This is a genomic window from Streptomyces sp. NPDC001480 (genome assembly GCF_042894725.1).
GTDB lineage: Bacteria > Actinomycetota > Actinomycetes > Streptomycetales > Streptomycetaceae > Streptomyces.
Genome location: NZ_JBIAVX010000003.1, coordinates 1 through 112311 on the forward strand (window position 1 = coordinate 1; position 112311 = coordinate 112311).

The window sequence follows — 112311 nt, forward strand, 5'->3', positions numbered from 1 at the left end:
TCCACCCCGAAGGGCTTCATCGTTCGACTTGCATGTGTTAAGCACGCCGCCAGCGTTCGTCCTGAGCCAGGATCAAACTCTCCGTGAATGTTTACTCGGCCAGTAAATTAATACTGCCGGTCGAACACCACGAGAGCGGAACCACCGGAGGAATGATCCGGCGGTTCACAGCGTCCTCGCTGTGTTATTTCAAAGGAACCTCGACCCGATCGTGATGACCGGAGACGGGGTATCAACATATCTGGCGTTGATTTTTGGCACGCTGTTGAGTTCTCAAGGAACGGTCGCTTCCTTTGTACTCACCCGAGAGACTCTCTCGCGGCTTTCCTCCGGGCGCTTCCCTTCGGTCTTGCGTTTCCGACTCTATCAGATCCTTTTCGGTGTCCGATTCCCGGTCGGCGGGATTTGCCGCAGGCCTTCTCGCTTTCGCTCGTCGGCCTTTCGACATTCACTACGTTAGCCGATTCCCTCGCGAACTCATAATCGAGTTCCGCGGGTTCGAATTCGGGCATGCGGACACGCCGAAAACGTCCCCAGCAGAGGGGAGTCGTAGGTAGTGGGTTGGCCGCTCCGGCTGCTGGCGATTGCCGTACCCGGTTCAGCGGCTCGGGCTACATTACGCACCCCGCCCACGCGAGTCAACTTCGGCGGCGCCGTGGCACATGGGCCCGGTAGGGGCTCACGGTCGGGTCATCGGCGATCCAGAAGCGCCAGGGGTGGATGTCCCCGTTGCCTCCGTCGCCGGCGACCCCGGTGCGCGGACCGTTGCGTACCTGGTCGGAGGGGACAGGGGTCCCGGTCAGGATCCGCAGGGGCGTCTCCCCCGTGGTGCAGGCGTCCGTTCCGTCGAGGGCGCGGTCGACGCCCAGGGCCGTGGCGAGGCGGGCCGGGCCTTTGGCCAGTTCCCTGTCGTTCCGGGCCGAGAGTCGTCGTTTGCGGGCAAGCTCCTTGCCCTCGATGATCTCGCCGGCGCGCAGCAGGACCGCGCTCGCGATGCCTTCGGGGCCGCACACCAGGTTCATGCAGAACCACATGCCGTACGTGAAGTAGACGTACACGTGTCCGGGCGGACCGAACATCACGTCGTTGCGGGCCGTGCGGCCGCGATAGGCGTGGGAGCCGGGGTCGTTCATGCCGTCGTACGCCTCGACCTCCGTAAGGCGCACCGCGATCGGGCCGTCCGGTGTCGTACGGACGAGGACGCGGCCGAGCAGATCGGGCGCGACCTCGAGGACGGGCCGGTCGAAGAACTTCCTGGGCAGGGGCGTACGGTCCGAGGGCGCGATCATGGCGTACGAGCGTAGTCCAGACGAGTGGATCCCAAGGGCTGGTCAAGGTTCCGTCGGCTTGCCAGGGTGTGGGCGCGGAACCGGTCGTGCGTCGATCGCGTTTCTAGGGATCAAGGATCCGTTCGTAAAGGGAGAGTCATGGCGTTCAAGAAGCTGCTCGCGAGCCTCGGGGCCGGCGGGGCTTCGGTCGAGACGGAGCTGGCCGAGGTCAACGTGGTGCCCGGTGGTGTCGTCCAGGGTGAGGTGCGGATCCAGGGCGGGTCCGTGAACCAGAACATCGAGGGTCTGTCCGTCGGCCTCCAGGCGCAGGTCGAGGTGGAGAGCGGCGACGAGGAGTACAAGCAGAACATCGAGTTCACCAAGCTGCGGCTCGGCGGGGCCTTCGAGCTCCAGGCCGGTGCCGTGCACGCGGTGCCGTTCGGGCTGGAGATCCCGTGGGAGACGCCGATCACGATGATCGACGGGCAGTCGCTGCGCGGGATGCACATCGGTGTGCGGACCGAGCTGGAGATCGCGCGCGCGGTGGACTCGGGTGACCTCGACCCCATCAACGTGCACCCGCTGCCGGCGCAGAAGGCGATCCTGGACGCCTTCATCCAGCTCGGCTTCCGCTTCAAGAACGCGGACATGGAGCGCGGCCACATCCGGGGCACGCGCCAGCGGCTGCCGTTCTACCAGGAGGTCGAGTTCTACCCGCCGTCGCAGTACCGGGGTCTGAACCAGGTCGAGCTGAGTTTCGTGGCCGACGAGCACGCCATGGACGTGGTGCTGGAGATGGACAAGAAGCCGGGCCTGTTCAGCGAGGGCAGCGACACCTACCGGTCCTTCCAGGTGGGGCTGCACGACTACCACGGGACCGACTGGGCCGCCTATCTCAACCAGTGGCTGTCCGAGGTCGGCAGCAAGCGCAACTGGTTCTAGGGATCTAGGCTCGTAGTCACTGACTCCAGAACCGTTCAGGAGGTACCGAGGTGACCGAGCTCAAGAGGCGGCCGCTCCCCCATGACTTCCACCCGCCCGTGCCGTCGTTCACGGTGACGAGCGAGGACGTCCGGGAGGGCGCGACGCTCAAGGACGCTCAGGTACACGCGGCCGGCAACACCTCACCGCAGCTGCGGTGGGAGGGCTTCCCGTCCGGGACCAAGAGCTTCGCCGTGACCTGCTACGACCCCGACGCCCCTACGGGCAGCGGGTTCTGGCACTGGGTCGTGTTCGACATCCCGGCCACGGTGACCGAGTTGCCTGCGGGTGCGGGCGGCGGCAAGTTCGAGGGGCTGCCCGAGGGCGCCGTGCACGCGCGGAACGACTACGGGACGAAGGACTTCGGCGGTGCCGCGCCACCGCCCGGGGACGGGCCGCACCGGTACGTCTTCACGGTGTACGCGGTGGACCAGGAGAAGCTCGGTCCTGATTCCGATGCTTCGCCCGCCGTGGTCGGTTTCAACCTGCGGTTCCACACCATCGCACGGGCCCAGCTCGTCGGTGAGTACGAGATCCCCGGGAATGGCTGATTGAGCCCACCGTTCATGGAACGTTTGCCCGCCTCTGGTCTTGGAATTGATCAGAGGCGGGCATTTTTTATTGCGTTGTCCATCTCGGCGCGCCCGTCCAGAGTTGATCCAAGCCCGCCGGGGGGTGGGCCGGTGCACATGGGAGGTGGGCTGGATGCGTGACACGCTGGTGCTGAACGCGAGCTTCGAGCCGCTGTCGACGGTGACTCTGAACCGAGCCGTCGTGCTGGTTCTGACGGCCAAGGCCGTCGTCGAGCAGGCCCACCCCGAACTGCGCATGCGGGGCGCCGATGTGGACATACCCGCGCCCCGGGTGATCAGGCTGTGCAGATACGTACGGGTGCCGTTCCGAAGACAAGCGCCGTGGTCGAGGCGGGGTGTGCTGGTACGGGACCAACACCGGTGCGCGTACTGCGGACGGCGGGCGACGACCGTGGACCACGTGGTGCCGCGGGCGCAGGGTGGGCAGGACACGTGGCTGAACACGGTCGCCGCGTGCGCGGAGGACAATCACCGCAAGGCCAACCGGACACCGGACGAGGCGGGCATGGCGCTGCTGCGGCAGCCGTTCGAGCCGACCCCGGCCGATGCGATGCTCTTGGCTCTGGGCCAGGAGGACTTGAGCGCGCTGCCCGAGTGGCTGGCGCAGGGCGCGGCGGCCTAGGCGGTCGCGCCGGTACGTGAGTGGGGCCCGCCTTCGTGGAGAAGGCGGGCCCCACTCACGTACGCCACAGGTCAGTCGATCGACGGCTTCTCGCGGCGCTGGTCCGGGACGTTGCCGGAGTTGCCGCCGGAACCGCCCGACAGCGGGCCGAAGTTGCCCATCGCGCCGGACAGGCCCTTGAGGGCGTCGCCGATCTCGCTGGGGACGATCCAGAGCTTGTTGGCGTCGCCCTCGGCGATCTTCGGGAGCATCTGGAGGTACTGGTAGGAGAGGAGCTTCTGGTCCGGGTCGCCGGCGTGGATGGCCTCGAAGACCGTACGGACGGCCTGTGCCTCGCCCTCGGCGCGCAGGGCGGCGGCCTTGGCCTCACCCTCGGCGCGCAGGATCTGGGACTGCTTCTCGCCCTCCGCGGTGAGGATGGCGGCCTGGCGCGTACCTTCGGCGGTGAGGATCGCGGCGCGCTTGTCACGGTCGGCGCGCATCTGCTTCTCCATCGAGTCCTGGATGGAGGTGGGCGGTTCGATGGCCTTGAGCTCGACGCGGTTGACGCGGATGCCCCACTTGCCGGTGGCCTCGTCGAGGACGCCGCGCAGGGCCGCGTTGATCTCCTCGCGGGAGGTCAGGGTCCGCTCCAGGTCCATGCCGCCGATGATGTTGCGGAGGGTGGTGACGGTGAGCTGTTCGATGGCCTGGATGTAGCTGGCGACCTCGTAGGTCGCGGCCCGGGCGTCGGTCACCTGGTAGTAGATGACGGTGTCGATGTTGACGACCAGGTTGTCCTGGGTGATCACCGGCTGGGGCGGGAACGGCACGACCTGTTCGCGCAGGTCGATGCGGTTGCGGATGGTGTCGATGAACGGGACGACGATGTTGAGGCCCGCGTTCAGCGTCCGCGTGTAGCGGCCGAAGCGCTCGACGATGGCGGCGCTTGCCTGTGGGATGACCTGGATGGTCTTGATCAGGGCGATGAAGACCAACACCACCAGAATGATCAGGACGATGATGACCGGTTCCATCGTTTCCCCGTACCCTTCTCCGCCTCGGCGCCTCGGAAGATCTTATGGCTGTTGAAGATCTTGCTGGTCGAGTCTGACAGACCGTCGTGGAACTCGTGCGGTGTTCGCCCCAGTTGAGTCCTGCGAGGTCAGATGACGATCGCGGTGGCTCCCTCGATGTCCACGACGTCCACCTCCTGGCCCACCTCGTAGGCGCGTTCGGAGTGCAGGGAGCGCGCGGACCACACCTCTCCGGCGAGCTTGATCCGGCCGCCGTCGGAGCCGTCGACGCGCTCCAGGACGACGGCCTGCTTTCCCTTCAACGCGTCTACTCCTGTGACGAGTTGGGGACGCTGTCTGCCGTGCCGGGCCGCGATGGGCCGTACGACGGCGATGAGGGCGACCGAGACGATGACGAAGGCGAGGACCTGGATCACGAGGTTCAGGCCGAGGCCGGCGGCGACCGCTGCCGCGACGGCGCCCACCGCGAGCATGCCGAACTCGGGCATCGCCGTGACCACGAGCGGGATTCCGAGCGCTGCCGCGCCGACGAGCCACCACACCCATGCGTCGATGTCGTTCACATGGTCATGGTAGGGCCGCCGGTCTGCCGCGGACAGGGCGCGAATCGGGGTCAGGACAGGGGCAGACCCTGGGCGGTCCAGCGGTCGCCGACCTGCTCGACGACGAGCGGGAGGCCGAAGCAGAGGGAGAGGTTGCGGGAGCTCAGCTCGAGCTCCAGCGGGCCCGCGGCGAGGACCTTGCCCTGGCGGATCATGAGGACGTGGGTGAAGCCGGGGGCGATTTCCTCGACATGGTGGGTCACCATGATCATCGATGGGGCGATGGGGTCGCGGGCGAGGCGGCCGAGGCGGCGGACCAGGTCCTCGCGACCGCCGAGGTCGAGGCCGGCGGCGGGCTCGTCGAGGAGCAGCAGTTCGGGGTCGGTCATCAGGGCGCGGGCGATGAGGGTGCGCTTGCGCTCGCCCTCGGAGAGGGTGCCGAAGCGGCGGTCGAGGTAGTCGCTCATGCCGAGGCGGTCGAGGAAGGCGCGGGCGCGCTGCTCGTCGATCTCGTCGTACTCCTCCTGCCAGCCTGCCGTCATGCCGTACGCGGCGGTCAGCACGGTCTGGAGGACGGTCTGGCGCTTGGGGAGCTTCTCGGCCATGGCGATGCCGGCCATGCCGATGCGGGGGCGCAGCTCGAAGACGTCGGTGCCGGGCTTGCCGAGGGTCTCGCCGAGGATGGTGGCGGTGCCCTGGCTGGGGAAGAGGTAGCTGGAGGCGACGTTCAGGAGGGTGGTCTTGCCGGCGCCGTTGGGGCCGAGGATGACCCAGCGCTCGCCCTCCTTGACCGACCAGGAGACCTGGTCCACCAGAGCCTTGCCCTCGCGGACCACGGATACGTCCTGAAGCTCCAGAACATCGCTCATGAGCGCGTTGTCTCCCCTTGCAGTGTGGCCGGTCTCGGCTGTCGCGTACGCCTGTGGCTCGGTCCGCCGCGCCGGTGGGCGCAGCCCATATGAAATCTACGCCACGAGTGCGGCGCTCCATTCCATCGGTCCGGTCCTTAGGGTGGGGGCATGCTCTCGGAACCACGTGCAGGACGACTCGCCGCTTGGGGAAATGCCCTTTTGGCCGGACTTGTCTCGCCGGATGACGCCGTGCTCGCCATCGTCGGGGAGGACGCCGTCCACCGGGTGGAGGGGTTGCCGGGCGAGTCGGCGCCGGTCGGTCTCACACTCGCGCTGGGGCGGCTGCGGGCGCTGGGGGTGACCGGGCTGCGGGTCGCGCTGCCCCGGCCCGGGCATCCGCTGGGGCTGAGCGGGCCGCCGGAGTTCAATGCGCGGGCTCTGGAGTCGGAGGAGGCGGTGATCGGTCACGGCGCCGCCCTCGGGCTGGTGCCGGAGGTGTACGAGGCCGGGCCGGCCGGTGATGTGCATGTCGAGGTGGTCTGGCACGTGCTTCCCGTACGGGAGACCCCGCCGGCCGATGTGCCGTCGCTGGGTGAGGCCGAGCGGGAGCTGGCGGAGGCCTTGCGGGACGCGACCGAGGTGCTGTCGCGGCTGGACGTCGCCGGGTCGGGGCCGGTGGCGGAGGCGGCGATCGACGCGTACCGGGCTCGCGCCGAGCGGGGGCGGGAGGTGCTGGCGCCGGGGTATCCGCCGCGGGCGGTGCGGGTGCTGGAGCTGGCGCAGCGGGTGGGGTTGCTGGTGTCCCTCGCTCATGACAACGGGCACGGGGGTGCGGTGAGCTCCGCCGAGATGGCGGCGCGGGGGGAGGCGCTGCGGCCTGTCGAGCGGACGGCTCGGCGGGCGCTGGTCGCGGCGTACAACTCCGTTGTGGAGGAGCGGGAGCGGGGGGTTCGCTGAGTGCTCGCGTGCGGGTGCGTGGGGGTACGCGTCCGTTGCTGGGGGCGCTGCCCCCAGGCCCCGTATCGGCCTGAACGGCCTCGTCCTCAAACTCCCCCAGAGGGGGCACCCCCGGACGGGCTGAGTAGGCCAAAGGCCCCCCGGTGCACTCGGGAGGCCTGGGTCCTGGCGGGGCGGGGCTCAGTGGTTGACGCCCAGGTTGCCGAAGGCCGGGTTCAGCAGGCCGATGACGTTCACGCTGTTGCCCACCGCGTTCACCGGGACGTGCACCGGAGCCTGGACGACGTTGCCCGAGACGACGCCCGGCGAACCCTTGGCCTCGCCGCCCGCCCAGGCGCCGCCGGTGGTGGCGGAGGCCATTCCGGCACCGGCCGCGATCAGACCACCGGCCACCATGGTCACGGCCGCTGCCTTCTTCAGGTTCTTCACTTCTTCAACCCCTCCTAGGTGAGCGCCGCCGCAGTCGCCGCGGCACGCACTGGAGAACGCCGGAGATCCCCGGAGGATGCGCCGCCAGGGGGACATTCCCGCGATGGTATGAATCTCAGCCCGTCACACCATGACGTACCGCCCACAACGCCGCCTGTGTGCGGTCCGCCAGGTCGAGTTTCATCAGGATGTTCGAGACGTGCGTCTTGACGGTCTTCTCGGAGAGCACCAGGGCGCGGGCGATCTCCCGGTTGGAGCGGCCGTCGGCTATGAGGCCGAGCACCTCGCGCTCCCGTTCGGTGAGCGAGCCGCCTCTGCCCTGGCCGGAGTTGGCCCCCTCCTGGGACAGCAGGACGTCGGCGACCTCCGGCTGGAGCAGGACGTGGCCGGCGTGGACGGAGCGGATGGCGCCGGCGAGCGCGTCCGGGTCGACGTCCTTGTACACGTACCCCGCGGCGCCGGCGCGCAGGGCCGGGACCACCGTGCGCTGTTCGGTGAAGCTGGTGACGATCAGCACACGCGCGGGGTTGCCGAGTTCGCGGAGCCTGCGCAGCGCGTCGATGCCGTCCATGCCCGGCATCTTCACGTCCATCAGGACGACGTCGGGCCGCAGTTCCTCGGCGCGGTCGACTCCCTCGGCGCCGTCGGCCGCCTCGCCCACCACCTCGATGTCGTCCTGGACCTCCAGGAAGGTGCGCAGGCCCCGGCGGACGACCTGGTGGTCGTCGACGAGCAGCACCCTGATCGCGTCAGCCACCGGGGACCTCCATCTCGATCGCGGTGCCCTTGCCGGGCGCCGATTCCACGGTGAGTCTGCCGCCGACGCCGCTCGCCCGGTCCCGCATGGAGACCAGGCCGAGGTGGCGGCCCGCGCGGCGGACGGTCTGCGGATCGAAGCCGCGGCCGTCGTCGGTGACCCGCAGGACGGCTCCGCAGCCGCGCCGGTCCACGGTCACGTCGACGTGCTCGGCCCCGGAGTGCCGCAGGGCGTTGTGCAGGGCCTCCTGGGCGACGCGCAGCATCGCCTCCTCCTGCGCGGCGGGCAGGGCGCGGAAGCTGCGGGCGGCGAACGTCACGCGGGCGCTGTGGGCGCGGTCGAGGACCTGTGTCTGGGTGCGCAGGGTGGCGACGAGGCCGTCCTCGTCGAGGGCCGCGGGACGCAACTCCACGACAGCGGCGCGCAGTTCGTCGGCGGCCTCGGCGGCGAGCGCCGCCACCTGTTGCAGCTCGCCCTTGGCGCGGCCCGGGTCGCGGTCGACGAGCGCGGCCGCCGCCTGGGCGGTCAGGCGCAGGGAGAACAGCTTCTGGCTGACCGCGTCGTGCAGCTCGTGCGCGAGGCGGGAGCGTTCCTCGGCGATGGTCAGTTCGCGGCTGCGTTCGTAGAGGCGGGCGTTGGTGAGGGCGATCGCGGCGTGCTGGGCGAGGATGGCGAGCAGTTCCTCGTCCTCTTCCGTGAAGCCGCAGCCTCCCTGTGGTTTCTCGCGCGGGGGGTGTGGGGGGTGTCCCCCCACAGGGCGCAGCTTGTTCGCGAGGAACAGCGCGCCGATCACCTCGTCGCCGTCCTTGATCGGCAGGCCCAGGAAGTCGGACATCTCGGGGTGCGCGGACGGCCAGCCCTCGAAGCGCGGGTCCTTGCGCACGTCGGCGAGGCGCTCGGGGCGGGCCTCGTCCAGCATCGCGGCGAGAATGCCGTGCCGGCGCGGGAGCGGGCCGATCGCCTTCCACTGGGCCTCGCTGACCCCGTCGACGACGAACTGGGCGAAGCCGCCGTGGTCGTCCGGGACGCCGAGGGCGGCGTACTGCGCGTCGAGCAGCTCGCGGGCCGAGGCGACGATCGTCTTGAGGACGTCCCGCACCTCGAGATGCCTGCTCATGGCCAGCAGCGCGGAGCTCACCGCCGCGAGGCCGGACCTGGGGCCTTGACTCATGACCTCACGGTACCGGCGGGGTGTGACGGCGCGGATGGGACCGATGACGGCATCGGCCGGGACGGTGGGCCTAGGGCGGGTGGCGTAGGCCCGCGGCCTAGGGCGCGGGTCCCGGACCGGTGACGTAGGGCGAAGGGACCCGCCGCATTGGGGCCCGCGTCCGAGGCGGCCGGGACCGTGCCGTTCCTACGTTGAGGTCACCGCCGACGGAGGCGGCCGAGAACGAGGGGACGGTTGTCATGCCGGTAGGGATCATCACGGGGGCCTCGAAGGGGCTGGGGCGGGCGCTCGCCGAGGCGCTGGCCGCGCGGGGCTGGGATCTGGTGCTGGACGCCCGGGGTGCCGAGGCGCTCGGTGCGGCGGCCGAGGCCGTGGCCCGGCACGGCACGCGGGTGGAGGCGCCGGCGGGGGACGTCACGGACGCCGGGCACCGGGCCGAGCTGGTGCGTGCGGCGGCGAAGCTGGGCGGTGTCGACCTGTTGGTCAGCAACGCGAGCGCGCTCGGCGCCGAGCCGCTGCCGCGGCTGGAGCGGCTGCCGCTGGAGGGGCTGCGGCGCGCCCTGGAGGTGAACGTGGTCGCCGCGCTGGGCCTGGTCCAGGAGGCGCTGCCGCTGCTGCGGGAGTCGGCGGCGGGCACGGTGATCGCGGTCAGCTCGGACGCGGCCGCGGAGGCGTACGAGACGTGGGGCGGGTACGGGGCGTCGAAGGCGGCTCTGGACCAGTTGGTGGCGGTGCTCGGCGCGGAGGAGCCCGGGCTGCGGGTGTGGGCGGTGGATCCCGGGGACATAGCGACGGATCTGTACGCGGCGGCCGTACCGGACGACGACGATCCGCGTCCGGCACCCGCCAGTGTCGTACCGGCGTTCCTGCGGCTGCTGGACGAGCGGCCGGCGAGCGGGCGGTACGCGGCGCCGGCTCTGGTGGAGGGGCGATGACCACCGCGGTGCGGGTTCCGCGGGAGCTGTCGGCGCGGGTGCCGGCCGAGCAGCGGGGGCCGGGTCTCGACCGGGATGCCGTACGGCTGCTGGTCTCGCGCGGCACCAGGGTGGCGCACCACGGGTTCGCCGAGCTGCCGCGGCTGCTGCGGGCCGGGGACCTGCTGGTGGTGAACACCTCGCCCACGCTGGCCGCCGCGGTGGACGGGCGGATCGGGCACGCGCGCGTGGTGGTGCACTTCTCCACGCGCGGGGACGACGGGCGGTGGGCGGTCGAGCTGCGGAGTCCGGACGGGCTCGGTACTACGCGCGCGCGTGCGGGTGGGCCCGCGGGTACGCAGGTGGGGTTGCCGGGCGGGGCGCGGCTGGTGTTCGAGGAGCCGCTGAGCGGGCGCGGTGAGCGGCTGTGGTGGGCGCGGCCGGACGGTGCGGACGTCCTCGGGGTGCTGCGGGAGCACGGGCGGCCCATCCGCTACTCCTACACGGAGCGGGACCAGCCGTTGTCCGCGTACCAGACGGTGTTCGCGCTGCCGTCGGACGACGGGGCGGGCAGCGCGGAGATGCCGAGTGCCGCGCGGCCCTTCACGGCGCGGCTGGTGGCGGAGCTGGTGAGCCGGGGGGTGCGGTTCGCGCCGATCACGCTGCACACGGGGGTGGCGTCGGCGGAGGCGCACGAGCCGCCGTATCCGGAGCGGTTCGCGGTGCCGGAGGCGTCGGCGCGGCTGATCAACGCCGCCCGGGGCGGCGACGGGCGGGTCATCGCGGTCGGGACGACGGCCGTGCGGGCGGTTGAGTCGGCGGCCGGTCCGGGCGGGGAGGTGCGGGCGGCGCGGGGGTGGACCGACCTGGTGGTCACGCCCGAGCGCGGGGTGCGGGTCGTCGAGGGGCTGCTGACCGGGCTGCACGAACCGGAGGCCTCGCACCTGCTGATGCTGGAGGCGGTGGCGGGGCGGGCGGCGATCGACCGCGGTTACGAGGAGGCGCTGCGGGGTCGCTACCTGTGGCACGAGTTCGGCGATGTGCACCTCATCCTCCCCGGCGGATCGGACGGCAAAGGCCCTCACATAGAGCATTGCTAGCGCAACTCTTGGTGAGGAAGCTGTGAGGTCGATGTGAGGCCGCGCATAGGGCGCACATCACGTACGAACGGACATAGGAGATAAAGGGTCCGTCCATGAACGGGGCAGACGTGCCATTCTGTCCCGTTTTGCCCCTCCCTGATCCACTATCCAGGGTCGTACGTCACACCTTTGCCTGCCCGTTTTGCGGCCGCTAAGAATTGCCGACGTCGCTCAGCGCCGTGGGTTTTGCCCGCGGCGTTCGTGCGGGAACGGAACCGAATCCCGCGCCAGCCGAGAGCGACCTCCGCGCAATTCGAAGAGGTCCAAGAACATGCAGCAGAACTTCCGCATCCGTCGTCTCAGTCCGACCCTGACCAAGCACCGCAAGATCGCCATCGCCGGCGTCTCCACCCTCGGTGCCGCCGCCATCGCCCTCTCGGCGGTGCCCAGCAGCGCGAAGACGATCACGACGGGTGCCCCGGCGTCCGCGCCCCAGGTCGCCTACAGCACCGCGCGGATCCAGAACGTCAAGGGCGCTGTCACCGACCAGCTCGCCAGCCAGACCGTGAAGGTCGAGGCCATCGCGGCGAAGAAGACCGCGCTGGACACGGCGGCGAAGAAGACCGCCGCCGCTGCGGTCGCCAAGAAGGCCGCTCAGGCGCGCGCCACCAAGGCACACGCCGTGCAGGCCGCCGCCTCCCGGTCCGCCGCGCGCCCCGCCGTCAAGCCGGTCGCCGCGAAGACCTACGCCAACAACCTGGACGGCTGGATCCGGCAGTCCCTGGACATCATGAAGGCCCACGGCATCCCGGGCAGCTACAGCGGCCTGCACCGCAACATCATGCGGGAGTCCTCCGGCAACCCCCGCGCCATCAACGACTGGGACGTCAACGCCATCAACGGCATCCCGTCGAAGGGCCTGCTCCAGGTCATCCCGCCGACCTTCGCCGCGTACCACGTGGCCGGCACCTCGTGGAACATCTACGACCCGGTCGCCAACATCACCGCCGCCTGCAACTACGCGGCCGACAAGTACGGCTCGATGGACAACGTCAACAGCGCCTACTGAGGTCGCGCGGACCTCTTCAGAACGCAGTAGACGAAAGGGCGGCACCCGTTGCGGGTGCCGCCCTTCGTCGTCCCACGGGCCGGGCCCGGTTACTTACGCATGACCTCGGGCTCGTGGCGGCGCAGGAAGCGGGCCACGAGGAAGCCGCAGAGCACGCCGAGGGCGATCAGCGCGACCATGTCCATGCCCCAGGCGGAGGCCTGGTGGTCCCACAGCGGGTCCGTGTTCGTCGGGTCGTCGGCGTTCGGGGCGATGTTGTTGAAGTCCAGCGTGGTGCCGGCGGCGGCCACCGCCCAGCGGGACGGCATCAGGTACGAGAACTCGTTGACGCCGAGCGTGCCGTGCAGGGTGAACAGACAGCCGGTGAACACGACCTGGATGATCGCGAACATGACCAGCAGCGGCATGGTCTTCTCGGCGGTCTTCACCAGCGAGGAGATGACGAGGCCGAACATCATCGAGGTGAAGCCGAGCGCCATGATCGGCAGGCACAGCTCGAACAGCGTGGAGCCGCCCAGGACGAGGCCCCGGTCGGGGATCTCCCGGCTGGAGAAGCCGATCAGGCCGACCATCAGCCCCTGAAGCACGGTGACCGCGCCCAGCACGACCACCTTGGACATCAGGTACGCCGACCGGGACAGGCCGGTCGCCCGCTCCCGCTCGTAGATGACCCGTTCCTTGATCAGCTCACGCACGGAGTTCGCCGCACCCGCGAAGCACGCGCCGACGGCGAGGATCAGCAGGACCGTGGTCGCCGTGCCGTTCGGGACGGGGACGTGCGTCCTCGGGTTCACCGGGTTGACCAGCAGGCCCTTGTCCGAGTCGATGAGCAGGCTGACCGCGCCGAGCACCGCCGGCAGGATCACCGTCAGCGCCAGGAAGCCCTTGTCGGAGGCGATGACCGCCACGTACCGCCGGATCAGGGTCACCAGCTGCGAGCCCCAGCCCTGCGGCTTGGGCGGCTTCATCGCCTGTGGCGGAGGCATCGGTACGGACTGTGGGGCGACGGCGTCGATGTCCGCGGCGTACATCTGGTAGTGCTGCGAGCCCTTCCAGCGGCCCGCCCAGTCGTAATCGCGGTAGTTCTCGAAGGCGGAGAAGACGTCGGCCCAGGTGTCGTAGCCGAAGAAGTTCAGCGCCTCCTCGGGCGGGCCGAAGTAGGCGACCGCGCCGCCCGGCGCCATCACCAGCAGCTTGTCGCACAGTGCCAGCTCGGCCACGGAGTGGGTGACGACCAGGACCGTACGGCCGTCGTCCGCGAGGCCACGCAGCAGCTGCATGACGTCGCGGTCCATGCCCGGGTCGAGGCCGGAGGTCGGCTCGTCCAGGAAGATCAGGGACGGCTTGGTGAGGAGTTCCAGGGCCACCGAGACGCGCTTGCGCTGGCCACCGGAGAGGGAGGTGACCTTCTTGTCCTTGTGGATGTCCAGCTTGAGCTCGCGCAGCACCTCGTCGATGCGGGCGTCGCGCTCGGCGGCCGTGGTGTCGGCCGGGAAGCGCAGCTTGGCCGCGTACTTCAGGGCCTTCTTGACGGTCAGCTCCTTGTGCAGGATGTCGTCCTGCGGGACCAGACCGATGCGCTGGCGCAGCTCGGCGAACTGCTTGTACAGGTTCCGGTTGTCGTACAGGACCTCGCCCTGGTTGGCGGGCCGGTAGCCGGTGAGCGCCTTCAGGAGGGTGGACTTGCCGGAGCCGGACGGGCCGATGACCGCGATCAGGGACTTCTCCGGGACGCCGAACGAGACGTCCCTCAGGATCTGCTTGCCGCCGTCGACCGTCACGGTCAGGTGACGGGCGGAGAAGGAGACCTCACCGGTGTCGACGAACTCCTCGAGGCGGTCGCCGACGATGCGGAAGGTGGAGTGGCCGACACCGACGATGTCGTTCGGGCCGAGCACCGCCGAGCCGCCCTTGGCGATCGGCTGGCCGTTGACGTACGTGCCGTTGTGCGAGCCCAGGTCGCGGATCTCGAAGCGGCCGTCGGGCGTGGCGTGGAACTCCGCGTGGTGGCGCGAGACCTGGAGGTCGGAGACGACCAGCTCGTTCTCCAGCGCGCGGCCGATGCGCATCACACGGCCCAGCGAGAACTGGTGGAAGGTGGTCGGGCTGCGGTCACCGTAGACCGGCGGCGCCCCCGCGCCCCCACCGGGCACCTGCTGCGCGTAGCCCTCGCCCGGACCGCTCTGCTGCTGCGGAATCTGCTGCGCTACCTGCTGCGGAACCGGTGCGGCCTGCGGCGGCTGCTGCCAGCCGGCCTGTGCGGCCCGCGGCTGGGGTGTCTGCTGCGGCGGGGCCTGCTGGGCCCAGCCGGGGCCCGCGCCCTGGGCAGCGTACGGCTGCTGCTGGGGCTGTGCGACCGCCGCCGCGGCGCCGGAGAGGTTCAGGCGCGGTCCGTCGGTCGCGTTGCCGAGGTGCACCGCCGAGCCGGGGCCGATCTCCGTCTGCTGCGGGATCCGCTGGCCCTGCACGAACGTGCCGTTGGTGCTGCCGTGGTCCTCGATCACCCAACTGCGGCCGTTGAAGCTGACCGTGGCGTGGCGCCAGGAGACCCTGGCGTCGTCGAACACGATGTCCCCCTGCGGATCACGTCCGAGGGTATAGGTCCGGGACGCATCGAGCGTCCAGGTCCGTCCGTTTGATTCCAGTACGAGTTCCGGCACTCCATGCCCCACTGAGTTGTCCCCCGAGTTACCCCCAACACAGGGAGTCTAGGGATGTCGAACATCGTGGGGAACTATTTCAGGCTCCGCCCTCTGACCGAAAGTCGGGCCTTGCGAAGAGCGCCTACGCGCGCTTCAACTCGCCCCGTTGACGGGGTTGAAACCGGCCCGGAGAGTGGTAATCCCCCGCGAGGGGGACAGGGCGGCCGCCGGCCGCGCCGCGGATCGGGGGGTCTGCCATGAGCTCTGCCACGGGAGTCGAGACCGCAGGACACGGCACGAGGCTGCCGTGGGGCGACATCCTGCTGTCGGCGATCGCCGCCGTCAGCTGGGCGTTGATAGGGATGGCGGGTACGGCCGCGCTCGGGCTGCACCTCCTGCGGGCGGACACGGCGGGCTCACTGGGCCCGATGACCGCGGCTGTCGTGGCCCTGGGTGCGGGTGGTTCGGTGTCTCCGTCCGGCGATGTGTCGGCATTCGGTCTGAAGGGCGCCCAGGCGCACACCGCCATAGAGATCACGCCACTCGGGGTGAGCCTGGTCGGGGCCCTGCTGTTGTCGTGGTTCTTCCTACGGTCCCTGCGCGCGGCCGGAGTTGTGATCGCCCCCGCCGAACTCCTCGCGCGCGCGGGCACGGTGCTGGCGCTGTTCGTGGCGATGCTGGGCGGGCTGGCCTGGGCGGGACACGACGTCATCACCATCGACGGCGGTTCGCTCGGGCTCGACAAGCTGCCGGGCGCGGGCGGTGGCGGTGGCGGTGGCGGGATCAGCGTCCCCGGCCTCGGTGACCTCGGGGACATCGGCGGGCTGCTGCCCGACAGGATCGGCGACCTGATCCACGCCAAGGCGGCGGTCGGGTTCACCGTGGACACCGCGCCCACCGTGCTCGGCGGCCTCGGCTGGTGCGCCGGAATCCTGCTGATCGCGCTGCTCGCCTCGCGCCGCACCCCGCTGCCGACCGGCTGGGAGGCGGTGCACCGGGTGGTACGGCCCGCGGCTTCGGCGCTCGTCACCGTGCTCCTCGTGGCCGTCGGGGCGGGCCTCGCGGCGGCGGCGTACGCGGCGATCGGCGACGACCATCCCGCGCGGATCGCGGGCGCGGCGCTCCTCGGAGCGCCGAACGGCGTGTGGCTCGGCGTGCCGATCGGTCTGTTCGTGCCGTGGGACGGCAGGGCGACGGGAGCACTGGTGGGACTGCTGCCCGACCCGCTGGACAAACTCCTCGGCCCGGGGTCCGGCCGGTCGGTGACCATGGGGCGCCTCGCCGACCTGGACGGGCGGGTGTGGTTGCTGGGGGTCGCTGCGGCCCTGATGATGCTGTTGGCCGGACTGCTGACGGCGGTGCGGACCCCGGTGGAGGCCGGGTCCGGGGCGGCCGGTTTCGTGGGGCGGTGTGCGCTGCGGCTGGGCGTCGCCACCGCACTGACGCTGCCGCTGCTGGCCTGGCTGGCCGACGTCTCCGTGGACGCCTCGCTGTCCGTGCTGGGGTTCGACGCGTTCGGCGCCGGGGTCCAGCTGCACGGCCGTCTGGGCATGGCCCTGCTCCTGGGGGCCGCGTGGGGCGCGGGCGTGGGAGCCGCGGGGGCCCTGCTGGCCCTGAGGTTCGGGGCGGCGGGACGGGGGGCAGCGGCGCTGGCACTGGGTGACGAGCTCGCGCTGCCCTCCGACTCTTCCGGCCGGGCCGGGCCGTCGGGTCCCTACGCCCCCGGCACGCCGTACCGTCCGCCGAACCCGGACACCAATCCCTATCTGCGGATCCCGGAGGGGTTGCGGGAACGGGAGGGATTGCGGAAACCGAAGGGGGTGCGGGAAGCGGAGGGGCTGCGGGAACCGGAGGACGCGAAGGGTGCGTACGGCCCTGCCGGGTCGCCGGCGAGCGGCGACGTGTACAGCTCCCCCACCGTGGCCCGGCCGGTCGGCCCGCCCCCACCTCCGCCCCCACCGTCTCCTCCGCCGCCCTCGCCGCCGCGGGGGAAACGGAAAGGACGGCCGTGAGGCCCTGGAGGCCCTGCGAGGAACCGGCCGTGGCCCGCCCGTCGGAATCCGTCAACCGGAGCGACACCCACTGTTCCCTGTCCGCTGGTCGGACCGCACGGGCGGAAGGCACTGGGTGCCGGATACGGTGGTTACACCATGAGCGCTTCGCAGACCTCCGCCGCACAGGCCTCTGAGGTTCCCACCCTCCTCGTCAAGATCTTCGGCAAGGACAGGCCGGGCATCACGGCCGGCCTCTTCGACACCCTTGCCGCCTTCTACGTCGACGTGGTCGACATCGAGCAGGTCGTCACGCGTGGCCGCCTGGTGCTGTGCGCGCTCGTGACCCAGCCGCCCCCCGCTCTGGAGGGTGATCTGCGGGCCACCGTGCACAGCTGGGCCGAGTCGATGAAGATGCAGGCGGAGATCATCTCCGGTCGTGGCGACAACCGTCCGCGCGGTCTCGGGCGCTCCCTGGTGACCGTCCTCGGGCATCCCCTCACCGCCGAGTCGACCGCCGCGATCGCGGCCCGGATCGCCAAGACCGGCGGCAACATCGACCGTATCTTCCGGCTCGCCAAGTATCCGGTGACGGCGGTGGAGTTCGCGGTGTCCGGTGCGGAGACCGAACCGCTGCGCACCGCCCTGGTCACCGACGCTGCGGCGCTCGGCGTGGACGTCGCGGTCGTGTCGGCCGGGCTGCACCGCCGGGCGCAGCGGCTGGTGGTGATGGACGTGGACTCCACGCTGATCCAGGACGAGGTGATCGAGCTCTTCGCCGCGCACGCCGGCTGCGAGGACAAGGTCGCCGAGGTGACGGCGGCCGCGATGCGCGGGGAACTGGACTTCGAGCAGTCACTGCACGCACGCGTGGCCCTGCTGGAGGGCCTGGACGCCTCGGTGGTGCAGAAGGTGCGGGCCGAGGTACGGCTGACTCCGGGGGCCCGCACCCTGATCCGGACGCTGAAGCGGCTCGGCTACCAGGTCGGTGTCGTCTCCGGTGGCTTCACGCAGGTCACCGACGATCTGAAGGAGCGGCTCGGGCTGGACTTCGCCCAGGCCAACACGCTGGAGATCGTCGACGGCAGGCTGACGGGCCGGGTCACCGGCGAGATCGTGGACCGGGCGGGCAAGGCCCGGCTGCTGCGCCGGTTCGCGGCCGAGGCCGGTGTCCCGTTGTCCCAGACGGTGGCGATCGGCGACGGCGCCAACGACCTGGACATGCTGAACGCGGCGGGACTGGGTGTGGCCTTCAACGCCAAGCCGGTCGTCCGTGAGGCCGCGCACACCGCGGTGAACGTGCCGTTCCTGGACACGGTCCTGTATCTGCTGGGCGTCACCCGTGAAGAGGTCGAGGCGGCGGACACGCACGACGAGGGCTGAGCCGCCCTGGGCGTGCCGTGTACGCGGCACGCCCAGGGGGGTGTCACTCGGAGGGAGCCCAGTAGTCGGTGAGGGTGGCCGTGCCCGGTTCCAGGCTCTTCCAGGAGCCGGTGAAGGTCAGAACGGCGAAGGCGGCGGCGGGGAAGCCGCGGCGGTTCATCCGTTCGCGGGCGTCGTTCTCGTCGGAGGCGGCCAGGATGTCGGCGAGTCCGTGGATGCCCGGGTTGTGGCCGATCATGATCGCATTCCGCGTGTCGTCGTCGACTTCGTTGAGCACGGCGATCAGCTCACCGGGTGAGGCCTCGTAGACCCGCTCCTCGTAGATGGTTTTCGGCCGCTCTGGAAACTCGTGAACGGCGAGCTTCCAGGTCTCGCGGGTCCGGACGGCGGTCGAGCACAGGGCCAGATCGAGATGGAGGCCGGTGTCGGCCAGCTTGCGGCCGGCGACTGCGGCGTCCATGCGGCCCCGCTCGGCGAGCGGCCGCTCATGGTCGTTCACTTGTGGCCAGTCGGCTTTCGCATGCCGGAAGAGGACAATCCTGCGGGGTTCTGCGACGCTCATGACACCCAGCTTCGCATGAAACAGGCCATGGGGCGCAGGGAGTTGACATGCGGATTCGCGGGCGGGAGGCGTCCCGCCGCCAGGCGGACAGGGCCTAGCGGGTGATCAGCTGCTGGGCCCGTTCGAAGAGGTGGGTGAGGGCCGGGTCGCCGGTGGCGGCCTGGGCGTCCGACGGGTTGAGTATCAGCATCAGCAGGGCGACGAAGGCGAGCGCGGGCAGGGCGAGGGCCCACCAGGGCAGCCGGATGTCGACGCCGCCCGTGGTCGCCGGGTGGGGCCGGGTGTGCGTACGGGCCGCCATGCTCGCCTCCGCGGGTCTTCGAATGGTCCGTGGTCCGCCCGTCGCGGCCACATCTCGAAGTTACGGAATCCGCGCCCGCCCACCCATCCGGTGACCCACCCACTTGACCCTGACCCTGGCCCCCTAGGGGACGGTGGGGCTAACCCCACCACGGCGGCCGGGGGGCGGGGTCAGGGGGACGCGATGGTCGCGATGATGGCGATGACGACGAAGATGGCGAAGAACGAGCCGAAGACGATCAGCATCTTCTTCTGGCCGTTCTGGGGGTTCGGGTCGAGCACTGGCATGGGGCCAGTCTCGCACCCCCGGCACCCGGCGGGTCCGCCGGGGTGAGGCCCCGTGCCCCGAGTGGCGGATCAGCGTGCCGCCTCGTCCTCCACCGTCCGGTTCCGGCCCGCCAGGACGCCCACGGCCATCTGCGGCAGCATGAGGCCGCCCATGAGCGCGAGCGGCAGGCCCCAGCCGCCGCTGCTCTGGTAGAGCACGCCGACCAGGAGCGGCCCGGGGATGGAGATCAGGTAGCCGGTGCTCTGCGCGAAGGCGGACAGCTGGGCGACGCCCGCGCCGGTCCCGGCCCGCATGCCGACCATCGTCAGCGCCAGCGGGAAGGCGCAGTTGGAGACGCCGAGCAGCAGGGCCCAGGCCCAGGCGCCGCCGGCCGGCGCGAAGTACAGCCCGGCGTAGCCGGCCAGGCCGCAGGCGCCGAGGGCCAACACGATCGGACCCTGGTGCGGCAGCCGGGCGGCCAGGCGCGGGATGACGAAGGCCAGCGGCACGCCCATCACCATGGTGACGGCGAGCAGCAGGCCCGCCGTGCCCGCGGCCACGCCCGCGTCCCGGAAGATCTGCGGCATCCAGCCCATCGTGATGTAGGCGGCGGTGGCCTGAAGCCCGAAGAAGACCGCCAGCGCCCAGGCCGTACGGCTCCGGGTGATGCGCAGCGCTGGTTCCCGCCGCTCCGGAGGGGCCTGCCGCGCGGGCTCCCGGTCCGCGGGGGCCGGCCCCCGGTCCCGTACCAGTGGCAGCCAGGGCAGCACCGCGACGGCGGCGAGGGCCGCCCACACGGCGAGCCCGGCCTGCCAGCCGCCGCCCAGCATGTCGGTCAGGGGGACGGTCGCCGCGGCGGCGACCGAGGTTCCGGCGGCGAGTGCCATCGAGTACAGGCCGGTCATGGAGCCCACGCGGTCGGGGAACCAGCGCTTGACGATGACCGGCATCAGGACGTTGCTGACGGCTATGCCCATGAGGGCGAGTGCGCTGGCGGCCAGGAACCCGCCGGTGCTCCCGGCGTACGGCCGTATCAGCAGGCCCGCGGCGATGGCGACCATGCCGGCGCACACCACGGCGGAGGGGCCGAAGCGGCGGGCGAGGCGTGGGGCGGTGACGCCGAAGACGGCGAAGCACAGGGGAGGGACGGAGGTGAGCAGTCCGGCCACGCCGCCGCTCATTCCGAGGTCGTCGCGGACCTCCTCCAGGAGCGCGCCGAGGCTGGTGATGGCGGGGCGGAGGTTCACCGCGGACAGCACGATGCCGACGACGACCAGGCGCGTCGCCCACGCGCGCGTGACGGGTTCGGCCGGACCGGATCCACCGGCGGCCGCCTGGGTGCGGGGTGTGCGGGATGTCGTACGTGTTTCCTCGCGTGCCATGCCGACCATCATAGAATCATGGGATGATTGGTTGTCCATCCCTGGGCCGCCCGCTGCCCGCCCGCCTGTGCGAAGGTGTGCCATGCCCCTGAGCCACCCCCGTCGTTCGGCGCTGTCCGAGCAGGTCATCGCCGAGCTGCGCAATCAGATCACCTCGGGCGAGTGGCCGGTCGGCTCGCGCATCCCCACCGAGCCGGAACTGGTCGAGCAGCTCGGGGTCGCCCGCAACACGGTCCGCGAGGCCGTCCGCGCGCTCGCGCACAACGGCCTGCTGGACATCCGGCAGGGCTCGGGCACCTACGTCGTGGCCACCAGCGAGCTGGCGGGCGTGATGCACCGCCGCTTCGCCGACGCCGACCCGCGGCACATCGCCGAGCTGCGCTCCACCCTGGAGTCCTCGGCGGCGCGGCTGGCCGCCGAACGGCGCACCGAGAAGGACCTCAAGCAGCTCGACGCGCTCCTGGTGCGGCGCGAGGAGGCCTGGGAGTCGGGCGACGCGGAGGCCTTCGTGACGGCGGACGCGACCTTCCACCTGGCCGTGGTGTCCGCCTCCCACAACGACGTCATGACGGCGATGTACGCGGACCTGGGCGAGGTGCTGCGGGACTGGCTGCGCGCGGACGTCGGCGCCGAGCTCACGCCCGAGGCGCACATGGACCACAACCGGCTCGTGGACGCCGTCCGCGCGGGCGACGCGCAGGCGGCCGCCACGGAGGCCGCGAGCTATCCCTTCCTGTGCCGCCCGGGGCGGTTCAGCTCACCTTCTGGTGGCTGATCCAGACCGAGCCGACCTCCTTCCAGCACCGTCCCGCCAGCCGGACGGTCATCGCGGGCCCGGTGTCGACGGGATCGCCATCGGTGTCGAGGTCCCACCAGCGGGCGCACTCGATGTGCAGCCGCACGCGGTCGACGTCGACGTACGGGTTGTGGCAGTACGCCACCACGTGGGAGCCGCTGACGGCCGTACGGCACTCCGCCCCGAACAGCTCCGGGAACGGCGGCTTGCCGCCCTTCACGCGCGCGTGGGGCATCGCCTCGTACGGCAGGGAGAGCACGAGGGCCACTGCCACGGTCACCGAGGTCAGGCTGCGGGACAGGCGCACAAGAAGACCTCCTCGGCCGTGCTGGGGAGGGCATTCGCGAGGTGGACGCGCAATCCAGAGTGCGCCGTCCCGTGCCACGACGCCCGGCTGGTGGGCCGAACGGGTGACATGCCGGTGCCCTCGCCCTGTCCGGCGGACCGAGCCGTCCGGCGGACCGAGCCGGGACTTCGAGCACCGAATCTCCGCACCGCACCGCCCGCCGCTCACGGGTCGCACCCGAGGCCCGCCCGGCAACGCCGGAGGCCCGCACCCCGGAAGGGGGTGCGGGCCTCCGTACGGTCGAGCCCAGCGGCAGCGGTCAGGCGCCGATGGCGTGCAGGCCGCCGTCCACGTGGACGATCTCGCCGGTGGTCTTCGGGAACCAGTCGCTCAGCAGGGCGACGATGCCACGGCCGGCCGGCTCGGGGTCCTTGAGGTCCCACTCCAGCGGCGAACGGTCGTCCCACACGGAGGCCAGTTCACCGAAGCCCGGGATGGACTTGGCGGCCATGGAGCCGATGGGGCCGGCGGAGACGAGGTTGCAGCGGATGTTCTGCTTGCCCAGGTCACGGGCGATGTAGCGGCTGGTGGCCTCCAGGGCGGCCTTGGCCGGGCCCATCCAGTCGTACTGCGGCCACGCGAACTTGGCGTCGAAGGTGAGGCCGACGACCGAGCCGCCGTTCTGCATCAGCGGCAGGCAGGCCATGGTCAGCGACTTCAGGGAGTACGCCGAGACGTGCATGGCGGTGGCCACGGACTCGAACGGCGTGTTGAGGAAGTTGCCGCCGAGCGCGTCCTGGGGCGCGAAGCCGATGGAGTGCACGACGCCGTCGAGGCCGCCGAGCTCCTCGCCGACGACGTCGGCCAGACGTGCGAGGTGCTCGTCGTTGGTGACGTCGAGCTCGATGACCTTGGTGGGCTTGGGCAGCTTCCTGGCGATGCGCTCGGTCAGTGTGGGCCGCGGGAAGGCGGTCAGGATGATCTCGGCGCCCTGCTCCTGGGCCAGCTTGGCGGCGTGGAAGGCGATGGAGGACTCCATCAGCACACCGGTGATCAGGACGCGCTTGCCCTCGAGAATTCCGCTCATGGTGATCAGTGACCCATTCCCAGTCCGCCGTCAACGGGGATGACGGCTCCAGTGATGTACGAGGCGTCGTCCGAGGCGAGGAACCGCACCGTCGCGGCGATCTCCTCCGGCTGCGCATAACGACCGAGCGGCACCTGCGACACGATGTTCGTGCGCTGCTCGTCGGTGAGCGCCTTGGTCATGTCGGTGTCGACGAAGCCGGGGGCGACGACGTTGAACGTGATGTTGCGCGAGCCCAGCTCACGGGCGAGGGAGCGCGCGAAGCCGACCAGGGCCGCCTTGGACGCGGCGTAGTTTGCCTGTCCCGCCGAGCCGAGCAGGCCGACCACGGACGAGATCAGGACGACACGGCCCTTCTTGGCGCGCAGCATGGCGCGGTTGGCGCGCTTGACGACGCGGAACGTGCCGGTGAGGTTGGTGTCGATGACCGAGGTGAAGTCCTCCTCGGACATGCGCATCAGGAGCTGGTCCTTGGTGACGCCCGCGTTGGCGACCAGCACCTCGACCGGGCCGTGCTGCTCCTCGATCTCCTTGTATGCCTGCTCCACCTGCTCGGGGTCGGTGATGTCGCACTTGACGGCCAGGAAGCCGGCCGGCGGCTCACCCGAGCGGTATGTGATCGCGACCTTGTCGCCGGCGTCGGCGAAAGCGCGGGCGATGGCGAGGCCGATGCCCCGGTTGCCTCCGGTGACGAGAACCGAGCGGCTCAACGGATCACCCTTTCGATAGCGGTCTGACACACCGCCCGAACACCTGGATGACAGGCGGCTTCCCTCAAAAACCTATCGGTCCGGCCGCGCGCGGAGGCAAGCGGGCACCGACAGTGGCTTGCGCGAGTCGCTGTCGGGTTTCTACAGTCGGCCGCCGGGTCGGTCCGCGGGTGGCCGGCCCGTGCGTCGAGGAAGTGGCCGCGGTCCGGGGCTATTTCCCGGAAATGCGCTCGGTGAGCCGTGATTCACTGCTCGCGACGGTCATCACTGGCGAGCAGTCCGAAGGGATCCCACCCGTGCCCCATGAAATCGACCAAGCATTTCTGGCACTCCCCCTACGCGCCCTGGCCGACGCCGCGCTAGCCCGCGCGCGGGCGCTGGGGGCCGAGCACGCGGACTTCCGGTTCGAGCGGGTACGCAGCGCGTCGTGGCGGCTCCGGGACGCCAAGCCCGCCGGCTCGTCGGACACCACCGACCTCGGGTACGCGGTCCGGGTCGTGCACGGCGGGACGTGGGGCTTCGCGTCCGGGGTGGACCTGAGCCTCGACGCCGCCGCCAAGGTCGCCTCGCAGGCCGTGGCGATGGCGAAGCTCTCCGCGCAGGTGATCAGGGCGGCCGGGTCGGAGGAGCGCGTGGAACTGGCCGGGGAGCCGGTTCATGCCGACAAGACATGGGTCTCGTCGTACGAGATCGATCCGTTCACCGTGCCCGACGAGGAGAAGTCGGCGCTGCTGGCGGACTGGAGCGCGCGGCTGCTGGCGGCGGACGGGGTCGACCACGTCGACGCCTCGCTGCTCACCGTCCACGAGAACAAGTTCTACGCGGACACCGCGGGGACCGTGACGACGCAGCAGCGGGTGCGGCTGCACCCGCAGCTGACCGCCGTGTCGGTGGACGAGTCCAGCGGCGAGTTCGACTCGATGCGGACCATCGCGCCGCCCGTCGGGCGCGGCTGGGAGTACCTCACCGGCACCGGCTGGGACTGGGACACCGAGCTGGAGCGGATCCCGGAGCTGCTGGCCGAGAAGATGCGTGCGCCGAGCGTCGAGGCGGGGTTGTACGACCTGGTCGTGGACCCGTCCAATCTGTGGCTGACCATCCACGAGTCGATCGGGCACGCCACCGAGCTGGACCGGGCGCTCGGCTACGAGGCCGCCTACGCGGGCACCTCCTTCGCCACCTTCGACCAGCTCGGCAAGCTGAAGTACGGCTCGGAGCTGATGAACGTCACCGGCGACCGCACCGCCGAGCACGGCCTGGCGACCATCGGCTATGACGACGAGGGCGTCCAGGGGCAGTCCTGGGACCTGGTGAAGGACGGCACGCTGGTCGGCTACCAGCTGGACCGGCGGATCGCGAAGCTGACCGGGTTCGAGCGGTCGAACGGGTGCGCGTACGCCGACTCCCCCGGGCACGTGCCGGTGCAGCGCATGGCCAACGTGTCGCTCCGGCCGGATCCGGCCGGGCTGTCCACGGAGGACCTGATCGGGGGCGTCGACCGGGGCATCTACGTCGTCGGCGACCGGTCCTGGTCCATCGACATGCAGCGCTACAACTTCCAGTTCACCGGGCAGCGCTTCTTCAAGATCGAGAACGGGCGGATCACCGGGCAGCTGCGGGACGTCGCCTACCAGGCGACGACCACCGACTTCTGGGGCTCCATGGCGGCCGTCGGCGGGCCGCAGACGTACGTCCTGGGCGGCGCCTTCAACTGCGGCAAGGCCCAGCCGGGACAGGTGGCCGCCGTGTCGCACGGCTGCCCCTCCGCCCTCTTCAAGGGCGTCAACATCCTCAACACCACGCAGGAGGCCGGTCGATGAGCGCCCGTACCCACAAGCCGCACGAGGTCGTCGAGCGCGCTCTGGAGCTGTCCCGGGCCGACGGCTGCGTCGTGATCGCCGACGAGCACTCGACGGCCAACCTGCGCTGGGCGGGCAACGCGCTGACCACGAACGGCGTCACGCGCGGCCGTACGCTCACGGTGATCGCGACCGTGGACGGCCAGGAGGGCACCGCATCCGGTGTCGTGTCGCGGTCCGCGGTGACCGCCGAGGAGCTGGAGCCCCTGGTCCGGGCCGCCGAGGCCGCCGCACGCGGCGCCGGGCCCGCCGAGGACGCGCAGCCCCTGGTCACGGACGTACCGGAGTCCCCGGACTTCACGGACGCACCCGCCGAGACCTCCTCCGCCGTGTTCGCGGACTTCGCCCCGGCGCTCGGCGAGGCGTTCGCACGCGCGCGTGCGGGCGGCCGGGAGCTGTACGGCTTCGCCAACCACGAGCTGGTGTCGACGTACCTGGGGACGTCCACGGGCCTGCGCCTCAGGCACGACCAGCCCAACGGCACGCTGGAGGTCAACGCCAAGTCCCCGGACCGTACCCGCTCGGCGTGGGCGGGGCGCTCCACTCGCGACTTCAAGGACGTCGATCCGGGGGCGATGGACGCGGAGCTGGCCGTACGGCTGGGCTGGGCCGAGCGGCGGATCGAGCTGCCCGCGGGCCGCTACGAGACGCTGCTGCCGCCGACCGCGGTGGCCGACCTGCTGATCTACCAGCTGTGGTCGGCGTCCGGCCGGGACGCGGCCGAGGGCCGGACGGTGTTCTCCAGGCCGGGCGGCGGCACCCGTGTGGGCGACCAGCTGACCGAGCTGCCGCTGACGTTGCGCAGCGACCCGAACGAGCCGGGGCTGGAGTGCCCGCCGTTCGTGATCGCGCACTCCTCCGGGGGCGATCAGTCGGTGTTCGACAACGGGCTGCCGGTCCGCGGCACCGACTGGGTCGGCGACGGCCGGCTCAAGCACCTGACGACCACCCGGCACAGCGCCGGCCTGACCGGGCTGCCGGTGGCCCCGGCGCTCGGCAACCTGATCCTGGACGGCGGCGAGGACCGCTCCCTGGAGGAGATGGTCGCGGCCACCGAGCGCGGGCTGCTGCTGACCTGCCTGTGGTACATCCGCGAGGTCGATCCGGCGACGCTGCTGCTGACCGGGCTGACCCGGGACGGCGTCTACCTCGTGGAGAACGGCGAGGTGACCGGCGAGGTGAACAACTTCCGGTTCAACGAGTCGCCGGTGGACCTGCTCGGGCGGGCCACGGAGGCCGGGCGCACGGAGAAGACGCTGCCGCGGGAGTGGAGCGACTGGTTCACCAGGGCCGCCATGCCCGCGCTGCGGGTGCCCGACTTCAATATGAGCTCTGTCAGCCAGGGCGTATAACCTCGTACCTGATTAGTACCTGGTTACGCGCCCACTCGAGGAGATACGAGAACCGTGACGGACATCGTCGACGAGCTGAAGTGGCGGGGGCTGTTCGCCCTGTCCACTGACGAGGACGCTTTGCGCAAGGCGCTCGCGGACGGTCCCGTCACGTTCTATTGCGGTTTCGACCCGACCGCGCCGTCCCTGCACGTGGGGCACCTGGTGCAGGTGCTCACCGTGCGCCGGCTCCAGCAGGCCGGTCACCGGCCGCTGGCGCTGGTCGGCGGCGCCACGGGGCTGATCGGCGACCCGCGTCCGACGGCGGAGCGCACGCTGAACGCCCCGGAGACGGTCGCCGGCTGGGTGGACAAGCTGCGCCACCAGATCGAGCCGTTCCTCTCCTTCGAGGGGGAGAACGCGGCCGTCATGGTCAACAACCTCGACTGGACCGCGGGCCTGTCCGCGATCGAGTTCCTGAGGGACATCGGCAAGCACTTCCGCGTCAACAAGATGCTCACGAAAGACTCCGTGGCCCGCCGCCTGGAGTCCGACCAGGGCATCAGCTACACGGAGTTCAGCTACCAGATCCTCCAGGGCATGGACTTCCTCCAGCTGTTCCGGCGGTACGGCTGCACGCTCCAGCAGGGCGGCAGCGACCAGTGGGGCAACCTGACGGCCGGCCTGGACCTGATCCACAGGCTGGAACCGCACGCCAGTGTGCACGCGCTGGCGACGCCGCTGATGACCAAGGCGGACGGCACCAAGTTCGGCAAGACCGAGGGCGGCGCGGTCTGGCTCGACCCGGAGATGACGACGCCGTACGCGTTCTACCAGTTCTGGCTGAACGTGGACGACCGGGACATCTCGACGTACCTGCGGATCCTGTCCTTCAAGTCCCGCGAGGAGCTGGAGGAGCTGGAGAAGCAGACCGAGGAGCGTCCGCAGGCCCGGGCCGCGCAGCGCGCGCTGGCCGAGGAGCTGACGACGCTGGTGCACGGCGCCGACCAGACGGCCGCCGTGATCGCCGCGTCGAAGGCGCTCTTCGGCCAGGGCGAGCTGGCCGGACTAGACGACCGGACGCTGACGGCGGCCCTGTCCGAGGTACCGCACGTCCAGGTCGCCGAGCTCGGTCCGGTGGTCGACCTGTTCGCCGAGGTCGGTCTGGTGGCCAGCAAGTCCGCCGCGCGGCGCACGGTCAAGGAGGGTGGTGCCTACGTGAACAACGTCAAGGTCACCGCGGAGGACGCGGTCCCGGCGAAGGAGGACCTGCTGCACGGGCGCTGGCTGGTGCTGCGGCGCGGCAAGAAGAACCTGGCGGCGGTCGAGGTCACCGGCGCGTGACATACACCGGAGGGCGGCTTCCCGCGGGGAGCCGCCCTCCGGCGTACCCGCGGTCAGACCCGCTGCTCCTTCTTCCGGGTCCCCCACAGCGCCATGTACGCCATGTCGCCGACGGCCACGATGATGATCGCGGCGATCAGCTGGAAGAGGTGCCTGGTCCAGTCGATGCCCGGGGTCGCGGCGACGCCGAACGCGCGGGCGATCGCGTTGCCCGCGACGGCGCCCAGGATGCCGAAGATGGTGGTCAGCCAGAGCGGGCTGTGCTGCTTGCCCGGGATGACCGCCTTGGCGATCAGACCCAGCACGAATCCGACGATGATCGCCCACAACCAGCCCATGACTGCCTCCTCGTACGGCTCGACGTGAGCACTACGCCCAGTCTCGGCGTGTCCGTCGTACGACGCATGTCGGATACGGCCGGCGGATGTACGGTCCTACGTGACCCGGCTGAGGGCGTTCGCCCAGGCAGGGGGGTGCCCCGGTCTCGAAGGCGGCGCAGCCGCGGCGTACCGTGGAATGCGGGGAGAGGCCGATGCGGGCGGATGGTGGAATGTGATGCGGAAGCAACATGGCGGCGGCAACGTCCAGGTGTTCCGGATCACCGGAGCCCGGACGGGCCTGGCGGAGGACGTGCGCGGCCGGCAGCGCCGGTACGTCATCTCCATGACGATCCGCACGGTCGCGGTGATCCTCGCCGCCACCCTCTGGAACGTCGAACGGCACGTGGCGATCGTGGCACTGGTGCTCGGGGCGACCCTGCCCTATATCGCCGTGGTGGTCGCCAACGCGGGCCGCGAACGGGCGCCGGGTCTGCCGTCGACCTTCGTGACCGCGCCGACCCAGCCGATGATCGCTCCGCCCACGAACGACACGCAGGCGGAACCCGTGCCGGAGGACGTACCGGCGGAGCCCACGGCGGGAGTCCGGGGTGAGCGGTCCGACCCCGTGTGACCATCACAGATGGCCCGCGGGCGGACGTAGGCACCGTGCCAAGCTCAAGAAAAGCTCAGATCAATCATGCTGTTCCAGTGCCGGGCGAAGGGTTACCCGTGACATACTTCGTACGCGCTCCGCATCCCCCGTCGGAGCGACGGACCGACGCCGGGCAGCTCCCCCCGTGGCTGCTCGGCGTCGCCTTTTGTCTGCCGTGTGTGAGAACGAAGCCGTGACTGACGAGACTCCCATCTGCTCCGCCAAGGGCTGCCGTACCGATGCCGTGTGGGTGCTGGCGTGGAACAACCCGAAGATCCACACGCCGGACCGGCGCAAGACGTGGCTGGCCTGCGAGGAGCACCGTGAGCACCTGTCGCAGTTCCTCGGAGTACGCGGTTTCCTGAAGGACGTTGTCCTGCTCGCCGAGTGGGAGTCGGCCGGGCAGGCCTGACCGATCCGGCCTGACGGATCAGCCGCCGATCGCCGACATCGGACGGTCCGGCTGCACGAACGACGGGTCGTCCAGGCCGGCGCCCGCCTTCTTGCCCCACATGGCAAGGCGCCAGATGCGGGCGATCTCCTCGTCGGGGGCGCCGGAGCGCAGGGCGGCGCGGAGGTCCGTCTCCTCGGTGGCGAAGAGACACGTGCGTATCTGGCCGTCGGCGGTGAGGCGGGTGCGGTTGCAGGCCGCGCAGAACGGGCGGGTGACGGAGGCGATGACGCCGACGCGGTGCGGGCCGCCGTCGACCAGCCATCGTTCGGCCGGGGCGGAGCCGCGTTCCCCTTCGCCCTCGGGGGTCAGCTCGAAGCGGGTGCGCAGCGAGGCGAGGATGTCTCCCGCGGTGACCATGCCCTCGCGCTTCCAGCCGTGCTGGGCGTCCAGGGGCATCTGCTCGATGAAGCGCAGCTCGTAGTCGTGCTCCACGGCCCAGGCCAGGAGGTCCGGGGCCTCGTCCTCGTTCAGACCCGGCATGAGGACCGTGTTGACCTTCACCGGCGTCAGCCCGGCCTCGCGGGCGGCCCGGAGACCCTCGATCACGTCCTTGTGCCGGTCACGGCGGGTGAGCCTCTTGAAGACGTCCGGGCGGAGGGTGTCGAGGGAGACGTTGACCCGGTCGAGGCCTGCCGCCTTCAGGGCGTTCGCGGTGCGTCCAAGGCCGATGCCGTTGGTGGTGAGGGACGTCTGGGGGCGGGGTTCCAGGGCCGCGACGCGCTCGACGATCCCGACGAGGCCGGGGCGCAGCAGGGGCTCACCGCCGGTGAAGCGGACCTCGGTGATGGCGAGGGAGGTGACCGCGATGTCGATCAGGCGGACGATCTCGTCGTCCGTGAGCAGGTCGGGCTTGGCAAGCCACTGCAAGCCCTCCTCGGGCATGCAGTACGTACAGCGCAGATTGCAGCGGTCGGTCAGCGAGACCCTCAGGTCGGTGGCCACCCGGCCGAATGTGTCGATGAGCACGTGGGCCCCCTCCCCTGTCGGAACCGTGACGATCGATCGTCGACCGTCCCTTGCGAGCCTACGCGACACCACTGACAGCGACACAGATCCGATCCCACCACATGGGACGCGGCCGCGTCGTAGGGTCCTACGGTCCCCACGACGCGGCCGCTCGTACCGGCCTCAGTGCGCCCCGGTTCCGGTCAGGGACCGCACCTCCAGCTCCGCGTACTTGCCGGCGTCGGGCGTCTCCTTCGACAGCAGGGTGCCGACGACGCCCAGCAGGAAGCCGACCGGGATCGAGATGATGCCCGGGTTCTCCAGCGGGAACCAGTGGAAGTCGACGTCGGGGAACATCGACGTCTCCTTGCCGGAGACCACCGGGGAGAACAGCACGAGGCCGACCGCGGTGACCAGGCCGCCGTAGATCGACCACAGGGCGCCCGAGGTGGTGAACCGCTTCCAGAACAGGCTGTAGAGGATGGTCGGCAGGTTGGCGGAGGCGGCGACCGCGAAGGCCAGGGCGACCAGGCCGGCCACGTTCAGGTCGCGGGCGAGGGCGCCCAGCAGGATCGAGACGGCGCCGATGCCGACCGTGGCGTACCGGGCCGCGTTGATCTCCTGTTTCTCGGTCGCCGTGCCCTTCTTGATGACGTTGGCGTAGATGTCGTGGGCGAAGGAGGAGGACGAGGCCAGGGTCAGGCCCGCGACGACCGCGAGGATCGTGGCGAAGGCGACCGCGGAGATGGTGGCGAGCAGGATGGCGCCCCAGTTGGAGTCCACTCCGCCGAGGTGGAGGGCCAGCAGGGGCGCTGCCGTGTTGCCCGCCTTGTTGGAGGCGATGATCTCGTCCGGCTTGATCAGCGCGGCGGCGCCGAAGCCGAGGGCGAGGGTCATCAGGTAGAAGGTGCCGATCAGGCCGATCGCCCAGATGACCGACTTACGGGCGGCCTTGGCGGTGGGAACGGTGTAGAAGCGGATCAGGATGTGCGGCAGGCCCGCCGTGCCGAGGACGAGGGCGATGCCCAGGGAGATGAAGTCCAGCTTGGTGGTGCCCGTGGCGCCGTACTTCAGGCCGGGTTCCAGGAAGGCGGAGCCCTTGCCGCTGTTGTCGGCGGCCTTGCCCAGCAGATCGGAGATGTTGAAGTGGAACTTCAGCAGGACCAGGAAGGTCAGCAGCAGGGCGCCCGCGATCAGCAGCACGGCCTTGACCATCTGGACCCAGGTGGTGCCCTTCATGCCGCCGATGGTGACGTAGACGATCATCAGGACGCCGACCAGCGCCACGATGCCGATCTTGCCGCCGTCGCTGGTGATGCCGAGCAGCAGCGAGACCAGGACGCCGGCGCCGGCCATCTGGGCCAGCAGGTAGAAGATCGACACGACGATCGTGGAGGTACCGGCCGCCGTGCGGACGGGGCGCTGGCGCATCCGGTACGCCAGCACGTCGCCCATGGTGTAGCGGCCGGAGTTGCGCAGCGGCTCGGCGACCAGGAGCAGGGCGACCAGCCAGGCGACCAGGAAGCCGATGGAGTACAGGAAGCCGTCGTAGCCGAAGAGGGCGATGGCGCCCGCGATGCCGAGGAAGGACGCGGCGGACATGTAGTCGCCGGAGACGGCGAGGCCGTTCTGGAAGCCGGTGAACTGCCGTCCGCCGGCGTAGAAGTCGGCGGCGTCCTTGGTCTGACGGCCGGCCCAGACGGTGATGACGAGGGTCGCGGCGACGAAGACCGCGAACAGGGTGATGATCAGCGGCCGGTGCTCGCTCGCCTCGCCGGCCGCCAGCACGCTCTGCTGCAAGTTGCTCATGCGCCGCCCTCCATCCGGGACTTGATGGCCTCCGCCTTGGGGTCGAGGTGAGCGGCGGCGCGCCGCGCGTACCACCAGGCGATCAGGAACGTGGTGAGGAACTGGGCGAGGCCCAGCACGAGGGCGACGTTGACGTTGCCGGCCACCTTGGTGCCCATGAAGTCGCCCGCGTAGTTGGAGAGCAGGACGTACAGCAGGTACCAGGCGATGAAGGCCACGGTCAGCGGGAAGGCGAAGGAGCGGTAGGAGCGGCGCAGTTCACCGAACTCCGCGCTCTCCTGCACCGCGGCGAACTCCTCGGTGGAGGGGAGTCGGGGCTGGGTCTTCGAGGGGGGCGGTGTCTCGGTAGCCACGGAGTCTCCTCGTGTCGCGGGCGGTTTGCGGCGGGGGGCTCGATCCTGCTCGGGCTCCCTGTCGAAGGTCCACGGCGCCACGCGAGGACCGGTTCAAGTCCTATGAGTTCTTTCGGAAGTCGTCTGCCGTGGTCATTGCTGGCCGGTGAGGCGCCGGGATAGCTTCGCCCTGCACAACTAGTCATGTACCTGCCCGAGGAGCACCTGTGTCTCGGGCCGGTTTCGTTTTCGGATGACCTCGGATGATGTGGAGATCCCATGTCTCATCTGCGCTCCAGACGCCGGCTCGCCCTCGCCGTGCCCGTCGTGCTGTCGCTGACCGCGTCGCTCGGCTTCCTCCCGTCCGCGGCATCGGCGGCCCCGACGACGGCTGAGGCGACCCGCGCGGCGGACGGCCCGAACCTCGCGTACCTCGTCAACACGAGGACCGACCGCCACACCATCGCGTCGGTGCAGAAGGCCATCGAGGCGGCCGGCGGTTCCGTCGTGGTGACGTACGACAGGATCGGCGTGATCGTCGTCCACTCCGCCGACCCGGAATTCGGCAAGCGGATCCGCGCGGTGCGCGGAGTCCAGTCGGCGGGTGCCTCGCGGACCGCGCCGCTCAGTGCCGCGGGTACGACGGACGAGGGGGCGGTGCAGGTCCTGTCGAAGGCGCAGGCCGCGAAGCTCGCGAAGGGCGCGGCGGCGGGCGAGGAGCCCCTGGAGGCCGACCAGTGGGATCTGCGGGCGATCGGCGCCGACAAGGCCGCGCGGATCGACCCGGGCAGCAGGCGGGTGACCGTCGGTGTCATCGACACCGGCGTCGACGACACGCATCCGGACATCGCCCCGAACTTCTCCGCCTCCCAGTCCGCGAACTGTGTGAGCGGCAAGGCGGACACGACGTACGGCGCCTGGCGGCCGGTGGACGCCGACCACTACCACGGCACGCATGTCGCGGGTGAGATAGCCGCGGCCCGCAACGGCATGGGCGTGGCGGGGGTGGCCCCGGGTGTGAAGGTCGCGAGCATCACCGTGGCCCAGCCGGACGCGAACTCGCTGTTCTTCCCCGAAAGCGTGGTCTGCGCCTTCGTGTTCGCCGCCGATCACGGCATCGAGGTGACGAACAACAGCTACTACGTTGATCCGTGGCAGTACAACTGCGTGGACGACCCTGATCAACGTGCCATCGTCGACGCGGTCAACAGGGCCCAGCTGTACGCCCAGCGCAAGGGCACGCTCAATGTGGCCGCCGCGGGCAACTCCAACGACGACCTCGACTCGGACGCCCTGGTCGACGCCTCCAGCCCCGACGACACGACGCCCACGACGCGGACGGTCGACCCGCACGAGTGCTTCGACGTGCCGACCCAGCTGCCCGGCGTGGTCACGGTGAGCGCGACCGGCGTCAAGGGCGCCAAGTCCTACTACTCCAGCTACGGCAAGGGCGTCGTCGACGTGGCGGCCCCCGGCGGCGACAAGTTCCAGATCCCGGACACGCCATCCAAGAACGGCCGCATCCTGTCGACCCTGCCGAACGGCCAGTACGGCTTCCTCCAGGGCACCTCGATGGCCTCCCCGCACGTGGCCGCCGTGGCCGCGCTGCTGAAGTCCGCCCACCCGCACGCCACCCCGGCGCAGCTCCAGGCGCTGCTCAAGGCCGAGGCGGACAACCCCGGCTGCCCGAGCGACCCGTACGACGGGGACGGCGACGGTGTCGTGGACGCGACCTGCGTGGGCGGCAAGCGGGTCAACGGCTTCTACGGGTCCGGCATCGTCAACGCGCTGCGCGCGGTCAAGTAGGCCAGGCATCGACGACCTCCGCCGAACTCCGCCGAACCCTGACCAACTCCGACGAACTGGAGAGACAAGACCTATGACAGCGTCCCACCGGCACCACCGTCGCGCCCTCGCCCTTCCGCTCGGGACGGCGATGGCGACGGCCCTCGCCTTTCTGCCGAACGCCCCCGCGACGGCGGCCCCGGCCGCACCGTCCGCCGCGACCGCGGCGGACGCGACCTCGCTCAGCTACGTCGTCAACGTCCGCCCCGGGCACGCCGCTTCCGCGCGCGTGGAGAAGGCCATCGGCGAGGCCGGCGGCTCGGTCGTGATCGCCTACGACCGGATAGGCGTGATCGTCGTCCACTCGTCGAACCCCGGCTTCGCCACGGCGATACGCAAGGTGCGCGGCGTCGACTCCGCCGGCGCCACCCGCACCGCGCCGCTGCCCGCGCAGTCGACCACCGACGTCGGGACACCGAAGGCGCTGAGCGACGAGCAGGTCGCGGACGCGCGGGCGGCCGACGGGCAGGACCCGCTGGAGCCCCTCCAGTGGGACCTGCCGGCCATCAAGGCGGACAAGGCGCACGAGAAGACCCTCGGCAGCCGGAAGGTCACCGTCGCCGTCGTCGACACCGGTGTCGACGACACCCACCCCGACATCGCGCCCAACTTCGACCGTGCCGCCTCCGCCAACTGCGTCTCGGGCAAGCCGGACACCACCGACGGGGCCTGGCGCCCCAGCGCGAGCGAGAGTCCGCACGGCACGCACGTGGCCGGTGAGATCGCGGGAGCGAAGAACGGCGTCGGCATCACGGGCGTGGCGCCGGGCGTGCGGGTCGCGGGCATCAAGGTCGGCAACCCGAACGGCTTCTTCTACACCGAAGCCGTGGTCTGCGGCTTCGTGTGGGCGGCCGAGCACGGCGTGGACGTGACCAACAACAGTTATTACACCGACCCGTGGTACTTCAACTGCACCACCGACCCGGACCAGAAGGCGCTGGTGGACGCCATCACCCGTGCTTCACGGTATGCCGAGCGCAAGGGCGCGGTGAACGTCGCCGCGGCGGGCAACGAGAGCTACGACCTGGCGTCCGACTCGATCACCGACCCGGTCTCGCCGAACGACTCCACCCCGTCGGACCGGGTGGTCGACCCGCACAAGTGCTACGACATCCCCACCCAGCTGCCGGGTGTCGTGACGGTCGCTGCGACCGGCGCCAAGGGGATCAAGTCGTCCTTCTCCAACTACGGCCTGGGCGTGATCGACATAGCCGCCCCCGGCGGCGACTCCACGGCCTACCAGACGCCGGAACCCCCGGCCACCAGCGGCCTCATCCTCGGCCCGCTGCCCGGCGGCAAGTGGGGCTACATGGCGGGCACGTCCATGGCGACCCCGCACGTCGCCGGTGTCGCCGCATTGATCAAGTCAACCCACCCGCACGCCTCCGCGGCCCTGGTGAAGGCCCTCCTGTACGCCGAGGCCGACGCCACACCGTGCACCGACCCGTACGACATCAACGGCGACGGCAAGGTCGACGCGGTGTGCGAGGGCCCGAAGAACCACAACGGCTTCTACGGCTGGGGCACGGCGGACGCACTGGCGGCCGTGACGAAGTGAGGAGAGGCGGGCCCCGCGCGCATATTGATTGCGTCAATACTGCATAGTGCAGTCATGACTGCAATCAACTACGCCTGGTCCGCCCTGGGCGGCGACCCCGCCCTCGTGACGCGGGTCGGCACCGTGACCAGGGAGGGCGCGCTCCAGGCGCGCCTTCCCGTGCGGCAGCTGGCCCGCTCCTGTGTGGGGGCCTGTGCGCTGGCCGCCGCCGAGTTGGCGGCACGGCGGGGCGGGCTCGGCGAGGTGCCGGTGGTGCGGGTGGACGACGGGGCGGTGGCGGCCGCCTTTCACAGTGAGCGCCTGCTGACGGTCGACGGTCGGGCGCCGGTCGTCTTCGCGCCGCTGTCGCGGTTCTGGCGTACGGCCGACGGATGGGTGCGCACGCACGCCAACTACCCCCACCACCGAACGCGACTGCTGGGCGCGCTGGGGCTGCCGGAGGACGCGTCCGTGGAGGCCGTGGCCGAGCGGCTCGCCGAGCGGCCCGCGCGCGAGGTCGAGCAGACGGTGTACGAGGCGGGGGGCCTCGCGGTCGCGCTCCGTACGCCCGAGGAGTGGGCCGCGCACGAGCAGGCCGCCGCCGTGGCCGCACGACCGCTCGTCGAGCACGGACGGCTGGACTCGGCACGCGCGCGCGTGCTGCCGCCCCCGCGGAACTCCTCTCCCCTGCTGCCCGCCGCCGGCCTGCGCGTCCTGGACCTGACCCGGGTCCTCGCGGGCCCGGTCGCCACCCGCACGCTCGCCCTGCTGGGCGCGGAGGTGCTGCGCGTGGACGCGCCGCACCTGCCGGAACTGCCCGACCAGCACGCCGACACCGGTTTCGGGAAGCGGTCGGCGACGCTGGACCTGGCCACGGACCGGCGGGCCTTCGAGGAACTGCTGGCCGCGGCGGACGTGGTGGTCACCGGGTACCGGCCGGGCGCGCTGGACCGGTTCGGCCTCTCCCCCGAGGCGCTGGCCGAGCGGCGGCCCGGGCTGATCGTGGCGCAGGTGTCGGCCTGGGGCGCGTACGGGCCGTGGGGCGGGCGGCGCGGCTTCGACAGCCTGGTGCAGGTCGCCACCGGCATCGCGGCCGTCGAGGGCTCGGCCGGCCGGCCCGGCGCGCTGCCCGCGCAGGCGCTGGACCACGGCACCGGCTATCTGCTGGCCGCCGCCGTGCTGCGGGCGCTGACCGAGCAGTCGTACGACGGCGGTGGCCGGTTCGTCCGGCTGGCGCTCGCCCGGACCGCCCGCTGGCTCACCGGCGGGCTCGAGCGGAGCGCCGACGGTGACCTCGCGTACGACGGGCCGGACACCTGGCTCGCCGAGACGGACAGCCGGCTGGGGCGACTGCGGTACGCGCGCCCGCCCGTGTCCTTCGCGGGCGGCCCGGCCGACTGGGCGCGGCCTCCGGTGCCCTGGGGGACGGACCCGGCCCGCTGGACCTGACGCCGCCTGCGGGCCCGTGCCGGTCAGCCGTTGGTGACCAGCACCTTGAGGGCGGTGCGCTCGTCCATCGCCTTGTAGCCGTCGGGGACGCCCTCGATGCCGACCGTCATGTCGAAGACGGGCGACGGGTCGATCGTGCCGTCCAGGACGTCGGGCAGCAGGTCGGGGATGTAGGCGCGGACCGGTGCGACACCGCCGCGCAGCGCGAGGTTCCGGTCGAACATGACGCCGAGGTCGAGGCCGGTGCCGCTGCCGTGGGGCACGCCCACGAAGCCGATGGCGCCACCGTCCCGCGCGATGTCGACGGCGGTCCGCATGGACTGCTCGGTGCCCACCGCCTCGACGACGGCGTGCGCGCCCTGCCCGCGGGTGAGCTCGCGGACGGCCTCGACGGCCGCGTCCCCGCGCTCGGCGACGACGTCGGTGGCGCCGAAGCGGCGCGCGATGTCCGTACGGACCTGGTGCCGGCCGAGGGCGATGATCCGCTCCGCGCCGAGCCGCTTGGCCGCCAGCACGGCGCACAGGCCGACCGCGCCGTCCCCGACCACGGCGACCGTGGCACCCGGGCGGGCGCCCGCGCCGAGGGCCGCGTGGTGGCCCGTGCCCATGACGTCGGACAGGGTCAGCAGCGCGGAGAGCAGACGCTCGTCGGAGGCCGCCTCCTTGGGCAGCCGGACCAGGGTGCCGTCGGCGAAGGGCACACGGACGGCCTCGCCCTGGCCGCCGTCGTAACCGACCGAGCCCCAGAAGCCGCCGTGCTCGCAGGAGGTGGTCAGGCCCTCCTGGCAGTAGTCGCAGACGCCGTCGGACCACATGAAGGGCGCGACCACCAGGTCCCCGCGCCGTACGGTGCTCACCTCGGAGCCGGTCCCCTCCACGACGCCGAGGAACTCGTGCCCGATCCGCTGTCCCGCCTGCCGGGCCGCCTCGCCGCGGTACGCCCACAGGTCGCTGCCGCAGATGCAGGCGCGCAGCACCCGTACGACGGCGTCGGTGGACAGCCGCACCACGGGCTCGGGCACGTCCTCCACGCGCATGTCGTACGGGGCGTGGATGGTGGTGGCGCGCATGGCGAGGGTCCTTCTTCCTGCGAAAACGAGGGGGTGCACCTCACGGTACGCGGTCACGGCTGTGCGCCCTCACACCCCCGCCGCGCCCAGCAGCGTCCCCGCCACGTACGTCACCCCCATGGCCAGCGCCCCGCCCGCCACGTTCCGCAGCACCGCCCGGCCCGGAGCCGCGACGCCCAGGCGGGCGCTGCTGAAGCCGGTGAGGACGAGGGCGGCGAGCACGGACACCACGGTCACCGGCAGCCGCAGTCCGGCCGGCGGGAGGACGATCGCCAGCAGCGGCAGCAGCGCGCCCACGGTGAAGGCCAGGAAGCTGGCCCAGGCCGCGTGCCACGGGTTGGCCAGTTCGTCGGGGTCGATGCCCAGCTCCACGCGCGCGTGGGCCCTGAGCGCGTCCCGCGCGGTGAGCTGCTCCGCCGCCTCCCGCGCCACCTCCCGGGACAGCCCGCGCCCTTGCAGGAGCTCGGTCAGCTCCTCCAGTTCGGCCGCGGGCTGCTCCCTCAACTCCCGTTTCTCCACCGCCAGGGCGGCCATCTCCGAGTCGCGCTGGGTCGACACCGACACGTACTCGCCCGCCGCCATCGACATCGACCCGGCCAGCAGCCCGGCCAGGCCCGCGGTGAGCAGGGCGGCACGGGAGTCCGTGGCGCCGGCCACGCCGACGACGAGGCCGGCGGTGGACACGATGCCGTCGTTCGCGCCGAGGACGGCCGCCCGCAGCCAGTTCAGGCGGGAGCCCAGCGCGCCGCCGTGCGCCTCGTCGTGGGTCGGTTCCGTCACATCAGGAGGATTCCACCCCTGCCGTCACCACACCCGTACCGACGCTCCCCGCGCGAACACCGGGCTCGTCGCGTCCGCGGGCGGTTCCAGGAGCGGCTCGGCGAGCTCCGCGACCGTCGGGCCGACCTTCGCCGCGATCGGGTCCAGGAAGCCGAGGTCGAAGCCGTACACGCGGGCGGCGTTGCCCGCGAGCATGGCCGTGAGCTCATCCCGGGGCACGCCCGCGTAAGCGAAGCGCAGGGCCTGGCGGGAGTAGGGGTGGGTCCCCTCGTCGTGGGGATAGTCGCTGCCCCACATGATCTTGTCGATGCCGATGCGGTCGCGCAGCGGCACCTCGTGCGGGCGCATGAAGCTGGCGCCGACGAAACAGTTGTCGCGCCAGACCCGCGACGGGGCACCGCCCATGCCGGCGGCCAGGCCCGCGCCGAACTTGGCCTCCGCCGTGGCCGCCCTCGTCGCGGCGGCGACCAGGCGGCCGTGGTAGTAGTCCAGCATGTCGAGCACTCCGGGGATCCAGCCCGAGCCCTGCTCGGTCAGGACCAGCTTCAGGTCCGGGTGGCGGCGGAAGGCGCCGCCGAAGACGAGGTGCCACAGCGCTCGGTGGGAGAACCAGGTCGTCTCGACCATGAAGACCGCGCGGGCGGCCGGTTCGTCGCCGAGCGGCGGGGAGGCCGAGCCCGCGTGGTGGTTGACGGGCACGCCGAGTTCCGCGCAGACGGCCCAGATCGGGTCGTACGCCGACGAGTACAGCTCGGGCAGCCCCGAGCCCGGCGGTGTGCCCGGCAGCAGCACCCCTCCCCTCAGGCCCGCGCCGGCCGCCCACCGGATCTCCTTCACGGCCTCCTCGACGTCGTTCAGGAGGATCTGGCAGACGCCCGCGCGGCGGCCCGGCGCGGCCGCGCAGAAGTCCGCCAGCCAGCGGTTGTGGGCGCGCAGACCCGCCCACCGGCGTTCGAACTCCTCCGCGGTCGGCGTGGGCGCGCTCAGGGAGCCGGACGGGAAGAACGGCGGGATGGTGTTCGGAAAGACCACCTCGGCGACGATCCCGTCCGCCTCCAGTTCGGCCAGGCGGAGCTCGGAGTCCCAGTTCCGGTCGGCGGAGTCGGCGAGCAGGTCCTCGTACGGGTTGACGTACGTGGCCGCCCAGGCGTCGAAGTCCTCGTGGTACCGCCGCTCCAGGTACGGCCTGTAGTCGAGGAGGTCGGCGCCCGCGTGGCAGTCGGCGGAGATGACCGTGCAGCGGTCCTCGCCGAGGTCCGGGTCCTGGGGGTTCACGGGGTCACCCCCAGGGCCGGGAAGTCGTGGCCGGTCAGCCAGTGGCGGCCCACCTCGCGCGAGCGCGCCCAGGACGCCTCGACGGCCGCCTGGTCGTCCGGCTGGCCGAGGTCGGCGGGGGTGGGGCCGATCCGCCGGGCGAGCGGGGTCAGCCGCGCCACGTCGAAGCCGAAGACCTCGGCCGCCGCGAGGCCCAGCATGCGGCGGGTCTCGGTCACCGGGATGTCGTGGAAGGTGCGGCGCAGCCACGCGCGCGTGTCGGGCCAGGTGCCCTCGGGGTGCGGGAAGTCGCTGCCCCACAGGATGTTGTCCACGCCGATCTCGTAGCGCTGGGCCAGTTCGCGGCGCTTGGTGTTGGTGGCGCAGACGAACACCTGCCGGTCGAGGTACTCGTGCGGGGGGCGTTTGAGTTCCTCGAAGGGGGAGAGCTTCTTGCCGCCGTGCGCGCCCAGGTAGAGCCGGTCCATGAACCACAGCAGGTTCGGCAGCCACCAGCAGCCCGACTCCGCCACCCCGAACCGCAGACCGGGATGGCGTTCGAAGACCCCGGACCACAGCAGGAACCACAGCGGCCGGGCGGGCCACCAGGTGACCTCGGAGACGTAGATCCCGAGGTGATCGCCGTACTCGTGCCGCGGTGCCGCTCCGGAGTGCGTCAGCACCGGCATCCCGCACTCGGCGGCCGCCGCCCACACCGGGTCGTAACGGCGGTCGTGGTACGGCTCCTTGTCGACCCACATGGACGGGATCATCAGGGCGCCGAGCCCGGACTCCTTGGCGCGGTGCACCTCGGCGACCACCTGCTCGGCCGGGGCCGTGACGGGCAGCAGGGCCACCCCGCAGTGCCGTTCGGGGTGCTCGGAGACGAAGTCGGCCAGCCAGCGGTTGTGCGCCCGCGCGCCCGCCATGCCCAGTTCGGGGTCCTGGTCGCCGGACAGGCCGAGGCCCACGCCGAAGGGGGCGGCCGTACGGCTGTCCACGGCGTCGGCGTCCGGGAAGACCACCTCGGCGGCCACCCCGTCGCCGTCGAGCTCCTTCAGCCGCTGCGCGGTGTCCCAGCCGCCGCGCAGGCCTTCCTCGTTGTCCTGGAACCACTTGTCCGCGAAGGCCTCGTTGCGGATGCCGAGCCGGGTCATCTCCTCGCGGCGCCGGTCGCGGCCGGCGAGGAATTCGTCGAAGTCCCGGTGGAACCGGGCCTCCAGGTAGGGCCGGTACTCCTCGGTGGGCAGCCCGGCGTGGCAGTCGGAGGAGACGATCAGGTAGGGCTCGTGATCGGTCATCGTGTCCTGGTCTCTCACGCCGGCCTCCTAGTCCAGAATGAAGCTCTCGAGGTACGACGGGTTCGCCCGGTGGAGCATCGAGTCCGCCCTGGCCCGGATCTGCGCGTCGCTGTGCTCGCTCGGCGGCAGCAGCCAGAAGCGGTCGGCGCGGATGCCGTCCACGACGAGGGCGGCGACCTCCTCGACGGGCGTGAAGCGGACCTCCTTGCCCGCCGCGCGCATCGCCGACTCCCACTGGTCGAGGCTGCGGTACGGGGTCTTCCGCGGCCTCTCTTTCGCGTACCGCTCGGGCCGGTTGCGGTGCGACTCCCACAGGCCGGTGCGCAGCATGTGCGGGCCGGGGAAGAGCACCGACGCTCCCACACGCGCGCGTTCCGCCTTCAGGTGGGCGTACAGGGACTCGGTCAGCGTGACGACGGCCGCCTTCGTGACGGCGTACACGGAGGCGGTGGGCAGCGGGGCGATGCCGCCGTCGCCGGAGGACGTGTTGACGACATGACCGGGTTGACCCGACTTGATCATTCGTGGCACGAACGCCTGGACGCCGTGGAAGACGCCCCACACATTGACGGAGAACGCCCACTTCCAGTCGTTCGGGTCGTGCTCCCACATGCGGCCCTCGGCGCCCGAGCCGACCCCGGCGTTGTTGCACAGGACGTGCACGGCGCCGTACGTCTCGTACGCCGACTCGGCGAGCTCCCGCACCTGTTCGCGGACGCCGACGTCGACCACGCGCGCGTGCACGTCCGCGCCGTCCGCGCGCAGGTCGTCGGCGGCCTTGTCCAGGGCGGCCGCCTCGACGTCGGCGAGGACCAGCTTCAGGCCCTCGGCCGCGAACCGCCGGGCCATGGCGAGGCCGATGCCGCTCGCGGCGCCGGTGACGACGGCGACCTGTCCCTCCCCCAGCTCCATCAGCGGCTCCCCTCGGGAGTCTCGGGCGGTGCGTCCAGGACCTGGCGCGGATCGTCGTACCGCTGGTGGACGTACGGCAACAGCGCCTGCGGATCGACCCGTTCGGCGACCCGGCCGCGCTGGTCGCTGGTCTTGCGGCCGAGGGTGATCTCGACGAGGCGCAGGACCGGCAGGTCGGCGACGGGGTCGTACCCGGACTCGCGCAGCACCACGTCCCCGGTGACCGCCTCCAGTCCGCTCACCTTCTCGTGGCGTACGCAGTGCACCAGCAGTGGGTCGCCGTCGAAGCCGGAACCGTCCACCGCGGGGAGGAACTTGAAGTAGAAGTCGGTCTTCCGCGAGGGCTCGGGCAGGGGCAGGTCACCGCTCACCGCGCCGCGCACCTCGACGAAGGCGATGCCGTGCCGGGCCAGCGACGCGCGCACCAGCGGGCCGTCTCGCTCGACGGTCACCTCGCCGAGCTTCTTGGGCTCCCCGAAGACCTCCCGGCCGCCGGTGAGGGCGCGCTCGTGGGTCATCGGCATCACCAGCGGGTACCAGCCCTCGGTGCCGCCGTGGGCGGCGGCGACCGCGAACGAGCCCGCGCCGAGCGGGTATCCGGGCAGCTCGACCTTGCTGATGGTGACCCTGACCAGGGGGCGCCCGGTCGGTTTGAGCGGGGGCGGCAGCACCGCCGCCACCGCGTCCGGATCGGTCTCCCACAGGGCCGTCACGCCGGTGGACCAGATGTCGGGGAGCTTCGCGCTCGCGGTGCGCGCGGCCGTGACCTCCGCCTCGGTCCGCGCGCCGTACCGTACGCGTGCCATACGCCGTACCGCCCTTCCGTGGGCCGTCAACCGTCGGGCGGCAGCACGGTCGCACCGTGTGGTGAAGGTGTCCATAGCCACGCACGGAGAATGGACATGTGCGGTGACGGACCCGAACCTCCGGGAGAGGACTGTCAGTCGCGGCCCGTATCCTCAGTGACCATGCTCGAAGACCGAACGACGGCAGCGTCCTCCCCCACCCGGTGGCCGGCCGCGTATCCCCAGGGATACGCGGTCGTTGACGTGGAGACCACGGGCCTGGCCCGGGACGACCGGATAATCTCCGCGGCCGTCTACCGGCTGGACGCGCGCGGTGAGGTCGAGGACCACTGGTACACGCTGGTCAATCCGGAGCGGGACCCGGGCCCGGTGTGGATCCACGGTCTGACGAGCGAGGTACTCGAAGGCGCTCCGCTGTTCACGGACATCGCCGAGGAGTTCGCCGCCCGGCTCGCGGACCGGGTGCTGGTCGCGCACAACGCCGTCTTCGACTGGCAGATGATCGCCCGGGAGTACGCGCGCGCGGAACGCGAGGCCCCGGTGCGGCAGCGGCTGTGCACCATCGCGCTCTCGAAGGAACTGGGCCTGCCGCTGCCCAACCACAAGCTGGAATCGCTGGCGGCCCACTTCGGCGTCGTACAGCGGCACGCGCACCACGCGCTGGACGACGCGCGCGTGCTCGCGGAGGCGTTCCGGCCCAGTCTGCGGGCCGCGGCGGAGGGCGGGGTGCGGCTGCCGCTGCTGGAGTGCCGGCCGCTGACCGAGTGGCAGGACCGGCCCGCGCCCCGGATCGGCCGTCAGGCCGGCGGCGGGGGCGGGGGTTACGGCGGATACCGGCCCGGTGCCTGGCGTCCGTCCCGCAAGCGGCCCGCGTGCCCCTATCCCAACCCGGGCCGGTACGAGGAGGGCAAACGCCTCAAGCAGGGCATGCGGGTCGCGTTCTCGGGGGACACCTCGGTCGAGCGTGAGCTGCTGGAGGACCGGGCGACCGAGGCGGGGCTGCATGTCGCGACCAGTCTGTCCCGGCTGACCAGCCTCCTGGTGACCAACGATCCGGACTCGGGCACCTCGAAGGCGGTCAAGGCACGGCAGTACGGGACGCCGGTGGTGGACGAGGCGGCGTTCGGTCAGCTCCTCGCGGATGTGGAGCCGGCGTCGGAGGAATGACCAGAGGCGTGACCATACGGACGGATGACCGTATGGAGGAATGACCGTACGGATGGGTGATTGCCGTGCGACTCGCCCGGCGGGCGCTCGCCCGGGCGGCGGTGACGGCTCACTCTGTGGCGCATGGCGAGATGTGAAGTTTGCGGCAATGACTACGGTATGACCTTCGAGGTGCACGCCCAGGGCGCGGTGCACGTCTTCGACTGCTTCTCCTGCGCGATCCACCGCATGGCGCCGATCTGCGAGCACTGCCGGGTGCAGATCATCGGCCAGGGCGTCGAGGTCGAGGGCCAGTGGTTCTGCGGCGCCCACTGCGCGCGCTCCGAGGGCAAGGTGGGCGTCGTGGACAAGGTGTGATCCGGTACCCGCCCGATTGCACCCCACGACCGAGTTGTACCGTCGTGGGGTGCACCGCTACCGCTTTCTGCTGACCCGCCAGTGGGTGATCCTCACCCTGGTGGCCCTGCTGCTGATCCCCACCATGATCTGGCTGGGCATCTGGCAGAAGCACCGGTACGAGATGCGCAGCGCCCGCAACCAGCTGGTCTCCGAGGCACTGGCGGCCAAGCCGGTGCCCGTGGAGCGGCTGAGTTCCCCGGGGCACGCCGTCACCCGTACCGAGAAGTACCGCAGGGTCACCGCGACCGGCACCTTCGACACCGCGCGGGAAGTGGTCGTCCGGCGTCGCGTCAACGCCGACGACGAGGTCGGTTTCCACGTGCTGACGCCGTTCGTGCTGACGGACGGCAAGGTGCTGCTGGTCAACCGCGGCTGGATCCCGGCGAACGGCGTGCAGACCGCCTTCCCCAAGATCCCCGCGCCGCCCGCCGGCCGGACCACCGTCACCGGGCGGCTGATGGCCGACGAGACGACGGCGGCCAGCGGCATCAAGGAGATCAAGGGGCTGCCGGACCGGCAGATCATGCTGATCAACAGCGCGGAGCAGGCCCGGCGGCTGAACGCCCAGGTGCTCGGCGGCTACATCCAGCAGACCGCTCCGGAGCCCAAGGGCGACACCCCCGAGCTGCTCTCCGACCCCGGCGAGGAAGACGCCCCACTGAACTACGCGTACATGATCCAGTGGTGGCTGTTCGCCGCGGGCGTCCCGTACGGCTGGTTCGTCCTGGTCCGCCGCGAGGACCGGTCCCGGGCCGAGGCGGCCGCGCAGCCGAGCGAGGAGCCCACGACCGCCGCGGTGTGAACACCGCGAGCGGCGCGTCGGGGCCGGTGTCCACCGCCGCGTGCGGTCACCTCCCCGGACCAGCCCCCTGATTGTGGCCGCCGCGCACCGGGAATCCGGAAACCCGTGCATCCGCGCATCGAGGACTACGCCCTCATCGGCGACGAGCAGACCGCGGCCCTGGTCGGCAGGGACGGCTCCGTCGACTGGCTGTGCCTGCCCCGCTTCGACTCCGCCGCCTGTTTCGCGCGGCTCCTGGGCGACGAGGAGCACGGTCACTGGCGGATCGCCCCCAAGGAGGCCGGCCCCTGCACCCGCCGCGCCTACCGCCGCGACACCCTCGTCCTCGACACCGAGTGGGACACCCCTCAGGGATCGGTCCGGGTCACGGACCTGATGCCGCAGCGCGACCGCGCACCCGACGTCGTACGCGTCGTCGAGGGCCTCTCCGGCCGGGTCACCGTCCGCAGCACCCTGCGCCTGCGCTTCGACTACGGCTCGATCGTGCCGTGGATGCGCCGGTCCGGCGGCCACCGGGTCGCCGTCGCCGGGCCCGACTCCGTGTGGCTGCGCAGTGAACCGGCGGTGCGGACCTGGGGCGAGGACTTCGGCACCTACTCCGAGTTCACCCTGGCGGCGGGCGAGCGGGTCGCGTTCGTGCTCACCTGGCACCCCTCGCACCAGCCGCGCCCCCCGCTCGTCGACCCGTTCGCCGCCCTGCGGGACAGCGTCGCGGACTGGCGGCGCTGGGCGTCCCGCTGCCGCTACCGGGGACCGCACCGGGACGCGGTGGTCCGCTCCCTGATCACCCTCAAGGCCCTCACCTACGCGCCGACCGGCGGCATCGTCGCCGCGGCCACCACCTCGCTCCCCGAGGAACTGGGCGGCGTACGCAACTGGGACTACCGCTACTGCTGGCTGCGCGACTCCACCCTCACCCTCGGTGCCCTGCTGGCCGCGGGCTACCGCAAGGAGGCGGAGGCCTGGCGCGACTGGCTGGTGCGCGCGGTCGCGGGCGACCCGGCGGACCTCCAGATCATGTACGGCCTCGCGGGCGAGCGCCGGCTGCCCGAGTTCGAGCTGCCCTGGCTGCCCGGATTCGCCGGTTCGGCGCCCGTACGGATCGGCAACGACGCCGTGCGGCAACTCCAGCTGGACGTGTACGGGGAGGTCATGGACTCGCTGTCGCTGGCCCGGCGCGCGGGCCTGCCTCCCAAGCCGCACATGTGGTCGCTCCAGGGGGTACTGCTGGAGTTCCTGCGCTCGGTGTGGCGGCAGCCGGACGAGGGACTGTGGGAGGTGCGCGGCGGACGGCGGCAGTTCGTGCACTCCAAGGTGATGGTGTGGGTGGCCGCCGACCGTGCCGTGCGCACGCTGGAGGAGAGCCCGGAGCTGCCCGGCGACCTCGACGGCTGGCGCGCGCTGCGCGACGAGGTGCACCGGGAGGTGTGCGAGAAGGGCTACGACCCCGCGCGGAGGACCTTCACGCAGTACTACGGCTCGCGTGAACTCGACGCGGCCGTGCTGCTCATCCCGCGCGTCGGCTTCCTGCCGCCCGACGACCCGCGGGTGATCGGCACGGTCGACGCCATCCGCGCCGGACTCGGGCAGGGCGGCTTCGTACGCCGGTACGACACCGACTCCGACACAGGCTACGAGGCCGGCGGGACGTCCATCGACGGGATGCCCGGCGGGGAGGGCGTCTTCCTGGCGTGCTCCTTCTGGCTCGCGGACGCCCTGCATCTGACGGGCCGGACGAAGGAGGCCCGGGAGCTGTTCGAACGGCTGGTGGGCATCACCAACGACGTGGGGCTGCTGTCCGAGGAGTACGACCCGGTGGCCGGCCGCCAGCTGGGCAACTTCCCGCAGGCGTTCAGCCATGTCGGCCTGGTGAACACCGCCCTCGCCCTGTTCGGGAGCGACGAGGCAGGATAGGGGCCATGGATCTTGGACTGAAGGACCGGGTGTACGTCGTCACCGGAGCCACCCGCGGCCTGGGCAACGCCGCCGCGCGCGAGCTCGTCGCCGACGGGGCGAAGGTGGTCATCACGGGGCGGGACGAGCAGCGGGCCGCCGACGCGGCGGCCGAGCTGGGCCCGAACGCGGCCGGTGTCGCCGTCGACAACTCCGACCCGCAGGGCGCCGAGCGGCTGATCGCGGCCGCCCGCGAGCGCTTCGGCGGCTTCGACGGCATCCTGATCAGCGTCGGCGGTCCGCCACCGGGGTTCGTCGCCGACAACACGGACGAGCAGTGGCGGGGCGCGTTCGAGTCGGTGTTCCTCGGTGCGGTACGGCTGGCCCGGGCGGCCGCCGCGGAGCTGGAGCCGGGCGGGGTCATCGGGTTCGTGCTGTCCGCCTCGGTGTACGAGCCGATTCCGGGACTGACCGTCTCCAACGGGCTGCGGCCCGGGCTCGCCGGGTTCGCCAAGTCCATCGCGGACGAGCTGGGGCCGCTCGGGATCCGGGTGCTGGGGCTGCTTCCGTCGCGCATCGACACGGATCGCGTGCGCGAGCTGGACGGGTTGTCGGCGGACCCGGAGGCGACGCGGGCCGCCAACGAGTCGCGGATTCCGTTGCGGCGGTACGGGACGCCCGAGGAGTTCGGTCGGGTGGCCGCGTTCCTGCTGTCTCCGGCCGCGTCCTATCTGACGGGGATCATGGTGCCTGTCGACGGCGGGATGCGGCACGGTTTCTGAGGAGCTCGGACCGCCCTCACTCAAGTCACCCTTTCGGCCCTGTGCTTGACCGTCCGCAGGCGTACCTCCGCCGGGAGCTTCGCCAGACCCGCCGACTCGCGGGCGTGGGTCAGTGCCTGGGCGGTCAGGTCGCGCAGGACCGTGCCGGGGTCCACGTCCGGCTCCAGTCGCAGCCACACCCGCGCCCGGGGTGCGGTACGGCGGCCGGTCAGCAGGAGGCGGGTGTGGGCCACGCCCTCCTGACGGGCCGCGTCGTCGGTCAGGACGCCTTCCAGGGCCCGGCCGCGCAGCAGCGCGCCCTCGCCGTCGCCGGTGTCGACGCGCACCTCGCTGAGCCGGCGGCGGCGCAGTACCGCCGTCAGCCACCACAGGGCGAGCAGGACCAGGACGGCGAGCGCGGCGAGGACGGCCGGCCACCACCAGCCGGCGTCCCGCCAGCGCGTCCGCTCGGCGTCGCTGAGCAGGACGTCGTGCCGGCCGTGGTGGATCCACCAGGAGGGCGGCCGGACGCCCAGGCCGACGGCCAGCACCGAGCCGCCGAGGGCGGCCAGCAGCAACCCGGTCAGTCCGACGAGCGTGCGGTTGACGACCCTGAGCACCGCGGTCACCCCTTCCGTCCGGGGCGGCTGACGTGCACCGACAGCGCGGGCTGCCGGGCCAGGCCCAGGCCCTGCACGGCCGTGGTGAGGGCGGTGTCCAGGTCGGCGCGTACGTCGTCGAGGTCGCGGAAGTGCGCGACCGCGCGGACGGCGGCCTTCCTGCGGCCCATCCGCACCCGTACCGACCGCACGCCCGAGATCTCCATGGCCCGGTCGCGCAGCACCAGAGCGGCCGCCGCGCGCTCCAGTCCGGCGCGGACGTCGGGGTGCGGGCGCCGCATCGGCAGGAGGTCCCGCAGGCCGGGCGTGGCCGCGAGCACGAGCAGCCAGAGGCCGAGGGCCAGCGCGACGCCCGCGCCGACCAGCACCCAGGTGTCGTCGAGCTGTCGTTCGGCGAGTTGCCGGGCCAGTGCCCGGCGCCAGCCCATGGCGGGCCGGTGGGCGCGGACGGCGGCGATGTCGTAGAGGAAGACGCCCGCGCCGAGCAGGAGCAGCGCGGCGACGACGCCCGCCGGGACGCGGCGGGCCGACCAGAAACGGCCGTCCCTTCCGCCGTCCGCCGCCGGAGGGGGCTTAGCCACCGGTGGGGACGGCTGCTCCGCCTTCTCCATGACGACCGGCAGTGGCTGGGTGGTGCCCTCGGTTCCCCGGGGTTCGCTCATCGCGTCCTCCCCTGTGCCGTCCCCTGCGGATGCGTCAGATGCAGCCGTTCCACCTGGACGGCGACCTCCGGCACCTCCATTCCCGCCAAGGCGGTTACCCGCTCGGTGACCCGGCGACGCACCGCCCGGCAGTGGGCGGGGATGTCGGCCGGATAGCCGAGTTCCAGGCGGACCCGGACGCGGACGGCCTCGTGGTGGACGACGACGGTGGCGCGCGGCGGTTCCGCCTGCCCGGGCAGCGGGCCGAGCGCCTCGCGTGCCGCCTGCGCCGCGATCTTCGCGACGACCCCGTCGGCGATCCGCAGGGCGCCGCGCTCACCGGGCGCGACGACGGTCACGGGACCGCGCGCCTCACCGACCCCGCCGCTCACGGACGTCACCGCCGCCGGTCACGCCGGTCGTCCCGGGTGTGGAAGAAGTCGCCGAGCTCCCAGTCCCCCTCGAGGAACCGGCCGGCGACGAACCCGACGGCGCCCAGGGCAGCGACCAGCAGGAAGGCACCGAACCCGCCGAAGTACCCGGCGAACCCCAGCGCCATCCCGGCGATCATGCCGACCACGGCCATGCTCATGCTGTGCTCCTCAGCTCCTCAGCCGTGTGTTGTCCGGGCCGCCGGGCGTCACTGGATCCGGGGCTCCGGCTCCTCTTCCTCTTCCTCCGGAAGCTTGACGTCGCTCACCGCGATGTTGACCTCCACGACCTGGAGCCCGGTCATCCGCTCCACCGCCGTGATCACGTTCTCCCGCACGGCATGGGCGACGTCGGCGATCGCCACGCCGTAGTCCACGACGATCTCCAGGTCGAGCGCGGTCTGCACCTCGCCGACCTCGGCCTTCACGCCGCGGGTCACCGATTTCGTGCTGCCCGGCACCCGGTCGCGTACGGCGCCGAAGGTCCGGGCGAGTCCGCTGCCGAGTGCGTGCACTCCGACCACGTCCCGCGCTGCCAGCGCCGCGATCTTCTCCACGACCCCGTCGGCGATGGTGGTCCGTCCCCGGGTCGCTGGGTCCCCGCCCCCGCGCCGTGTCGGCTGTGCCCTGCGGGCCCCCGTCGTCTCGGGCACCTCCTTGGCTCCCGTGGGATCCGCCGTCCAGTCCTGATTCGTCGTCTCGGTCATGGCCGTACGTCCTCTTCGGTCGTCCTTCTTCGACCACGGTAAGTGTGCTTGCGCCGTTCCGCCCCGGGGATACGGCAGGCTGGAGCAATGACGGCGGAGCGATGGGCGCGTGCGGTGCGGCAACAGCTGGGCCTCGGCAGGCTGCTGCCACTGGGCGGCGCGCGTGACGGCGCGTGGATCGCGGAGGGGGCGGCCACGGAGGTGCTGCGGCGGGCGACGCGGGAGGTGACGGGGGTGCACCTGGGCGCGCTGCGGCTCGGGCTCGCCGGGCCGGAGTACACCGAGGAGCCCGCCGTGCCCCTGCCGCCGGGTGCGCTGCCGCCGGGTCCGCTCCGGCTGACGGCCGATTTCGCGGCCACGGCGGACATGCCGCTGCCCGACTCGGCGTCCCGGCTGCGTCTGGTCCTGGCGACGGCCGCGACGGAGAGGCTCGGGCTCGTGGTCACCGAGGTGGACCTCAGGGTGACCGGGCTGCTGGACGACGAGGAGCCGTCCGCCCCGGCCACGCAGACGGCGCCGCCGGTGCCGGCCCGGGAGACGACGGACACGGAAGAGACCCGGGCCGCCGCGGCCGCCCTCGCCGCGCCGGGCGTGACCCGCCTGACCGGCGCGCTCGGCGGCCCGGGCCGGGCGGTACACATCGAGGAACGGCAGAACGCCGACGCCGCCCAGGCCACGCTCGCGCACCGTCACGTCCGGGTGGAAGTGGCGGTGGACGCCGCGTACCGCGCCCTGGACGTGACCCGACAGGTACGCGCCGCCATCAGCGACACACTGCGGGACCACCCGACCGTGGCCGTACTGGTGACGGCCGTCGGCTGACCCGCACGGCGCCTGCGCCGGGCCGTGCGCGGCGAGGAACGGCAGCATCCCGACGCCGCCCAGGCCACGCTCGCGCACCGCCACGTCCGGGTGGAAGTGGCGGTGGACGCCGCGTACCGCGCCCTGGACGTGACCCGACAGGTACGCGCCGCCATCAGCGGCACCCTGCGGGACCGCCCGACCGTGGCCGTACTGGTGACGGCCGTCGGCCGGCCCGTGCGGATTACTCGCCGATGCCGGCCAGGTCCCTCAGTCGCCGGGCCTGGGCCTGGCGTTCCGCGGCGCGCTGTTCGTCGTAGGCGCGACCGGCCGCGCCGCGCAGCAGGGCCTTGGTCTCCACGACCGCGTCGCGGGGTGCCGCGAGCAGCGCCGCCGCGAAGTCGCGGACCGTGCCGTCGAGTTCCTCCACGGGCACCGCGATGTTGGCCAGCCCCGAACTCACCGCCTCCTCGGCCTGCACGAACCGCCCGGTCACGCAGATCTCCAACGCCCGGGCGTACCCGACCAGTTCCACCAGCGGGTGCGTGCCCGTGAGGTCGGGCACGATCCCGAGGGCGGTCTCGCGCATGGCGAACTGCACATCGTGCGCGACGACGCGCAGGTCGCAGGCGAGTGCCAGTTGGAAGCCGGCACCGATGGCGTGCCCCTGGACAGCGGCGACGGACACGATGTCGTTCCGCCGCCACCAGGTGAACGCTTCCTGGTAGCCGGCGATGGTCGCGTCGAGCTCGGCGTCGTCACGGCGCGCGAGATCGACGAAGGTCGGCTCGCCCTCGATCCCCTCGGGCGTGAACATCTGCCGGTCGAGCCCGGCGGAGAAGGACTTGCCCTCACCGCGCAGCACGACCACCCGGACGGAGCCCGGCAGCAGCCGGCCCGCCTCGGCCAACGCCCGCCACAGGGCGGGGCTCTGCGCGTTGCGCTTGGCCGGGTTGGTCAGCGTCACCGTGGCGAGCGCGTCGTCGACGGTGAGTCGTACGCCGTCCTGGTCGAGCAGGGGAACCAGGGAAGCAGGGTCCTTCTCGGGCGAAGCCATGGGGCGCCTCCGATGCGTGCGGTCAGCTAAGTGACTGCACAGTAACCACCCGGCCGATCACCCGACCGACCGGGTGGCCACCATCGAAGCCGATGGGCCGCCCGGATCAGGACGATGCGGCTTTTTTGCCCCTGGTCGCTCCGCCACGCCCACGGAGCGTGACGCCCGACTCACTGAGCATCCGGTGCACGAAGCCATACGAGCGGCCGGTCTCCTCGGCCAGCGCCCGGATGCTCGCACCGGAGTCGTACTTCTTCTTCAGGTCTGCCGCGAGCTTGTCGCGCGCGGCGCCGGTCACCCGGCTGCCCTTCTTCAGAGTCTCGGCCACCCGTGCCTCCTCATGGGAAGTGCGCTCTGGTCTCCTCATGATCACCCCTCCGGGGCTCGATGGCCACCCATTCGGCAAGGTCCGTGAGACACGGTTTTGACGACGGGAGCACATCCCCACAAGCGGAACTGACGATTCCAGACGCGTGCGTCCGTACGGCCGAACGGGTTCTTTCGTGAATCGGCAGGTCAGAGACGCACAGCGGCCGACCCCTCGGTGACCGAGGGATCGGCCGCGAAATCGATGTAGGACACACCTCGATACGAGGAGATCTCACACAGATGATGGATCACGGATCGGCCGAATGATCCATACGCAGTGGATCATTCATTCGATCAAGCCAGGGCGACGAGATCCGCGTAGTCGGAGCCCCACAGGTCCTCGACGCCGTCCGGCAGCAGAATGATCCGCTCCGGCTGGAGCGCCTCGACGGCGCCCTCGTCGTGGGTGACGAGTACCACGGCCCCCTTGTAGGTGCGCAGCGCGCCGAGGATCTCCTCGCGGCTGGCCGGGTCAAGGTTGTTGGTGGGCTCGTCCAGGAGCAGCACGTTCGCCGAGGACACCACCAGGGTCGCCAGGGCGAGGCGGGTCTTCTCACCGCCGGAGAGGACACCGGCCGGCTTGTCGACGTCGTCGCCGGAGAACAGGAACGAGCCGAGCACCTTGCGGACCTCGACGAGGTCCATGTCCGGGGCGGCCGAGCGCATGTTCTCCAGGACGGTGCGGTCGGGGTCCAGGGTCTCGTGCTCCTGGGCGTAGTAGCCGAGCTTGAGGCCGTGGCCGGGGACGACCGCGCCGGTGTCCGGCTGCTCGACGCCCCCGAGGAGGCGCAGCAGGGTGGTCTTGCCGGCACCGTTGAGGCCGAGGATGACGACCCGGGAACCCTTGTCGATGGCCAGGTCGACGTCGGTGAAGATCTCCAGCGAGCCGTACGACTTCGACAGGCCCTCGGCCATCAGCGGGGTCTTGCCGCAGGGCGCGGGCTCCGGGAAGCGGAGCTTGGCGACCTTGTCGGACTGCCGGACCGCGTCGAGGCCGGAGAGCAGCTTGTCCGCGCGGCGGGCCATGTTCTGCGCGGCGACGGTCTTGGTGGCCTTGGCCCGCATCTTGTCGGCCTGCGCGTTCAGCGCGGCGGCCTTCTTCTCGGCGTTGGCACGCTCGCGCTTGCGGCGCTTCTCGTCGGCCTCGCGCTGCTGCTGGTAGAGCTTCCAGCCCATGTTGTAGATGTCGATCGTGGAGCGGTTCGCGTCCAGGTAGAAGACCTTGTTGACGACCGTCTCGACCAGGTCGACGTCGTGGGAGATCACGATGAAGCCGCCGCGGTAGGTCTTGAGGTAGTCCCGCAGCCAGGTGATCGAGTCGGCGTCGAGGTGGTTGGTCGGCTCGTCGAGCAGCAGCGTGTCGGCGTCGGAGAACAGGATCCGGGCCAGCTCGATACGGCGGCGCTGACCGCCGGAGAGGGTGTGCAGCGGCTGGCCGAGCACGCGGTCCGGCAGGTTGAGCGCGGCGGCGATGGTGGCGGCCTCGGCCTCGGCGGCGTATCCGCCCTTGGTGAGGAACTCCGTCTCCTGGCGCTCGTACTGCTTGAGGGCCTTCTCCCGGGTGGCGCCCTGGCCGGTGGCGATGCGCTGCTCGTTGTCGCGCATCTTGCGCAGCAGTACGTCGAGGCCGCGCGCGGAGAGGATGCGGTCGCGGGCGAGGACGTCGAGGTCGCCGGTGCGGGGGTCCTGGGGCAGGTAGCCGACCTCACCGGAGCGGGCGATGTTGCCGGCGGCCGGCATGCCCTCGCCGGCGAGGCACTTGGTGAGGGTGGTCTTCCCGGCGCCGTTGCGGCCGACCAGGCCGATGCGGTCGCCCTTGGCGACGCGGAAGTTGGCGTTCTCGAGGAGGATGCGGGCACCAGCGCGCAGCTCGATACCGGAGGCGGAGATCACGGACAGACTCCAGAGCGGAGGTAGTGGCGGGTGGGCGGCTGAGGACGTTCCCGCCGTTTAATGCGCGAGGAGAATGGCCATGGGCCAAGTCTAACGGGGCGGGGCAAGCGCTTTTTCTGCGTGCGGGTGTTCGGACCGCCGGTCCGGGACGTCACCGGCCGGGGAGCCGCGGTGCGGGGCGATACGGCCCAGGTCGCCGACGGCGACGTGATGTGCGGCACGTCCGGACGTAGCGCGTGCCCCGCGGTGCCGTGTGCTCCGGTTGTCGTGGTCGTGGTCGTAGGCGATGTCTGTGGTGGGTGTCACACTGGGCGGCGAGGCGGGCACGACGGATCGGCGAAGGGAGTGGTGGGCATGGCGGGTACGGGTGGTGCGCGGCCCAGCGTGTATCCGACGCTGCTGTACGCGGACGCGAAGGCGGCGATCAAACAGCTCACGGAGGCTTTCGGCTTCACCGAACTCTCGCTGTACGAGGGTGCGGACGGCACGGTCCTGCACGCGGAGCTGGTGCAGGGCAACGGCGGGGTGATGCTCGGTTCCAAGGGCCGGGACGGCGTCTTCGCGGAGGCGATGGGCGAGGCGGGCCCGACGGGGGTGTACGTCGTGGTGGACGACGTCGACGCCCACCACCAGCGCGCCGTGGACCACGACGCGGAGATCCTGCTGCCCCCGACCGACCAGCCGTACGGCTCGCGGGACTACATGGCCCGGGACGTCGAGGGCAACATCTGGAGTTTCGGGACGTACGCCCCCGAGATCGGGGTCTGACGGCCGCCCGGATCCGGGCTCTATCCCCCGGTGTGCACCTGGAAGGCGGCCCGGCGCACCGCCTTGGCGAGGGCCGGGTCGGGGTGGGCTGCGGCGAGGGCGACCAGGACCTGCACGGTGCGCGGATGACCTACCGCGCGGACCTCGTCCAGCAGTTGGGGGACTGTGAGCTGGACCGCGGACTCCAGGTGGCGTACGAGCATCGGCGCCTCGCCGTGGTCGGCGACGGCGGCGGCGGTGTCCACCCACAGCCAGGTGGCCTCCTGACGGGTGAGGACCTCGTGGGCGTCCTCCGGGTCGGCCCCGTCGTGCTCGGCGAGCCACAGCAGGGCGTACGGCCGGAGTGCCGGCTCGTCGACGACGGCGTGCACGTCCGCCTCGGCGGGCGCCCCGACGACGCGCAGCGCCTCGAAGGCGAGGCCGCGCAGCAGGGCGTCCTCGCCGCGGGCGGCGTCGATCAGTTCGGTGACGGCGCTGCCGACGGGCCGGGCGGCGAGCCAGGCACGGTATTCGGCGCGGGCCGCGTTGGGGCGCAGCTGGGCGCAGCCGCGCAGCATGTCCTCGGCGCCCTGTTCGATGTTCCCGGCGGGGCTCTGCGCGGCCACGCAGATCTGTTCCAGCTTGACCCAGACCGCCCAGCTGCCCAGCGGGGTGAGCGTGGCGTGGCCGTCGCCGTCGGTGAGGGCGCCGACGGAGCCGAGGGCGTGCAGGGCCCAGTCGAGCAGCGGCGCGAGGTCGGGCGCGGGCTCCGCCGGCGGGGTGCCGACGGCGGGCGCGGCACCGGCCAGGAGCTCGGGATCGGGCTCGTAGGAGATCTCGCAGCGCTCGGTGCGCAGCTCGGTGACGCGCTGCTGGAGCAGGTCGAGGAGCTGGTCCACCGGGACGGGCCCGGCGGACAGCTGCAGGAAGGAGAGCACCTGGGGCATGGCCGAGACGACCTCGGCGACGGCGGCGGGCTCGTGGCCCGCGGGCTCGGGGTGGGCGAGCGACCAGGCGTCGAAGAGGGCGACCCAGCCGCGCAGCACGGCACTGTCGTCCCGGTCCCAGGCGCGCAGCCGCCAGCCGGGGCGCGCGCTGTCGCCGTGCACCTCGACGAGTCCGGCGAGGCGGGCGGTGTCCCAGTCGGCGCGGACCTGAGCCACGGTCAGGCCCAGGTCGGCGGCGGCGCGTTCGGCGGTCGTCTCCGAGAGGGTGGCCTTGCCGTCGGCGGTCGCTCCGTCGCTGCCGGGGCCGAGGGCGGCGTCGGCCCAGTGGGCCACGCGGGCCGCGCCGGCCAGGCGGGATCGCGCCATTCTGGCCAGCTCGGCGGGGGCGGGCGTGCCCTCCGGCGGGCGGGGTGCGGGGCGGCGCGAGCGCCGCTGGTTCATCGCTCGGGGGGCGGCGGCCAGGGGTCGCGGTCGGACGAGTCGAAGCCTGGAGTCGCGCGGGATACGGGACGTCACGGGTGCAGTCTTCCGGTTGACGGTCCGAAAACCCAAACGGAATGTCACGGCGGGCGACGGGGTGGGCCAACGGACACGTTCCGGCGGCTGCCCCGGAGGGGTGTTCAGGCCAGTGGTACGGCCTTGAACGGAACGGCCGGCACCCGGATGCCCGGGTGCCGGCCGGGCGCTCACATCAGCGGTGTCAGGAACCGCCGTACGGTCTCCTCGTACTCCTTCGGGTCGGCGTTCCACATCGCCCCGTGCGGGGCGTTCCGCACGGTGTGCAGGGCGACCCGGTCGGCGCGCTCGGCGGCGAGGCGGCGGGAGAACTCCCAGGGGGCCACCACGTCGTCGGGTCCGTGGACGAGCAGGGTGGGCACGCTCAGCCGTGCCGGGTCGGTGGTCTCCGCGAGGCGGTCGGCACGCAGGCCGACGCGGCCCTGCGCGGCGCGCACGGCGAGCGGCAGCAGGAAGTCGGGCGCGCCCCGGGCCGCGGCGAGGGCGCGCAGGGTGGCCTCCCAGTTGAGCACCGGCGAGTCCAGGACGAGCCCGGAGACATGGTCGCGCAGGGTGGAGCGCGCGGCGGCGCGCAGGGCCATGGCGGCGCCGGTGGACCAGCCGTAGAGGACGACGCGCCGGGCGCCGTAGCGGACGGCGTAGCGGATCGCCGCGTCGACGTCGCGCCACTCGGTCTCGCCGAGGTGGTTCAGACCGTCCGGGGGGCGGGGGGCGCCGAGGTCACCGCGGTAGGCGAGGGCCAGCACGGAGAACCGCAGTTCGTGCAGGAACCCCATGACGTTCATGGGGTGTTCGCGGGTGGTGCCGAGGCCGTGCACCGCGATCACCCAGGTGTCCCGGGCGCCCGGCACGAACCAGGCGGGCAGGGCGCCGAGGTCGCCGGGCACGTCGATGTCGGCGTGTTCGAGGCCGAGGGCGGCGCCCGGGTTGCCGACGTACAGGTTGGGGGTGAGCCAGACCTGGTCGCCGGGATCGAGGGTGCCGTGGGTGACGCGTTCCAGCCGGCGTACGACGGCGTCGGCGGAGGGCGCGGCGGCCTCCAGGACGGGGCCGACCACGGCGTGCGAGCCGTCGCCGGCCAGGCCGTAGGTGCCGGGGCGCAGGGAGGCCAGGGCGCGGGTGAGGGCGAGCCTGCCGTCGGTCGTGGCGTGCACGGTGAGCCGGGGCTCGGTGGGCAGCGGTCTGCCGGGGGGCGCCTTGAGTGCGGCGTCGCTGGCTATCCGGCCGGCGGCCACACCGGCCGCGCCGGCCGCCAGGACCGCGGTGACGGCCGAGGCCGCCGCTGTGACGGTGCGCACGGGTCCAGTCTCCCGGTGGGCCGACCGACCGGCCAGCGGGAGCGGGTGTCGGGGTGACATGTCCTTGCGGGTTCCAGCGGGAGGCCCTTTTCAATCCCGGGGGCGGGTACGGACCGGCGGGTGCGGTGCGGTGGCCGCCCTCACTTCCGCTGGCCGTACCCCCGCAGCTTCTCTCCCACGGCGGCCAGCTGCTCCGGGGTCAGCAGGGACGGCGTCAGTCCGGGCACCGAGGACGCCGTCAGCCACAGGCGGCACATCCATTCCAGCTGGGCGGTGCGGTCGTAGGCCTGGTCGAGGGTGGCGCCGTAGGTGATCGTGCCGTGGTTCTGCAGGAGGCAGCCGGAGCGGTCGACGAGGGCGCGGAGCATGTTCTCGGCCAACTCCTCGGTGCCGTAGGTCGCGTAGGGGGCGACTCGGACGGGGCCACCGAGCGCGCAGGTCATGTAGTGGACCGCCGGGAGTTCGGTGACGAGGGTCGAGACGGCTGTCGCGTGCACGGCGTGAGTATGGACAACGGCGCGGACGGCGGCTGCGTCGGTGGTGCGGTACACGGCGAGGTGCATGGGCAGTTCGCTGGTCGGCACCAGTGAGCCGAGCACCTGCCGTCCGGTGAGGTCGACGCCGGTCACGTCGTGCGGTGTCAGCCGGTCGTACGGGACGCCCGACGGCGTGACCAGCACGGTGTCGCCGACGCGCACCGACACATTGCCGGAGGTGCCGACGACGAGTCCGTCGGCCACGGTCCGGCGGGCCGTCGCGACCAGCGCGTCCCAGGCCCGTGACTCCTGCTCACGCACGCCCCTGCTCTCTTCAGCCATGGCCGCGATCCTGCCAGGGGGCCGGCTGACGCGGTGTCACGGAGGCGCAGTTTAGGCCGGAATCGAGCCCTCCGAAAAGGTGCATAGCTACATAAATACCCCTCTATCCATGCTTGGCCGGAGATCATCGCTCATCGCATGATCTTCCAATACTCTCTGCACGTTTTGTCGTGCACGTCGCCATTCCGGGGGGAATCATGGATCTGTCCCGTCTCCGCGCCCGCCTGCTCGTGACGGCCGTGGCGGCACTCGCCGTCGGCGGGACGGCCCTCACCGGAACCCGGGCCACGGCGGCAGGCCTGCCCAAGGGGCACGACGTCTCGTCCCACCAGAAGAACGTCGACTGGCCGGGAGTGAAGGCCAGGGGTGCCCGCTTCGTCTACATCAAGGCGACCGAATCCACCGACTACCGCAACCCCTACTTCGACCGGCAGTACGGCGGCTCGCGCGAGGCCGGCCTGATCCGCGGGGCGTACCACTTCGCGCTGCCGGACGAGTCGCCGGGCACCGCCCAGGCCGCGTACTTCGTGCGCCACGGCGGCTCCTGGACCGCCGACGGCTGGACACTGCCGCCCGCACTGGACATCGAGTACAACCCGTACGACAGCGGGCACAGGTGCTACGGCCTGAGCAAGGCGAAGATGGTCGACTGGATCCAGGACTTCAGCGACGAGATGAAACGGGAGACCGGCCGCCGCCCGGTGATCTACACCACCGCACACTGGTGGAACGACTGCACCGGCCGCAGCCACGCCTTCGCCGACCACGCGCTGTGGCTCGCCCGTCACTCAGGGGACCCCGGCGCCCTGCCGGCGGGGTGGTCGTACTGGACCTTCTGGCAGTACGACAACAGCGGCAGCCTGCCGGGTGACCAGAATCTCTTCCACGGCTCCCCGGCCGGGCTGAAGTCCTTCGCGAGGGGCGACTAGCCAAGGGGCGCCCGGGGCGTTCGGCACCACCGGACGGGAGCGGAACACTCACCTCCGGATCCGGCACCACGATTACCGCCCCAGTTCATCTTCCGTTCACCCAGATTGCTTACGTTCCACCAGCCAATGACGCTCGAAAGAATGCCTGGGTAAATGGAAAGCTTCTCGCTGATCCTCGCGATCGTGGTCGTGACCGCGCTCGCGTTCGATTTCACGAACGGTTTCCACGACACCGCCAACGCGATGGCCACCACCATCTCGACCGGCGCGCTCAAGCCCAAGGTCGCGGTGGCCATGTCCGCCGTGCTCAACCTTGTGGGTGCCTTCCTCTCCGTGGAGGTCGCCAACACGATCTCCAAGGGGCTCGTCGACGAGAACGGCATACGTCCCGAGGTCATCTTCGCCGCCCTGGTCGGCGCGATCCTCTGGAACCTGCTCACCTGGCTGGTGGGGCTGCCCTCCAGTTCCTCGCACGCCCTCATGGGCGGCCTGATCGGCGCCACCGTCGCCTCCGCGGGCTTCGGTGCCGTCCACGGTGACGTCCTCGTCACCAAGGTGCTGCTCCCGGCGGTCGCCGCGCCGGTCGTCGCAGGGCTGGCGGCGATGCTCGCCACTCGGTTCTCCTACGGCATCGGCAAGAACGCCGAGGGCGAGGCCACCCGCAAGGGTTACCGCGCCGGCCAGATCGCCTCGGCCGGTCTGGTCTCCCTCGCCCACGGCACCAACGACGCGCAGAAGACGATGGGCATCATCACGCTCGCGCTGATCGCCGGCGGCTCCATCGCCCCCGGCTCCAACCCTCCCACCTGGGTGATCCTCTCCGCGGGCATGGCCATCGCGCTCGGCACCTACATCGGCGGCTGGCGCATCATCCGCACCATGGGCAAGGGCCTGACCGAACTGGAGCCGCAGCAGGGCTTCGCGGCCCAGACGAGCGCCGCCACCGCCATCCTCGCCTCCTCCCACCTCGGCTTCTCCCTCTCCACCACCCACGTCGTCTCCGGCTCCGTGATGGGCGCGGGCCTGGGCCGCAAGGGCGGAGTGGTCCGCTGGTCCACGGCGACCCGGATGTTCGTCGCCTGGGCGCTGACCCTCCCGGCCGCCGCGCTGGTCGGCGCGCTCGCCGAGACGGTCACGGACCTCGGCGACTGGGGCACCGCGCTGGTGGCGGTCTTCCTGGTGGCCTCCAGCGCCGCGATCTGGAAGCTCTCCCGCCGCGAGGTGGTCGACGCGACCAACGTCAACGAGACCGAGGAGCCGGCCGGCGTGGTCACCACCGCGATCGCCGTCGTCACCCCGCCCCCGGTGGGTGTGGTGGCCGAGGACCTGTCGGCCACGATCCCGTCCCCGGCGGCACCCGTCGCCGCCGACCCGGCGACCCCGCCGGCCGCCGCCGTCTGATCCCGGGCACCCGGACACCAAGAAAGCAGCTCTGTTATGAAGATCGACTGGGCAGCCCTCGGCTCCGTCTTCGGCGTCAGCCTCGCGGTCACCGTCGGCCTGGTGGCCCTCTTCACCCTGGGCGTCCAGGGTCTGGCACGACGCGAACGCGCCGTCGCGCAGGGCGACTCGGCGGCCGCGGCCGTCGCCGGCGCGTACGTGTGCTTCGCGGCATGCGCGGCGGCGGTGGCCTACGGGATCTACCTGATCATGCACAAGGCCTGACCGAGGCCTCGAACAGGCTCCTTCCCGAAGACTTCGAAGTCTTCGGGAAGGAGCCTTTCGCATGCCGCCCCACCACCACCCGGGCTTCGATGTGGGCCTCAGCACACTCTCCCCGTGCAGGTCAACGGCAAGTTGACGGCCCTTCCGGGGCCGTGGTGGACTTCCGGGGCCATGTACGGCGGCAAGGGAGGAAGCCGGTGTGAATCCGGCGCGGTCCCGCCACTGTCACCGGGGTAGGTAGCCCCGGGAGCCAGGAACTCCCACCGCCGGTCTCGTCGAACCAGGGCGCGGACACCCTGAGTGAGGACATATCGCCATGCTCGCCTGCCGTTCGAGGTACAGCACCAGACCGCTGCCCGCGCCCACGGCCGGCTGAGCCGATGCGTGCCGATCGCGTCTTCGCGTACGGCGCCGCCGCCGGCCTCCTCGGTGACCAGCTGCTCGGTGATCCGCGGCGCGGGCATCCGGTGGCCGCGTTCGGGCGGGCCGCCGGTGCCGTGGAGCGGGTGCTGTGGCGGGACCACCGGGGCTGGGGCGCCCTGCACACCGCGGTGTGCGTGGGCGGTGCCGTCGGCCTGGGTGCCGTCGCCGCCGCGGCCGTACGCCCCTCCCGTGCCGCGTCCGTCGCGCTGACCGCCGCCGCCACCTGGGCCGTCGTGGGCGGAACCTCCCTCGCACGCGAGGCCCGTGGCATCGGGCGTGCCCTCCAGGCAGGGGACGTCGAGGCTGCCCGGGCGCGGCTGCCGCACCTGTGCGGCAGGGACCCGCAGGCGCTGGACGCCGACGGGATCGCCCGGGCCGTCGTGGAGTCCGTGGCCGAGAACACCTCCGACGCGGTGGTGGGCGCCCTGGTGTGGGGAGCCGTGGGCGGGGTGCCCGGGCTGCTCGGCTTCCGGGCCGTCAACACCCTCGACGCCATGGTCGGGCACAAGTCGCCCCGGTACCGGCGGTACGGGTGGGCCTCGGCCCGGCTCGACGACCTCGTGGGCTGGCCGGGGGCGCGGTTGACCGCCGTACTGGCCGCCGCGGCCGGGGACGACCGCCGTGGTGCCGTACGGGCCTGGCGGGCCGACGCGGACCGGCATCCGAGCCCGAACGCCGGGCCCGTGGAGGCCTCGTTCGCGGGCGCGCTCGGCGTGCGGCTGGGCGGGACGCTGTCGTACGGCGGGCGGGTTGAACACCGCCCGGTGCTGAACCAGGGGGGACGCACCGTCACCGTCCCCGACATCGAACGGGCCGTACGGCTCTCCAAGCGCGTCGGCCTGCTCGCGCTCGGCGTCGGCGTCGCCGCGCGCGCCGTTGTGAAGGGACGTGGGAAATGAGCGGGGGTCTCCTCGTCGCCGGCACCACCTCCGACGCGGGCAAGAGCGTCGTCACGGCCGGGATCTGCCGCTGGCTGGTGCGGCAGGGCGTCAAGGTCGCGCCGTTCAAGGCACAGAACATGTCCCTCAACTCGTTCGTGACGCGCCAGGGCGCGGAGATCGGGCGGGCGCAGGCCATGCAGGCGCAGGCCTGCCGCGTCGAGCCGACCGCGCTGATGAACCCCGTGCTGCTCAAGCCCGGTGGGGAGCAGAGCAGCCAAGTGGTGCTGCTGGGCAAGCCGGTGGGCGAGCTGAGCGCGCGCGGCTACCACGGGGGGCGGCAGCAGAAGCTGCTGGGGACCGTGCTGGACTGCCTCGCCGAGTTGCGGGGCACGTATGACGCGGTGATCTGTGAGGGCGCCGGTTCGCCCGCCGAGATCAATCTGCGGCGGACCGACATCGTGAACATGGGGATCGCGAGGAACGCGCGGCTGCCCGTGCTCGTCGTCGGCGACATCGACCGCGGGGGCGTCTTCGCCTCCTTCTTCGGGACCGTCGCCCTGCTCTCCCGCGAGGACCAGGAACTCGTCGCCGGGTTCCTCGTCAACAAGTTCCGCGGCGACGTCTCCCTGCTGGAGCCCGGCCTCGACATGCTGCACGGTCTCACCGGACGGCACACGTACGGCGTGCTGCCCTTCCGGCACGGGCTCGGCATCGACGAGGAGGACGGGCTGCGGGTGTCGCTGCGGGGGACGGTCCGCGAGTCGAACACCGCGCCGCCGGTCGGCGAGGACGTGCTGCGGGTCGCCGTGTGCGCGATCCCGCTGATGTCCAACTTCACGGACGTGGACGCGCTGGCCGCCGAACCCGGTGTCGTGGTGCGGTTCGTGGACCGGCCGGAGGAACTGGCCGACGCCGACCTCGTGGTGATCCCGGGGACGCGTGGGACGGTCCGCGCACTGGAGTGGCTGCGGGAGCGCGGACTGGCGGAGGCGATCAGCAGGAGAGCCGCCGAAGGACGGCCGGTCCTCGGCATCTGCGGCGGCTTCCAGATCCTCGGTGAGCACATCGAGGACGAGGTCGAGTCGCGCGCCGGGCAGGTCCACGGCCTCGGGGTCCTGCCCGTCCGCGTGCGGTTCGCCCGCGAGAAGACCCTCACCCGGCCGGTCGGGGAAGCCCTCGGCGAGCCGGTCGAGGGATACGAGATCCATCACGGGGTCGCCGAGGTGACGGGCGGGATTCCCTTCCTGGACGGCTGCCGGGTCGGCCAGACCTGGGGCACGCACTGGCACGGCTCGCTGGAGTCGGACGGCTTCCGGCGGGCCTTCCTGCGCGAGGTGGCCGCCGCCGCGGGCCGCCGCTTCGTACCGGCGCCCGACACCTCGTTCGCCGCGCTGCGCGAGGAGCAGCTCGACCGGCTCGGCGACCTGATCGAACAGCACGCGGACACGGACGCGCTCTGGCGGCTCATCGAGTCCGGCGCGCCGCAAGGACTGCCTTACATTCCACCGGGAGCGCCCGCATGAGCACAGTGTTGTTGTTGTCGACCGCCGACACCGATCTGCTGGCGGCGCGGGCCTCCGGCGGGTCCTACCGGATCGGCAACCCGACCCGGGTGGACGTGGCGGCCGAGCTGCCGTCGCTCCTCGCGGGCGCCGACATCGCCGTCGTGCGGCTGCTCGGCGGCAAGCGCGCCTGGGAGGACGGGCTCGCCGCCCTGAAGGCCTCGGGCGTCCCGGCCGTGCTGCTCGGCGGTGAGAGCGTCCCCGACGCCGAGTTGATGGCCGAGTCGTCCGTGCCCGCCGGTGTCGTGGCCGAGGCGCTCAGGTACCTCGTGGAGGGCGGCCCGGAGAACCTGACCGAGCTCGCCCGGTTCCTGTCCGACACCGTGCTGCTGACCGGTGAGGGCTTCGTCGAGCCGCGGAAGATGCCCGAGTACGGCGTGCACGGCTCCCGTACCCTCCAGGACGGCCGGCCGACCGTCGGCGTGCTCTTCTACCGCGCCCACGAACTGAGCGGCAACACCGCCTTCGTGGACACCCTGTGCGACGCGATCGAGGCGCGGGGCGCCAACGCCCTGCCGGTCTACTGCGGTTCGCTGCGCGGTGCCGACGCCGGGCTGTACGAGGTCCTCGGCCGGGCGGACGCCCTGGTGGCCACCGTGCTCGCCGCGGGCGGCACGCACGCCTCGCAGGCCTCGGCCGGCGGCGACGAGGAGTCCTGGGACATCGGGGCGCTCGCCGACCTGGACATCCCCGTGCTCCAGGGCCTGTGCCTCACCTCGTCGCACGCGGCCTGGGACGAGTCCGACGCCGCCCTCTCCCCCATGGACGCGGCGATGCAGGTCGCGATCCCGGAGTTCGACGGGCGGCTGATCACCGTGCCGTTCTCCTTCAAGGAGCAGGGCCCCGACGAGGTGCCGGTGTACGTGGCCGACCCCGAGCGGGCCGCGCGCGTCGCCGGGATCGCCGTACGCCACGCCCGATTGAGGCACAAGGCCGACGCCGACAAGAAGGTCGCGCTGGTCTTCACCGCCTACCCGACCAAGCACTCGCGGGTCGGCAACGCGGTCGGCCTGGACACGCCGGCCTCGGCGGTACGGGTGCTGGACGCCCTCAGGGACGCCGGGTACGGGGTCAGCGAGTACCCCGACAACGGCGACGAGCTGATCCACCGCCTCATCGAGGCCGGCGGGCACGACGTCGAGTGGCTCACGGAGGAGCAGCTGGCCGCCGCGCCCGCGCGCGTACCGCTGGCCGACTACCGGGCGTGGTTCGACAAGCTCGACCCGGAGCTGCGCGACGCCATGCTGGAGGCGTGGGGCGAGCCGCCGGGCTCCCTCTACGTCGACGGGGACGACATCGTCCTCGCCTCCCTCCGGTTCGGGAACGTCGTCGTCATGATCCAGCCGCCGCGCGGCTTCGGCGAGAACCCGATCGCGATCTACCACGACCCCGACATGCCGCCGTCGCACCACTACATGGCCGCCTACCGGTGGCTGGAGGCTGCGACATCGGAGGGGGGTTTCGGCGCCGACGCGATCGTGCACATGGGCAAGCACGGCACGATGGAGTGGCTGCCCGGCAAGGGCCTCGGACTGTCACGCGGCTGCGCCCCGGACGCCGTCCTCGGCGAACTCCCGCTGATCTACCCGTTCATCGTCAACGACCCCGGCGAGGGCACCCAGGCCAAGCGGCGCGGGCACGCCACGGTCGTCGACCACCTGGTGCCGCCGATGGCCCGCGCCGACACCTACGGCGACCTGGCCAAGCTGGAGCAGCTGCTCGACGAGTACGCGCTGGTCTGCGACCTGGACCCGGCGAAGGCACCCGCGGTGCGCGCGCAGATCTGGACCCTGGTCAAGGCGGCCGAGCTCCACCACGACCTGCACGTGGCAGAGCAGCCGGACGACGCCGAGTTCGACGAGTTCGTCATGCACATCGACGGCTACCTCTGCGAGATCAAGGACGTGCAGATCCGCGACGGCCTGCACATCCTGGGCGGCGGCCCGGTCGGCGAACCGCGCGTGAACCTGGTGCTGGCCGTGCTGCGGGCCGCGCAGGTGTGGGGCGGGCAGGCGAACGCGCTGCCCGGGCTGCGGGCTTCGCTGGCCGCTCACTTCGGGCTGGTGGAGAAGGACCTGCTGGCCGAGCCGGGCGCCCCGGTGAAGGTGCCGGTGGAGCTGACGGACCTGGTGGAGGGGCCGGCGCGGACGGCCGCCGACACGATCGACCTGCTGGAGCAGCTGTGCCGGCGGACCGCCGAGGGCATGGAGGCCCGGGCCTGGGACGTGACGGCCGTGCCGGCTCTGGTGCGTGACGTGCTCGGCGCCGAACTCCCGGACGCGGTCGCCGTGCTGGAGTTCGCCTGCACGGAGGTCGTACCGCGGCTCGCGCGGACCACCGACGAGATCGGCCACATCCTCCGTGCGCTGAACGGCGGTTACGTCCCGGCGGGCCCGTCCGGCTCGCCGACGCGCGGTCTGGTGAACGTCCTGCCGACCGGCCGCAACTTCTACTCCGTCGACCCCAAGGCCATCCCCTCCAGGCTGAGCTGGGAGGTCGGCCAGTCGCTCGCCGACTCGCTGGTCGCGCGCTATCTCCAGGACACGGGCGAGTACCCGAAGTCCGTCGGGCTGACGGTCTGGGGCACGTCCGCGATGCGTACCCAGGGCGACGACATCGCCGAGATCCTCGCGCTGCTGGGCTGCCGCCCCGTCTGGGACGACGCCTCGCGCCGGGTGACGGGCTTCGAGGTCGTCCCCCTGGCGGAGCTGGGCCGGCCGCGCATCGACGTGACCGTGCGCATCTCCGGCTTCTTCCGGGACGCCTTCCCGCACGTCGTCGGGCTGATCGACGACGCGGTGCGGGCGGTGGCCGAGCTGGACGAGCCCGCCGAGTCCAACTACGTGCGGGCCCACGCCGACGAGGACACCGCTCAGCACGGCGACCGGCGGCGCGCGACCGCCCGCGTCTTCGGCTCCAAGCCGGGCGCGTACGGCGCGGGCCTGCTGCCGCTGATCGACGCGCGGAACTGGCGCTCCGACGCGGACCTCGCCGAGGTGTACGCGGTGTGGGGCGGCTACGCCTACGGGCGCGGGCTCGACGGGCGGGCGGCGCGCGGCGACATGGAGACGGCGTTCAAGCGGATCGCGGTCGCCGCGAAGAACGTCGACACCCGCGAGCACGATCTCGTCGACGCCGACGACTACTTCCAGTACCACGGCGGCATGGTCGCCATGGTCCGGCACCTGACGGGCGCCTCCCCCGAGGCGTACGTCGGCGACTCGGCCGTACCCGACCAGGTGAGGACCCGCACGCTCGGCGAGGAGACCCACCGCGTCTTCCGCGCCCGCGTGGTCAACCCGCGCTGGATGGCGGCCATGCGCCGGCACGGCTACAAGGGCGCCTTCGAGATGGCGGCGACCGTCGACTACCTCTTCGGCTACGACGCCACCGCCGGTGTGGTCGACGACTGGATGTACGAGAAGCTCAGCGCGGAGTACGTCTTCTCGCCGGAGAACCAGGAGTTCATGCGTAAGTCCAACCCGTGGGCGCTGAGGGGCATCACCGAGCGCCTGCTGGAGGCGGCGGACCGCGGCCTCTGGGCGGAGCCGGACCAGGAGACCCTGGACCGGCTCCGGTCGACCTACCTCGAGCTCGAGGGCGATCTGGAGGGAGACGCGTGAGCTCCCTGGAAACCCCCGCAGTGGCGGGGAGCAGCGTGCGCGGACGGCTGTCGATTTGGCAGTGCCCGGACCACCCCCGCGTCGGCGGGGATCCGAGCGACACGCTGACAGCCGTGTGCGGGGCACGCGGCCGACTCGGACACCAGCCACTCGAAGGAGTGATCCAGGCATGAGCACGCCCTTTCCCTTCACTGCCGTCGTCGGGCAGGACGATCTGCGCTTGGCCCTGCTCCTCAACGCGGTGAGCCCCGCCGTGGGCGGCGTCCTGGTGCGGGGCGAGAAGGGGACGGCGAAGAGCACCGCGGTACGCGCGCTCTCGGCGCTGATGCCTCACGTCGACGTGGTCTCCGGGTGCCGTTTCTCCTGTGACCCCGGCTCCCCCGACCCCGCCTGCCCGGACGGGCCGCACGAGCCGGGGGCGTTCGAGTCCCGGCCGGCCCGGATGGTCGAGCTGCCCGTGGGTGCCTCCGAGGACCGGCTGGTCGGGGCGCTGGACATCGAGCGGGCGCTCGCGGAGGGCGTGAAGGCCTTCGAGCCGGGCCTCCTCGCGGACGCGCACCGCGGGATCCTCTACGTCGACGAGGTCAACCTCCTCCACGACCACCTCGTCGACCTGCTGCTGGACGCCGCCGCGATGGGCGCCTCCTACGTGGAGCGCGAGGGCGTCTCCGTACGGCACGCCGCGAAGTTCCTGCTGGTCGGCACCATGAACCCCGAAGAGGGCGAGCTGCGGCCGCAGTTGCTGGACCGGTTCGGGCTGACCGTGGAGGTCGCGGCCTCGCGGGAACCCGAGCAGCGGGTGGAGGTCGTGCGGCGGCGGCTGGCGTACGACGACGATCCCGCCGGCTTCGCCGCCCGCTGGGCGGACGAGGAGGCCGCCGTACGGGCGCGGATCGTGGCGGCGCGGGAGCTGCTGCCGTCGGTGCGGCTGGGCGACGGGGCGCTCCGGCAGATCGCGGCGACCTGCGCGGCCTTCGAGGTGGACGGCATGCGGGCCGACATCGTGATGGCGCGGACCGCGACCGCGCTGGCCGCCTGGGCGGGGCGGACCGACGTACTCGCGGAGGACGTGCGGCAGGCCGCGCTGCTGGCGCTGCCGCACCGCCGGCGCCGCAATCCGTTCGACGCGCCGGGGCTCGACGAGGACAAGCTGGACCAGACGCTGGAGGAGTTCTCCGGCGAGGACACCGAGGACGACAACGACCCGGACCCCGACGGCCCCGGTGGCGGTGGCGGCGGGCAGCCCCCGCGGGGCGACGGCGACCCGCAGGGCGGGGACACCGGCGCGCGCCCCGAGGCCGGTGAGGGCGGGGAGCCGCAGGCGTCCGGCGCCGGAGCGGGCGAACAGGCCCCGGCGCGGGCCTCCGAGCCCTTCCGCGCCAAGGTGCTCAGTGTCCCCGGCATCGGCGAGGGTGCCGCCGGGCGGCGGTCGCGGGCGCGGACCGAGCACGGGCGGACCACCGGGGCCCGGCGCCCGCGGGGCACACTGACCAAGCTGCACCTGGCGGCGACCGTGCAGGCCGCCGCCCCGCACCAGCGGGCGCGGGGACGGTCGGGGCCGGGTCTGGTCGTACGGCGGGACGACCTGCGGCAGGCGACACGTGAGGGGCGTGAGGGCAACCTCGTGCTGTTCGTCGTCGACGCCTCCGGGTCCATGGCGGCCCGGCAGCGGATGAGTGCCGTGAAGGGCGCCGTGCTGTCGCTGCTGCTCGACGCCTACCAGCGGCGGGACAAGGTGGGGCTCGTGACGTTCCGGGGGGCGGCCGCCGAGGTGGCGCTGCCGCCCACGTCGTCCGTGGACGCGGCGGCGGCCCGCCTGGAGTCGCTGCCCACCGGCGGGCGGACCCCGCTCGCCGCCGGGCTGCTGAAGGCGCACGAGGTGCTGCGCGTGGAGCGGCTGCGGGATCCGGCGCGCCGGGCGCTGGTCGTGGTGGTGACCGACGGGCGGGCCACCGGTGGGCCCGAGCCGGTCGCGCTCGCCGGGCGCGCGGCCCGGCTGTTCGCGGCCGAGGGGACCGCGTCCGTGGTCGTCGACTGCGAGTTGGGGCCCGTGCGGCTGGGGCTCGCCGGGCAGCTCGCGGGTGAGCTCGGCGGCACCGCGGTGACGCTGGACGAACTGCGGGCGGACAGCATCGCCGGACTGGTGAAGGACGTACAGAGGAGGGCCGCGTAATGCCTCAGGGACAGCCGAGTGTGGTGCCGGACGACGGGCTGACCACGCGTCAGCGCCGCAACCGTCCGCTGGTGGTCGTGCACACCGGCATCGGCAAGGGCAAGTCGACCGCCGCCTTCGGGCTCGCCCTGCGCGCCTGGAACCAGGGGTGGCCCATCGGGGTGTTCCAGTTCGTCAAGTCGGCCAAGTGGAAGGTCGGCGAGGAGAACGCGCTGCGGGTGCTCGGGGCGTCCGGGGAGGGCGGGTCCGTCGACTGGCACAAGATGGGCGAGGGTTGGTCCTGGGTCCAGCGGGATGCCCAGATGGACAACGAGGAGAAGGCCCGTGAGGGCTGGGAGCAGGTCAAGCGGGACCTGGCCGCCGAGACCTACAAGCTGTACGTGCTGGACGAGTTCGCGTACCCGATGCACTGGGGCTGGGTGGACACCGACGAGGTCGTGCAGGTGCTGCGCGACCGGCCCGGGACCCAGCACGTCGTGATCACCGGGCGGAACGCGCCCGGGAAGCTCGTGGACTTCGCGGACCTCGTCACCGACATGTCCAAGGTCAAGCACCCCATGGACGCCGGGCAGAAGGGGCAGAGGGGCATCGAGTGGTGATGTCCTCGTCCGTGCCCCGGCTGGTCGTCGCCGCGCCGTCGTCCGGCAGCGGCAAGACCACCGTCGCCACGGGGCTGATGGCGGCGCTGACCGGGCGGGGGCTCGCCGTGTCCCCGCACAAGGTCGGGCCCGACTACATCGACCCCGGGTATCACGCGCTCGCCACCGGGCGTGTGGGGCGCAACCTCGACGCGTACCTGTGCGGGCCCGAGCTGATCGGGCCGCTGTTCCTGCACGGGGCGCGCGGGTGCGACATCGCCGTCGTCGAGGGTGTGATGGGGCTGTACGACGGGGCCGCCGGGGAGGGCGAACTGGCGTCCACCGCCCATGTGGCCAAGCTGCTGCGGGCGCCGGTGGTGCTCGTCGTGGACGCGTCGTCGCAGTCGCGGTCGGTGGCGGCGCTGGTGCACGGGTTCGCGTCGTGGGATCCGGAGGTGCGGGTCGGCGGCGTGATCCTGAACAAGGTGGCGTCCGACCGGCACGAGGAGTTGTTGCGGGAGGCGCTGGAGTCGGCCGGGGTGCCCGTGCTGGGGGTGCTGCGGCGGGTGGCTCAGGTGGATACGCCGTCGCGGCATCTGGGGCTGGTGCCGGTCGCCGAGCGGCGGGCTTCGGCGGTGGAGGCCGTTGCCGCGATGGCGGCGCAGGTCTCCGACGGGTGTGATCTGGAGGCGTTGGTCGGGCTGGCGCGCGGTGCGGGAGCGTTGTCGGGTGCGGCGTGGGACGCGGCTGAGGCCATGGGGGTTACGCCCCCGCCGCCCCTACCCTCCCCGTCCCTGGGGGCTGCCGCCCCCGGACCCCCGCTTCGGCCTGAACGGCCTCGTCCTCAAGCTCCCCCAGAGGGGGGACCCCCAGACGGGCTGGTTGTGGCTGTTGCCGGTGGAGAGGCGTTCACTTTCTCCTACGCCGAGCACACGGAGTTGCTGCGGGCCGCCGGTGCCGAAGTCGTCACCTTTGATCCGCTTCGGGACGAACAACTCCCCGAGGGCACCCGAGGACTGGTCATCGGTGGCGGGTTCCCCGAGGTCTACGCCGCCGAGCTGTCCGCCAACGAACCCCTGCGCGAGGCCGTCGCCGAACTCGCCCTGAGCGGAGCTCCCGTCGCCGCCGAGTGTGCCGGGCTGCTCTATCTCAGCCGGGAGCTCGACGGGCAGCCCATGTGCGGGGTGGTGGACGCCTCCGCCCGGATGACGGAGCGGCTGACCCTGGGCTACCGGGACGCCGTCGCCGTGAGCGACAGCGTGCTCGCCGGCGCGGGGACGCGGATGCGGGGGCACGAGTTCCACCGGACGGTCGTCGAGCCGGGGGCGGGGGCGGCGCCCGCCTGGGGTGTACGCGCACCTCGGCGGCGTGTCGAAGGTTTCGTACAGCAGGGCGTGCACGCGAGTTATCTGCACACGCACTGGGCGTCCGTGCCCGGTGTGGCCCGTCGGTTCGTGGAGAGGTGCCGGACGTCATGAGCAGCAGGCTGGTCGGAGTCGGGGTGGGCCCCGGTGATCCGGAGCTGGTGACGGTGAAGGGGGTCAACGCCCTTCGCGCCGCCGATGTCGTCGTCGTACCGGTGATGGACAGTGGTGAGCGCGGGCGGGCCGAGGCGACCGTGTTGCACTACGTGCCCGAGGAGAAGGTCGTACGGGTGGTGTTCGCGCTCAACGAGCGGACCGACCGGGCGCGGCGTGAGAGCGCCTGGGACGCGGCCGGTGAGCGGGTCGCCGAGCTGCTGAGGGAGCGCGGGTCCGTGGCGTTCGCGACCATCGGGGACCCGAACGTGTACTCCACCTTCACCTACCTCGCGCAGACCGTCGCGGAGCTGGTGCCGGGGACGGTCGTGGAGACCGTGCCGGGGATCACCGCCATGCAGGATCTCGCCGCACGCTCGGGTGCCGTGCTCACCGAGGGCACCGAACCGCTGACGCTGGTGCCGGTCACCGCCGGGTCGGCCGTGCTCAAGGAGGCCCTGGCGGGGCCCGGGACGGTCGTGGCGTACAAGTTCGGGCGGCAGGCCGCGGAGGTCGCCGAGGCGCTGCGGGAGACCGGGCGGCTCGACGGTGCCGTGTGGGGGTCGGCGCTCGGGCTGGCGGAGGAGTCGATACGGCCGGCCGCCGAGCTGGACGGCGGGCCGCTGCCGTACCTCTCCACGCTGATCGCGCCCGCCCGGCGTGACGGCGGCCGGGGCGGGAAGCTGTGAGAGCGCCGCACTTGTCAGCCGGAGAGGCCGACCACGAGCCAGATGAACGCCGCTCCGGCCACCGTGCACAGCAGGGTGGAGCGGGCGGGGTGTTCGTGGTGGGCCTCGGGGAGGATCTCGGCGGCGGCGAGGTAGAGCAGGGCGCCGCCGAACAGGCCGAGATAGCCGCCGAGGAACGCCTCCGGGATGGTCAGGAACGCGGTCGAGGCGGCGCCCAGTACGGGCGCGCAGGCGTCGGCGACGAGCATGGCGACGGCCTTGCGGCGCGCGTTGCCGTACAGGCTCGTGATGGTGAAGGTGTTGAAGCCGTCCGCGAAGTCGTGGGCGATGACGGCGAGCGCGACCGCCGTGCCCATGCCGCCGCCCACCTGGAAGGCGGCGCCGATCGCGACGCCGTCCATGGCGCTGTGGCCGACCATCGCGGACGCCGCCGCCAGGCCCACCTCGGGCGCGCGGTGGTTGTGTCCCTCGGCGCCGCCGTGCGCCGCCTGCCGTGCGGCCAGCGTGCGCTCCACCAGGTGGGCCACCAGGAAGCCGGCCACGAACAGCAGCAGGGCCGCCGGTACGCCGAACACCTCGCGGCCGGCCGCGCGCAGCGCCTCCGGGAGCAGGTCGAGGCCGACCACGCCCAGCATCAGGCCTCCGGCCAGGCCCAGGACCAGGTGGCGGCGGTCGGTCACGCGTTGTGCCGTCCAGCCCCCGGCCAGCGTCATCAGGAACGCGCCCAGCGCGACGAAGACCGCCATGTGCTCTTGCTATCCGATCGACCCGTGCGCACGCGCATGCGGCCGTAGCCGCCGCACTCACAGGACTTTTGCTCGTAGGACTTGTAGGAGAGGACAGATTCTCATGGCCGATGCCCCCACCGGCAAGGTGACCTTCGTCGGTGCCGGTCCCGGCGCCGCGGACCTGCTGACGTTCCGGGCCGCGCGCGCCATCGCGGAGGCCGACATCGTGATCTGGGCGGCCAGTCTGGTCCAGGCGGAGGTCCTCGACCATGCGCGGGAGGGCGCGGAGATCCTGGACTCGGCGACCATGTCGCTGGAGGACGTCGTCGCCGTGTACGAGCGGGCGCACCGGGAGGGGCTGAAGGTGGCCCGGATCCACTCCGGCGACCCGGCCCTGTGGGGCGGCACGCAGGAGCAGCTCGACCGGTGTGCCCGGATCGGGATCGGGACGGAGGTCGTGCCCGGCGTCTCCGCCTTCTCCGCCGTCGCCGCGCTCGCGCAGCGCGAGCTGACCATTCCCGAGGTGGCGCAGTCGGTGGTCCTCACCCGGCTGGGGGGCGGCAAGACGCCGATGCCGCCCGGCGAGGAGGTGCGCGAGTTCGCCAAGCACGGCACCACCATGGCGGTGTTCCTGTCCGCGGCCCGCAGCGGGCAGCTGGTGCGGGAGCTGCTGGAGGGTGGCTACCCGACCACCACCCCGGTGGTCGTCGCGTACCAGGCGACCTGGCCGGAGGAGCTGGTCGTGAGGTGCACGGTCGGCACGCTGGAGGAGACCGTCAAGGAGCACAAGCTCTGGAAGCACACCCTCTTCCTGGTCGGCCCGGCCCTGGACGCCGAGGGCACCCGCTCGCACCTGTACCACCCGGGTCACTTCCACGGCTACCGCAAGGCCGATCCGGAGGCCCGCAAGGCCCTGCGCGAGCGGGGGGCGAGTACGTGATCACCGTCGTCGGCACGGGAACCGGGGCGCCGGTCGACGCCGCTGCCCTGGCGGGAGCCGAGCTCGTCGTGGGCGGGCGGCGGCACCTTGACGCCGCGGTGCTGCCGGAGACCGCCGAGCGGATCGTGCTCGGCCCGCTGGCGCCCGCCCTGGACGCCATCCGGGAGTACGTCGACAAGGACCGGCGCGTGGTCGTGCTGGCCTCGGGTGATCCCGGGTTCTTCGGGATCGTGCGGGCGCTGGCCGAGCGGTTCGGGTCCGAGCTGCTGGATGTGCGGCCGGGGGTGTCGTCGGTCGCGGCCGCGTTCGCCCGGCTGGGGCTGACCTGGGACGACGCGGTGGTGGTCAGCGCGCACGGGCGGGACGCGCGGACGGCCGTGCACGTGTGCCGGGCGCATCCCAAGGTCGCCGTGCTGACCGGGCCCGGCGCCGGGCCCGCCGAGCTGGGTGCCGCGCTCGCCCGCGCCGACTCCGACCGGGTCCTCGTCGTCGCCTCGGCGCTGGGCGACGCCGGCCACGAGCGCGTGGAGCGGGTCTCCCCGGCCGAGGCCGCCGAGCGTGACTGGGGTACGGCGGTGAGCGTCGTGCTGTGCCTGGACGAGTCGCGGACGCTCGGTCCCGTGCGGACGCTCGCGGGCCCTGCCGCCGCGGCCCGGGCCGGGTGGGCGCTGGACGATGGCGACTTCGCCCACCGCGATTCGATGATCACCAAGTTCGAGGTGCGGGCACTGGCCCTGGCCCGGCTCGGGCCGCGCACCGGCGAGCTGGTGTGGGACGTGGGATCCGGGTCGGGGTCCGTCGCCGTGGAGTGCGCGCGGCTCGGCGCCGCCGTCAGCGCGGTGGAGAAGGCCCCGGACGGGGTGGAGCGGATCCGCGCCAACGCCGCCGCGCACGGCGTCGACGTGCACGTGGTGCACGGCACGGCGCCCGAGGCGCTGGCCGGGCTCGACGATCCCGACGCCGTGTTCGTCGGCGGCGGGGGGTGCGAGCTGCCCGGCATCGTCGGTGAGTGCGCGCGGCGGGCCCGGCGGGCCGTGGTCGTCGCGATGGCCGCGCTGGACCGGGTCCCGGCGGCCCGGGCGGCGCTCGCGGATGCCGGGTTCGCGTGCGAAGGCGTGCTGCTCCAGTCGTCGCGGCTGGCGCCGCTGCCGGGTGACGTGACCCGGCTGGCGGCGACCAATCCGGTTTTCCTGCTGTGGGGGGCCAGAACCCCCGTTCATCGAGAAGGAGTTGCCCTGTGATCGGCCTGATTTCCGCCACCGCCGCGGGGGCGGTCGCGCGCGACCGGGTGGCCGCCGCGTGGCCGGACCGTACGCGCGTGTACGAGGGTCCCGTCGGGGACGCCGTACGGGCCGCGTTCGCGGAGTGCGAGCAGCTCGTGTGCTTCCTGGCCACGGGAGCCGTGGTGCGGCTCGTGGCGCCGCTGCTGGCGGACAAGTCGTCGGACCCGGGTGTGGTGTGCGTCGACGAGGGCGGACGGTTCGCCGTGTCGCTGGTGGGCGGGCACGGCGGCGGGGCCAACGAGCTCGCCCGTGAGGTGGGCGCGCTGCTGGGTGCCGAGCCGGTGGTGACCACCGCGACGGACTCCGTGGGGCTGCCCGGTCTGGACACGCTCGGGTTTCCGGTGGAGGGCTCCGTCGCGACCGTCTCGCGGGCCCTGCTGGACGGCGAACCGGTGGCCTTGGAGGCCGAGTTCGCGTGGCCGCTGCCTCCGTTGCCGACGGCGCCCAAGGGCGCGTACACGATCCGGCTGACCGACCGGGACGTCGCGGCGGCCGAGCGCGAGGTGCTGCTGCGGCCGCCGTCCCTGGTCGTCGGGGTCGGTGCCTCCAGGGGCGCGCCGGCCGACGAGGTGTTCGGGCTGGTCGAGGCCGCGCTGCGGGACGCCGGGCTGTCCGCGAAGTCCGTCGCCCACCTCGCCACCGTCGACGCCAAGGCGGCGGAGCCGGGGATCGTGGCCACCGCCGAGCGGCTGGGCGTGCCGCTGGTGACGTACTCCGCCGAGGAACTGGCGGGCGTCGAGGTGCCCAACCCGTCGGACGCGCCCCTCGCCGCCGTCGGCACGCCGTCCGTCGCGGAGGCCGCCGCGCTGGTCGGGGGCGGCGAACTCCTCGTCCCCAAGCGCAAGTCGGCGGCCAGCCCCGCGATGGCGACCTGTGCCGTCGTACGGCGGCCGGGGCGCGGGCGGCTCGCGGTGGTCGGGCTCGGGCCGGGCGCCCGGGACCTGCTCACCCCGCGCGCCGAGGCGGAGCTGCGGCGCGCTTCGGTGCTCGTCGGGCTCGACCAGTACGTCGACCAGATCCGCGACCTGCTGCGGCCCGGCACCCGGATCCTGGAGTCGGGGCTCGGCGCGGAGGAGGAGCGGGCCCGCACGGCGGTCGCCGAGGCACGCGCGGGCCACGCGGTCGCGCTGATCGGCAGCGGGGACGCGGGCGTGTACGCGATGGCGTCCCCGGCGCTCGCCGAGGCCTCCGACGACATCGACGTGGTCGGCGTGCCCGGGGTGACGGCGGCGCTCGCGGCCGGGGCGATCCTGGGCGCGCCGCTCGGCCACGACCACGTGTCGATCAGCCTGTCCGACCTGCACACGCCGTGGGAGGTCATCGAGCGGCGGGTGCGGGCGGCGGCCGAGGCGGACCTCGTGGTCACCTTCTACAACCCGCGTTCCCGGGGCCGCGACTGGCAGCTGCCCAAGGCGCTGGCGATCCTCGCCGGGCACCGGGAGCCGACGACGCCCGTCGGGGTCGTGCGCAACGCCTCGCGGCCGGACGAGGCCTGCCGGGTGACGACACTGGCCGCGCTGGACCCGGCGACGGTCGACATGATGACGGTCGTCACCGTGGGCAACACGGCGACCCGTGAGATCGCGGGCCGCATGGTGACGCCGCGCGGCTACCGCTGGCAGACCGGCTCGCAGGAGCAGGAGGACGCCAAGTGAACCGTGTGGTCCACCCGATCGAGGTGGAGTCCTACCGGCGGCTGCGTGCCCGCCTGGACACCTCGCACTTCCCGCCGCTGACCCGGGCCGTCGTGGAGCGGGTCATCCACTCCGCCGCCGACCTGGAGTACGCCACCGACCTCGTCATGGACGAGGGCGACCTGGAGCGTGCGCACACCGCCCTGCACGCCGGGGCGCCGGTCGTCGTGGACGTGGAGATGGTCGGGGCCGGCATCACCCGGCGCGAGACCGTCTGCCGTCTCAGGGACGCCGAGGCCGGGCCCGGTCTGACCCGGTCGGCGCGGGCGATTCGGCTCGCGTACGAGCAGGTCGGTCCGGGTGCCCTCTGGGTGATCGGCAACGCGCCGACCGCCCTGGAGGAGCTGCTGACGCTCGACGCCGATCCCGCGCTCGTCATCGGTCTGCCCGTCGGTTTCGTCGGCGCGACCGAGTCCAAGGCCGCGTTGCGCGAGAGCGGGCTGCCCGCCGTGAGCAACGTGTCCGAGAAGGGCGGTTCGGCGGTCGCCGCCGCCGCGCTCAACGCCCTGCTGTACCACCCCGTTCCCGCTGAGGAGAAACCGTGACCACCCCGCCGCCCGCCCTGCTCATCGCCGGCCACGGCACCCGGGACGACGCCGGAGCCGAGGCGTTCCGCGACTTCGTCCGGGAGCTGGGCCGCCGCCACCCCGAACTGCCCGTCGCGGGCGGTTTCATCGAGCTGTCCCCGCCGCCGCTGGGCGACGCGGTGAGCGAGCTGGTGGAGCGGGGCGTACGCCGTTTCGCCGCCGTCCCGCTGATGCTGGTGTCCGCCGGGCACGCCAAGGGCGACATCCCGGCCGCGCTGGCCCGCGAGAAGGAACGGCACCCCGGGATCTCCTACACCTACGGCCGTCCGCTCGGCCCGCACCCGGCGCTGCTGAACGTGCTGGAGCGGCGGCTCGACGAGGCGCTCGGCTCCTCGGCGCGCGAGCCGGAGGACCGGGCCGACGTGACCGTGCTGCTCGTGGGGCGCGGCTCGACCGACCCGGACGCCAACGCCGAGGTGCACAAGGCCGCCCGGCTGCTGTGGGAGGGGCGCGGGTACGCCGGTGTGGAGACGGCGTTCGTGTCGCTGGCGGCACCGGACGTGCCGAGCGGACTCGACCGGTGCGCGAAGCTGGGGGCGCGACGGATCGTCGTCCTGCCCTACTTCCTGTTCACCGGAATCCTGCCGGACCGGGTGCGGCGGCAGACCGAGGACTGGGCCGCCGCGCACCCGGAGACCGAGGTGCGGTCGGCGGACGTCATAGGGCCCGAGCCTGAGCTGCTCGACCTGGTGATGGAGCGGTACGAGGAGGCCGTCAAGGGCGACCTGCGGATGAACTGCGACTCGTGCGTGTACCGCATCGCGCTGCCCGGCTTCGAGGACAAGGTGGGTCTGCCGCAGCAGCCGCACTTCCACCCGGACGACGACGGGCACGACCACGGGCACGGGCATCGCCATCACGGGGGGCACGCACACAGCCATGCGCACTGAGGACACCGCCAGGGGCGGGCACGATCTGCGCCACCACGGGGACGCCGAGGTCCGGGACGACGGGGCCGCGCTGGTCGACCTCGCCGTCAACGTCCGCGCGGACACCCCGCCCGTCTGGCTGCGGGAGCACATAGCCGGGTCCCTGGGTTCCCTCGCCGCCTACCCGGACGGGCGGGCCGCGCGGGCGGCGGTGGCCGGGCGGCACGGTGTTCCGGTGGAACGGGTGCTGCTGACGGCGGGGGCGGCGGAGGCGTTCGTGCTGCTCGCGCGGGCGCTGAAGGTGCGCCGGCCGGTGGTGGTGCATCCGCAGTTCACCGAGCCGGAGGCCGCCCTGCGGGACGCCGGGCACACCGTGGACCGGGTGCTGCTGCGGGAGGCGGACGGCTTCCGGCTGGATCCGGCGGCGGTGCCGGAGGACGCCGACCTGGTGGTGATCGGCAACCCGACGAATCCCACGTCCGTGCTGCACCCGGCCGAGGCGGTCGCCTCCCTCGCGCGGCCCGGGCGGGTGCTGGTGGTCGACGAGGCGTTCATGGACGCGGTGCCGGGTGAGCGGGAGGCCCTGGCCGGGCGGACGGACGTGCCCGGGCTCGTGGTGCTGCGCAGCCTGACCAAGACGTGGGGGCTGGCCGGGCTGCGGATCGGCTACGTGCTGGCCGCGCCGGAGACGATCGCGGAACTCGAGCGGGCCCAGCCGCTGTGGCCGGTGTCCACGCCCGCGCTGGCCGCGGCGGAGGCGTGCGTGGCCCCCCGGGCTCTGGCGGAGGCGGCGCACGCGGCCCACCGGGTGGCGTCGGACCGGGCCCATCTGGTGGCGGGGCTGTCGGCGTTCGCCGGGCGGGGCGTGCGGGTGGTGTCCCCTGCTCAGGGGCCGTTCGTCCTGGTGCGGATGCCGGGGGCGGCTGTGGTGCGGGGGCGGTTGCGGGAGCTGGGGTACGCGGTGCGGCGGGGGGACACGTTTCCCGGGCTGGGGGAGGCGTGGGTGCGGGTCGCTGTGCGGGATCGGGGGACGGTGGACGGGTTTCTGCGGGCGTTGGGCGCTGCGCTGGGGTGATCCGTGGCGCTGCCCCGGGCCCCGCCAGGGGCTCCGCCAGGGGCCCCGCCCCTGGACCCCGGGGTTTCCCACCCTCCCACCCGTCTCGCCCGACTGGAGAGTGACCGTCCCTGGGGCTCCGCCCCAGACCCCGGCGGGGACTGCGTCCCCTGCCCCCCTCGCTGGGGCCGCGCCCCTGCACCCTTCGCGGGGGCCGCGCCCCCCTGCACGCTCGCGGGGCTCCGCCCCCCCCCCCCGCACCCCCGCGGGGCTCCGCCCCCTACCCCGGCGGGCTTCGCCCCCGCACCCCGCCAAGACCGTCCCTGCTCCCGCGCCCTCAGCCCTTCCGTCGCCGCACCAGCGCCGCCGCTCCCCCGCCCGCTGCCAGGAGTACGGCTGAACCTGCCGCCAGGTACGGGGTCAGGCGGCTCGCGCCCGTTTCCGCCAGGTCGGTCTTGGCTGGGGCACCCTGGGGCTTTACTTGGGGGGCTCGGGTGGGCGGGGACTCGCAGGTCGCCCCGGCCAGGGTCACGGTGCCTGTCACGTCGGCCACGTTCAGTTTCAGTGGGTTCACGGAGACCTTGAGCCGGAGGGCGGTGGCGGCTGCCTCGCGGGAGGTGGTGCTGCGGTGGGAGAGGTCCAGGCGGACCTCTCCGAGTCCGGGTACGCGGACGTCCGTCGGGCCGGCGGCGGCGAGGGTGACGCGCTTGCCGAGGACCGTGACCGCGCCGGGGACGGCGGAGGTGGCGGCCGGTGCCTTGCCGGACTCGCAGGTCGCCTTCGCGGTGACGGTGTCCAGCTCGACGAGGGACAGCAGGGGCAGGCCGGGCACGTGGAGCCGGGCGTGGGCGAGGTGGACGGTGGCCTCGGCGCGGGTCGCGGTCGTCGTGGCCTTCGCCGAGGCGACGTCCGCCCCGAGCACCGTGAAGGGTTTGCCGGCGTCCACGCCGTCCAGGCGGGCGGTCAGGGCGGTCTTCCCGGCCGTGCGCGGTGCCTGGACCTCGTTGAGGGAGACCGCGAGGGGGACGTGCGCGGTCTTGTTCACGAGGGACACCTCGAGCCCGGTGCGCAGCACGACGGCGCCGGCGTGGCCGTGGTCGCCGGTCGTGCGGGCGGAGTCCGCGGCGGCCGGCGTGGCGGGACCGGCGGCGAGTGCCGCGGCCGCCGCGACGGTGGCCCAACGGCGTGCGGGCAGGCGGAAGTTGGTGCCGTTCAAGGTGGGGACCCCCAGACGAGACTTGCTCGGGACCCGGCAAGAATCGCGTACCGAGGGTGAACCGTCAGCGAACCCGCGTCACTTCACTCCATCGTGGATTTTTCGCACGTGCGTACTAATCGTCCGGTGGTTATTCGACCACCAGGCCGTTCAGCACCACTCGTCGCGGTGACGCCAGTACCCGTACGTCCGCGCGCGGGTCCGCCTCGTACACCACCAGGTCCGCCGGTGCGCCTTCCTCCAGGCCGGGCCGGCCGAGCCACTTCCGCGCGCCCCAGCTCGTCGCGGAGAGGGCGTCGACCGGTGGGATGCCCGCGGTGACCAGTTCCGCGACCTCGCCCGCGACCAGGCCATGGGCGAGCGAGCCCCCGGCGTCCGTGCCGACGTACACCGGGATCCCGGCGTCGTAGGCGCCGCGCACGGTGTCGTAGCGGCGCTCGTGGAGGCGGCGCATGTGGGCGGACCAGCGCGGGTACTTCGACTCGCCGCCGTCGGCGAGCCGGGGGAAGGTGGCGATGTTGACGAGGGTGGGGACGATCGCGACGCCCCGGGAGGCGAAGAGGGGGATGAGGTCGTCCGTCAGACCGGTCGCGTGCTCGATGCAGTCGATGCCCGCCTCGACCAGGTCGCGCAGGGAGGACTCGGCGAAGCAGTGGGCGGTCACGCGGGCGCCCAGGCGGTGGGCCTCGGCGATGGCCGCCTCGACCGCCTCGCGCGGCCAGCAGGCGGACAGGTCGCCGAGGTCGCGGTCGATCCAGTCGCCGACCAGCTTGACCCAGCCGTCGCCGCGCCGGGCCTCCTGGGCGACGTACGCGACGAGGTCGCCCGGCTCGATCTCGTGGGCGTAGCCGCGGATGTAGCGGCGGGTGCGGGCGATGTGCCGGCCGGCCCGGATGATCTTCGGGAGGTCCTCGCGGTCGTCGGTCCAGCGGGTGTCGGAGGGCGAGCCCGCGTCGCGGATCAGCAGGGTGCCGGCCTCGCGGTCGGTCAGCGCCTGCTTCTCGGCCACGTCCTTGTCGACCGGGCCGTCCGCGCCCAGGCCGACATGGCAGTGGGCGTCGACCAGGCCGGGCAGCGCCCAGCCCTCGACGGTCGTCACCTCGCGGGCACCGGCGGGACGGTCGTACGAGATCCGGCCGCCGACCACCCACAGCTCGTCGCGGACCTCGTCCGCACCGACGAGGATCCGGCCCTTCACGTGCAGCACCGCGCGTTCGCTCATGCCCCGCACCTTAGTGAGCTACCGGGCGTCCTTGCCCACCTGGTCCGAGGTCTCCTCCTCCACCTCGGCCATCGCCGGGTCGAGGAGGCGGGAGAGGAAGTGGCGGGTGCGGTCGTGGCTCGGGTCTCCGATGACCTGGTCCGGGGTGCCGTCCTCGACGATCAGGCCGCCGTCCATGAAGACGACCCGGTCGGCGACCTCGCGGGCGAAGGTCATCTCGTGGGTGACGACGATCATGGTCATGCCCTCGCGCGCGAGCATCCGCATCACGGCCAGGACGTCACCCACCAGCTCCGGGTCGAGCGCCGAGGTCGGCTCGTCGAAGAGCATCACCTCGGGACCCATGGCCAGTGCCCGGGCGATGGCGACGCGCTGCTGCTGGCCGCCGGAGAGGGAGGCCGGGTAGGCGTCCGCCTTCTCCGACAGACCCACGCGCCGCAGGTTCTCGGCGGCCACCTCGGCGGCCGTCGCCTTGTCCCGCCTAAGCACCCGGCGCTGCGGGAGGGAGAGGTTCTCGGTGACCGTGAGGTGCGGGAAGAGGTTGAACTGCTGGAAGACCATGCCGATGCGGCGGCGGGCGGCGTCGATGTCCACGTCGGGGTCGGTCAGTTCGACGCCGCCGACGAAGACCCGGCCCTTGGTGGGTTCCTCCAGGAGGTTGACGCAGCGCAGCAGGGTCGACTTGCCGGAGCCGGAGGGGCCGATGACGCAGACCACCTCGCCCTGGCGGATCTCGAGGTCGATGCCGCGCAGCACGTCGTTGTCGCCGAAGGACTTGTGCAGGTCCTGGATGAGGACTTCGGGGGTGCTCACTTGACGGCCTCCTGGGCCTTGGCCTCCATGCGGCGGACGACGAAGCCGAGCGGGATCGTGACCAGCAGGTAGCACAGGCCCGCGACGAGGATCGGCGTGGAGTTGGCGGTCGTGCTGGCCAGGTCGCGGCCGAACTTGGACAGTTCGCGTTCCTCCAGGGTGACGCCGAGGAACAGCACCAGCGAGGAGTCCTTGAAGAGCAGGACGAGTTCGTTGGTGAGCGGCGGGAGGATGATCCGGAAGGCCTGCGGGACGATGATCGAGGCCATGGCCCGGGCGGGCGAGAAGCCCAGCGAACGGGCCGCCTCCATCTGCCCCTTGGGCACCGCCTGGATGCCGGCGCGGATCGTCTCGGCCATGTACGCGGCCGCCACCAGGCCGAGGGCGAGGGCCACCTTGCCGTAGGTGCCGCCGACGATCTCGGTGCCGGGGAAGGCCAGCGGCACGGCCACGCCGATGAAGATGAAGATCAGCAGGGCGGGCAGGCCGCGGAAGATCTCGATGTAGATGCCGGCGAGCCAGCGGTAGGGGCCCACGGACGACAGCCGCATCAGCGCGATGACCATGCCGAGCACCAGGCCGACGACGAAGCCGGACACGGTGTAGAGGACGGTGTTCTTCAGCGCCAGCGTGATGATGTCCGGGAACATCTGGCGGGCGATGTCTGCTTGCGCGAACTGGTTCTGGAGCTGTCCCCAGTCGGCCGTGACCGCGAAGGCGATCACGGCGGCGACGAAGACGGCGTACTGGACGCCGCGGGACAGCTTGCGCCTCTGGCGGCGGGTCAGGCCCTTCTTCCTCGGCTGGATGCCGCTGCGGGCCGTGTCGGCGGCGTCGCTCATGACGCGGAGGGGGAGGCCGCGGCGGCGTCGTAGGGGCCGATCCACTTCTCGTACAGCTTCTTGTACGTGCCGTCGGCCTTGGCGTCGGCGATCGCCTTGTTGATGGCGGCGAGGAGCTTGGTGTTGCCCTTCTTCACCGTGAAGCCGTACTGCTCACCGGTGTTGATGTTGTCGACCGTCTTGAAGGCGGCGGCGTTGGCCTTGTCCTTCAGCCAGCCCTGGACGACGGGGTAGTCGATGACGACGGCCTGGACCTGGCCGGTGCGCAGGCCGTTGAGGACCGCGTCGGAGGACTCGAAGGAGACGGGGTCGTAGCCCTGCTTCTTCGCGTAGTCCTCGCCGGTGGTCTGCGCCTGGGCGCCGAGCTTCCTGCCCTTGGCCTTGACGTCGGCGAGCGAGGTGATGCCGCTCTTCTTGTCGACGAGGACGGCCTGGGTGGCGTTGAAGTACGGGTCGGAGAAGTCGACGTGCTTCTTGCGCTCGGCGGTGATGGTCATGCCGGCCGCGGCGAGGTCGCACTGGCCGGAGTTGAGGAAGGCACCGGTCTTGAAGTTCTCGAAGGGCGTGTCGACGATGGCCTGCTTCACGCCGAGGTCCTTGGCGACCAGGTCGACGAGGGAGACGTCGAAGCCCTGGACCTTGCCGCCGATCTCCGACTGGAAGGGCGGGTACGGCAGGTGGGTGCAGGTGGTGAGCTTCCCCGCCTTGACGACCTTGACTCCGCCGGCGGCGGTCTTCGAGCCACCGCTGTTTCCGGTGGAGGTGCAGGCGGCCACGAGCACCAGCCCTGCGGTCGCGGTGGTGGCGGCCAGAACTCGGGTCCGGCGCCCGGAGAGGGTGGTCACGGGAGGCCTCCTGTGGGGGAACTGTGGGTTCCGATTATAAGGAAAGGTTTGAGTCTCTCAAATCATTCCGATGGTCATCGGGCGCTTCGACCTAAGAAGTCACCGGTCGAAGACGGCCGAACGCGGCCGGTTACGCTCGACTCCATCCGCTTCACCTGTTCCATCTGTTCCATCTGTTCCCCGTGAGCGAAGAGAGCACCGCCGTGACCCACGCCTTCCTCGATCTCCCCCCGCTGAGCGCCGCACGGTTCGCCTCGATCGAGGACCGGGTGGCCCGGCTGCTCGACACCCGGCAGGACGTCGTGATCACGCAGGGCGAGGCGCTGCTGCCGCTGGAGGGGGCGATCCGGGCGACCGCGGGGCCGGGCACGACCGCGCTGAACGTGATCACCGGCCCGTACGGACAGACGTTCGGGAACTGGCTGCGGGACTGCGGGGCCACGGTGCACGACCTGGCGGTGCCCTTCCACACGGCGGTCACGGCCGAGCGGATCCGGGAGGCCTTCGCCGAGCACCCGGAGATCGACTTCGTGTCGCTCGTGCACGCGGAGGCGGCGACCGGCAACACCAACCCGGTCGCGGAGATCGGCGAGGCCGTACGGGAGCAGGGCGCCCTCTTCTACCTGGACGCGGTCGCCTCCGTGGGCGCCGAGCCGGTGCTGCCGGACGCGTGGGGCGTGGACCTGTGCGTGATCGGGGCGCAGAAGGCGATGGGCGGTCCGGCGGGTGTGTCGGCGGTGTCGGTGAGCGAGCGGGCCTGGGCGCGGATGGCGGCGAACCCGCGGGCGCCGCGTCGTTCGTACCTGTCGCTGCTCGACTGGAAGGAGCGGTGGATCGACGGCGGCCGCAAGGCGCTGCTGCACGCTCCCGCCCAGCTGGAGATGCTCGCCCTGGAGGCCTGTCTGGAGCGGATCGAGACGGTCGGCCTGGAGGCCGTGATGGCCCGGCACCGGCGCGCCGCGCTGGCCACGCGGACCGGGGCGGTGGCTCTGGGCGGGGGTCTGGAGCCCTATGTGCACGAGGAGCGGGACGCGGCACCGGTCGCGACGACGCTGCGGGTGCCGTCGGGGGTGGTGGCGTCGGAGCTGGTGGCCCGGGCGCTGGCGAGCGACCCCGCGCTGCCGCTGGCCGCGGGCGGTGGCGCGCTGGCGGGGGAGATGATCCGGGTCAACCACTACGGGCCGGACGCGACGGTGGACGCGGTGCGGGCGTCCTTGGCAGCGGTGGGCGCCGCGTTGGCCGAGCAGGGGCTGGACGTGGACCCGCGGCGCGCACGCGAGGCCGTGGACTCCACCTGGCGGTAGCGAGTGTATTGCCGGGATGACCGGAGTATGAATTCACGGCGATTTGCTAATTCTTATTTCAGGGTAGCTTTCCCATGTGCTTCTGCCCGCTTTCCCGAGGCGTAAACGCAGGGATTTTCCGAGCGGGTTACATGGCTGTGACGCATTACACAAACCTTCCGTTTTGCACCTTTCATGGCGCACAAACCAGGACATATGGGCGCCTCGTCGCGCACCTGCCCGCGCTCGCGCGATAACACAGGACCCACACTGAAGTAACCCTGTTCGGCCATGCATTTTTGAATTTCCATCGGTAAATTCAATCCGCATGACTGCCGCACAAGCAGACCTGCTCATCGACCACCCGGTGGTGGCGGACGGAGCCGCGCTCTGGCGCATCGCCAAGGACTCCAAAACCCTCGACCTGAACTCGTCCTACAGCTACCTGCTGTGGTGCCGCGACTTCGCCGCCACCTCGGCGGTGGCGCGCGACACCGACGGGGCACCGGTCGGTTTCCTCACCGGGTACGTACGGCCGGAGCAGCCGCACACCCTGCTCGTCTGGCAGGTGGCGGTCGACGCGGCCCACCGGGGTCGCGGGATCGCGGCCGCGCTGCTCGACGGGCTGACCGCACGCCTCGGCGCCGAGCGCGGGATCACCTGCGTCGAGACCACGATCACCCCGGGCAACACCGCCTCGGAGCGCCTGTTCACCTCGTACGCCGACCGCCACGGCGCCGCGCTCTCCCGCGAGGTGCTCTTCGACACGGGACTGTTCCCGGACGGACCGCACGAGCCGGAAGTCCTGTACCGCATCGGTCCCCTCAGCTTCTGAACCCCCGCGCTGAACCCCACGCTGAAGAACCCCCCACGCACTCCCCTCCCCCCACGTAACGAGGAGCGATTCGTCGTGACCATCACCCAGCCCGACCTCAGCGTCTTCCAGACCGTGGAGTCCGAGGTGCGCAGCTACTGCCGCGGCTGGCCCACCGTCTTCGACCGCGCGCAGGGCAGCCGCATGTTCGACGAGGACGGCCATCAGTACCTCGACTTCTTCGCCGGCGCGGGCTCGCTGAACTACGGCCACAACAACCCCGTCCTGAAACGGGCGTTGATCGACTACCTCGAACGGGACGGCGTCACGCACGGCCTCGACATGTCGACCAGCGCCAAGCGTGCCTTCCTGGAGTCCTTCCAGAACCTGGTGCTGCGCCCGCGTGACCTGCCGTACAAGGTCATGTTCCCGGGCCCCACCGGCACCAACGCCGTGGAGTCCGCGCTGAAGCTGGCGCGGAAGGTGAAGGGCCGGGAAGCCATCGTGTCCTTCACCAACGCCTTCCACGGCATGTCCCTGGGCTCCCTCGCCGTCACCGGCAACGCCTTCAAGCGGGCCGGCGCGGGCATCCCGCTGGTGCACGGCACGCCGATGCCGTTCGACAACTACTTCGACGGCAAGGTCCAGGACTTCCTGTGGTTCGAGCGGCTGCTCGAGGACCAGGGATCCGGACTCAACAAGCCCGCCGCGGTGATCGTGGAGACGGTCCAGGGCGAGGGCGGCATCAACGTCGCGCGCCCGGAGTGGCTGCGGGCGCTCAAGGAGCTGTGCGAGCGGCAGGACATGCTGCTGATCGTCGACGACATCCAGATGGGCTGCGGCCGTACCGGTGCGTTCTTCTCCTTCGAGGAGGCCGGGATCGTGCCGGACATCGTCACCGTGTCCAAGTCCATCAGCGGCTACGGGCTGCCGATGTCGCTGTGCCTGTTCCGGCCGGAGCTGGACATCTGGGAGCCGGGCGAGCACAACGGCACCTTCCGTGGCAACAACCCGGCGTTCGTCACCGCCACCGCCGCCCTGGAGACGTACTGGACCGACGGGTCCGCCATGGAGAAGCAGACCCAGGCCCGCGGCGAGCAGGTCGAGCAGGCGCTGATCTCCATCACCGAGGAGAACCTCGCCGACGTCAAGGAGTACCGCGGCCGGGGTCTGGTCTGGGGCCTTGAGTTCCACGACAAGGACCGCGCCGGGCAGGTCGCGCGGCGCGCCTTCGAGCTGGGGCTGCTCATCGAGACCTCCGGCCCGGAGAGCGAGGTCGTCAAACTGCTGCCGGCCCTCACCATCACCCCGGACGAGCTGGACGAGGGCCTGCGCGTCCTCGCCCGTGCCGTCCGCGAGACCGCCTGACCCGGTCCGACGCGACCTGACCCGACCTGACAACGACCTGGCCACGACCTGGCAGAGGTCCAGCACAAGGAGGAAGTGCACCACCGTGATCGTCCGTTCGTTCAAGGAGATCGAAGGAACCGACCGGCATGTGAAGGCCGCGTCCGGCACCTGGGAGAGCAAGCGCATCGTGCTGGCCAAGGAGAGGGTCGGCTTCTCGCTGCACGAAACGATTCTGTACGCCGGTACGGAGACGTCGATGTGGTACGCCAACCACATCGAGGCCGTCGTCTGCGTCGAGGGCGAGGCCGAACTCTCCGACCACGAGACCGGGAAGACGTACACGATCACTCCCGGCACCATGTACCTCCTCGACGGGCACGAGCGGCACACGCTGCGCGTCAAGGAGGACTTCCGCTGCCTCTGCGTGTTCAACCCGCCCGTGACCGGACGGGAGGACCACGACGAGAACGGCGTCTACCCGCTGCTCACCGAGCCCGAGGAGGTGTGACAGACCATGACCACCACCACGACCACCACGCCCACCGTCACCGACCTCTACCCCAGCCGGGGCGCCACCGAGGTGTCGACCCCGCGCCAGGACCCGGTCCTCTGGGGCGCCCCCGGCACCCCCGGCCCGATCTCGACGACCGACCTCCAGTCGTTCGAGCGTGACGGCTTCCTTTCCGTCGACCAGCTGATCACCCCGGAAGAGGCCGCCGTCTACCGGCAGGAGCTGGACCGGCTGGTCAACTCCCCGGAGATCCGCGCCGACGAGCGGTCGATCGTGGAGCCGCAGTCCCAGGAGATCCGCTCCGTCTTCGAGGTGCACAGGATCAGCGAGCTGTTCGCTAACCTCGTGCGGGACGAGCGGGTCGTCGGCCGCGCGCGGCAGATCCTCGGCTCGGACGTCTACGTCCACCAGTCCCGGATCAACGTCAAGCCGGGCTTCGGTGCCAGTGGCTTCTACTGGCACTCGGACTTCGAGACCTGGCACGCCGAGGACGGCCTGCCCAACATGCGGACGGTGTCCGTCTCGATCGCGCTGACCGAGAACTACGACACCAACGGCGGGCTCATGATCATGCCGGGCTCGCACAGGACGTTCCTGGGCTGTGCCGGGGCCACGCCCAAGGACAACTACAAGAAGTCGCTCCAGATGCAGGACGCGGGCACCCCGTCCGACGAGGCGCTGACCAAGCTGGCCGGCGAGTACGGCATCAAGCTGTTCACCGGCCCGGCCGGATCGGCGACATGGTTCGACTGCAACTGCATGCACGGCTCCGGCGACAACATCACGCCGTTCCCGCGCAGCAACGTCTTCATCGTGTTCAACAGCGTGGAGAACACGGCGGTGGAACCCTTCGCGGCCCCGGTACGCCGCCCGGAGTTCATCGGCGCCAGGGACTTCACCCCGGTGAAGTAACCCCTGACCACCGGGCCGGAGCCTCCTCGTGTCGGACGGGAGGCCCCGGCCCGGTCGCGTCAAACGCCCCCCAGACCCGCGGCCGAACACCGCACGACCGGCCGGGGGCCCGGGGGTCGCCCCCCGGAAAACACAGCATCGGCGCCAGGGACTTCACCCCGGTGAAGTAACCCCTGACCACCGGGCCGGAGCCTCCTCGTGTCGGACGGGAGGCCCCGGCCCGGTCGCGTCAGGGCGTCAGGGCGTTCAGCAGGTGGTCCACTTCCGCGGGGGTGTTGTAGACGTGGAAGGACGCGCGCAGGTTGCCGGCGCGGTTGGAGACCTCGATGCCCGCGTGGCTCAGGTCCGGCTGGCGGTCGCCGAGGCCGGGGACCGAGACGATCGCGGAGCCGGGGGCGGGGACGGGCTCGTGGCCGAGGGACGCCAGGCCGGTCCGGAAGCGGTCGGCGAGCGCCAGGTCGTGTTCGCGGACGGCGGTCACGCCGAGCTCCTCGATCAGGTCGAGGGAGCGGCGCAGTCCCGCACAGGTGAACAGGGCGTGGGTGAGGTCGAACCGCCGCGCGGAGTGGGCGAGTTCGGACACCGGGCCGTAGCAGCTGTCCCACGGCCGCTCCCCCGCGACCCAGCCCGCGAGCACCGGCGTCAGCCCGCCGAAGTCCTCCGGGACCACGAGGAAGGCCGCGCCGTGCGGGCCGAGCAGCCACTTGAAGGACACGGAGGCGGAGAAGTCGTAGGCGTCGGCGTCCATCGGCAGCCAGCCGGCCGCCTGGGAGAAGTCGACGTAGGTCCGCGCGCCGTGGGCCCGGGCGGCCTCGCGCACAGCGGCCAGGTCGGCGATCCGCCCGTCGGCGGACTGGGCGGCGCTGACCGCGACGAGCGCGGTGTCCGGGCGGACCGACTCGGCGATCCGCTCCAGCGGGACCGTGCGGACCTTGAGGTCGCCACGGACGTGGAACGGGTTCAGCACCGAGGTGAAGTCGTCCTCGGCCGTGAGCACTTCGGCGCCCGCGGGCAGCGAGGCGGCGATCACACCGGAGTGTGCGGCGACGGAGGCGCCCACCGCCACCCGGTCGGCCGGGACGCCGGCGAGCCGGGCGTACCCGGCCCGGCAGGCCTCCACGTCCTCGTACAGCGGGCCCAGCGGCCGGCCCTCGGCCCGCGTCATCGCCGCCTCGTGCAGGGCGGCGACGGTGCGGGCCGGTAGCAGGCTGTTGCTCGCGGTGTTGAGATAGGTGCTCTTGGGGGCGAATTCGGCGCGGACGAGGCTCTCGAAGGTCTCGGAGGTCTCCATGGCTCCACTGTGCGGCCCGACGAAGTCCCCGTCCATTGCGAATTTTTGCGCAACTCCGCTAAGCGGCGCTTATACGTACGCCCTGACCTGCGGTTCTTCAGCCCTGCTGCGGCACCGCGCACCCGTCGGGACCGCACGCCTCGGCGTCACCCGAGTCGATGAGCCGCAGCGGCTGCCGCTCGCCCCACGCCTGGCTGAGCGCCTCGGTGAAGACCTCGGCGGGCTGCGCACCGGAGACGCCGTACTTGCGGTCGAGGACGAAGAACGGCACGCCGCTCGCGCCGAGCTGTTCCGCCTCACGCTCGTCGGCACGCACCTCGTCGGCGTACGCGCCCGGGTCGGCGAGCACCGTGCGGACGGCGTCGGCGTCCAGTCCGGCCTCGACGGCCAGCGCGACCAGCCGCTCGTCGCCCTCGGTGAAGAGCGACCGCTCCTCGGCGAAGTTCGCCCGGTACAGGATCTGGATCAGCTCGTCCTGCCTGCCCTGCTCCTTGGCGAAGTGCAGCAGGCGGTGCATGTCGAAGGTGTTGCCGTGGTCACGGCCCCGGGTGCGGTAGTCCAGCCCCTCGGCGGCGGCCTGCGCGCCCAGGTTGTCCTCGCCGGCCTCGGCCTGCGCCTCGCTCATGCCGTACTTCCGGGTGAGCATGGTGATCACGGGCTGGACGTCGCCCTTGGCGCGGTACGGGTCCAGCTCGAAGGAGCGGTGCACCACCTCGACCTGGTCGCGGTGCGGGAAGGCCGCGAGCGCCTTGTCGAAGCGGGCCTTGCCCACGTAGCACCAGGGACAGGCGATGTCCGTCCAGATCTCGACGCGCATGTTCACGGCTCTCCAGGTCGTACCGGTGCGGAGGCTCTCCCCGCCCGGGTACGTGAACGTTCAAGCAGCGTGTTTCATTCCCCGGGCCGCACCGCGTACCGCAGGAACAGGTGGTGGTCGCCCTCGGCGGGCGGGTTCTCCGGGTCCGGTACCCAGCCCTGGCGGGCGTAGAAGGCCTGGGCGCGGGCGTTGTCCACGTGGACGTCGAGGACCGCGCTCCGCCTGCCGTCGGCCTGCCACTGCTCGACGCAGGCTGAGTGCAGGGCCGCGCCGATGCCCGTGCGCCAGTGGCCGGGGTCGACGTGGAACTGGAACAGCTTGACGGTGTCGGCGGGTGTGTCCTCGGGGGTGCGGAAGGAGGCGATGCCCACCAGCCCGCCGTTCCGCACCGCGCACAGCACCTGCCCGTCGGGCCGCCCGATGGCCTCACGCCACCGGGCCGCCCAGTCGAAGCCGTCCTCCGGCAGGCCGTCCGGGTAGTACGTCGACCTGGCCCGCACGTGCAGCCCGGCGACGGCCTCGGCCTCCGCGGGCAGGGCGGTCCTGATCACCAGGGGGCCGGTGTTCCGATGCGCTTCGATCATGCAGCTCAGGACGTGCCCCGGGGCGACCGCGGTTCCGGGACCGCTCAGCTTCCGTCCCGCAGGTCGTCCGGCCAGCCGTCCCGGAACTCGATGTGGTCGTACGTCACCACGCAGCCCTCGCCCATCGGCGACTGGGTCATGAAGCCGATGAGCGCGGCGTCGGTCTCCTTCTCCTCGCCCAGCGTGAAGAACCGGACGAAGGTCCAGCGCTCGCCGTCCCGGGAGGCGTGGAAGGCGAAGGCCCGGCCGGTGCGGCTGATCCGCAGCCAGACGGAACTGCCGTCCACGGTGAAGGAGTTGGCGTCGTCGGAGTGCCCCCGGGTGACCACCGTGCAGACGGTGGGCACGTCCGGGGAGTACTCCAGGCACAGCTTGGCCCAGGCCCGCTCGCCGACGTGGACGTAGAGCACGCCCGCGTCGAAGGCGGCGGCGAACCCGACGGTGACCCGTGCGATCAGCTGGAAGTCGCCCTCGGGCGAGCCCAGCAGCCGGGGCGCGTCGGCGGCGGGCTCCAGCGCCTCCCCGGTGGGCGGCACGAACCGGTCCTGCCGGGGCCCGGCCCACCCGGTGAGCACACCGTCCTCGTAGGACCAGTTGCCGTCGGGGCCGTAGGTGCGCAGCGCGAAGGGGAGTTCGGGAAGTTCCACGTCCATGTCCGGTGCTACCGCTCCAGAGCGCCGTTGAACCGCCGGGGCAGTCCCAGCGGGTTGTCGTCCCGCAGTTCCTTCGGCAGCAGCGCCTCGGGTGCGTTCTGGTAGGTGACCGGCCGCAGCCACCGCTCGATCGCCGTGCCGCCCACGGAGGTCGAGGTGGAGGTGGTGGCCGGGTACGGCCCTCCGTGGTGCTGGGCGGGGGCGACCGCCACGCCCGTCGGCCAGCCGTTGACCAGCACGCGTCCCGCCAGCGGCGTCAGCTCGGCCAGGAGTTCCGCGCCGCGGCCCTCGCCCGCCGCCTCCTCCTCGGACAGGTGGACGGTCGCGGTGAGGTTGCCGGGCAGCCGGGACAGGACGGCCGTCGCCTCGCCCTCGTCGTCGTACCGGACGACCACCGTGACCGGCCCGAAACACTCTTCGAGGAGCAGGTCGTACGCGCCCGCCTCGGCCAGCTTGCTCGCCGGTACCGTCAGGAAGCCCGCGCTGACCGTGTGCTCGCCGCCCGCGCCGGGGGTCACGGGGGACTCCACGTCGGGGAGTCCGGCGCGCTCGGCGACGCCGGCGAGGAAGTTGTCCCGCATGCGGTGGTCGAGGAGGACGCCGGCGTCGGTGTCGCTGACGGCGTCGGTGAGCGACTTGAGCAGGCCGTCGCCCGCCGCGCCGGACGGCACCAGGACCAGGCCCGGCTTGACGCAGAACTGGCCGACCCCGAGGGTCATCGACCCGGCGAGACCGGCGCCGATGGCGTCCGCCCGCTCGGCGGCGGCGGCCTCGGTGACGACGACCGGGTTGAGCGAGCCCAGCTCACCGTGGAAGGGGATCGGGACCGGCCGGGCGGCCGCCGCGTCGAAGAGGGCGCGTCCGCCGCGGACGGAACCGGTGAAGCCGGCGGCGGCGACCAGCGGGTGCTTGATCAGCTCGACGCCCGCCTCGAAGCCGTGGACCAGGCCGACCACACCCTCGGGGATGCCGTGCTCGGCGGCGGCCCGGCGCAGCACCTTGGCGACCAGCTCGGACAGGGCCGGGTGGTCGGGGTGTGCCTTGACGACGACCGGGCAGCCGGCGGCCAGCGCGCTGGCGGTGTCGCCGCCGGCGACCGAGAAGGCGAAGGGGAAGTTCGACGCCGAGTAGACGGCGACGACGCCCAGGGGCACCTTGTAGCGGCGCAGGTCCGGGATCGGCGGGGTCGCGGTGTCGTCGGGGTGGTTGACGATGACGTCGAGGAAGGCGCCCTCGTCGACGACGTCCGCGAAGGCCCGCAGCTGGTAGCAGGTGCGGGCGAGTTCGCCGGTCAGCCGGACCGGGCCGAGCGCGGTCTCGGCGTCGGCGGTCTCGACCAGCCAGTCCTTGGCCGCCTGGAGGCCGTCGGCGGCGGCGCGCAGGAACGCGGAGCGGACCGTGCGGTCGGCGAGGGCGCCGCGCGCGGCCTGCGCCGCCTTCACCTCGGCGTCGACCTCTTCGGCTGTGGCCTCCACCGCAACCTGTTCACGCTGCTTCCCGGTGCGCGGGTCGACACTCCAGACTGGTGCTGCTGCCACCGCGGGTCCCTCCATGTAGTGCCGCAGTATGTACGCCATCGACCAGTGGCGTTCGATATACTGAACACCGTCTCTGATGATGAATATGCTGTTGGAGACTATATCTTCAGGTCCTCGTCGAACGAAGGGGTCAACGGCGATGTCGGCAGGCGAGACAAACGGCGGGGCGCAGGTCAAGTCCGCGGTACGGACCGTGGAACTGCTCGAGTACTTCGCCGGCCGGCCCGGTATGCACTCCCTCGCGGCGGTCCAGGAGGCCGTCGGGTATCCCAAGTCCAGCCTCTACATGCTGCTCCGCACGCTGGTGGAGCTGGGCTGGGTGGAGACGGACGCGACGGGCACGCGGTACGGCATCGGGGTGCGGGCGCTGCTCGTCGGTACGTCGTACATCGACGGCGACGAGGTGGTCGCGGCGGCCCGGCCGACGCTGGACCGGCTCTCCGACGACACCACGGAGACCATCCACCTGGCCCGGCTGGACGGCACGAACGTGGTGTACCTGGCCACCCGCCAGTCGCAGCACTATCTGCGCCCCTTCACCCGGGTCGGCCGCCGGCTGCCCGCGCACTCGACCTCGCTGGGCAAGGCGCTGCTGGCCACGCACACCGACGAGCAGGTGCGCAAGCTGCTGCCGGAGACGCTGCCGGCGCTGACCGAGCACACGATCACCGACCGGGAGAAGCTCATCGAGGAGCTGCGCCAGGTCCGGGAGCAGGGCTTCGCCGTCGACCGCGAGGAGAACACGCTGGGCCTGCGCTGCTTCGGCGTGGCGATCCCCTACCGCACCCCGGCCCGCGACGCGATCAGCTGCTCGGTGCCGGTGGCCCGGCTGACGCCCGCGCATGAACAGATGATCAAGGACGCCCTGTTCGACGCCCGTGACCGGCTGACCCTCGCCACCCGTAGGCTGTGAGCATGGAGGTCGTGCTCCGCGAGGTCCTCGACAGCGATCTGCCGGTGTTCTACCGGCAGATGAACGACCCCGAGGCGGTGTGGATGGCCGCCTTCACCCCCGAGAACCCGGCCGACCACGACTCCTTCGACGCCCACTGGGAGAAGTTCCGCTCCTCGGCCGACGGGATCGCGCGCACCGTCCTGGCGGACGGGGAGGTGGTGGGGAACGCGATGGTGTACGGGCAGCCGGGCGAGCGCGAGGTGGCGTACTGGATCGATCGCGCGTACTGGGGGCGCGGCCTGGCCACGGCCGCCCTGCGGGGACTGCTCGCCGAGGTGCCGGAACGCCCGCTGTACGCGCGTGCGGCGGCGGACAACGCCGGGTCGCTCAGGGTGCTGCGCAAGTGCGGGTTCCGGGAGAGCGTACGGGCCCGGGGATACGCGAACGCCCGCGGCGCGGAGATCGAGGAGGTCGTGCTGCTGCTCTCGTGAAGGCTTTCGCTCTCATGACGCCCGATGCTCACATGACGCCCGATGCTCACGAAAGCCCGGTGCTCATGAAAGCCCGATGAGAAACCCGGCGGAGCGGAACGATTGCCGCATCCCGCTCGTCCTCATGACGGGATGAACAAGACGATCAGGCGGGCGTCCGTCTTCACACTGCTGCTCGTGCTCGCCCTGCTGCTCAGGGCGACATGGGTGCAGTTCTACGACGGCACGGCCCTCGCGGACGACAAGGACAACCGGCGCAACGTCATTCGGACGTACGCGGAGCCGCTCGGGAACATCGTCGTGGCGGGCGAGTCGATCACCGGCTCGGCGCGCACGAAGGGCGGCGACCTCGCGTACAAGCGCACGTACAAGGACGGCAAGCTGTACGCGGCGGTGACGGGCTACGCCTCGCAGGCGTATGCGCCGACCCAGCTCGAAGGCATCTACCAGGATCTGCTGAACGGCACGGACACCCGGCTCAAGACCGTCATGGACACGGTCACCGGCAAGCGCGCCGACCCGGGCGACGTGGTCACCACGATCGACCCGGACGTGCAGAAGGCGGCGTACAGCGCGCTGGGCGGCAACAAGGGCGCCGCGGTCGCGATCGACCCGAAGACCGGCAAGATCCTCGCGGTGGTGTCCACGCCGTCGTACGACCCGTCCACGCTGACCGACGCCAACACCGCGGGCACCGCCTGGAAGCGGCTCAACGCCGATCCGGACAAGCCGCTGACCAACCGGGCACTGCGCCAGCCGCTGCCGCCGGGCTCGACGTTCAAGCTGGTCGTCGCGGCGGCCGCGCTGGAGGACGGGCTGTACAAGGACGTGGACGAGCACACCGCCAGCCCGGACCCGTACACCCTGCCGGGCACCACCCGGCCCCTCTCCAACGAGAACCCCTCCGCACCCTGCAAGAACGCCCCGATCCGCGTCGCCCTCCAGTACTCCTGCAACAACGTCTTCGGGAAGATGGCCGTCGACCTCGGCCAGGACAAGGTGAGGGCGATGGCCGAGAAGTTCGGCTTCGACGACGACCAGCTCGACGTTCCGGTGCGGGCGTACGCCAGCGTGTATCCCTCGGACATGGACAAGGCGCAGACGGGGCTGTCCGGCATCGGCCAGTTCGACGTCACCGCCACACCGCTGCAGATGGCCATGGTGTCGGCGGCGATAGCCAACGGCGGCAAGCTGGTCTCGCCGCACATGGTCTCGCAGATCACCGACGGCGGCGGCGATGTACTGAAGGACTACGACGACAGCGCGGACAGCAAGGAGATCGTCAGCTCCTCGACCGCCGAGCAGCTCCAGTCGGCGATGCGGACGGTGGTCGAGGACGGCACCGGTACGAACGCGAAGATCCCCGGTGTGACCGTGGGCGGCAAGACCGGTACCGCCCAGCACGGCGAGAACAACAGCAAGACGCCGTACGCCTGGTTCACCTCGTTCGGCAGGTCCGACTCCAGCGGCAAGGAGGTCGCCGTCGCGGTGATGGTGGAGCAGTCGGACGCGGCCCGCTCCGAGGTGAGCGGCAACGGCCTGGCCGCGCCGGTGGCCAAGGCGATGATGCGGGCCGCGCTGCGGAGTTGACGTGCTGCCGCACGCCTCGGCGCGCTACTTCACGCCCAGGATCTGCTCCACCGGGTCGATCGCGAAGTACACCAGGAACAGCGCCGACACCGCCCACAGCAGCCAGTTGACCTCCTTCGCCTTGCCCAGCGCCGACTTGATGACGACGTAGGCCAGGAAGCCGGCGCCGATGCCGTCGGTGATGGAGTAGGTGAACGGCATCGCGGCGATGGTGAGGAAGGCCGGGATGGCGATCTCGTACTTGTCCCAGTCGATGTGCTTGACGTGGGTCATCATCAGGAAGCCGACCGCGATCAGGGCCGGTGCGGCGGCCTGGAGCGGGACGATGGTGAGCAGCGGGGTGAGGAAGAGCGCGAGGCCGAACAGACCGCCGGTGACCAGGTTGGCGAAGCCGGTGCGGGCGCCCTCGCCGACGCCGGCCGCGGACTCGATGTAGGCGGTGTTGGAGGAGGCGGACCCGAGTCCGCCGGCGACGGCGGCGGCGCCGTCGATGAACAGGACGCGGCCGATGCCGGGCACCTGGCCCTTGTCGTCGAGGAGTCCGGCCTCCGCGCTGATGCCGACGATGGTGCCCATGGCGTCGAAGAAGTCGGACAGGATCAGGGTGAAGACGAGCAGGACGGCGGTGAGCACCCCGGCCTTGGCGAAGCCGCCGAACACGCTGAAGTGACCGACGAGCCCGAAATCGGGGGCGGCCACGATCTTGTCGGGGACCTTGGGGGTGGTCAGGCCCCAGCTCTTGATGTCGGCGACGGCGTTGATGACGATCGCGACGACCGTCATGCTGACGATGCTGATCAGGATGGCGCCCTTCACCTTGCGGGCGAGCAGGGCGATGGTGAGCAGTACGCCGAGACAGAACACCAGGACCGGCCAGCCGGTGAGCCGGCCGACGGCGCCCAGCTGCACGGGCACCGTGGTGTTCGCGGCGTCGGGGATGCGGCTGACGAACCCGGCGTCGACGAAGCCGATGAAGGCGATGAACAGGCCGATGCCGACCCCGATCGCCTGCTTGAGCTGCTGCGGGATGGCGTTCATGATCGCCTCGCGGAGCCCGGTGAGCACCAGGACGCAGATCAGGACGCCTTCGAGGACGACGAGTCCCATCGCGTCGGACCAGCTCATCAGCGGGGCGAGCTGGAAGGCGACGACAGCGTTGAGGCCGAGGCCGGCGGCGATGGCGAGCGGGAGGTTGCCGCCGACGCCCATGATGATCGTCATCACACAGGCCACCAGGGCGGTGGCGGTGGCCAGTTGGCCGGCGTCGAGGGTGTGGCCGAACTTGTCCTTGGCGCTGCCCAGGATGATCGGGTTCAGGACAAGGATGTAGGCCATCGTGAAGAAGGTGGCCAGGCCGCCGCGTATCTCTCTGCCGAACGTCGATCCGCGTTCGGAGATTCTGAAGTACCGGTCGACGCCGTTCGCCGCGGGGGGCGCGGCACTTGGCCGGTCGGCCACCTTCTGCGTCTCGGACATGGTGTTGCTCCTTGTCGCCTCATGATCGGTCTGCGGATGCTGGCTGGATTGTTCCCTCGTTGAACCGGTTTCAGGTTTTCTCCGTGTTACGGAATCGGACTCGGCCACCCGCACGTCGTTCGAACCCTCGTACAAACCAAGCGGTTGATCACTGCTACGCTTCCGGATCTCGTCCGGGCCGCCCCCGGACGAGCACATGTCATTCACATGACACGCACAGTGTCACGCATAGTCACATGACACAGAGAGGTCGCCCGTGGGCACAGTCGTCGACGACGCCGCCTCCGTGGAGTTCCATGCCTTCTTCGAACGGCACTACGCCGAACTCTCCCGTCTCGCCCATCTCCTGACCGGCGAGGCGGACGCCGCCGACGACCTGGCCGCGGACGCGCTGCTCGCGCTGTGGCACCGCTGGGACCGGGTGCGCGCGGCCGACCACCCGGTGGCCTACGCCCGGGGTGTCGTCGCCAACCTCGCCCGTACCCGCATCCGCAGCGCGGTGCGCGAGCGCCGCCGGATCTCGCTGTTCTGGTCGCACCGCGAGGAAAAGACCGAGAACCCTGACGTGGCCGGCGTGGTGGACGTGCAGGAGGCGCTGCGCAGGCTGCCGTTCCGCAAGCGGGCGTGCGTGGTGCTGCGGCACGCGTTCGACCTGTCGGAGAAGGACACCGCGCTGGCCCTGGGGGTGTCGGTGGGTACGGTTAAGAGCCAGACGTCGAAGGGAATGGCCGAACTGCAGCGGTTGCTCGGCACCGAGCGCGCTCCGCAGAAGGTGCACGCGGCGATGGCGCGCGGCGGCGAGACCGGAGGTAGGAACGGATGAGGCAGCAGGACGTGCACGACGAGCTGCGCGCCCGGCTGCACGAGGCGGCCGAGGAGCACGAACCGGACCGCGCCCGGATCCTGGCCCGGGTCGAGCGCGGCATGGCCGCGCAGGGCCGCTCGGACCACCGGGCGACGCGCCCGCCGGTGTTCGGCTGGTTCCGGGTGGTGAGCGCCACGGCCGCGGTGGCCGGTGTCCTCGCGGTCGGCGGGTACGCGGTGGCCTCCGCGGTGAAGAACGACGACACCCCGGCCCGGCAGACGGTCGCGGTCTCGCCGACGCCCACGCCCTCGCCGGACGCGACGATGCGGCCACCGGTCCACTCGGCGGCCCCGACGGCCGGCTCCGGCGGCGCCACGCGCCCTTCCCGCCAGGCCGGTCCGTCCCCCACGCCGACGCCCCCGAAGGCTTCGGCCACCCCGAAGGCGCCGGCCGCCGAAGGTACGCAGGACGGCCCGCTGTGGTCGGACGGCTCGGTCGACCCGCACAGCAACGACTTCTGGGCGCAGAGCAACATCACCCTGAAGACGTCGAAGCAACTGAGCGCGCTGACCGTGCGGTTGAAGGTGGCGCAGACGGGCGGCGTGTCGACGGCGGGCGCCTGGCGATCCCTGCCGGAGGGCGACTTCACCCAGACCGTCGAGGAGACGAACGGCTTCCTGGTCTACACATGGGTGCTCAAGGAGGGCCGCACGGTCCCCGCGGGCGAGTGGGTCTTCGCCGGGCAGTACAACCACGAGCGCGGCGGCCGGGACGCGAAGGACGACACCTACACCGTCACGGGCGCCGCGGGCGACGCCCGGTACGCGGTGAAGGGCGACTTCGCGGCGCAGGACTCGGGCGACGGCGACTCCTGACCGGCCCAAGAAAACAATCACGCGTTCGACAACCATGTGTTCGTTTTCAGCGTCAATACAAGTGTCGGCCTGAGCCCCCCTCGGCCGGTACGGCTGGTCCGAGCCCCCCTCGACCGGCCACGCGAACGCCCCGCCGGTGACGACCGGCGGGGCGTTCTGCTGGATTACCGGCGCACCCTCCGGTCAGGGAGCGGACAGTGGCACACTGGCGATGTGGGGCACGACACACGGGGTGCGCCGACGGGCCCACCGACAGGCCTGCGGCGGAGGGGGCGGCCATGGAATCCCGACTTGGGGTAGAGGCTTCTGACGAGCCAGGAGCGCTCGAGGACCTCCGGGACTGGCTCAACGACGAAGCGGCGCTGCGTGGGCGGGTGCGCACTCCCCCATCCGCACCTCGACCGGGTGAACTCGGCGTATTGAGCGAGACGTTGGTGGTCGCGGTCGGCGCCGGTGGTGTCCTGACCGCTCTCGCCAAGGCCCTTGCGGTGTACCTGAGACAGCCTCGCCGCAGCACCGTCAGGGTGAAGGTGGTCGCCCCGGACGGAACGCGTACGGAGCTGACGGTCCAACACGCGAAGAACGCCGCTGAGGTCGAAGGACTGCTGCGGATGGCGCTGCACGCCGACGACGGCCACGGCACCGGTGGCACTGCCTCTCTCTCCGGCACGGACGGCAGTGCGCCCGCTGGGGACGGCACCGCGGCCCGGGCGGACTGACCATGTCCCGGCCACCGGACCGGGCGGGCTCGCGTGCCGTTCTCGTCGGCACGGCCACGTACGCACAGGACCCGCAACTGCCGGCGGTTCCCGCTGTCCACAACAACCTCCGCGATCTGTGGAGGCTGCTCACCGAGGGACGTTCCGCCGTCTTCTCACCGGAGAGCACCCGTGTCGTGGAGGATCCGGCCACGCCTCTGGAGCTGGGCCTGCCGCTGCTGGAAGCCGCCCGGGAGGCCCAGGACCTCTTCCTCGTCTATTACACCGGTCACGGTCTGATCGGCCTCGAACGCCGCGAGTTGTACCTCGGGCTGACCCAGTGCGTCGCCGAGGCGCCCTCGTTCACCGCGTTCCCGTTCCAAGGCGTCCGCGAGGCCTTCCTGGCGACCCGGGCACGCAACCGGGTGCTCGTTCTCGACTGTTGCTTCTCCGGCCGCGCCATCAGGGGCGGTCTCTCCGGCGTGCACGAGCCGATCACCGACCGGATGGAGATAGCCGGCACCTACACGCTCACGTCCGCGGCCGCCAACGAACCGGCCCGGTTCAACGAGCGCGACCGGCACACGGCGTTCACCGGCGCGATGCTGCTGGCCCTGCGCGACGGCATTCCGGGCATGTCAGAGGCCGAAGTCACCCTGGGTGCCCTCTTCAGGCACCTGAAGCAGAGCCTGCCGGCCCATGGCTTTCCCGAGCCGCAGCAATGCGGCACCGACACCACCGAGTTCCTGGTCCTGGCCCGCCCGCGCCGGCGCACCCGGCGTGGTGCGCCGGCGCCGGCCGGACCGGGCGGTCCTCCGGGCCCCCGCGACGTCCTCGTGGCACGCACGGATCTCGGCCGTCGAAGGGGGGTGGAAGGAAGCCCGGGGGAGGCCGTCCGGCTGCTGCACGAGGTGCTGCCCGACCTCACCCGGACTCTGGGCCCGGACGACCCGGCGACCCTGGTCGGGCGTATCAACCTCGCCTACTGGACCGGCCATGAGGGAGACGCGAGGGAGGCGCTGAGACTGTCCCGTGCCGTCGTCGATGACATGACACGTGTGCTGGGGCCGGGACACCGCGCAACCCTGGTCGGCCGCAGCCAGGTCGCCCACTGGATCGGTGAGTCGGGCGCGCCTCGGGACGCGCTTCGCCTCTCGACCTCCGTGGTCGCCGACCTCACTCGGATCCTCGGGCCCGACGACCGCGAGACCCTGATCGGCCGTGGCCGGCTCGCCCGCTGGACCGGTGAGGCGGGAGACGCGGCGATGGCGGCCCGGCTCACCGGTGACCTCGTACCCGACCTGTCCCGGGTGCTGGGCACGAACGATCTCGAAACCTTCATCGGACGGATCAACCAGGCGCAGTGGACGGGCCGGGCCGGTGGAGCCGGGGAAGCCGTCCGACTGCTCACCCGGCTGGTGCCGGACCTGTGCTGGGCCCTGGGCCCGGACGACCGTCACACGCTGGTCGCCCGTACGCGGATGGCCCAGTGGTCGGGAGCCGTCGGCCGACGGCGCAGGGCGCACCGGATGCTGGCGGCTGTGGTGCCCGACCTGGAACGGGTACTGGGACCCGACGACCGTGAGACCCTGCTGGCACGCGGTCAGCTGGCCCACTGGGTGGGAGAGGCCGGCGATCCCGCGGAGGCCGTGCGTCTTCTCACCAGGCTGTTGCCCGACCTTGCCTGGGTACTGGGCCCCGACGACCGTGCCACGCTGGTCAGCCGTGCGCGGCTGGCCCACTGGACCGGCGTACAGGGTGAGGTGGGCGAGGCCGTGCGCCAGTTCACCGCCGTCCTGCCCGAGATCGGACGGGTTCTGGGACCGAGTGATGAGGAGAGCGCGGCGAACCGTGCCCTTCTCGCCATGTGGCGGAGCAAGGCGGACCGGAGGTTGAGAAAGCAGATCTTCTACGGGACCGGGAGCAGGGGCCGGTGAAGGGCGACCGGGCAGCAGGCGGCCGGAAGGGTACGACGACGTGGAAGGGCTGACGGCGGAAGACCCCCGGCGGGTCGGGGCTTATCAGGTCCTGGCGCGCCTGGGCGCGGGTGGTATGGGCAAGGTGTACCTGGGGCGTTCGGTGACAGGCGAGCTGTCCGCGATCAAACTGCTGCGTGCGGAGCTCTCGCACGAGCCGGACTTCCGCAAGAGGTTCGCTCGGGAGCTGAGTGCCGCCCGCAGGGTCAGCGGGCGTTTCAGCGCGGCCGTCCTGGACTCCGACGTGGATGCCGCCCAGGTCTGGATCGCCACCGAGTACGTCCCGGGCCCGTCCCTGGCGGAAGCCGTCGCCGCGTTCGGTCCCCTGCCCAGAACCACCCTGCTCGCCCTGTGGCTGGGGCTGCTGGGAGCTCTGCAGTCGATCCACTCGGCCGGTGTCGTCCACCGTGACCTGAAGCCGTCGAACGTCCTGCTCGCCCCGAGCGGCCCCCGAGTGATCGACTTCGGCATCTCGACGCTCGCGGACACGAGTACGCTCACCGTCTCGGGCACCGTACTCGGCACTCCCAGCTACATGTCTCCCGAGCAGGTACTGGGACGCGGTGCGGGACCCGCGAGTGACGTCTTCGCCCTGGGCTGCGTCATGGCCTTCGCCGCCTCGGGGACCGTCCCCTTCGGCACCGGCCAGGCTCAGGCCATGCTCTACCGCATCGTGCACCAACCGCCCGACCTTGACGGGCTGTCGGGTGAGATCGCCGCCCTCGTGCGTGGCTGTCTGGCGAAGGAACCCGGCGACCGTCCTCAGGTCGGCGAACTGCTGCGGGCGCTTCCCGAGCGGGAGCGGGAAGAGGCATCGCGTCTTCTGGCGCACGGGAAGTGGCTGCCTCAGGAGATCGAGGGGGAGACCTCGGACCGTGCGGGTCTGGTCCGCCAGTGGGACGAGAACCGCTCCCTGGGCGTCGGTGCCCGGACGAGCGGCGCGGTACCCCTCGGCGAGGACACCGGGGCGGACGCACCTGCCGGCTCCCCGGCGGGGGGAGAGCCGAAGCGGTGGGACACCACCGAGGTCCAGGTGTGGGATTCGAGAGCCGCACGGCAGGGGCCCGGGGATGCCGCGACACCGCCTCCGGGAGGCGGAGGACCGCCGCGTGACGGTCCTCCGTACCACCCGGACGGCCACGTTCCCGACCCGGACCCGTTCAACGAGGCGGCGCTGTGGACCAGCGTGGGGCCCGTCTCCGCCGACACACCGCCACTGCCGCTGACCGTTCGCCGCAGCTGGCGACGCTGGTTCAAGGGCGGTCCGGGCGCCCGCTAGTGCCGCGCTAGTTCATGGGCGAGCCGATGGTCGTCGAGCCCGTGGTGAGGAAGGTCGTCGCGGGCAGCGAGCCGTCCGACTTGCGGGCGCCGTACGCCGTGGTCGCGTCGGTCGACCTGAAGGCGGGGGTGCTGACGCCGCTGTCCCAGTTGTTGGCGGCGGAGACGGTGGCGGACCCCAGCTTGTCCAGGCCGCCCTTGTTGCCCACGGCGAGGTTGCGGGCGAGGCGGGCCTTGCCGGTGGCGAAGTAGAAGCCGGCCTCGGTGTTGGCGTACGCGGTGTTGCGGCCCAGCACGATGGCGCCGGTGTTGGAGTTCTCGGTGAAGCCGTTGAGGGTGTTGTCCCAGGCCGCGTTGCTGTTGACGACGTGCCCGACCGCGACGCCCCCGCCGCCCAGCTTGAAGCCGTTGCCGTTGCCCTCGAAGGCCGAGTCGTTCCAGCGGTTCTTGCCGTTGCCGAAGGCCCAGGAGTGCTCGATGGTGACCGGCGAGGAGAACTGCCAGAGGTCGAGGCCGTCGTCCGAGTTGTTGTACAGGCGGGCGCCGGTGACCTTGTTGCCGGTGCCGGAGCCGAACTTGATCGCGATGCCGTCGGCGTTCTGGCCGTGCCCGGCGGCGTCGTAGTTGCCGTAGCTGTCGAGGTTCTGGACGAGGTTGTCCACGGTGTTGTCGCCGCGCAGGGTGAAGCCGGAGTCGCCGTTGTCGGCGGTGACCAGGTTCTTGAAGACGCCGCCGGTGGAGGAGGTGACGACGAAGCCCTGGGCCGGGGAGTGCTGGAAGGTGAGGTTCTGGACGGTCCAGTGGCTGCCGTAGATCCCGGCGAGCCAGGAGCCGGCGGGCAGCTTGGACCCGTCGATCCTCACCTTCTCGCTGCCGTAGGCCTGGAGCGTGATCCGGTTCGAAGCGGTGCCGCTCGCGGTGGACTTGAGGGTGGCCGTCGGGTAGTACGTGCCCCCGCGCACCTGGATGACGGTGCCGGCCGCCGCGTTCTTCACGGCCGACTCCAGCTGGGCGGTGCCGGCCACGGTGACCGTCGTCGTGGCGGCCTGGGCACCGCCGTTCGACAGGCCGAGGTAGACGCCGCCGGCCCCCGCTGCGACGGCCACCGTCGCGGCGATCGAGAGGGTGCGCGTCCTGCGGTGGCGTCCGGTGCTCTGGCGCACGGGATGTTCCTTTCCTAGGGGGATGCTACGGACACCAGTCGCCACCGCCGCCGGAGCGGGTTGCCGGGCCGAACGAAAACGAGCGAAAGTTTCGGCGGTTCTCATCCCGCTCTCATCGATTGACGTGCCTTTCCCCACTGGTGACACTCCGAGGGCGCAACACCCAACAGAAACCCCCAATCTCCGACAGGATTGCCCATGCGCCCAAGAGCCGCGCTCCTCGCCTGTCTCGCCCTACTGCTCACGCTGTTCGCCGCCCCGCCCGGCACCGCGCACTCTGGAGCCCCACCCGTGAAACACCCCAAGTACGCCGGTTACCTCTTCGCCTACTTCACCGGCGAGGGCACCGCCGACGGCGAGCAGATCCGCTACGCCCTCAGCCGGGGCGACGACCCGCTGCACTGGCGCGAGCTGAACGCCGGGAAGCCGGTCCTGACCTCGACCATCGGTGAGAAGGGCCTGCGCGACCCGTTCGTCATCCGCTCCCCCAAGGGCGACAAGTTCTATCTGATCGCCACCGACCTCAGGATGTACAACAACAGCAGCGGCAGCTGGGACCACGTCCAGCGGCACGGCAGCAAGTCCATCATGATCTGGGAGTCCACCGACCTGGTGCACTGGACCGACCAGCGCCTGGTGAAGGTCGCCCCCGACAACGCGGGCAACACCTGGGCGCCGGAGGCCTACTGGGACGACTCGCTCGGCGAGTACGTCGTCTTCTGGGCGTCGAAGCTGTACGCCGACGACGACCCCGACCACACCGGATCGACGTACAACAAGATGCTGTACGCGACGACGAAGGACTTCCGCACCTTCAGCGCGCCCAAGGTCTGGGACGACCCCGGCTACTCGGTCATCGACTCCACGGTGGTCAAGTACAAGGACACCTACTACCGCTACACCAAGGACGAGCGGGACCCCTCCTCCAGCTCGCCCTGCTCGAAGTTCATCACCGGCGAGAAGTCGACCAGCCTGACGAGCACAAAGTACGACTTCGTCTCCGACTGCATCGGCAGCGGCTCCATCGAGCGCGGCGAGGGACCGACGGTGTTCAAGTCGAACACCGAGAAGAAGTGGTACCTGTTCATCGACGAGTACGGTCTGCGCGGCTACGTCCCCTTCGAGACCACCGACCTCGACTCGGGCAAGTGGACGATGTCCAAGGACTACCAGCTCCCGGCGAGCCCCCGGCACGGCACGGTGATGCCGGTGACGCAGGCGGAGTACGACCGCCTGCTGGCCGCGTACCCCAACTCGGCCACCTCCGTGGTGGACGCGACGGCGAAGGGCCAGAAGGGGTACGCGATCGTCACCGAGTCGGCGTCGAAGGTCGTGCTCCCGATGGAGCCGGACGCCGATCTGTCCCGGCTGGCGCCCCAGTTGTGGGTGGGTGAGGGCGCCAGGATCAGCCCGAAGTCCGGCAAGCACCGCGACTTCCGCAAGCCGCAGACGTACACGGTGACGGCGGCGGACGGCACGAGTCGCACCTGGACGGTCGAGGCCGTACGCACCCGGAGTCCGATCCTGCCCGGCCTGAACGCGGACCCGGACGTCCACTACCTGAACGGCGAGTACTGGATCTATCCGACCACCGACGGCTTCCAGGGCTGGAGCGGCACCAGCTTCAAGGCCTACTCGTCGAAGGACCTGGTCCACTGGAAGGACCACGGCGTGATCCTGGACCTCGGCCCCGACGTCTCCTGGGCGGACAAGAACGCCTGGGCGCCCGCGATCACCGAGCGGAACGGAAAGTACTACTTCTACTTCTGCGCGGAGCAGCAGATAGGTGTGGCGGTCGCCGACTCCCCCGCCGGGCCGTTCAGGGACGCGCTCGGCAAACCCCTGGTCGCCAAGGGGAAGCTGGCCGGTCAGATGATCGACCCGGCCGTGTTCACGGACGACGACGGCCAGGCGTACCTGTACTGGGGCAACGGGCACGCGTACGTGGCCCCGCTGAACGACGACATGACGTCGTACGACCCGTCGAAGGTGAAGGACATCACCACGGACGACTTCCGTGAGGGATCCTTCGTGATCAAGCGGAACGGCACGTACTACTTCATGTGGTCCGAGGACGACACCCGCAGCGAGAACTACCACGTGGCCTACGCGACGGGACCGTCCCCGCTCGGCCCGTGGACCAAGCGGGGGACGATCCTGTCCAAGCGTCCCGAGTACGGCATCCTCGCCACCGGCCACCACTCCGTGGTGAACGTGCCTGGCACGGACGACTGGTACATCGTCTACCACCGGTTCGCGCTGAACGGCCCCGGCAGGGCGGGCGGTGACGGTACGCACCGGGAGACGACGGTCGACCGCATGCGGTTCGCGGCCGACGGGACGATCGAACCGGTCGTGCCGACCCTGGAGTCGATCAGCCCCGTGCGGGCCGCGCACGCGGACTAGCTGACGAAGTACGTCGGGTTCGGGATCTTGTACGTGCGGTCGGCGTGGCCGCCGTCGAGGTCCGAGTACTGGTCACCGAAGTTGGCGATGATCTCGTACCCGAGGTCGTCCTCGATGTGCTTACGGGTGCCGGACTTGTACTGGACCGTGGTGCAGTTCCAGGTGCCCGGGGTGGCGCAGGCGCTCAGGTAGGCCGGCGGGTTCGCCTTGTCCTTGAGGAACATGTGGTCGGCGTCGAGGTTCACATCGGCGCCGACCTTCTTCAGGTTATCGACGGCGGCGGTGCGCTGCGCCTCGCTCAGACCCGAGTTGTAGAAGACCTCGACGCCCTTGGACTCGGCGTACCGCACCAGCTCAGGGCTGCCGAAGACGGCCGGGCGGTCGGCCCGGTTCACGTAGTCGCCCCAGGTGGTCGAGTTGTAGGTGTAGTTGTAGCGCTTCTCGTAGTCGAGGCTGAGCAGCAGCGTGTCGTCGATGTCGAAGACGACCGCGGGCTTCTCGTGCTTGCGCTGCGCCTTGCGCGCCGCCCTGTCGATGTACCGCTCGGCGTCGGAGTCGAGGCGCGCCAGGTCCTTGGCGTACGGGCTGTCCGGGGACGCCTGGTAGACGCCGCCTGCGTCGGCGGTGGTCCCGTAGTAGGTGTCGATGTCCTTCACCAGTTGCCCGATGTTGTAGGGCTCGTGCGTGGAGTTCGCCGTGGACTGACCGGCGGTGGCCGCACCGGCGCCGTACAGGGCACCACCGGCGAGGGCACAGGCGGCCGTGAGGGCCGCGATCCGAAGTGGCTTATGCATGACAGGTTTTCTACGCGCGTCACCCGTCCGAGCGCGACACCCGTTGCCCGATCGATACCTTTCCGGCCGGGCAACGGGCTCCTGTTTCCCCTGCCGGGGGTCAGTTCATGGTGGCGCCTATGGTGGTGCTGCCCGTGGTCAGGAACGTCGTGGCGGGCAGGGAGCCGTCGGACTTGCGGGCGTTGTACGCGGTCGAGGCGTCCGTGGACCTGAAGGCCGGTGTGGAGATGCCGGAGTCCCAGTTGTTGCCGGCCGAGACCACACTGGAGCCCTTGCTGACCAGGCCGCTGCCGTTGCTCACCGCGAGGTTCTTGCCGAGCCTGGCGGCGCTGGTGGCGAAGTAGTAGCCCCACTTGCTGTTGGCGTAGGCGGTGGTGCGGTTGATGACGATGGCGCCGGTGTTGGAGTTCTCGGTGAAGCCGTTGCCCGCGTTGCCCCAGGCGGCGGAGTTGTTGACGACGTGGGCGACCGTGACGCCGTTGCCGCCCAGCTTGTAGCCGTTGCCGTTGCCCTCGAAGGCGGAGTCGCCCCAGCGGTTGACGCCGTTGCCGAAGGACCAGGTGTGCTCGATGGTGACCGGCGAGGAGAAGGACCACAGGTCGATGCCGTCGTCGGAGTTGTTGTAGAGCCGCGCCCCGGTGACGAGGTTGCCGGTGCCGGAGCCGAACTTGATCGCGAGCCCGTCGGCGTTCTGGCCGTGGTTGGCGGCGTCGTAGTTGCCGTAACTGTCCAGGTTCTTCACGGTGTTGTTGACCGTGCCGTCCCCGGTGAGCGTGAAGCCGGAGTCGCCGCCGTTGATGGTCTTGACGTTGTTCCAGTTGGTGCCGGTGCAGGACTGGCAGACGACCGCGCTGTCCGGGGAGTTCTGGAAGGTGATGTCGGAGACGTTCCAGTAGTCGGCGGTCAGCTTGAAGATCCAGGAGCCGGAGGGGAGCGACGAACCGTCGATCTTCACGGTCTCCGAGCCGTACGCGGTGAGCGTGACCGGCGAGGACGAGGTGCCGTTCGCCGTGGACTGGAGCGTGGCCGTGGGGTAGTACGTGCCGCCGCGGACCTGGATGACCGTGCCGGCGGTGGCGTTCTTGATGGCGTTGGACAGGTCGGTGGAGTTGCTGACGACGACCGTCGCGGCCTGCGCCTGCCCGGGGAGCACGGCGAGTCCGGCACCGAGCGCGAGGGCCGCGGCGACGGCGAGAGAGGTTCGACGAGACATAGGAGTGGGGTTCCTTTCGTCGTTTCAGAGCGGTTGTGCGGGGACCTTCCAGTCGCCGAGGTAGGCCGCCGGGGTGTGCGACCTCGCCTCGGAGCGGGTGAGCTGAGGACGGTTCTCGGGGACGGTGATCACTGAGCCCGGCCCGGTGTCGCGGTACTCGTGGAAGCGCATGGACTGCCACGGGTAGGCGTCGCGCATGTTGGTGTAGGGGGTGACCGGGTCGATGCCGGGGCCGATCCAGGTGTCCCGTACGACGAGGGACGGCCAGGCGGTCGTCTCGTACGACGGGACCCAGGGCCGCGCCAGTTTGTACGCCCCGTCCTCGGCGCCCGAGGTGATCCGGGAGCGGACGGCGAGGATGCCGTACGGGTTGGCGCGGGCCGTGGACGGGGCGAACACCATGCCCTTGGGAGTGAAGGAGACGTCCCGCTGGAGTGTGCGGAAGAGGCAGCGGTCGAAGACGGCGGTCGCCCGGCCGAAGACGAAGTCGACGTCGCCCTCGATGTGGCAGCGGTGGAAGTACTGCCGGTCGAAGGTGTCGAGCGCGGTCGTGTCGACGAAGAGGGTGTCCTGGTGGGCGAGCAGGCGCACGTTGTCGAAGCGGGTGCGGTCGCCGTAGGTGTAGGCGGCCACCGCCTGCGTGCCGGTGATGTCCGGGTGGTCGGCGCGCAGCCAGTCGTTGGCGAGGGTCAGGTCGCGGACGGTCAGCCCGGGCGCCGCGGAGGTGAAGGTGGCCGAGCCCGCGGTGCCGTACGTCGTGCCGTCGGGCTTCTTCGTGCCGTTGGCGTTGTCGTAGACGATGACGGTGTCACGCGGGTCGCGGGTGGCGCCGCGGATCGTCAGCTCCGTCTTTTCCGCGGGGACGTTGACGACCTCGCGATACGTCCCCGGGTGCACGACGATCGTCCGGCCGGGCCCGTCCACCGCGTCCACGGCCCGCTGCACAAAGTCGCCGGGGCGGACGTGCAGCACATGGCGGCCGGCGGCGAGAGCGGGAGGGGCACCGGCGGCGGCCAGGCCGCACAGGCCGCCGGTGATGCCCGCCAGGAGGGTGCGCCGGCGCATGTCAGCAGCCCTCCCGCCACGGCGCCCAGTCACCGAGGTAGGCCTCACGGGTCGCCGACCGGGCCTGCTCGTCTGTGAGTTGGGGGCGGTTCTCGGGGACGGTGACCTCCGCTCCCGGGCCCGTGTTGCGGTACTCGGCGAAGCGCTGGTTCTGCCACGGGTAGGCGGCCGACA

The 112311-nt window shown here is 71.7% G+C and carries 108 protein-coding genes, 1 rRNA gene and 1 riboswitch (1 of these 110 only partly in view); of the genes, 55 read left to right on the forward strand and 54 right to left on the reverse strand.

Features of this window, described 5'->3' with window-relative positions:
• Positions 1-88, reverse strand: a 16S ribosomal RNA gene (locus ACFY01_RS07240); the annotation flags it as partial.
• A 550-nt stretch (positions 89-638) separates the two neighbouring features.
• Complete coding sequence (locus ACFY01_RS07245; protein ID WP_390734685.1) at positions 639-1289, reverse strand: DNA-3-methyladenine glycosylase; 651 nt, start codon at positions 1287-1289, stop codon at positions 639-641.
• Between the two features lie 138 nt (positions 1290-1427).
• Between ACFY01_RS07245 and ACFY01_RS07250 the strand changes: the two genes are divergently transcribed.
• The 3 genes from ACFY01_RS07250 to ACFY01_RS07260 all read left to right on the forward strand — a co-directional run bounded on the left by ACFY01_RS07250 (position 1428) and on the right by ACFY01_RS07260 (position 3464).
• On the forward strand, positions 1428-2210 hold the full coding sequence (locus ACFY01_RS07250) for a sporulation protein (protein ID WP_390734686.1): 783 nt from the start codon (positions 1428-1430) through the stop codon (positions 2208-2210).
• 50 nt (positions 2211-2260) lie between these two features.
• On the forward strand, positions 2261-2800 hold the full coding sequence (locus tag ACFY01_RS07255) for a YbhB/YbcL family Raf kinase inhibitor-like protein (RefSeq protein ID WP_390734687.1): 540 nt from the start codon (positions 2261-2263) through the stop codon (positions 2798-2800).
• A gap of 154 nt (positions 2801-2954) precedes the next feature.
• Positions 2955-3464: an HNH endonuclease gene (locus ACFY01_RS07260; protein ID WP_390734688.1), complete on the forward strand. Its 510-nt coding sequence runs from the start codon at positions 2955-2957 to the stop codon at positions 3462-3464.
• A gap of 71 nt (positions 3465-3535) precedes the next feature.
• Here the strand turns inward: ACFY01_RS07260 and ACFY01_RS07265 are convergent, their stop codons facing one another.
• The 3 genes from ACFY01_RS07265 to ACFY01_RS07275 all read right to left on the reverse strand — a co-directional run bounded on the left by ACFY01_RS07265 (position 3536) and on the right by ACFY01_RS07275 (position 5891).
• On the reverse strand, positions 3536-4480 hold the full coding sequence (locus ACFY01_RS07265) for an SPFH domain-containing protein (RefSeq protein ID WP_390734689.1): 945 nt from the start codon (positions 4478-4480) through the stop codon (positions 3536-3538).
• 128 nt (positions 4481-4608) lie between these two features.
• Positions 4609-5043 (reverse strand): NfeD family protein, encoded by a 435-nt coding sequence (locus ACFY01_RS07270; RefSeq protein WP_390734690.1) that lies wholly within the window; start codon positions 5041-5043, stop codon positions 4609-4611.
• A 50-nt stretch (positions 5044-5093) separates the two neighbouring features.
• A complete protein-coding gene (locus tag ACFY01_RS07275; RefSeq protein ID WP_390734691.1) occupies positions 5094-5891 on the reverse strand; it encodes an ABC transporter ATP-binding protein in 798 nt (265 codons plus the stop codon).
• A gap of 150 nt (positions 5892-6041) precedes the next feature.
• On the opposite strand from ACFY01_RS07275, the gene ACFY01_RS07280 reads away from it, so the two are divergent.
• On the forward strand, positions 6042-6830 hold the full coding sequence (locus ACFY01_RS07280) for a hypothetical protein (protein WP_390734692.1): 789 nt from the start codon (positions 6042-6044) through the stop codon (positions 6828-6830).
• A gap of 180 nt (positions 6831-7010) precedes the next feature.
• On the opposite strand, the gene chpE is transcribed toward ACFY01_RS07280, so the two are convergent.
• From chpE to ACFY01_RS07295, 3 genes are all read right to left on the reverse strand, one after another.
• A complete protein-coding gene (gene chpE / locus ACFY01_RS07285; RefSeq protein WP_390734693.1) occupies positions 7011-7259 on the reverse strand; it encodes a chaplin ChpE in 249 nt (82 codons plus the stop codon).
• A gap of 115 nt (positions 7260-7374) precedes the next feature.
• Positions 7375-8016: a response regulator gene (locus ACFY01_RS07290; RefSeq protein WP_390734694.1), complete on the reverse strand. Its 642-nt coding sequence runs from the start codon at positions 8014-8016 to the stop codon at positions 7375-7377.
• Entirely contained in the window at positions 8009-9187 is a 1179-nt protein-coding gene (locus ACFY01_RS07295) for a GAF domain-containing sensor histidine kinase (protein ID WP_390734695.1), read from the reverse strand. Before ACFY01_RS07295 ends, ACFY01_RS07290 begins: the two co-directional genes overlap by 8 nt.
• A gap of 239 nt (positions 9188-9426) precedes the next feature.
• Here ACFY01_RS07295 and ACFY01_RS07300 point away from each other — a divergent pair, with 239 nt between their 5' ends.
• The 3 genes from ACFY01_RS07300 (at position 9427) to ACFY01_RS07310 (ending at position 12252) form a co-directional block, all read left to right on the forward strand.
• Positions 9427-10122 (forward strand): SDR family NAD(P)-dependent oxidoreductase, encoded by a 696-nt coding sequence (locus ACFY01_RS07300; protein WP_390734696.1) that lies wholly within the window; start codon positions 9427-9429, stop codon positions 10120-10122.
• Positions 10119-11201 (forward strand): S-adenosylmethionine:tRNA ribosyltransferase-isomerase, encoded by a 1083-nt coding sequence (locus ACFY01_RS07305; RefSeq protein WP_390734697.1) that lies wholly within the window; start codon positions 10119-10121, stop codon positions 11199-11201. Before ACFY01_RS07300 ends, ACFY01_RS07305 begins: the two co-directional genes overlap by 4 nt.
• A 313-nt stretch (positions 11202-11514) precedes the next feature.
• Entirely contained in the window at positions 11515-12252 is a 738-nt protein-coding gene (locus tag ACFY01_RS07310) for a transglycosylase SLT domain-containing protein (protein ID WP_390734698.1), read from the forward strand.
• Positions 12253-12341: 89 nt separating this feature from the next.
• Here the strand turns inward: ACFY01_RS07310 and ACFY01_RS07315 are convergent, their stop codons facing one another.
• Positions 12342-14912, reverse strand: a complete 2571-nt coding sequence (locus ACFY01_RS07315; protein WP_390735265.1) for an FHA domain-containing protein — start codon at positions 14910-14912, stop codon at positions 12342-12344.
• Between the two features lie 239 nt (positions 14913-15151).
• Between ACFY01_RS07315 and ACFY01_RS07320 the strand changes: the two genes are divergently transcribed.
• Together ACFY01_RS07320 and serB are read left to right on the forward strand one after the other, a co-directional pair.
• Positions 15152-16906, forward strand: coding sequence for a streptophobe family protein (locus ACFY01_RS07320; protein WP_390734699.1), 1755 nt, complete (start codon positions 15152-15154; stop codon positions 16904-16906).
• 138 nt (positions 16907-17044) lie between these two features.
• Positions 17045-18268 carry a phosphoserine phosphatase SerB gene (gene serB / locus ACFY01_RS07325; RefSeq protein WP_390734700.1) on the forward strand — a complete coding sequence of 408 codons (1224 nt, stop codon included), beginning with the start codon at positions 17045-17047 and terminating at the stop codon, positions 18266-18268.
• Positions 18269-18311: 43 nt separating this feature from the next.
• On the opposite strand, the gene ACFY01_RS07330 is transcribed toward serB, so the two are convergent.
• From ACFY01_RS07330 to ACFY01_RS07345, 4 genes are all read right to left on the reverse strand, one after another.
• Entirely contained in the window at positions 18312-18830 is a 519-nt protein-coding gene (locus ACFY01_RS07330; RefSeq protein WP_390734701.1) for a SixA phosphatase family protein, read from the reverse strand.
• 94 nt (positions 18831-18924) lie between these two features.
• Positions 18925-19131 (reverse strand): hypothetical protein, encoded by a 207-nt coding sequence (locus ACFY01_RS07335; protein ID WP_390734702.1) that lies wholly within the window; start codon positions 19129-19131, stop codon positions 18925-18927.
• Positions 19132-19301: 170 nt separating this feature from the next.
• Entirely contained in the window at positions 19302-19418 is a 117-nt protein-coding gene (locus tag ACFY01_RS07340) for an SGM_5486 family transporter-associated protein (RefSeq protein WP_389157556.1), read from the reverse strand.
• 69 nt (positions 19419-19487) lie between these two features.
• On the reverse strand, positions 19488-20780 hold the full coding sequence (locus ACFY01_RS07345) for a CynX/NimT family MFS transporter (RefSeq protein ID WP_390734703.1): 1293 nt from the start codon (positions 20778-20780) through the stop codon (positions 19488-19490).
• A gap of 82 nt (positions 20781-20862) precedes the next feature.
• Between ACFY01_RS07345 and ACFY01_RS07350 the strand changes: the two genes are divergently transcribed.
• The gene (locus ACFY01_RS07350; RefSeq protein WP_390734704.1) at positions 20863-21555 is read left to right on the forward strand and encodes a FadR/GntR family transcriptional regulator; all 693 of its coding nucleotides are present in this window, start codon (positions 20863-20865) and stop codon (positions 21553-21555) included.
• On the opposite strand, the gene ACFY01_RS07355 is transcribed toward ACFY01_RS07350, so the two are convergent.
• The 3 genes from ACFY01_RS07355 to fabG form a co-directional block, all read right to left on the reverse strand.
• Entirely contained in the window at positions 21533-21883 is a 351-nt protein-coding gene (locus ACFY01_RS07355) for a hypothetical protein (protein ID WP_390734705.1), read from the reverse strand. The two genes, ACFY01_RS07350 and ACFY01_RS07355, sit on opposite strands and share 23 nt — an antisense overlap.
• 298 nt (positions 21884-22181) lie before the next feature.
• Positions 22182-22949 (reverse strand): enoyl-ACP reductase FabI, encoded by a 768-nt coding sequence (gene fabI, locus ACFY01_RS07360; RefSeq protein ID WP_390734706.1) that lies wholly within the window; start codon positions 22947-22949, stop codon positions 22182-22184.
• Positions 22950-22954: 5 nt separating this feature from the next.
• Positions 22955-23659 (reverse strand): 3-oxoacyl-[acyl-carrier-protein] reductase, encoded by a 705-nt coding sequence (gene fabG, locus ACFY01_RS07365; protein WP_390734707.1) that lies wholly within the window; start codon positions 23657-23659, stop codon positions 22955-22957.
• A 296-nt stretch (positions 23660-23955) separates the two neighbouring features.
• Here fabG and ACFY01_RS07370 point away from each other — a divergent pair, with 296 nt between their 5' ends.
• From ACFY01_RS07370 to tyrS, 3 genes are read left to right on the forward strand one after another with little or no spacing between them, the layout of a single operon-like run.
• Positions 23956-25479, forward strand: coding sequence for a TldD/PmbA family protein (locus ACFY01_RS07370; RefSeq protein ID WP_390734708.1), 1524 nt, complete (start codon positions 23956-23958; stop codon positions 25477-25479).
• Positions 25476-26870 (forward strand): metallopeptidase TldD-related protein, encoded by a 1395-nt coding sequence (locus ACFY01_RS07375; RefSeq protein WP_390734709.1) that lies wholly within the window; start codon positions 25476-25478, stop codon positions 26868-26870. The genes ACFY01_RS07370 and ACFY01_RS07375 overlap by 4 nt, the downstream gene beginning before the upstream one ends.
• Positions 26871-26924: 54 nt before the next feature.
• On the forward strand, positions 26925-28193 hold the full coding sequence (tyrS, locus tag ACFY01_RS07380; RefSeq protein ID WP_390734710.1) for a tyrosine--tRNA ligase: 1269 nt from the start codon (positions 26925-26927) through the stop codon (positions 28191-28193).
• Between the two features lie 53 nt (positions 28194-28246).
• On the opposite strand, the gene ACFY01_RS07385 is transcribed toward tyrS, so the two are convergent.
• Entirely contained in the window at positions 28247-28531 is a 285-nt protein-coding gene (locus tag ACFY01_RS07385; RefSeq protein WP_390734711.1) for a GlsB/YeaQ/YmgE family stress response membrane protein, read from the reverse strand.
• A 217-nt stretch (positions 28532-28748) separates the two neighbouring features.
• Between ACFY01_RS07385 and ACFY01_RS07390 the strand changes: the two genes are divergently transcribed.
• Positions 28749-29144 carry a DUF3099 domain-containing protein gene (locus ACFY01_RS07390; RefSeq protein ID WP_390734712.1) on the forward strand — a complete coding sequence of 132 codons (396 nt, stop codon included), beginning with the start codon at positions 28749-28751 and terminating at the stop codon, positions 29142-29144.
• A 214-nt stretch (positions 29145-29358) separates the two neighbouring features.
• Positions 29359-29577 carry a hypothetical protein gene (locus tag ACFY01_RS07395; RefSeq protein WP_390734713.1) on the forward strand — a complete coding sequence of 73 codons (219 nt, stop codon included), beginning with the start codon at positions 29359-29361 and terminating at the stop codon, positions 29575-29577.
• 18 nt (positions 29578-29595) lie between these two features.
• Here the strand turns inward: ACFY01_RS07395 and moaA are convergent, their stop codons facing one another.
• The 3 genes from moaA to ACFY01_RS07410 all read right to left on the reverse strand — a co-directional run bounded on the left by moaA (position 29596) and on the right by ACFY01_RS07410 (position 32726).
• The gene (gene moaA, locus ACFY01_RS07400) at positions 29596-30585 is read right to left on the reverse strand and encodes a GTP 3',8-cyclase MoaA (protein ID WP_390734714.1); all 990 of its coding nucleotides are present in this window, start codon (positions 30583-30585) and stop codon (positions 29596-29598) included.
• A gap of 162 nt (positions 30586-30747) precedes the next feature.
• Entirely contained in the window at positions 30748-32373 is a 1626-nt protein-coding gene (locus ACFY01_RS07405; RefSeq protein WP_390734715.1) for a cation acetate symporter, read from the reverse strand.
• On the reverse strand, positions 32370-32726 hold the full coding sequence (locus ACFY01_RS07410) for a DUF485 domain-containing protein (protein WP_132854639.1): 357 nt from the start codon (positions 32724-32726) through the stop codon (positions 32370-32372). Before ACFY01_RS07410 ends, ACFY01_RS07405 begins: the two co-directional genes overlap by 4 nt.
• Before the next feature lie 258 nt (positions 32727-32984).
• Here ACFY01_RS07410 and ACFY01_RS07415 point away from each other — a divergent pair, with 258 nt between their 5' ends.
• The 3 genes from ACFY01_RS07415 to ACFY01_RS07425 all read left to right on the forward strand — a co-directional run bounded on the left by ACFY01_RS07415 (position 32985) and on the right by ACFY01_RS07425 (position 37536).
• Positions 32985-34511, forward strand: a complete 1527-nt coding sequence (locus ACFY01_RS07415; RefSeq protein ID WP_390734716.1) for a S8 family serine peptidase — start codon at positions 32985-32987, stop codon at positions 34509-34511.
• Between the two features lie 73 nt (positions 34512-34584).
• The gene (locus ACFY01_RS07420; RefSeq protein ID WP_390734717.1) at positions 34585-36108 is read left to right on the forward strand and encodes a S8 family serine peptidase; all 1524 of its coding nucleotides are present in this window, start codon (positions 34585-34587) and stop codon (positions 36106-36108) included.
• A gap of 54 nt (positions 36109-36162) precedes the next feature.
• Positions 36163-37536: a CoA transferase gene (locus ACFY01_RS07425; RefSeq protein ID WP_390734718.1), complete on the forward strand. Its 1374-nt coding sequence runs from the start codon at positions 36163-36165 to the stop codon at positions 37534-37536.
• 23 nt (positions 37537-37559) lie between these two features.
• Here ACFY01_RS07425 and ACFY01_RS07430 read toward each other — a convergent pair whose 3' ends face one another.
• The 6 genes from ACFY01_RS07430 to ACFY01_RS07455 all read right to left on the reverse strand — a co-directional run bounded on the left by ACFY01_RS07430 (position 37560) and on the right by ACFY01_RS07455 (position 43659).
• Positions 37560-38606, reverse strand: coding sequence for a zinc-dependent alcohol dehydrogenase family protein (locus ACFY01_RS07430; RefSeq protein WP_390734719.1), 1047 nt, complete (start codon positions 38604-38606; stop codon positions 37560-37562).
• Between the two features lie 69 nt (positions 38607-38675).
• A complete protein-coding gene (locus tag ACFY01_RS07435; RefSeq protein WP_390734720.1) occupies positions 38676-39386 on the reverse strand; it encodes a VIT family protein in 711 nt (236 codons plus the stop codon).
• 24 nt (positions 39387-39410) lie between these two features.
• On the reverse strand, positions 39411-40661 hold the full coding sequence (locus ACFY01_RS07440) for an amidohydrolase family protein (RefSeq protein ID WP_390734721.1): 1251 nt from the start codon (positions 40659-40661) through the stop codon (positions 39411-39413).
• A complete protein-coding gene (locus ACFY01_RS07445) occupies positions 40658-41941 on the reverse strand; it encodes an amidohydrolase family protein (RefSeq protein ID WP_390735266.1) in 1284 nt (427 codons plus the stop codon). The genes ACFY01_RS07440 and ACFY01_RS07445 overlap by 4 nt, the downstream gene beginning before the upstream one ends.
• A gap of 27 nt (positions 41942-41968) precedes the next feature.
• Positions 41969-42853 (reverse strand): SDR family NAD(P)-dependent oxidoreductase, encoded by an 885-nt coding sequence (locus tag ACFY01_RS07450; RefSeq protein ID WP_390734722.1) that lies wholly within the window; start codon positions 42851-42853, stop codon positions 41969-41971.
• On the reverse strand, positions 42853-43659 hold the full coding sequence (locus ACFY01_RS07455; RefSeq protein ID WP_390734723.1) for an acetoacetate decarboxylase family protein: 807 nt from the start codon (positions 43657-43659) through the stop codon (positions 42853-42855). Before ACFY01_RS07455 ends, ACFY01_RS07450 begins: the two co-directional genes overlap by 1 nt.
• Positions 43660-43821: 162 nt before the next feature.
• Between ACFY01_RS07455 and ACFY01_RS07460 the strand changes: the two genes are divergently transcribed.
• The 5 genes from ACFY01_RS07460 to ACFY01_RS07480 all read left to right on the forward strand — a co-directional run bounded on the left by ACFY01_RS07460 (position 43822) and on the right by ACFY01_RS07480 (position 48702).
• A complete protein-coding gene (locus tag ACFY01_RS07460) occupies positions 43822-44826 on the forward strand; it encodes a DEDDh family exonuclease (RefSeq protein WP_390734724.1) in 1005 nt (334 codons plus the stop codon).
• A 123-nt stretch (positions 44827-44949) separates the two neighbouring features.
• The gene (locus ACFY01_RS07465; RefSeq protein WP_390734725.1) at positions 44950-45183 is read left to right on the forward strand and encodes a hypothetical protein; all 234 of its coding nucleotides are present in this window, start codon (positions 44950-44952) and stop codon (positions 45181-45183) included.
• 49 nt (positions 45184-45232) lie between these two features.
• On the forward strand, positions 45233-46027 hold the full coding sequence (locus ACFY01_RS07470) for an SURF1 family protein (protein WP_390734726.1): 795 nt from the start codon (positions 45233-45235) through the stop codon (positions 46025-46027).
• A 105-nt stretch (positions 46028-46132) separates the two neighbouring features.
• Positions 46133-47941, forward strand: a complete 1809-nt coding sequence (locus ACFY01_RS07475) for a glycoside hydrolase family 15 protein (RefSeq protein WP_390734727.1) — start codon at positions 46133-46135, stop codon at positions 47939-47941.
• A 5-nt stretch (positions 47942-47946) separates the two neighbouring features.
• A complete protein-coding gene (locus tag ACFY01_RS07480) occupies positions 47947-48702 on the forward strand; it encodes an SDR family oxidoreductase (protein WP_390734728.1) in 756 nt (251 codons plus the stop codon).
• A gap of 20 nt (positions 48703-48722) precedes the next feature.
• On the opposite strand, the gene amaP is transcribed toward ACFY01_RS07480, so the two are convergent.
• From amaP to ACFY01_RS07505, 5 genes are read right to left on the reverse strand one after another with little or no spacing between them, the layout of a single operon-like run.
• The gene (amaP, locus tag ACFY01_RS07485; RefSeq protein WP_390734729.1) at positions 48723-49310 is read right to left on the reverse strand and encodes an alkaline shock response membrane anchor protein AmaP; all 588 of its coding nucleotides are present in this window, start codon (positions 49308-49310) and stop codon (positions 48723-48725) included.
• Positions 49307-49963, reverse strand: coding sequence for a DUF6286 domain-containing protein (locus ACFY01_RS07490; protein WP_390734730.1), 657 nt, complete (start codon positions 49961-49963; stop codon positions 49307-49309). Before ACFY01_RS07490 ends, amaP begins: the two co-directional genes overlap by 4 nt.
• The gene (locus ACFY01_RS07495) at positions 49960-50343 is read right to left on the reverse strand and encodes an Asp23/Gls24 family envelope stress response protein (protein WP_390734731.1); all 384 of its coding nucleotides are present in this window, start codon (positions 50341-50343) and stop codon (positions 49960-49962) included. The genes ACFY01_RS07490 and ACFY01_RS07495 overlap by 4 nt, the downstream gene beginning before the upstream one ends.
• Complete coding sequence (locus ACFY01_RS07500) at positions 50340-50534, reverse strand: hypothetical protein (protein ID WP_361455385.1); 195 nt, start codon at positions 50532-50534, stop codon at positions 50340-50342. The genes ACFY01_RS07495 and ACFY01_RS07500 overlap by 4 nt, the downstream gene beginning before the upstream one ends.
• Positions 50535-50582: 48 nt before the next feature.
• A complete protein-coding gene (locus ACFY01_RS07505; RefSeq protein WP_390734732.1) occupies positions 50583-51080 on the reverse strand; it encodes an Asp23/Gls24 family envelope stress response protein in 498 nt (165 codons plus the stop codon).
• 87 nt (positions 51081-51167) lie between these two features.
• Between ACFY01_RS07505 and ACFY01_RS07510 the strand changes: the two genes are divergently transcribed.
• Entirely contained in the window at positions 51168-51902 is a 735-nt protein-coding gene (locus ACFY01_RS07510) for a nucleopolyhedrovirus P10 family protein (RefSeq protein WP_390734733.1), read from the forward strand.
• 223 nt (positions 51903-52125) lie between these two features.
• On the opposite strand, the gene ACFY01_RS07515 is transcribed toward ACFY01_RS07510, so the two are convergent.
• The 3 genes from ACFY01_RS07515 to ACFY01_RS07525 all read right to left on the reverse strand — a co-directional run bounded on the left by ACFY01_RS07515 (position 52126) and on the right by ACFY01_RS07525 (position 55200).
• Positions 52126-52938 (reverse strand): enoyl-CoA hydratase/isomerase family protein, encoded by an 813-nt coding sequence (locus ACFY01_RS07515; protein WP_390734734.1) that lies wholly within the window; start codon positions 52936-52938, stop codon positions 52126-52128.
• A gap of 106 nt (positions 52939-53044) precedes the next feature.
• Positions 53045-53266 carry a helix-turn-helix domain-containing protein gene (locus tag ACFY01_RS07520; RefSeq protein ID WP_004002281.1) on the reverse strand — a complete coding sequence of 74 codons (222 nt, stop codon included), beginning with the start codon at positions 53264-53266 and terminating at the stop codon, positions 53045-53047.
• Positions 53267-53601: 335 nt separating this feature from the next.
• Positions 53602-55200, reverse strand: coding sequence for an ABC-F family ATP-binding cassette domain-containing protein (locus tag ACFY01_RS07525; protein WP_390734735.1), 1599 nt, complete (start codon positions 55198-55200; stop codon positions 53602-53604).
• Positions 55201-55554: 354 nt separating this feature from the next.
• On the opposite strand from ACFY01_RS07525, the gene ACFY01_RS07530 reads away from it, so the two are divergent.
• Positions 55555-55968, forward strand: a complete 414-nt coding sequence (locus tag ACFY01_RS07530; protein ID WP_390734736.1) for a VOC family protein — start codon at positions 55555-55557, stop codon at positions 55966-55968.
• Between the two features lie 20 nt (positions 55969-55988).
• Here the strand turns inward: ACFY01_RS07530 and ACFY01_RS07535 are convergent, their stop codons facing one another.
• The 3 genes from ACFY01_RS07535 to ACFY01_RS07545 form a co-directional block, all read right to left on the reverse strand.
• Positions 55989-57410 (reverse strand): hypothetical protein, encoded by a 1422-nt coding sequence (locus ACFY01_RS07535; RefSeq protein ID WP_390734737.1) that lies wholly within the window; start codon positions 57408-57410, stop codon positions 55989-55991.
• 170 nt (positions 57411-57580) lie between these two features.
• Positions 57581-58708, reverse strand: a complete 1128-nt coding sequence (locus tag ACFY01_RS07540; protein ID WP_390734738.1) for an alpha/beta hydrolase family protein — start codon at positions 58706-58708, stop codon at positions 57581-57583.
• Between the two features lie 140 nt (positions 58709-58848).
• Entirely contained in the window at positions 58849-59526 is a 678-nt protein-coding gene (locus tag ACFY01_RS07545; RefSeq protein WP_390734739.1) for a class II aldolase/adducin family protein, read from the reverse strand.
• 197 nt (positions 59527-59723) lie between these two features.
• Here ACFY01_RS07545 and ACFY01_RS07550 point away from each other — a divergent pair, with 197 nt between their 5' ends.
• From ACFY01_RS07550 to cobI, 10 genes are all read left to right on the forward strand, one after another.
• The gene (locus ACFY01_RS07550) at positions 59724-60455 is read left to right on the forward strand and encodes a lysozyme (protein ID WP_390734740.1); all 732 of its coding nucleotides are present in this window, start codon (positions 59724-59726) and stop codon (positions 60453-60455) included.
• Positions 60456-60608: 153 nt separating this feature from the next.
• A complete protein-coding gene (locus ACFY01_RS07555; RefSeq protein ID WP_390734741.1) occupies positions 60609-61856 on the forward strand; it encodes an anion permease in 1248 nt (415 codons plus the stop codon).
• Between the two features lie 36 nt (positions 61857-61892).
• Positions 61893-62120 (forward strand): hypothetical protein, encoded by a 228-nt coding sequence (locus ACFY01_RS07560; protein WP_390734742.1) that lies wholly within the window; start codon positions 61893-61895, stop codon positions 62118-62120.
• A 139-nt stretch (positions 62121-62259) separates the two neighbouring features.
• A riboswitch (cobalamin riboswitch) is annotated at positions 62260-62400 on the forward strand.
• Positions 62401-62500: 100 nt separating this feature from the next.
• Positions 62501-63442, forward strand: a complete 942-nt coding sequence (locus ACFY01_RS07565) for a cobalamin biosynthesis protein (RefSeq protein WP_390734743.1) — start codon at positions 62501-62503, stop codon at positions 63440-63442.
• Positions 63439-64947, forward strand: a complete 1509-nt coding sequence (locus ACFY01_RS07570; RefSeq protein WP_390734744.1) for a cobyric acid synthase — start codon at positions 63439-63441, stop codon at positions 64945-64947. Before ACFY01_RS07565 ends, ACFY01_RS07570 begins: the two co-directional genes overlap by 4 nt.
• Positions 64944-68609, forward strand: a complete 3666-nt coding sequence (gene cobN, locus ACFY01_RS07575) for a cobaltochelatase subunit CobN (protein WP_390734745.1) — start codon at positions 64944-64946, stop codon at positions 68607-68609. Before ACFY01_RS07570 ends, cobN begins: the two co-directional genes overlap by 4 nt.
• A gap of 169 nt (positions 68610-68778) precedes the next feature.
• Positions 68779-70782, forward strand: coding sequence for a putative cobaltochelatase (locus tag ACFY01_RS07580; RefSeq protein ID WP_390734746.1), 2004 nt, complete (start codon positions 68779-68781; stop codon positions 70780-70782).
• Positions 70782-71381 carry a cob(I)yrinic acid a,c-diamide adenosyltransferase gene (gene cobO, locus ACFY01_RS07585; protein WP_390734747.1) on the forward strand — a complete coding sequence of 200 codons (600 nt, stop codon included), beginning with the start codon at positions 70782-70784 and terminating at the stop codon, positions 71379-71381. Before ACFY01_RS07580 ends, cobO begins: the two co-directional genes overlap by 1 nt.
• Positions 71381-72838 carry a cobyrinate a,c-diamide synthase gene (locus ACFY01_RS07590; RefSeq protein ID WP_390734748.1) on the forward strand — a complete coding sequence of 486 codons (1458 nt, stop codon included), beginning with the start codon at positions 71381-71383 and terminating at the stop codon, positions 72836-72838. Before cobO ends, ACFY01_RS07590 begins: the two co-directional genes overlap by 1 nt.
• A complete protein-coding gene (gene cobI, locus ACFY01_RS07595) occupies positions 72835-73566 on the forward strand; it encodes a precorrin-2 C(20)-methyltransferase (RefSeq protein WP_390734749.1) in 732 nt (243 codons plus the stop codon). The genes ACFY01_RS07590 and cobI overlap by 4 nt, the downstream gene beginning before the upstream one ends.
• A 14-nt stretch (positions 73567-73580) precedes the next feature.
• Here cobI and ACFY01_RS07600 read toward each other — a convergent pair whose 3' ends face one another.
• A complete protein-coding gene (locus tag ACFY01_RS07600; protein ID WP_390734750.1) occupies positions 73581-74312 on the reverse strand; it encodes a ZIP family metal transporter in 732 nt (243 codons plus the stop codon).
• A 103-nt stretch (positions 74313-74415) separates the two neighbouring features.
• On the opposite strand from ACFY01_RS07600, the gene cobM reads away from it, so the two are divergent.
• From cobM to cobC, 6 genes are read left to right on the forward strand one after another with little or no spacing between them, the layout of a single operon-like run.
• A complete protein-coding gene (gene cobM, locus ACFY01_RS07605) occupies positions 74416-75234 on the forward strand; it encodes a precorrin-4 C(11)-methyltransferase (protein ID WP_390734751.1) in 819 nt (272 codons plus the stop codon).
• On the forward strand, positions 75231-76475 hold the full coding sequence (gene cbiE, locus ACFY01_RS07610; protein WP_390734752.1) for a precorrin-6y C5,15-methyltransferase (decarboxylating) subunit CbiE: 1245 nt from the start codon (positions 75231-75233) through the stop codon (positions 76473-76475). The genes cobM and cbiE overlap by 4 nt, the downstream gene beginning before the upstream one ends.
• Positions 76472-78172 carry a precorrin-3B C(17)-methyltransferase gene (cobJ, locus tag ACFY01_RS07615; protein WP_390734753.1) on the forward strand — a complete coding sequence of 567 codons (1701 nt, stop codon included), beginning with the start codon at positions 76472-76474 and terminating at the stop codon, positions 78170-78172. The genes cbiE and cobJ overlap by 4 nt, the downstream gene beginning before the upstream one ends.
• Entirely contained in the window at positions 78169-78756 is a 588-nt protein-coding gene (locus tag ACFY01_RS07620) for a precorrin-8X methylmutase (protein WP_390734754.1), read from the forward strand. Before cobJ ends, ACFY01_RS07620 begins: the two co-directional genes overlap by 4 nt.
• On the forward strand, positions 78753-79688 hold the full coding sequence (locus tag ACFY01_RS07625) for a sirohydrochlorin chelatase (protein WP_390734755.1): 936 nt from the start codon (positions 78753-78755) through the stop codon (positions 79686-79688). Before ACFY01_RS07620 ends, ACFY01_RS07625 begins: the two co-directional genes overlap by 4 nt.
• Positions 79678-80742, forward strand: coding sequence for an Rv2231c family pyridoxal phosphate-dependent protein CobC (gene cobC / locus ACFY01_RS07630; protein ID WP_390734756.1), 1065 nt, complete (start codon positions 79678-79680; stop codon positions 80740-80742). The genes ACFY01_RS07625 and cobC overlap by 11 nt, the downstream gene beginning before the upstream one ends.
• Positions 80743-81058: 316 nt before the next feature.
• On the opposite strand, the gene ACFY01_RS07635 is transcribed toward cobC, so the two are convergent.
• From ACFY01_RS07635 to ACFY01_RS07655, 5 genes are all read right to left on the reverse strand, one after another.
• Entirely contained in the window at positions 81059-81937 is an 879-nt protein-coding gene (locus ACFY01_RS07635) for an SCO1860 family LAETG-anchored protein (protein WP_390734757.1), read from the reverse strand.
• Between the two features lie 130 nt (positions 81938-82067).
• Positions 82068-83159: an amidohydrolase family protein gene (locus tag ACFY01_RS07640; RefSeq protein ID WP_390734758.1), complete on the reverse strand. Its 1092-nt coding sequence runs from the start codon at positions 83157-83159 to the stop codon at positions 82068-82070.
• 18 nt (positions 83160-83177) lie between these two features.
• Positions 83178-83972 (reverse strand): amino acid ABC transporter ATP-binding protein, encoded by a 795-nt coding sequence (locus ACFY01_RS07645; RefSeq protein ID WP_390734759.1) that lies wholly within the window; start codon positions 83970-83972, stop codon positions 83178-83180.
• A complete protein-coding gene (locus tag ACFY01_RS07650; protein WP_390734760.1) occupies positions 83969-84814 on the reverse strand; it encodes an amino acid ABC transporter permease in 846 nt (281 codons plus the stop codon). The genes ACFY01_RS07645 and ACFY01_RS07650 overlap by 4 nt, the downstream gene beginning before the upstream one ends.
• Positions 84811-85659, reverse strand: coding sequence for a transporter substrate-binding domain-containing protein (locus ACFY01_RS07655; protein ID WP_390734761.1), 849 nt, complete (start codon positions 85657-85659; stop codon positions 84811-84813). The genes ACFY01_RS07650 and ACFY01_RS07655 overlap by 4 nt, the downstream gene beginning before the upstream one ends.
• A 203-nt stretch (positions 85660-85862) precedes the next feature.
• Here ACFY01_RS07655 and ACFY01_RS07660 point away from each other — a divergent pair, with 203 nt between their 5' ends.
• The 5 genes from ACFY01_RS07660 to thpD all read left to right on the forward strand — a co-directional run bounded on the left by ACFY01_RS07660 (position 85863) and on the right by thpD (position 90529).
• The gene (locus tag ACFY01_RS07660; protein WP_390735267.1) at positions 85863-86963 is read left to right on the forward strand and encodes a pyridoxal-phosphate-dependent aminotransferase family protein; all 1101 of its coding nucleotides are present in this window, start codon (positions 85863-85865) and stop codon (positions 86961-86963) included.
• Between the two features lie 307 nt (positions 86964-87270).
• On the forward strand, positions 87271-87777 hold the full coding sequence (gene ectA / locus ACFY01_RS07665; protein ID WP_390734762.1) for a diaminobutyrate acetyltransferase: 507 nt from the start codon (positions 87271-87273) through the stop codon (positions 87775-87777).
• A gap of 75 nt (positions 87778-87852) precedes the next feature.
• Complete coding sequence (ectB, locus tag ACFY01_RS07670; RefSeq protein ID WP_390734763.1) at positions 87853-89124, forward strand: diaminobutyrate--2-oxoglutarate transaminase; 1272 nt, start codon at positions 87853-87855, stop codon at positions 89122-89124.
• Between the two features lie 85 nt (positions 89125-89209).
• A complete protein-coding gene (locus ACFY01_RS07675; protein WP_390734764.1) occupies positions 89210-89614 on the forward strand; it encodes an ectoine synthase in 405 nt (134 codons plus the stop codon).
• Between the two features lie 6 nt (positions 89615-89620).
• A complete protein-coding gene (thpD, locus tag ACFY01_RS07680; protein WP_390734765.1) occupies positions 89621-90529 on the forward strand; it encodes an ectoine hydroxylase in 909 nt (302 codons plus the stop codon).
• A gap of 229 nt (positions 90530-90758) precedes the next feature.
• Here thpD and ACFY01_RS07685 read toward each other — a convergent pair whose 3' ends face one another.
• The 5 genes from ACFY01_RS07685 to ACFY01_RS07705 all read right to left on the reverse strand — a co-directional run bounded on the left by ACFY01_RS07685 (position 90759) and on the right by ACFY01_RS07705 (position 95412).
• The gene (locus ACFY01_RS07685) at positions 90759-91820 is read right to left on the reverse strand and encodes an aminotransferase class V-fold PLP-dependent enzyme (RefSeq protein WP_390734766.1); all 1062 of its coding nucleotides are present in this window, start codon (positions 91818-91820) and stop codon (positions 90759-90761) included.
• A 97-nt stretch (positions 91821-91917) separates the two neighbouring features.
• Positions 91918-92637, reverse strand: coding sequence for a DsbA family oxidoreductase (locus ACFY01_RS07690; protein ID WP_390734767.1), 720 nt, complete (start codon positions 92635-92637; stop codon positions 91918-91920).
• Between the two features lie 74 nt (positions 92638-92711).
• Positions 92712-93221 (reverse strand): GNAT family N-acetyltransferase, encoded by a 510-nt coding sequence (locus tag ACFY01_RS07695; RefSeq protein WP_390734768.1) that lies wholly within the window; start codon positions 93219-93221, stop codon positions 92712-92714.
• A 44-nt stretch (positions 93222-93265) separates the two neighbouring features.
• A complete protein-coding gene (locus ACFY01_RS07700) occupies positions 93266-93874 on the reverse strand; it encodes a DUF1349 domain-containing protein (protein ID WP_390734769.1) in 609 nt (202 codons plus the stop codon).
• Positions 93875-93882: 8 nt separating this feature from the next.
• On the reverse strand, positions 93883-95412 hold the full coding sequence (locus tag ACFY01_RS07705; RefSeq protein WP_390734770.1) for an aldehyde dehydrogenase (NADP(+)): 1530 nt from the start codon (positions 95410-95412) through the stop codon (positions 93883-93885).
• Between the two features lie 139 nt (positions 95413-95551).
• Here ACFY01_RS07705 and ACFY01_RS07710 point away from each other — a divergent pair, with 139 nt between their 5' ends.
• The 3 genes from ACFY01_RS07710 (at position 95552) to ACFY01_RS07720 (ending at position 98388) form a co-directional block, all read left to right on the forward strand.
• On the forward strand, positions 95552-96325 hold the full coding sequence (locus ACFY01_RS07710; RefSeq protein ID WP_390734771.1) for an IclR family transcriptional regulator: 774 nt from the start codon (positions 95552-95554) through the stop codon (positions 96323-96325).
• Positions 96326-96327: 2 nt separating this feature from the next.
• The gene (locus tag ACFY01_RS07715; RefSeq protein ID WP_390734772.1) at positions 96328-96798 is read left to right on the forward strand and encodes a GNAT family N-acetyltransferase; all 471 of its coding nucleotides are present in this window, start codon (positions 96328-96330) and stop codon (positions 96796-96798) included.
• A gap of 132 nt (positions 96799-96930) precedes the next feature.
• Positions 96931-98388 carry a peptidoglycan D,D-transpeptidase FtsI family protein gene (locus ACFY01_RS07720; protein ID WP_390734773.1) on the forward strand — a complete coding sequence of 486 codons (1458 nt, stop codon included), beginning with the start codon at positions 96931-96933 and terminating at the stop codon, positions 98386-98388.
• A gap of 24 nt (positions 98389-98412) precedes the next feature.
• On the opposite strand, the gene ACFY01_RS07725 is transcribed toward ACFY01_RS07720, so the two are convergent.
• Positions 98413-99864, reverse strand: coding sequence for an NCS2 family permease (locus tag ACFY01_RS07725; protein WP_390734774.1), 1452 nt, complete (start codon positions 99862-99864; stop codon positions 98413-98415).
• Positions 99865-100120: 256 nt separating this feature from the next.
• Here ACFY01_RS07725 and ACFY01_RS07730 point away from each other — a divergent pair, with 256 nt between their 5' ends.
• The 5 genes from ACFY01_RS07730 (at position 100121) to ACFY01_RS07750 (ending at position 105497) form a co-directional block, all read left to right on the forward strand.
• Positions 100121-100687 carry a SigE family RNA polymerase sigma factor gene (locus ACFY01_RS07730; RefSeq protein ID WP_390734775.1) on the forward strand — a complete coding sequence of 189 codons (567 nt, stop codon included), beginning with the start codon at positions 100121-100123 and terminating at the stop codon, positions 100685-100687.
• Positions 100684-101544, forward strand: coding sequence for a hypothetical protein (locus ACFY01_RS07735; protein WP_390734776.1), 861 nt, complete (start codon positions 100684-100686; stop codon positions 101542-101544). The genes ACFY01_RS07730 and ACFY01_RS07735 overlap by 4 nt, the downstream gene beginning before the upstream one ends.
• Before the next feature lie 278 nt (positions 101545-101822).
• Positions 101823-102263, forward strand: coding sequence for a hypothetical protein (locus ACFY01_RS07740; RefSeq protein WP_390734777.1), 441 nt, complete (start codon positions 101823-101825; stop codon positions 102261-102263).
• Positions 102264-102265: 2 nt separating this feature from the next.
• On the forward strand, positions 102266-104179 hold the full coding sequence (locus ACFY01_RS07745) for a tetratricopeptide repeat protein (RefSeq protein WP_390734778.1): 1914 nt from the start codon (positions 102266-102268) through the stop codon (positions 104177-104179).
• 40 nt (positions 104180-104219) lie between these two features.
• On the forward strand, positions 104220-105497 hold the full coding sequence (locus tag ACFY01_RS07750) for a serine/threonine-protein kinase (protein WP_390734779.1): 1278 nt from the start codon (positions 104220-104222) through the stop codon (positions 105495-105497).
• Positions 105498-105504: 7 nt separating this feature from the next.
• Here the strand turns inward: ACFY01_RS07750 and ACFY01_RS07755 are convergent, their stop codons facing one another.
• The gene (locus tag ACFY01_RS07755; RefSeq protein WP_390734780.1) at positions 105505-106659 is read right to left on the reverse strand and encodes a right-handed parallel beta-helix repeat-containing protein; all 1155 of its coding nucleotides are present in this window, start codon (positions 106657-106659) and stop codon (positions 105505-105507) included.
• Positions 106660-106857: 198 nt separating this feature from the next.
• On the opposite strand from ACFY01_RS07755, the gene ACFY01_RS07760 reads away from it, so the two are divergent.
• The gene (locus tag ACFY01_RS07760; RefSeq protein ID WP_390734781.1) at positions 106858-109065 is read left to right on the forward strand and encodes a family 43 glycosylhydrolase; all 2208 of its coding nucleotides are present in this window, start codon (positions 106858-106860) and stop codon (positions 109063-109065) included.
• On the opposite strand, the gene ACFY01_RS07765 is transcribed toward ACFY01_RS07760, so the two are convergent.
• The 4 genes from ACFY01_RS07765 to ACFY01_RS07780 form a co-directional block, all read right to left on the reverse strand.
• On the reverse strand, positions 109062-109859 hold the full coding sequence (locus tag ACFY01_RS07765) for an HAD family acid phosphatase (RefSeq protein WP_390734782.1): 798 nt from the start codon (positions 109857-109859) through the stop codon (positions 109062-109064). The genes ACFY01_RS07760 and ACFY01_RS07765 overlap by 4 nt on opposite strands.
• Positions 109860-109959: 100 nt before the next feature.
• Entirely contained in the window at positions 109960-111072 is a 1113-nt protein-coding gene (locus ACFY01_RS07770) for a chondroitinase-B domain-containing protein (RefSeq protein ID WP_390734783.1), read from the reverse strand.
• A gap of 24 nt (positions 111073-111096) precedes the next feature.
• On the reverse strand, positions 111097-112137 hold the full coding sequence (locus tag ACFY01_RS07775; RefSeq protein WP_390734784.1) for a pectinesterase family protein: 1041 nt from the start codon (positions 112135-112137) through the stop codon (positions 111097-111099).
• A gap of 1 nt (position 112138) precedes the next feature.
• Positions 112139-112311, reverse strand: partial view of a pectinesterase family protein gene (locus tag ACFY01_RS07780; protein ID WP_390734785.1) — the 3' portion only. It continues 964 nt past the right edge of the window; 173 of the gene's 1137 nt are visible here — the last part of the coding sequence; its start codon lies off the right edge, out of view; its stop codon occupies positions 112139-112141.

What these genes read in the sequence shown, in the direction of transcription:
- ACFY01_RS07600 (WP_390734750.1), bottom strand. Translation starts at nt 74,312, where the DNA reads ATGGCGGTCTTCGTCGCGCTGGGCGCGTTCCTGATGACGCTGGCCGGG.
- ACFY01_RS07445 (WP_390735266.1), bottom strand. Translation starts at nt 41,941, where the DNA reads ATGACCGATCACGAGCCCTACCTGATCGTCTCCTCCGACTGCCACGCC.
- ACFY01_RS07640 (WP_390734758.1), bottom strand. Translation starts at nt 83,159, where the DNA reads ATGAGCGAACGCGCGGTGCTGCACGTGAAGGGCCGGATCCTCGTCGGT.
- ACFY01_RS07685 (WP_390734766.1), bottom strand. Translation starts at nt 91,820, where the DNA reads ATGGAGACCTCCGAGACCTTCGAGAGCCTCGTCCGCGCCGAATTCGCC.
- ACFY01_RS07320 (WP_390734699.1), top strand. Translation starts at nt 15,152, where the DNA reads ATGAGCTCTGCCACGGGAGTCGAGACCGCAGGACACGGCACGAGGCTG.
- ACFY01_RS07405 (WP_390734715.1), bottom strand. Translation starts at nt 32,373, where the DNA reads ATGAGCAACTTGCAGCAGAGCGTGCTGGCGGCCGGCGAGGCGAGCGAG.
- ACFY01_RS07720 (WP_390734773.1), top strand. Translation starts at nt 96,931, where the DNA reads ATGAACAAGACGATCAGGCGGGCGTCCGTCTTCACACTGCTGCTCGTG.
- fabI (WP_390734706.1), bottom strand. Translation starts at nt 22,949, where the DNA reads ATGAGCGGAATTCTCGAGGGCAAGCGCGTCCTGATCACCGGTGTGCTG.
- ACFY01_RS07725 (WP_390734774.1), bottom strand. Translation starts at nt 99,864, where the DNA reads ATGTCCGAGACGCAGAAGGTGGCCGACCGGCCAAGTGCCGCGCCCCCC.
- ACFY01_RS07460 (WP_390734724.1), top strand. Translation starts at nt 43,822, where the DNA reads ATGCTCGAAGACCGAACGACGGCAGCGTCCTCCCCCACCCGGTGGCCG.
- serB (WP_390734700.1), top strand. Translation starts at nt 17,045, where the DNA reads ATGAGCGCTTCGCAGACCTCCGCCGCACAGGCCTCTGAGGTTCCCACC.
- ACFY01_RS07560 (WP_390734742.1), top strand. Translation starts at nt 61,893, where the DNA reads ATGAAGATCGACTGGGCAGCCCTCGGCTCCGTCTTCGGCGTCAGCCTC.
- ACFY01_RS07765 (WP_390734782.1), bottom strand. Translation starts at nt 109,859, where the DNA reads ATGCATAAGCCACTTCGGATCGCGGCCCTCACGGCCGCCTGTGCCCTC.
- ACFY01_RS07700 (WP_390734769.1), bottom strand. Translation starts at nt 93,874, where the DNA reads ATGGACGTGGAACTTCCCGAACTCCCCTTCGCGCTGCGCACCTACGGC.
- ACFY01_RS07490 (WP_390734730.1), bottom strand. Translation starts at nt 49,963, where the DNA reads ATGAGCGAACCCCGGGGAACCGAGGGCACCACCCAGCCACTGCCGGTC.
- ACFY01_RS07300 (WP_390734696.1), top strand. Translation starts at nt 9,427, where the DNA reads ATGCCGGTAGGGATCATCACGGGGGCCTCGAAGGGGCTGGGGCGGGCG.
- thpD (WP_390734765.1), top strand. Translation starts at nt 89,621, where the DNA reads ATGACCACCACCACGACCACCACGCCCACCGTCACCGACCTCTACCCC.
- ACFY01_RS07305 (WP_390734697.1), top strand. Translation starts at nt 10,119, where the DNA reads ATGACCACCGCGGTGCGGGTTCCGCGGGAGCTGTCGGCGCGGGTGCCG.
- ACFY01_RS07770 (WP_390734783.1), bottom strand. Translation starts at nt 111,072, where the DNA reads ATGTCTCGTCGAACCTCTCTCGCCGTCGCCGCGGCCCTCGCGCTCGGT.
- ACFY01_RS07510 (WP_390734733.1), top strand. Translation starts at nt 51,168, where the DNA reads ATGACGGCGGAGCGATGGGCGCGTGCGGTGCGGCAACAGCTGGGCCTC.
- ACFY01_RS07275 (WP_390734691.1), bottom strand. Translation starts at nt 5,891, where the DNA reads ATGAGCGATGTTCTGGAGCTTCAGGACGTATCCGTGGTCCGCGAGGGC.
- ACFY01_RS07420 (WP_390734717.1), top strand. Translation starts at nt 34,585, where the DNA reads ATGACAGCGTCCCACCGGCACCACCGTCGCGCCCTCGCCCTTCCGCTC.
- ACFY01_RS07390 (WP_390734712.1), top strand. Translation starts at nt 28,749, where the DNA reads ATGCGGAAGCAACATGGCGGCGGCAACGTCCAGGTGTTCCGGATCACC.
- cobI (WP_390734749.1), top strand. Translation starts at nt 72,835, where the DNA reads ATGAGCAGCAGGCTGGTCGGAGTCGGGGTGGGCCCCGGTGATCCGGAG.
- ACFY01_RS07690 (WP_390734767.1), bottom strand. Translation starts at nt 92,637, where the DNA reads ATGCGCGTCGAGATCTGGACGGACATCGCCTGTCCCTGGTGCTACGTG.
- ACFY01_RS07375 (WP_390734709.1), top strand. Translation starts at nt 25,476, where the DNA reads ATGAGCGCCCGTACCCACAAGCCGCACGAGGTCGTCGAGCGCGCTCTG.
- ACFY01_RS07260 (WP_390734688.1), top strand. Translation starts at nt 2,955, where the DNA reads ATGCGTGACACGCTGGTGCTGAACGCGAGCTTCGAGCCGCTGTCGACG.
- ACFY01_RS07450 (WP_390734722.1), bottom strand. Translation starts at nt 42,853, where the DNA reads ATGGAGCTGGGGGAGGGACAGGTCGCCGTCGTCACCGGCGCCGCGAGC.
- ACFY01_RS07505 (WP_390734732.1), bottom strand. Translation starts at nt 51,080, where the DNA reads ATGACCGAGACGACGAATCAGGACTGGACGGCGGATCCCACGGGAGCC.
- ACFY01_RS07350 (WP_390734704.1), top strand. Translation starts at nt 20,863, where the DNA reads ATGCCCCTGAGCCACCCCCGTCGTTCGGCGCTGTCCGAGCAGGTCATC.
- ACFY01_RS07430 (WP_390734719.1), bottom strand. Translation starts at nt 38,606, where the DNA reads ATGCGCGCCACCACCATCCACGCCCCGTACGACATGCGCGTGGAGGAC.
- ACFY01_RS07265 (WP_390734689.1), bottom strand. Translation starts at nt 4,480, where the DNA reads ATGGAACCGGTCATCATCGTCCTGATCATTCTGGTGGTGTTGGTCTTC.
- cobN (WP_390734745.1), top strand. Translation starts at nt 64,944, where the DNA reads ATGAGCACAGTGTTGTTGTTGTCGACCGCCGACACCGATCTGCTGGCG.
- ACFY01_RS07455 (WP_390734723.1), bottom strand. Translation starts at nt 43,659, where the DNA reads ATGGCACGCGTACGGTACGGCGCGCGGACCGAGGCGGAGGTCACGGCC.
- ACFY01_RS07345 (WP_390734703.1), bottom strand. Translation starts at nt 20,780, where the DNA reads ATGGCACGCGAGGAAACACGTACGACATCCCGCACACCCCGCACCCAG.
- cobC (WP_390734756.1), top strand. Translation starts at nt 79,678, where the DNA reads ATGCGCACTGAGGACACCGCCAGGGGCGGGCACGATCTGCGCCACCAC.
- ACFY01_RS07500 (WP_361455385.1), bottom strand. Translation starts at nt 50,534, where the DNA reads ATGAGCATGGCCGTGGTCGGCATGATCGCCGGGATGGCGCTGGGGTTC.
- ACFY01_RS07335 (WP_390734702.1), bottom strand. Translation starts at nt 19,131, where the DNA reads ATGGCGGCCCGTACGCACACCCGGCCCCACCCGGCGACCACGGGCGGC.
- ACFY01_RS07515 (WP_390734734.1), bottom strand. Translation starts at nt 52,938, where the DNA reads ATGGCTTCGCCCGAGAAGGACCCTGCTTCCCTGGTTCCCCTGCTCGAC.
- ACFY01_RS07555 (WP_390734741.1), top strand. Translation starts at nt 60,609, where the DNA reads ATGGAAAGCTTCTCGCTGATCCTCGCGATCGTGGTCGTGACCGCGCTC.
- ACFY01_RS07740 (WP_390734777.1), top strand. Translation starts at nt 101,823, where the DNA reads ATGGAATCCCGACTTGGGGTAGAGGCTTCTGACGAGCCAGGAGCGCTC.
- ACFY01_RS07715 (WP_390734772.1), top strand. Translation starts at nt 96,328, where the DNA reads ATGGAGGTCGTGCTCCGCGAGGTCCTCGACAGCGATCTGCCGGTGTTC.
- ACFY01_RS07775 (WP_390734784.1), bottom strand. Translation starts at nt 112,137, where the DNA reads ATGCGCCGGCGCACCCTCCTGGCGGGCATCACCGGCGGCCTGTGCGGC.
- ACFY01_RS07760 (WP_390734781.1), top strand. Translation starts at nt 106,858, where the DNA reads ATGCGCCCAAGAGCCGCGCTCCTCGCCTGTCTCGCCCTACTGCTCACG.
- ACFY01_RS07650 (WP_390734760.1), bottom strand. Translation starts at nt 84,814, where the DNA reads ATGAGCGACGCCGCCGACACGGCCCGCAGCGGCATCCAGCCGAGGAAG.
- ACFY01_RS07295 (WP_390734695.1), bottom strand. Translation starts at nt 9,187, where the DNA reads ATGAGTCAAGGCCCCAGGTCCGGCCTCGCGGCGGTGAGCTCCGCGCTG.
- ACFY01_RS07280 (WP_390734692.1), top strand. Translation starts at nt 6,042, where the DNA reads ATGCTCTCGGAACCACGTGCAGGACGACTCGCCGCTTGGGGAAATGCC.
- ACFY01_RS07590 (WP_390734748.1), top strand. Translation starts at nt 71,381, where the DNA reads ATGTCCTCGTCCGTGCCCCGGCTGGTCGTCGCCGCGCCGTCGTCCGGC.
- ACFY01_RS07415 (WP_390734716.1), top strand. Translation starts at nt 32,985, where the DNA reads ATGTCTCATCTGCGCTCCAGACGCCGGCTCGCCCTCGCCGTGCCCGTC.
- ACFY01_RS07710 (WP_390734771.1), top strand. Translation starts at nt 95,552, where the DNA reads ATGTCGGCAGGCGAGACAAACGGCGGGGCGCAGGTCAAGTCCGCGGTA.
- ACFY01_RS07310 (WP_390734698.1), top strand. Translation starts at nt 11,515, where the DNA reads ATGCAGCAGAACTTCCGCATCCGTCGTCTCAGTCCGACCCTGACCAAG.
- ACFY01_RS07465 (WP_390734725.1), top strand. Translation starts at nt 44,950, where the DNA reads ATGGCGAGATGTGAAGTTTGCGGCAATGACTACGGTATGACCTTCGAG.
- ACFY01_RS07330 (WP_390734701.1), bottom strand. Translation starts at nt 18,830, where the DNA reads ATGAGCGTCGCAGAACCCCGCAGGATTGTCCTCTTCCGGCATGCGAAA.
- ACFY01_RS07580 (WP_390734746.1), top strand. Translation starts at nt 68,779, where the DNA reads ATGAGCACGCCCTTTCCCTTCACTGCCGTCGTCGGGCAGGACGATCTG.
- ACFY01_RS07480 (WP_390734728.1), top strand. Translation starts at nt 47,947, where the DNA reads ATGGATCTTGGACTGAAGGACCGGGTGTACGTCGTCACCGGAGCCACC.
- ACFY01_RS07695 (WP_390734768.1), bottom strand. Translation starts at nt 93,221, where the DNA reads ATGATCGAAGCGCATCGGAACACCGGCCCCCTGGTGATCAGGACCGCC.
- ACFY01_RS07385 (WP_390734711.1), bottom strand. Translation starts at nt 28,531, where the DNA reads ATGGGCTGGTTGTGGGCGATCATCGTCGGATTCGTGCTGGGTCTGATC.
- ACFY01_RS07735 (WP_390734776.1), top strand. Translation starts at nt 100,684, where the DNA reads ATGAGGCAGCAGGACGTGCACGACGAGCTGCGCGCCCGGCTGCACGAG.
- cobM (WP_390734751.1), top strand. Translation starts at nt 74,416, where the DNA reads ATGGCCGATGCCCCCACCGGCAAGGTGACCTTCGTCGGTGCCGGTCCC.
- ACFY01_RS07250 (WP_390734686.1), top strand. Translation starts at nt 1,428, where the DNA reads ATGGCGTTCAAGAAGCTGCTCGCGAGCCTCGGGGCCGGCGGGGCTTCG.
- ACFY01_RS07550 (WP_390734740.1), top strand. Translation starts at nt 59,724, where the DNA reads ATGGATCTGTCCCGTCTCCGCGCCCGCCTGCTCGTGACGGCCGTGGCG.
- ACFY01_RS07340 (WP_389157556.1), bottom strand. Translation starts at nt 19,418, where the DNA reads ATGCCAGTGCTCGACCCGAACCCCCAGAACGGCCAGAAGAAGATGCTG.
- ACFY01_RS07530 (WP_390734736.1), top strand. Translation starts at nt 55,555, where the DNA reads ATGGCGGGTACGGGTGGTGCGCGGCCCAGCGTGTATCCGACGCTGCTG.
- ACFY01_RS07425 (WP_390734718.1), top strand. Translation starts at nt 36,163, where the DNA reads ATGACTGCAATCAACTACGCCTGGTCCGCCCTGGGCGGCGACCCCGCC.
- ACFY01_RS07565 (WP_390734743.1), top strand. Translation starts at nt 62,501, where the DNA reads ATGCGTGCCGATCGCGTCTTCGCGTACGGCGCCGCCGCCGGCCTCCTC.
- ACFY01_RS07570 (WP_390734744.1), top strand. Translation starts at nt 63,439, where the DNA reads ATGAGCGGGGGTCTCCTCGTCGCCGGCACCACCTCCGACGCGGGCAAG.
- ACFY01_RS07245 (WP_390734685.1), bottom strand. Translation starts at nt 1,289, where the DNA reads ATGATCGCGCCCTCGGACCGTACGCCCCTGCCCAGGAAGTTCTTCGAC.
- ACFY01_RS07545 (WP_390734739.1), bottom strand. Translation starts at nt 59,526, where the DNA reads ATGGCTGAAGAGAGCAGGGGCGTGCGTGAGCAGGAGTCACGGGCCTGG.
- ACFY01_RS07745 (WP_390734778.1), top strand. Translation starts at nt 102,266, where the DNA reads ATGTCCCGGCCACCGGACCGGGCGGGCTCGCGTGCCGTTCTCGTCGGC.
- cobO (WP_390734747.1), top strand. Translation starts at nt 70,782, where the DNA reads ATGCCTCAGGGACAGCCGAGTGTGGTGCCGGACGACGGGCTGACCACG.
- ectA (WP_390734762.1), top strand. Translation starts at nt 87,271, where the DNA reads ATGACTGCCGCACAAGCAGACCTGCTCATCGACCACCCGGTGGTGGCG.